The 95705-nt window shown below is 69.5% G+C and carries 94 protein-coding genes, 2 tRNA genes and 1 pseudogene; 43 read left to right on the top strand and 54 right to left on the bottom strand.

The genetic code is table 11. From position 1 onward, the window contains the following. Positions 1–452: 452 nt before the first annotated feature. The 3 genes from VGN45_RS11195 to VGN45_RS11185 all read right to left on the bottom strand — a co-directional run bounded on the left by VGN45_RS11195 (position 453) and on the right by VGN45_RS11185 (position 4314). On the bottom strand, positions 453–2033 hold the full coding sequence (locus VGN45_RS11195; protein ID WP_327462430.1) for an NAD(P)/FAD-dependent oxidoreductase: 1581 nt from the start codon (positions 2031–2033) through the stop codon (positions 453–455). Positions 2034–2210: 177 nt separating this feature from the next. Further along, on the bottom strand, positions 2211–3377 hold the full coding sequence (gene hutI / locus VGN45_RS11190) for an imidazolonepropionase (protein WP_414643431.1): 1167 nt from the start codon (positions 3375–3377) through the stop codon (positions 2211–2213). Positions 3378–3417: 40 nt separating this feature from the next. Then, entirely contained in the window at positions 3418–4314 is an 897-nt protein-coding gene (locus tag VGN45_RS11185; protein WP_327462426.1) for an agmatinase family protein, read from the bottom strand. A 25-nt stretch (positions 4315–4339) separates the two neighbouring features. Between VGN45_RS11185 and hutU the strand changes: the two genes are divergently transcribed. From hutU to hutH, 3 genes are all read left to right on the top strand, one after another. Continuing rightward, positions 4340–6010, top strand: a complete 1671-nt coding sequence (gene hutU, locus VGN45_RS11180) for a urocanate hydratase (protein ID WP_327462424.1) — start codon at positions 4340–4342, stop codon at positions 6008–6010. Positions 6011–6087: 77 nt separating this feature from the next. Then, on the top strand, positions 6088–6501 hold the full coding sequence (locus VGN45_RS11175; RefSeq protein WP_327462422.1) for an endonuclease domain-containing protein: 414 nt from the start codon (positions 6088–6090) through the stop codon (positions 6499–6501). Then, on the top strand, positions 6501–8021 hold the full coding sequence (gene hutH, locus VGN45_RS11170) for a histidine ammonia-lyase (protein ID WP_327462420.1): 1521 nt from the start codon (positions 6501–6503) through the stop codon (positions 8019–8021). Before VGN45_RS11175 ends, hutH begins: the two co-directional genes overlap by 1 nt. A gap of 10 nt (positions 8022–8031) precedes the next feature. Here the strand turns inward: hutH and VGN45_RS11165 are convergent, their stop codons facing one another. Next, the gene (locus VGN45_RS11165) at positions 8032–8817 is read right to left on the bottom strand and encodes a hypothetical protein (RefSeq protein ID WP_327462418.1); all 786 of its coding nucleotides are present in this window, start codon (positions 8815–8817) and stop codon (positions 8032–8034) included. 86 nt (positions 8818–8903) lie between these two features. Continuing rightward, positions 8904–10727 carry a PPC domain-containing protein gene (locus VGN45_RS11160; protein ID WP_327462416.1) on the bottom strand — a complete coding sequence of 608 codons (1824 nt, stop codon included), beginning with the start codon at positions 10725–10727 and terminating at the stop codon, positions 8904–8906. A gap of 97 nt (positions 10728–10824) precedes the next feature. Here VGN45_RS11160 and folD point away from each other — a divergent pair, with 97 nt between their 5' ends. The 5 genes from folD (at position 10825) to VGN45_RS11135 (ending at position 14743) form a co-directional block, all read left to right on the top strand. Then, complete coding sequence (folD, locus tag VGN45_RS11155) at positions 10825–11748, top strand: bifunctional methylenetetrahydrofolate dehydrogenase/methenyltetrahydrofolate cyclohydrolase FolD (protein ID WP_327462413.1); 924 nt, start codon at positions 10825–10827, stop codon at positions 11746–11748. Positions 11749–11821: 73 nt separating this feature from the next. Further along, positions 11822–12463, top strand: a complete 642-nt coding sequence (locus VGN45_RS11150) for a LemA family protein (RefSeq protein ID WP_414643429.1) — start codon at positions 11822–11824, stop codon at positions 12461–12463. After that, positions 12460–13275, top strand: coding sequence for a TPM domain-containing protein (locus VGN45_RS11145; protein ID WP_327462410.1), 816 nt, complete (start codon positions 12460–12462; stop codon positions 13273–13275). The genes VGN45_RS11150 and VGN45_RS11145 overlap by 4 nt, the downstream gene beginning before the upstream one ends. Then, a complete protein-coding gene (locus tag VGN45_RS11140; protein WP_327462407.1) occupies positions 13275–13961 on the top strand; it encodes a TPM domain-containing protein in 687 nt (228 codons plus the stop codon). Before VGN45_RS11145 ends, VGN45_RS11140 begins: the two co-directional genes overlap by 1 nt. A gap of 44 nt (positions 13962–14005) precedes the next feature. Next, positions 14006–14743: an endonuclease/exonuclease/phosphatase family protein gene (locus tag VGN45_RS11135; RefSeq protein ID WP_327462405.1), complete on the top strand. Its 738-nt coding sequence runs from the start codon at positions 14006–14008 to the stop codon at positions 14741–14743. Here VGN45_RS11135 and VGN45_RS11130 read toward each other — a convergent pair. Continuing rightward, positions 14740–15510, bottom strand: coding sequence for a tRNA1(Val) (adenine(37)-N6)-methyltransferase (locus tag VGN45_RS11130; protein ID WP_414643430.1), 771 nt, complete (start codon positions 15508–15510; stop codon positions 14740–14742). The two genes, VGN45_RS11135 and VGN45_RS11130, sit on opposite strands and share 4 nt — an antisense overlap. Positions 15511–15580: 70 nt before the next feature. On the opposite strand from VGN45_RS11130, the gene VGN45_RS11125 reads away from it, so the two are divergent. Beyond that, positions 15581–16597 (top strand): polyprenyl synthetase family protein, encoded by a 1017-nt coding sequence (locus VGN45_RS11125; RefSeq protein WP_327462403.1) that lies wholly within the window; start codon positions 15581–15583, stop codon positions 16595–16597. A gap of 3 nt (positions 16598–16600) precedes the next feature. Here VGN45_RS11125 and VGN45_RS11120 read toward each other — a convergent pair whose 3' ends face one another. The 3 genes from VGN45_RS11120 to VGN45_RS11110 all read right to left on the bottom strand — a co-directional run bounded on the left by VGN45_RS11120 (position 16601) and on the right by VGN45_RS11110 (position 18712). Further along, a complete protein-coding gene (locus tag VGN45_RS11120; RefSeq protein ID WP_327462401.1) occupies positions 16601–17017 on the bottom strand; it encodes a type II toxin-antitoxin system VapC family toxin in 417 nt (138 codons plus the stop codon). Then, positions 17007–17438 carry a hypothetical protein gene (locus VGN45_RS11115; RefSeq protein ID WP_327462399.1) on the bottom strand — a complete coding sequence of 144 codons (432 nt, stop codon included), beginning with the start codon at positions 17436–17438 and terminating at the stop codon, positions 17007–17009. The genes VGN45_RS11120 and VGN45_RS11115 overlap by 11 nt, the downstream gene beginning before the upstream one ends. 68 nt (positions 17439–17506) lie before the next feature. After that, positions 17507–18712: a pyridoxal phosphate-dependent aminotransferase gene (locus VGN45_RS11110; protein ID WP_327462397.1), complete on the bottom strand. Its 1206-nt coding sequence runs from the start codon at positions 18710–18712 to the stop codon at positions 17507–17509. Between the two features lie 73 nt (positions 18713–18785). On the opposite strand from VGN45_RS11110, the gene VGN45_RS11105 reads away from it, so the two are divergent. From VGN45_RS11105 to VGN45_RS11070, 8 genes are all read left to right on the top strand, one after another. After that, positions 18786–19499: a TVP38/TMEM64 family protein gene (locus tag VGN45_RS11105; RefSeq protein ID WP_327462395.1), complete on the top strand. Its 714-nt coding sequence runs from the start codon at positions 18786–18788 to the stop codon at positions 19497–19499. Between the two features lie 65 nt (positions 19500–19564). After that, entirely contained in the window at positions 19565–20185 is a 621-nt protein-coding gene (locus VGN45_RS11100; RefSeq protein ID WP_327462393.1) for a glutathione S-transferase family protein, read from the top strand. 197 nt (positions 20186–20382) lie between these two features. Further along, complete coding sequence (locus VGN45_RS11095; protein WP_327462391.1) at positions 20383–21417, top strand: rod shape-determining protein; 1035 nt, start codon at positions 20383–20385, stop codon at positions 21415–21417. 126 nt (positions 21418–21543) lie between these two features. Next, a complete protein-coding gene (mreC, locus tag VGN45_RS11090) occupies positions 21544–22509 on the top strand; it encodes a rod shape-determining protein MreC (protein ID WP_327462389.1) in 966 nt (321 codons plus the stop codon). Next, positions 22506–23027 (top strand): hypothetical protein, encoded by a 522-nt coding sequence (locus tag VGN45_RS11085; protein WP_327462387.1) that lies wholly within the window; start codon positions 22506–22508, stop codon positions 23025–23027. The genes mreC and VGN45_RS11085 overlap by 4 nt, the downstream gene beginning before the upstream one ends. 4 nt (positions 23028–23031) lie before the next feature. Continuing rightward, positions 23032–25026, top strand: a complete 1995-nt coding sequence (mrdA, locus tag VGN45_RS11080; protein WP_327462385.1) for a penicillin-binding protein 2 — start codon at positions 23032–23034, stop codon at positions 25024–25026. Further along, positions 25023–26180: a rod shape-determining protein RodA gene (gene rodA, locus VGN45_RS11075; protein WP_327462383.1), complete on the top strand. Its 1158-nt coding sequence runs from the start codon at positions 25023–25025 to the stop codon at positions 26178–26180. Before mrdA ends, rodA begins: the two co-directional genes overlap by 4 nt. Before the next feature lie 2 nt (positions 26181–26182). Continuing rightward, complete coding sequence (locus tag VGN45_RS11070) at positions 26183–26656, top strand: hypothetical protein (RefSeq protein ID WP_327462381.1); 474 nt, start codon at positions 26183–26185, stop codon at positions 26654–26656. On the opposite strand, the gene pip is transcribed toward VGN45_RS11070, so the two are convergent. Further along, positions 26653–27633, bottom strand: coding sequence for a prolyl aminopeptidase (gene pip / locus VGN45_RS11065; RefSeq protein ID WP_327462379.1), 981 nt, complete (start codon positions 27631–27633; stop codon positions 26653–26655). The two genes, VGN45_RS11070 and pip, sit on opposite strands and share 4 nt — an antisense overlap. A 150-nt stretch (positions 27634–27783) precedes the next feature. Between pip and VGN45_RS11060 the strand changes: the two genes are divergently transcribed. Further along, entirely contained in the window at positions 27784–28965 is a 1182-nt protein-coding gene (locus VGN45_RS11060; protein ID WP_327462377.1) for an MFS transporter, read from the top strand. Here VGN45_RS11060 and VGN45_RS11055 read toward each other — a convergent pair. The 3 genes from VGN45_RS11055 to VGN45_RS11045 form a co-directional block, all read right to left on the bottom strand. Further along, entirely contained in the window at positions 28962–29549 is a 588-nt protein-coding gene (locus VGN45_RS11055) for a hypothetical protein (protein WP_327462375.1), read from the bottom strand. The two genes, VGN45_RS11060 and VGN45_RS11055, sit on opposite strands and share 4 nt — an antisense overlap. A 112-nt stretch (positions 29550–29661) precedes the next feature. Continuing rightward, positions 29662–32169, bottom strand: coding sequence for a tipN (locus VGN45_RS11050; protein ID WP_327462373.1), 2508 nt, complete (start codon positions 32167–32169; stop codon positions 29662–29664). 89 nt (positions 32170–32258) lie between these two features. Continuing rightward, a complete protein-coding gene (locus tag VGN45_RS11045) occupies positions 32259–32444 on the bottom strand; it encodes a hypothetical protein (RefSeq protein ID WP_327462371.1) in 186 nt (61 codons plus the stop codon). A gap of 161 nt (positions 32445–32605) precedes the next feature. Between VGN45_RS11045 and VGN45_RS11040 the strand changes: the two genes are divergently transcribed. Together VGN45_RS11040 and VGN45_RS11035 are read left to right on the top strand one after the other, a co-directional pair. Further along, positions 32606–34090 carry a phospholipase D-like domain-containing protein gene (locus tag VGN45_RS11040; protein ID WP_327462369.1) on the top strand — a complete coding sequence of 495 codons (1485 nt, stop codon included), beginning with the start codon at positions 32606–32608 and terminating at the stop codon, positions 34088–34090. A gap of 23 nt (positions 34091–34113) precedes the next feature. After that, positions 34114–34725, top strand: coding sequence for a TIGR02466 family protein (locus VGN45_RS11035; RefSeq protein ID WP_327462367.1), 612 nt, complete (start codon positions 34114–34116; stop codon positions 34723–34725). A 37-nt stretch (positions 34726–34762) separates the two neighbouring features. Here VGN45_RS11035 and VGN45_RS11030 read toward each other — a convergent pair whose 3' ends face one another. Further along, on the bottom strand, positions 34763–36241 hold the full coding sequence (locus VGN45_RS11030) for a leucyl aminopeptidase (protein ID WP_327462365.1): 1479 nt from the start codon (positions 36239–36241) through the stop codon (positions 34763–34765). 122 nt (positions 36242–36363) lie between these two features. Here VGN45_RS11030 and VGN45_RS11025 point away from each other — a divergent pair, with 122 nt between their 5' ends. The 8 genes from VGN45_RS11025 to VGN45_RS10990 all read left to right on the top strand — a co-directional run bounded on the left by VGN45_RS11025 (position 36364) and on the right by VGN45_RS10990 (position 46387). Beyond that, positions 36364–37497 (top strand): LptF/LptG family permease, encoded by a 1134-nt coding sequence (locus tag VGN45_RS11025; protein WP_327462363.1) that lies wholly within the window; start codon positions 36364–36366, stop codon positions 37495–37497. Then, positions 37494–38609 (top strand): LPS export ABC transporter permease LptG, encoded by a 1116-nt coding sequence (lptG, locus tag VGN45_RS11020; RefSeq protein WP_327462361.1) that lies wholly within the window; start codon positions 37494–37496, stop codon positions 38607–38609. Before VGN45_RS11025 ends, lptG begins: the two co-directional genes overlap by 4 nt. Before the next feature lie 72 nt (positions 38610–38681). Continuing rightward, on the top strand, positions 38682–41075 hold the full coding sequence (locus tag VGN45_RS11015) for an LPS-assembly protein LptD (RefSeq protein WP_327462359.1): 2394 nt from the start codon (positions 38682–38684) through the stop codon (positions 41073–41075). A 128-nt stretch (positions 41076–41203) separates the two neighbouring features. After that, positions 41204–42526 carry a peptidylprolyl isomerase gene (locus VGN45_RS11010; protein WP_327462357.1) on the top strand — a complete coding sequence of 441 codons (1323 nt, stop codon included), beginning with the start codon at positions 41204–41206 and terminating at the stop codon, positions 42524–42526. After that, positions 42523–43521: a 4-hydroxythreonine-4-phosphate dehydrogenase PdxA gene (gene pdxA, locus VGN45_RS11005; protein WP_327462355.1), complete on the top strand. Its 999-nt coding sequence runs from the start codon at positions 42523–42525 to the stop codon at positions 43519–43521. The genes VGN45_RS11010 and pdxA overlap by 4 nt, the downstream gene beginning before the upstream one ends. Then, on the top strand, positions 43518–44390 hold the full coding sequence (gene rsmA / locus VGN45_RS11000; protein WP_327462353.1) for a 16S rRNA (adenine(1518)-N(6)/adenine(1519)-N(6))-dimethyltransferase RsmA: 873 nt from the start codon (positions 43518–43520) through the stop codon (positions 44388–44390). Before pdxA ends, rsmA begins: the two co-directional genes overlap by 4 nt. A gap of 234 nt (positions 44391–44624) precedes the next feature. Next, complete coding sequence (locus tag VGN45_RS10995; protein WP_327462351.1) at positions 44625–45110, top strand: hypothetical protein; 486 nt, start codon at positions 44625–44627, stop codon at positions 45108–45110. Beyond that, positions 45107–46387 carry a DNA-packaging protein gene (locus VGN45_RS10990; protein ID WP_327462349.1) on the top strand — a complete coding sequence of 427 codons (1281 nt, stop codon included), beginning with the start codon at positions 45107–45109 and terminating at the stop codon, positions 46385–46387. Before VGN45_RS10995 ends, VGN45_RS10990 begins: the two co-directional genes overlap by 4 nt. A 468-nt stretch (positions 46388–46855) precedes the next feature. Here VGN45_RS10990 and gmk read toward each other — a convergent pair whose 3' ends face one another. The 11 genes from gmk to VGN45_RS10935 all read right to left on the bottom strand — a co-directional run bounded on the left by gmk (position 46856) and on the right by VGN45_RS10935 (position 55764). Next, a complete protein-coding gene (gmk, locus tag VGN45_RS10985; RefSeq protein WP_327462347.1) occupies positions 46856–47497 on the bottom strand; it encodes a guanylate kinase in 642 nt (213 codons plus the stop codon). Next, positions 47487–48377 carry a YicC/YloC family endoribonuclease gene (locus VGN45_RS10980; protein ID WP_327462345.1) on the bottom strand — a complete coding sequence of 297 codons (891 nt, stop codon included), beginning with the start codon at positions 48375–48377 and terminating at the stop codon, positions 47487–47489. Before VGN45_RS10980 ends, gmk begins: the two co-directional genes overlap by 11 nt. Continuing rightward, entirely contained in the window at positions 48374–49510 is a 1137-nt protein-coding gene (mltG, locus tag VGN45_RS10975; RefSeq protein ID WP_327462343.1) for an endolytic transglycosylase MltG, read from the bottom strand. The genes VGN45_RS10980 and mltG overlap by 4 nt, the downstream gene beginning before the upstream one ends. A gap of 1 nt (position 49511) precedes the next feature. Beyond that, entirely contained in the window at positions 49512–50792 is a 1281-nt protein-coding gene (fabF, locus tag VGN45_RS10970; RefSeq protein WP_327462341.1) for a beta-ketoacyl-ACP synthase II, read from the bottom strand. Positions 50793–50899: 107 nt separating this feature from the next. Then, a complete protein-coding gene (locus VGN45_RS10965; protein WP_125257405.1) occupies positions 50900–51139 on the bottom strand; it encodes an acyl carrier protein in 240 nt (79 codons plus the stop codon). Positions 51140–51341: 202 nt separating this feature from the next. After that, positions 51342–52082: a 3-oxoacyl-[acyl-carrier-protein] reductase gene (gene fabG, locus VGN45_RS10960; protein WP_327462338.1), complete on the bottom strand. Its 741-nt coding sequence runs from the start codon at positions 52080–52082 to the stop codon at positions 51342–51344. A gap of 64 nt (positions 52083–52146) precedes the next feature. Then, the gene (locus VGN45_RS10955) at positions 52147–52479 is read right to left on the bottom strand and encodes a hypothetical protein (RefSeq protein WP_327462336.1); all 333 of its coding nucleotides are present in this window, start codon (positions 52477–52479) and stop codon (positions 52147–52149) included. 48 nt (positions 52480–52527) lie between these two features. Next, positions 52528–53469 (bottom strand): ACP S-malonyltransferase, encoded by a 942-nt coding sequence (gene fabD, locus VGN45_RS10950; RefSeq protein ID WP_327462334.1) that lies wholly within the window; start codon positions 53467–53469, stop codon positions 52528–52530. 76 nt (positions 53470–53545) lie between these two features. After that, complete coding sequence (locus VGN45_RS10945) at positions 53546–54799, bottom strand: Nramp family divalent metal transporter (RefSeq protein WP_327462332.1); 1254 nt, start codon at positions 54797–54799, stop codon at positions 53546–53548. Further along, a complete protein-coding gene (locus VGN45_RS10940) occupies positions 54796–55350 on the bottom strand; it encodes a DUF2059 domain-containing protein (RefSeq protein ID WP_327462330.1) in 555 nt (184 codons plus the stop codon). Before VGN45_RS10940 ends, VGN45_RS10945 begins: the two co-directional genes overlap by 4 nt. A 57-nt stretch (positions 55351–55407) precedes the next feature. Continuing rightward, positions 55408–55764: a phage holin family protein gene (locus tag VGN45_RS10935; protein WP_327462328.1), complete on the bottom strand. Its 357-nt coding sequence runs from the start codon at positions 55762–55764 to the stop codon at positions 55408–55410. Between the two features lie 103 nt (positions 55765–55867). Between VGN45_RS10935 and VGN45_RS10930 the strand changes: the two genes are divergently transcribed. From VGN45_RS10930 to VGN45_RS10920, 3 genes are all read left to right on the top strand, one after another. Next, the gene (locus VGN45_RS10930) at positions 55868–56305 is read left to right on the top strand and encodes an HIT family protein (RefSeq protein ID WP_327462326.1); all 438 of its coding nucleotides are present in this window, start codon (positions 55868–55870) and stop codon (positions 56303–56305) included. A gap of 41 nt (positions 56306–56346) precedes the next feature. After that, positions 56347–56422 (top strand) — tRNA-Thr (locus VGN45_RS10925). A gap of 16 nt (positions 56423–56438) precedes the next feature. Further along, positions 56439–57068, top strand: coding sequence for a helix-turn-helix domain-containing protein (locus tag VGN45_RS10920; RefSeq protein WP_327462324.1), 630 nt, complete (start codon positions 56439–56441; stop codon positions 57066–57068). On the opposite strand, the gene VGN45_RS10915 is transcribed toward VGN45_RS10920, so the two are convergent. The 5 genes from VGN45_RS10915 to VGN45_RS10895 all read right to left on the bottom strand — a co-directional run bounded on the left by VGN45_RS10915 (position 57065) and on the right by VGN45_RS10895 (position 63847). Then, positions 57065–57835 (bottom strand): prepilin peptidase, encoded by a 771-nt coding sequence (locus tag VGN45_RS10915; RefSeq protein ID WP_327462322.1) that lies wholly within the window; start codon positions 57833–57835, stop codon positions 57065–57067. The genes VGN45_RS10920 and VGN45_RS10915 overlap by 4 nt on opposite strands. Before the next feature lie 42 nt (positions 57836–57877). Next, on the bottom strand, positions 57878–61057 hold the full coding sequence (locus tag VGN45_RS10910; RefSeq protein WP_327462432.1) for an efflux RND transporter permease subunit: 3180 nt from the start codon (positions 61055–61057) through the stop codon (positions 57878–57880). 2 nt (positions 61058–61059) lie between these two features. Further along, positions 61060–62199, bottom strand: coding sequence for an efflux RND transporter periplasmic adaptor subunit (locus tag VGN45_RS10905; RefSeq protein WP_327462320.1), 1140 nt, complete (start codon positions 62197–62199; stop codon positions 61060–61062). Between the two features lie 128 nt (positions 62200–62327). After that, positions 62328–63086: a hypothetical protein gene (locus VGN45_RS10900; RefSeq protein WP_327462318.1), complete on the bottom strand. Its 759-nt coding sequence runs from the start codon at positions 63084–63086 to the stop codon at positions 62328–62330. Continuing rightward, positions 63083–63847, bottom strand: a complete 765-nt coding sequence (locus tag VGN45_RS10895; protein ID WP_327462316.1) for a class II aldolase/adducin family protein — start codon at positions 63845–63847, stop codon at positions 63083–63085. The genes VGN45_RS10900 and VGN45_RS10895 overlap by 4 nt, the downstream gene beginning before the upstream one ends. A gap of 145 nt (positions 63848–63992) precedes the next feature. Here VGN45_RS10895 and VGN45_RS10890 point away from each other — a divergent pair, with 145 nt between their 5' ends. The 3 genes from VGN45_RS10890 (at position 63993) to VGN45_RS10880 (ending at position 66468) form a co-directional block, all read left to right on the top strand. Further along, positions 63993–65117, top strand: coding sequence for a DUF2336 domain-containing protein (locus tag VGN45_RS10890; RefSeq protein WP_327462314.1), 1125 nt, complete (start codon positions 63993–63995; stop codon positions 65115–65117). 31 nt (positions 65118–65148) lie between these two features. Continuing rightward, positions 65149–65925, top strand: coding sequence for an NAD kinase (locus tag VGN45_RS10885; RefSeq protein ID WP_327462312.1), 777 nt, complete (start codon positions 65149–65151; stop codon positions 65923–65925). A gap of 66 nt (positions 65926–65991) precedes the next feature. Next, a complete protein-coding gene (locus VGN45_RS10880; protein WP_327462310.1) occupies positions 65992–66468 on the top strand; it encodes an Hpt domain-containing protein in 477 nt (158 codons plus the stop codon). Between the two features lie 81 nt (positions 66469–66549). On the opposite strand, the gene VGN45_RS10875 is transcribed toward VGN45_RS10880, so the two are convergent. Further along, entirely contained in the window at positions 66550–67683 is a 1134-nt protein-coding gene (locus VGN45_RS10875) for a DUF2336 domain-containing protein (RefSeq protein WP_327462308.1), read from the bottom strand. 47 nt (positions 67684–67730) lie between these two features. Continuing rightward, positions 67731–68528, bottom strand: a complete 798-nt coding sequence (locus VGN45_RS10870; RefSeq protein ID WP_327462306.1) for a transglycosylase SLT domain-containing protein — start codon at positions 68526–68528, stop codon at positions 67731–67733. A gap of 239 nt (positions 68529–68767) precedes the next feature. Between VGN45_RS10870 and VGN45_RS10865 the strand changes: the two genes are divergently transcribed. Next, a complete protein-coding gene (locus tag VGN45_RS10865; RefSeq protein WP_327462304.1) occupies positions 68768–69508 on the top strand; it encodes a TonB family protein in 741 nt (246 codons plus the stop codon). On the opposite strand, the gene VGN45_RS10860 is transcribed toward VGN45_RS10865, so the two are convergent. Further along, a complete protein-coding gene (locus tag VGN45_RS10860; RefSeq protein ID WP_327462302.1) occupies positions 69489–70565 on the bottom strand; it encodes an FAD-binding oxidoreductase in 1077 nt (358 codons plus the stop codon). The genes VGN45_RS10865 and VGN45_RS10860 overlap by 20 nt on opposite strands. Positions 70566–70614: 49 nt before the next feature. Further along, entirely contained in the window at positions 70615–72459 is a 1845-nt protein-coding gene (locus tag VGN45_RS10855) for a phosphoenolpyruvate carboxykinase (GTP) (RefSeq protein ID WP_327462301.1), read from the bottom strand. A 208-nt stretch (positions 72460–72667) separates the two neighbouring features. On the opposite strand from VGN45_RS10855, the gene VGN45_RS10850 reads away from it, so the two are divergent. Together VGN45_RS10850 and VGN45_RS10845 are read left to right on the top strand one after the other, a co-directional pair. Then, positions 72668–73303, top strand: coding sequence for a DUF938 domain-containing protein (locus VGN45_RS10850; protein WP_327462299.1), 636 nt, complete (start codon positions 72668–72670; stop codon positions 73301–73303). Next, positions 73300–74067: a pseudouridine synthase gene (locus VGN45_RS10845; RefSeq protein ID WP_327462297.1), complete on the top strand. Its 768-nt coding sequence runs from the start codon at positions 73300–73302 to the stop codon at positions 74065–74067. Before VGN45_RS10850 ends, VGN45_RS10845 begins: the two co-directional genes overlap by 4 nt. Here the strand turns inward: VGN45_RS10845 and VGN45_RS10840 are convergent. Continuing rightward, positions 74064–74642: a DUF4287 domain-containing protein gene (locus VGN45_RS10840; protein ID WP_327462294.1), complete on the bottom strand. Its 579-nt coding sequence runs from the start codon at positions 74640–74642 to the stop codon at positions 74064–74066. The two genes, VGN45_RS10845 and VGN45_RS10840, sit on opposite strands and share 4 nt — an antisense overlap. 108 nt (positions 74643–74750) lie before the next feature. Between VGN45_RS10840 and VGN45_RS10835 the strand changes: the two genes are divergently transcribed. Then, positions 74751–75056, top strand: a complete 306-nt coding sequence (locus VGN45_RS10835) for a CsbD family protein (RefSeq protein WP_327462292.1) — start codon at positions 74751–74753, stop codon at positions 75054–75056. A 175-nt stretch (positions 75057–75231) separates the two neighbouring features. On the opposite strand, the gene clpA is transcribed toward VGN45_RS10835, so the two are convergent. From clpA to VGN45_RS10820, 3 genes are all read right to left on the bottom strand, one after another. Beyond that, entirely contained in the window at positions 75232–77550 is a 2319-nt protein-coding gene (gene clpA, locus VGN45_RS10830) for an ATP-dependent Clp protease ATP-binding subunit ClpA (RefSeq protein ID WP_327462290.1), read from the bottom strand. Between the two features lie 13 nt (positions 77551–77563). Then, positions 77564–77893: an ATP-dependent Clp protease adapter ClpS gene (gene clpS / locus VGN45_RS10825; RefSeq protein WP_327462287.1), complete on the bottom strand. Its 330-nt coding sequence runs from the start codon at positions 77891–77893 to the stop codon at positions 77564–77566. Positions 77894–78037: 144 nt separating this feature from the next. Next, positions 78038–78541: a TIGR01841 family phasin gene (locus VGN45_RS10820; RefSeq protein WP_327462285.1), complete on the bottom strand. Its 504-nt coding sequence runs from the start codon at positions 78539–78541 to the stop codon at positions 78038–78040. Positions 78542–78803: 262 nt separating this feature from the next. Here VGN45_RS10820 and VGN45_RS10815 point away from each other — a divergent pair, with 262 nt between their 5' ends. Continuing rightward, entirely contained in the window at positions 78804–80138 is a 1335-nt protein-coding gene (locus tag VGN45_RS10815; protein WP_327462283.1) for a serine hydrolase, read from the top strand. An 82-nt stretch (positions 80139–80220) separates the two neighbouring features. After that, entirely contained in the window at positions 80221–82182 is a 1962-nt protein-coding gene (locus tag VGN45_RS10810) for a peptidase M61 (protein ID WP_327462281.1), read from the top strand. A 6-nt stretch (positions 82183–82188) separates the two neighbouring features. On the opposite strand, the gene VGN45_RS10805 is transcribed toward VGN45_RS10810, so the two are convergent. Then, positions 82189–82959: a type 1 glutamine amidotransferase domain-containing protein gene (locus VGN45_RS10805; RefSeq protein WP_327462279.1), complete on the bottom strand. Its 771-nt coding sequence runs from the start codon at positions 82957–82959 to the stop codon at positions 82189–82191. 100 nt (positions 82960–83059) lie between these two features. On the opposite strand from VGN45_RS10805, the gene VGN45_RS10800 reads away from it, so the two are divergent. Beyond that, entirely contained in the window at positions 83060–83983 is a 924-nt protein-coding gene (locus tag VGN45_RS10800) for a LysR family transcriptional regulator (protein ID WP_327462277.1), read from the top strand. Here VGN45_RS10800 and VGN45_RS10795 read toward each other — a convergent pair. The 12 genes from VGN45_RS10795 to VGN45_RS10740 all read right to left on the bottom strand — a co-directional run bounded on the left by VGN45_RS10795 (position 83938) and on the right by VGN45_RS10740 (position 91117). Then, entirely contained in the window at positions 83938–84315 is a 378-nt protein-coding gene (locus VGN45_RS10795) for a hypothetical protein (RefSeq protein WP_327462275.1), read from the bottom strand. The genes VGN45_RS10800 and VGN45_RS10795 overlap by 46 nt on opposite strands. Positions 84316–84397: 82 nt before the next feature. Further along, positions 84398–85075: a type 1 glutamine amidotransferase domain-containing protein gene (locus VGN45_RS10790; RefSeq protein ID WP_327462273.1), complete on the bottom strand. Its 678-nt coding sequence runs from the start codon at positions 85073–85075 to the stop codon at positions 84398–84400. A 142-nt stretch (positions 85076–85217) separates the two neighbouring features. Continuing rightward, on the bottom strand, positions 85218–85607 hold the full coding sequence (rplL, locus tag VGN45_RS10785) for a 50S ribosomal protein L7/L12 (protein WP_327462271.1): 390 nt from the start codon (positions 85605–85607) through the stop codon (positions 85218–85220). A 57-nt stretch (positions 85608–85664) separates the two neighbouring features. Next, complete coding sequence (gene rplJ, locus VGN45_RS10780) at positions 85665–86180, bottom strand: 50S ribosomal protein L10 (protein ID WP_327462269.1); 516 nt, start codon at positions 86178–86180, stop codon at positions 85665–85667. A gap of 305 nt (positions 86181–86485) precedes the next feature. Then, positions 86486–86986 (bottom strand): DUF2059 domain-containing protein, encoded by a 501-nt coding sequence (locus VGN45_RS10775; protein WP_327462267.1) that lies wholly within the window; start codon positions 86984–86986, stop codon positions 86486–86488. 129 nt (positions 86987–87115) lie between these two features. Then, positions 87116–87805 carry a 50S ribosomal protein L1 gene (gene rplA, locus VGN45_RS10770; protein ID WP_327462266.1) on the bottom strand — a complete coding sequence of 230 codons (690 nt, stop codon included), beginning with the start codon at positions 87803–87805 and terminating at the stop codon, positions 87116–87118. 3 nt (positions 87806–87808) lie between these two features. Continuing rightward, complete coding sequence (rplK, locus tag VGN45_RS10765; protein ID WP_327462264.1) at positions 87809–88240, bottom strand: 50S ribosomal protein L11; 432 nt, start codon at positions 88238–88240, stop codon at positions 87809–87811. Positions 88241–88414: 174 nt separating this feature from the next. Next, positions 88415–88990, bottom strand: coding sequence for a transcription termination/antitermination protein NusG (nusG, locus tag VGN45_RS10760; RefSeq protein ID WP_327462262.1), 576 nt, complete (start codon positions 88988–88990; stop codon positions 88415–88417). Positions 88991–89003: 13 nt separating this feature from the next. Beyond that, positions 89004–89297 carry a preprotein translocase subunit SecE gene (secE, locus tag VGN45_RS10755; protein WP_327462260.1) on the bottom strand — a complete coding sequence of 98 codons (294 nt, stop codon included), beginning with the start codon at positions 89295–89297 and terminating at the stop codon, positions 89004–89006. 80 nt (positions 89298–89377) lie between these two features. After that, positions 89378–89453: transfer RNA gene (locus VGN45_RS10750), tRNA-Trp, on the bottom strand. Positions 89454–89563: 110 nt separating this feature from the next. Next, on the bottom strand, positions 89564–90895 hold the full coding sequence (locus tag VGN45_RS10745) for a hemolysin family protein (protein WP_327462258.1): 1332 nt from the start codon (positions 90893–90895) through the stop codon (positions 89564–89566). Between the two features lie 87 nt (positions 90896–90982). Further along, the gene (locus VGN45_RS10740; RefSeq protein WP_327462256.1) at positions 90983–91117 is read right to left on the bottom strand and encodes a hypothetical protein; all 135 of its coding nucleotides are present in this window, start codon (positions 91115–91117) and stop codon (positions 90983–90985) included. A 147-nt stretch (positions 91118–91264) separates the two neighbouring features. Between VGN45_RS10740 and VGN45_RS10735 the strand changes: the two genes are divergently transcribed. Next, a complete protein-coding gene (locus tag VGN45_RS10735; protein WP_327462254.1) occupies positions 91265–92305 on the top strand; it encodes a L,D-transpeptidase in 1041 nt (346 codons plus the stop codon). Positions 92306–92357: 52 nt separating this feature from the next. Further along, positions 92358–92831: a hypothetical protein gene (locus VGN45_RS10730; RefSeq protein ID WP_327462252.1), complete on the top strand. Its 474-nt coding sequence runs from the start codon at positions 92358–92360 to the stop codon at positions 92829–92831. 19 nt (positions 92832–92850) lie between these two features. Here VGN45_RS10730 and VGN45_RS10725 read toward each other — a convergent pair whose 3' ends face one another. The 3 genes and pseudogenes from VGN45_RS10725 to tuf all read right to left on the bottom strand — a co-directional run. Further along, the gene (locus VGN45_RS10725; RefSeq protein ID WP_327462250.1) at positions 92851–93198 is read right to left on the bottom strand and encodes a YMGG-like glycine zipper-containing protein; all 348 of its coding nucleotides are present in this window, start codon (positions 93196–93198) and stop codon (positions 92851–92853) included. 67 nt (positions 93199–93265) lie between these two features. Beyond that, a complete protein-coding gene (locus VGN45_RS10720; RefSeq protein ID WP_327462247.1) occupies positions 93266–95218 on the bottom strand; it encodes a DUF3857 domain-containing protein in 1953 nt (650 codons plus the stop codon). Between the two features lie 246 nt (positions 95219–95464). Further along, a pseudogene (tuf, locus tag VGN45_RS10715) lies at positions 95465–95705 on the bottom strand (elongation factor Tu); the annotation flags it as partial.

The raw sequence follows: 95705 nt of genomic DNA, 5'->3' as shown, positions 1-95705 counted from the left end.
GAGGGCCGCGAGGTCCGAGGTCGAACGATGGAGCCGGCACCGGGCTCTGCGGGCGCATGCGCCCGTCGAGCCCCCCGCTCGAACCGCTCCCGCCGCGACAAGCTCGCAAGGCCTTGCGCCCTCCCCCGCGACGGAACCCCCAAATGCTGCCGCAGCCCCCAACCGACGTCGGAAAGTCGCGGATGGAAAAACGCACCGCGTTGAAAGGGCAAAGAAAGACGGGAGAAGTCGTCACGACTTCCCGACCCAAGGCGCCGCACCCTCTCCCGGCGGGAGAGGGCTTGAGCGTCCAAGAGCGAAGCGATTGGAAACGCGAAAGGGTGAGGGGTCACGGCCAGACAGTAGCCCCTCTCCCTTTCGGCTGGCGCATCGCTGACGCTCTGCGAGCCTCAAGCCCTCTCCCGCAGGGAGAGGGAGCGCGGGGGCGGGATCGGAGGTCCGCGCTCCGGGGGTCAGCGGAGATCCTTCAGGACCACCTTCGCCGCGTTGTGGCCGGGCGCGCCCGTGACTCCGCCGCCGGGGTGGGCGCCGGAGCCGCAGAGGTAGAGGCCGGGCACAGGCATGCGATGGTCGGCGTGGCCCAGAACCGGGCGGGCGCTGAACAGCTGGTCCAGCGTCAGGCGGCCATGGAAGATGTCGCCGCCGACCAGGCCGAACCGGCGTTCCAGATCACGGGGGCCCAGCGCCAGCCGACCCAAGACCGAGGCCTTGAACCCGGGCGCCCAGCGATCGACGGTCTCGATCATCAGGTCGGCGACGGTCTCGCGGTCGTCGTCCGACAGGTCCGGCGAGACATGTTGGCAAAACAGGCTGGCGACGTGCCGCCCAGGCGGCGCCAGGGTGTCGTCCAGGGTGGACGGGATCAACATCTCGATGATGGGGTCGCGCGACCAGCCGTCCAGCCGGGCCGAGGCGTGGGCGCGCTCCATGTAGTCCAGGCTGGGCGCGATGATGATGCCGGCGGTCAGATGGGCGCCGGGCTCCGGCATGGCGACGAAGCGCGGCAGTTCGCCGAGCGCCACGTTCATGCGGAAGGTGCCGGAGCCCGACGCGTAGCGCGTCATCCGCTCGCGGAAATCATGCGGCACGGCGGCCGGATCGACCAGCCGGTCGAACAGCAGGCGCGGGTGGAGATTGGACACGACGGCGCGGGCGCGCACGACGTCGCCGGCTTCCGTCACCGCGCCGACCGCCCTGCCCTGCTTCGTCAGCACTTCCGCCACCGGAGCGTCGAGGCGCACGTCCACGCCGCGTTCGGCGCAGGCGGCGGCCATGGCCTGGGTGATGGCGCCCATGCCGCCGATCGCGTGGCCCCAGGCCCCGCGCTTGCCGTTCACCTCGCCGAACACGTGGTGCAGAAGGACATAGGCGCTGCCCGGCGTGTAGGGACCGGCGTAGTTGCCGACCACGCCGTCGAAACCAAACAGGGCCTTGATCGGGTCGCTGTCGAACCAGCCGTCCAGCCAGTCGCCCGCGGATTTGGTGAACAGGTCCAGCAGATCGCGACGGCCCTGAACGTCCAGCGCGGCCGCCTGACGGCCCAGCGCGCCGGCGCTGAGCAGATCCGGCAGGGCGTGGAGCCATCCACCGGAGCTCATGTTGGGCGGCGGGCGCAGGATCCAGTCGCGCAGGACGTCGGCCACGACCTCGAGCCGACGCTCGTATTCGGGCAGGCGGTCGGCGTCCCTTTGCGAAAAGCGGGCGACTTCGGCCTGAGTGATCCCCTCCCCGGCCAGCAGCCGGTCGCCTCCGGGCAGGGGCAGGAAGTTGGCCACCTTGCGCAGCACGACCCGCAGCCCGTGGCGCGCCAGGTCCATGTCGGCGATCACCGTGGGGTTAAGCAGGCTGACGGTGTAGCTGGCCGTGGAGTTGCGGAAACCCGGATGAAACTCTTCCGTCACCGCCGCGCCGCCCACGACGTGGCGGCGTTCCAGCACGGTCACCTTCAGCCCGGCACGGGCCAGATAGAAGGCGCAGACGAGGCCGTTGTGGCCCCCGCCCAGAACGACGACGTCGGTTTCGGTTTGAGCCACGGGCGCTTCCTTTCGGAAGCGGCTCTAGCACGCCCGGATCAGGCCGCCAGCAGACCGTGGATCATCAGGGCCAGCTGAACCGCCGTGCAGGCGATCAGAGCCGCGATCATGAGGGTTTCGCTCAGGGGCAGGCGACGGTGCATGGGGACTGTATGGCCCGATTCCCTGAAGCGGGGCTTAAGTTCGGCCGCCGAGCCAGCGACGATGAAGCAACGGACGACCCAGCCAGTAGCAGAGCTCGGCGGGGCGCTCGACGTTCCAGACGGCGAGGTCGGCGGTCTTGCCGGGCTCAAGGGCGCCGATCTCGTGCGACAGGCCGAGGGCCGCCGCAGCGTGTCGGGTGGCCCCCGTCAGGGCCTCTTCCGGCGTCAGGCGGAACTGGACGCAGGCGAGGTTCAAGGCCGACGTCACGCTGACGACGGGAGAGGTGCCCGGGTTGCAGTCGGTGGCCACCGCCATGCGGACGCCGTGGCGCCGGAACAGGTCGATGGGCGGCGGCACGGTCTCTCTCAGCATGAGGTAGGCGCCCGGCAGCAGGACCGCGACCGTGCCGGCGGCCGCCATGGCGACGACGCCCGCTTCGTCGACATGCTCGACGTGGTCGGCGGACAGGGCGCCATGGGCGGCGGCCAAGGCGCCGCCTCCCCCGTTGGAAAGCTGGTCCGCGTGCAGTTTGACCGGCAGGCCCAGCGAGCGGGCCTTGGCGAACAAGCGGTCGACCTCCACCGCCGTGAAGGCGATGGGCTCGCAGTAGGCGTCGACGGCGTCGACGAGGCCCTCCGCATGGGCGGCGGGCAGAATCTGGTCGATCATCAGGTCGAGATAGGCGGCGCGGTCGGCCCGATGTTCCGGCGGGAGGGCGTGCAGGCCGAGGAAGCTGGTCGAGACGCGCACCCCGCCTTCACGACCCACGCGGCGGGCGGCGCGGAGCATCTTCAGCTCGTTGGCGGCGTCCAGGCCATAGCCCGACTTGATCTCGACCGTGGTGACGCCGGTGGCGGTCAGACCGCGAAGGCGGTCGAGCGCGGAGGCGACCAGCGCGTCCTCGCTCGCGGCGCGCGTGGCGGTCATGGTCGAGACGATGCCGCCGCCCTCGCGCGCGATCTGCTCATAAGGCACGCCGGTCAGGCGGCGTTCGAACTCGTGCGAGCGGTTCCCGCCGAAGACCAGATGGGTGTGACAGTCGATCAGCCCCGGCGTGACCCAGCGGCCGTCGAGGCGCTCGACGGCGACGGCGTCGTGGGCGGGCAGATCCGCGCGCGCGCCGACCCAGGCGATGCGGCCGTCGCGGACGAGCATCGCCCCGTCGTCGACGGGGCCGTAGGGCGCGGCGTCTTCGACCATCGTCGCCAAGCGGCAGTCGGTGACAAGAAGGTCGAAGCGGTCAGGCACGCGACTGGAACCCCGCCAGAAGCTCGCAGAACCAGCGCCCGGCGGTGAGCGCGCCCAGATCGCCGACCTCCAGCGAGGGGTCGTACTCCGTCAGATCGATCGCGCGGACCTTCGGGTGGGAGCCGACGACGCGCGTGGCTTCCAAGACGTCCTGCAGCGAAACGCCGCCGGGGCGGGCGCCGGGGCTGGCGGGCCACTGGGACCGGTCGATCACGTCGATGTCGACGTCGACGTAGATGGCGTCGCAGAACGCCGCCAGGCGATCCAGCTCCCGCGCCACGATCGCCGCCGTGCCCTCGCGACGGCAGTCGGCGGCCGTGAAGACCGAGATGCCGGCGGCCCGCGCCTTCTCATGCGCGCGGCGGGTGTTGGCGAAGGGGGCGAGGCCGATCTGGGAGATGCGGCGGCCGTCCAGCCCGTCGTCCAGAAGGGCCCGGATCGGATTTCCGTTGGTCAGGCCCTGATCCACGTCGCGCAGGTCGAAATGGGCGTCGAGGGTCAGGAGGCCGACGCGCTCGAGCCCGAGGGCGTGGACGCCCGGGCGGGTGACCGCGTTGTTGCCGCCGATCAGGACCGTCAGGGCGCGGTTCGCTTGCGCGGCGACGGCCTCGCGGATGGGCGTGAGGGCGTCGGCGGGCGAGACGGCCTTCAGCGGGACGTCGCCGGCGTCGTGGACGCGTGTGGACAGGTCCAGTCCGGTCTCGACGTCGTAGGTCGAGAAACGCGGCAGGACGGCGCGGAAGGTCTTGGGCGCGAGGTCGCAACGGCCTGGGGTGAGGGACCGCTCGTTGAGCGGCGCGCCGACGAGGGCGACGCGCGCGTCGGGGTGATCGCCGAGCAGGTCGGCGATTGAGCGCCACCCCAAAGCTTCCGAGGCTTCCATGGTCATGGTTCCGCAGCGTAGAGACGCCGCCATGACTCAACAACCGACCCCGAACGCCCGGATCGTGCGCGCCCCGCGCGGACCGGAGAAGACCTGCCGCACCTGGGCCGCCGAGGGCGCGCTGCGGATGCTGATGAACAACCTGGATCCCGAGGTGGCCGAGCGGCCGCAGGACCTGGTCGTCTATGGCGGGATCGGCAAGGCGGCGCGCGACTGGGCCAGTTTCGACCGGATCGTGGAGAGCCTGCGCGAGCTGGGGGAGGACGAGACGCTGCTGGTGCAGTCGGGCAAGCCGGTGGGGGTGTTCCGAACGCACGCCGACGCGCCGCGGGTGCTGATCGCCAACAGCAACCTGGTGCCGAAATGGGCGACCTGGGAACACTTCCACGAACTGGATCGCAAGGGGCTGGCCATGTACGGCCAGATGACCGCCGGGTCGTGGATTTACATCGGCACCCAGGGGATCGTTCAAGGCACCTATGAGACCTTCATGGAGGCCGGCCGCCAGCACTACGGCGGCGACTGGTCCGGCAAGTGGATCCTGACCGCCGGGCTGGGCGGCATGGGCGGGGCCCAGCCGCTGGCGGCGACCATGGCGGGCGCGTCGTGCATCGCGGTGGAGTGCCAGCGCAGCCGCATCGAGTTCCGCATCCGCACGCGATACCTCGACGTCATGGCCGAGAGCGTGGATGAGGCGCTGGCGCTGTTGAACACGTCATTGGCCGACAAGAATCCCATTTCGATCGGGCTGTTGGGCAATGCGGCGGAGGTTCTGCCTGAACTGGTCAAGCGCGGAGTGCGGCCCGATCTGGTGACCGACCAGACCAGCGCGCACGACCTGGTCAACGGCTATCTGCCCGTCGGCTGGAGCGTGGCGGAGTGGGAGGCGAAGCGCGAGAGCGATCCGCAGGCGGTCGAGGCGGCGGCCCGGAGATCATGCGCGGTGCATGTGCAGGCCCTGCTGGACTTCCAGGCGGCGGGCATTCCCGTCACCGATTACGGCAACAACATCCGCCAGGTCGCCTTGGACGAGGGCGTGGCGAACGCCTTCGACTTCCCGGGCTTCGTTCCGGCCTATATCCGCCCGCTGTTCTGCCGGGGGATCGGGCCATTCCGCTGGGCCAGCCTGACGGGCGATCCGGAGGACATCCGCAAGACCGACGCGGCGATGAAGCGGCTGTTCCCGGACGACGCCGGCCTGCACCGCTGGCTGGACATGGCGGGCGAGCGGATCGCCTTCCAGGGCCTGCCGGCGCGCATCTGCTGGATCGGCCTGGGCGACCGTCACCGGGCGGGGCTCATGTTCAACGAGATGGTGGCATCGGGCGAGCTGTCGGGACCGATCGTGATCGGGCGGGACCATCTGGATTCGGGCTCCGTCGCCAGTCCGAACCGGGAGACCGAGGCCATGATGGACGGCTCGGACGCCGTGTCGGACTGGCCGCTGCTGAATGCGCTCTTGAACACGGCGTCGGGGGCCAGCTGGGTGTCGCTGCACCACGGCGGCGGGGTGGGGATGGGCTATTCCCAGCACTCCGGCGTCGTGATCGTGGCCGACGGCACGCCGGAAGCGGCGCGGCGGCTGGAGCGCGTGCTGTGGAACGACCCGGCGACGGGGGTGATGCGCCACGCCGACGCGGGCTATGAGATCGCGAAGGATGCCGCGCGGGCGAACGGGCTGAAGCTGCCGGGGCTTGGATGACCCTTGTCTTGCTTCCTTCTCCCCTTGGGGGAGAAGGTGGCTCGCGAAGCGAGACGGTTGAGGGGGACTGTCGAACCATGCACCAGACCGAGGATCGAACGAGCAGGGCCAGGCGCCTGCGGGCTGACGCAACCAGAGTCGAAGAGGTGTTCTGGTCGATGGTTCGGGGCCGTCGGTTCGAGAACCTGAAGTTCCGGCGGCAGGCGCCGGTCGCGGGATTCATAGTCGATTTCTTCTGCGCCGAACTGAAGCTGGTGATTGAGCTGGACGGTGGGGTGCATGACCTGCGGGAGGCCGAGGATGCGGCGCGGGATGAGCGGATCAAATCCGCCGAATTTGGAGTACTTCGGTTCAGAAACTCCTCATTCGAGCGCAACCCCGCAGTAGTTTTTGACGCGATCCGGCGGCATAGAGCGGCGATGTCGAAACCTACCCCTCATCCGTCTCGCTTCGCGAGCCACCTTCTCCCCCAGGGGGAGAAGGAAGAGTGATGCGGCTATTGATCGGGGGCTCCCCCCTCACCCTGCCCCAGCTCCGCGCCGCGCTCGAAGGCCCCGTGACCGTGGCGCTGACCGACGCGGCGTGGGCCGACGTCGAGGCGGGGGCGGCGACGGTGGCGGATATCCTGGCGAAGGGCCGGACTGTGTATGGGATCAACACCGGCTTCGGCCTGCTGGCCAACACCAGCATCGCGGCGGAAGACCTTGAGACGCTGCAGAAAAACCTGGTGTTGAGCCACGCCTGCGGGGTCGGGGCGCCTTTGTCTGCGGGGGTGACGCGACTGCTGATGGTGCTGAAGATCGCCAGCCTGTCGAAGGGGGCGTCGGGGGTGCGGCGCGACACGTTGCAGGCGCTGATCGACTTGGTGAACGGCGAGGTGCTGCCGGTGATTCCGTCCAAGGGATCGGTGGGGGCGTCGGGCGACCTGGCGCCGCTGGCGCATATGAGCTGCGTGCTGATCGGCGTCGGCGACGCGCTGGTCGGCGAGCGGGTCGTGCCGGCGGTCGAGGCGCTGGCGAGCGTCGGGCGCGAACCGGTGGTGCTGGGCCCCAAGGAGGGGCTGGCGCTGCTGAACGGGACGCAATGTTCGACGGCGCTGGCGCTGGCGGGGCTGTTCGCGGCGGAGGACGCCTTCGCGGCCGGACTGGTGGCGGGGGCCCTGTCGGTCGACGCGCTGAAGGGGTCGGACGCGCCGTTCGACCCCCGCATCCACTTCCTGCGCGGCCAACCGGGGCAGATCGAGACGGCCCGGGTGCTGCGCGAGCTGCTGGCCGGCTCGGCGATCCGCGACAGCCATCGCGAAGGCGACGACAAGGTGCAGGATCCCTATTCCCTGCGGTGCCAGCCGCAGGTGATGGGCGCGGGGCTGGACGTGCTGCGCGCGGCGGCCGCGACCCTGGTGCGCGAGGCCAATGCGGTGACGGACAATCCTTTGGTCTTCTTCGCCGAAGGGGACGTCATCTCGGGCGGCAATTTCCACGCCGAGCCGGTGGCCTTCGCGGCGGATCAGATCGCGCTGGTGCTGTGCGAGATCGGCAACATCTCGGAGCGGCGGACGTCGATCCTGGTCGATCCGAAGATGAGCGGCCTGCCGGCGTTCCTGGTGCGCGAGAGCGGGCTGAACTCCGGCTTCATGATCGCCCAGGTGACGGCCGCGGCCCTGGTGGCCGAGAACCGGATGATGAGCCATCCGGCCAGCGTGGACACCGTGCCGACCAGCGCCAATCAGGAAGACCACGTCAGCATGGCCACGCACGGCGCGCGCCGCCTGCTGGACATGGCCGAGAACACGGCGACGGTGGTCGGGATCGAACTGCTGGCGGCGGCGCAGGGGATCGACTTCCAACGCCCGCTGAAGTCGTCGGAACCGCTTGAGCGGGCCTGGGCGATCGTGCGCGAAGCCGCGCCCGAGTACGCGTCGGACCACTATTTCGCGCCGGACATCGCCCGGGCAACCACCACCGTCCGCGAGGGACGGTGGCGGCCGTTCGTCGGCGACCTGCTGGGCTGAGCTCGGCCGGTCAGCCCATCATGCCGAGGCATTCCTGACGCGCGCCGGAGAAGTCGCCGGAGCTTTCGGGGTCCATCAGCAGCATGGCGCCGAACTCGGCGATCTGGGTTTCCACGGCGTCCGTGCCGTAGCCCAAGGCCGAACCCGTGCGGTTGGCGGCGTCGGTGAAACGGCCGCCCTCCATGATGCGGGCCTCCAGCTGCTCCTCCGTCATGTTCTCCATCGTGAGGATGAGGTCGAGCGTGTCCACGGCGGCGCAGATCACGTTGAGCAGATGCTCCTCGCCGCCTTCCCGGCCCTCCAGCTCTTCCACCCAGGCCATGTCGAAGTCTTCGTCTGACGACATGTCGGAGTCGTCGGGGCCGAAGCCGTCGTTCTCCATGTTGGCCGGATCGCCGCCGGCGACCAGCGTGAGCGTGTAGGCGCCGGTCTCGCCGCCCTCCAGGGTGTTGGCCTTGATGAACCAGGGTCCGCCGTCGGTGACGAACTCAGCATGAGCGTCCAGGCCGTCGCCCCAATCGTCGTTGGCGACGGTGCTCTCGCCCGAACAGTTGCGACCCTTGCCGATCGCCAGGAAGGCGTCGAAGTCGTCGGAGCGATAGTCCACCGTGTAGGCGCCGGCGGGCGCCGTGAACACCCAGCAGTCATAGTGGCTGTCGTCCACCTCGACCTTGGGGTCGGTCGTGGAGATGGTTCCGGACACCGTCTGGCCGACCGAGATCGACTGGGCCGAGGCGGCGCCGGCGATGAGAACGGCCGTCAGCGAGACGGCGGCGAAGAGAGCGAAGCGACGCATGGCTTGAGATTCCCCCGGCCGGAAGCGGCCATGAGAGAACGCTACATCTTCCGCATGACGGCGTCATCTGACGCGGGCTGACGGCGTCAGGGCTTGGGCGCCGGGTCCACCGTGAGCACGTAGGTTCCGGCCTCCTGCGGGCTGAAGCTGCCGGCGCGGACGACGTAGGTCCCGTCGGAGGGCGGCTCCCAGTCCAGGCGGGCGTGGGTGTCGGACAGGGAGTCGTCGTCGCTGCCCAGCACCTCGAAGCCGCCGTCGTCCTTCTGACGCCCCACGACCACGAAGGCGTCGAAGGCGTTGGAGGCCATGACGATGCGCAGGGGCTCGTCGGCCTTGGCCTCGATCTCATAGGCGTCGAACCAGCTGCCGTCGGCCGCGGCCTCGTCGGCCTCCGTCAAGGTTCCGCGGACTCGGGCCCCGACCATGAGGCTGCCGGGCGCGGGCTTGGGGCCCCGATCGATCAGTTCGAGCGCGTAGAGGCCGTCGGTGTCGGGCGCGAGCGGGGAGACGCGCAGAACATAGTCGCCGTCCGCGGGCAGGGTGAAGTTCAGGCGCGAATCCGTGCCTTCGCCGAGGCCGTCGTCGTCCGACGCCAGATCGGAGAACTCGCCCTCGGCCGCGCCGACGCGCAGGAAGGCGTCGAAGTCGCCCGAGCGCAGGACGGCCTGGACGCGCTGGCCCTCGACCCCGGAAAAGACGAAGGAGTCGTAGCCGCGCCCCTCGTCGTCGGTCGGGTCGGCGTCGTCGATCACCCCTTCTACGCGGACGCCGAAGGCGAGCGATTCGGCGGCCCGCTCCGGCGCGGCCTCGGACAGGTCCAGCGCATAGACCCCCTGCCCGCCCGGCGCGAAGGCGCGGGCACGGATCTGGTGCACGCCGTCGGCTTCGAGAGTGAAGGTGATGCGGGAATTGGTGCCCTCGCCCTGGCCGTCGTCGTCTTCTGCCAGGACGCCGCCCGCCGGGTCGAGCAGTTCGAGGTAGGTGTCGAAGGCGTCGGACGACATGTCGATGCGGACCCGCTGGCCCGCCGCGCCGGAGAAGCGCCACAGATCGGCGGAGCGGCCCGCCTCGTCCAGGCCGTCGGCGGCGGACAGCTCGCCCTGATGGGACTGGCCGATCACGGCGTCGGCGGCCGGCGCCTGGGGCGGGGCGGCGGCAAGGGTCAGGACGTAGTCGCCCTGACCCTGGTTCAGCGACTGGGCGCGGACGACGTATTCGGCGTCGCGCGGGGCCTCGAAGACGAGACGCGAGTTGAGGCCCGTGCCGTCGTCGTCGTTGACGGCCAGCTCGACGAAGGCCTCGCCCTGTCCCTCGCCCACGCGCAGGACGGGGTCGAAGGCGTCGGACGTGAGGGTGGCCAGCATGCGGTCGCCTTGGCGCAGGCGCAGGCGCCAGGCGTCGTAAGGCGTGCCGTCTTCCGCCTCCGGATCGCGGTCGCCCAGTTGGCCCCCGACGCTCTGGCCCAGGCGGATCGCGGACGGACGCGGAGCGCGGGGCGCGGGCGGACGCTCGGTCAGGGTCAGGGCATAGGGGCCGAGAGCGTCTGAACCGAAACCGCGGACCCGGACGACCCAGTCGCCCGCCGGAGCGGTGAAACGCAGGCGGGCGTCGGTCTCGCCCAACGAATCGTCGTCCGACCATTGGGGGCCCGCCTCCGTGCCGGAGTCGGCGGCCCAGACCTCGAGATAGGCGTCGAAATCGGTGGAGGTCAGGCTCAGATCGACGCGTTGTCCCTCGCGCGTGGAAAAGCGCCATTCGTCGTGGCGGTGGCCGCCTTCGCCGTCGACCGCGTCGCCTTCGGACAGGTCTCCCCGCACGGTCTGGCCGAAGCGCAGGCTTTCCTGGGCCAGGACGGGCGTGGCGAGCACGGCCAGGGCGGCGGCGGAGCAGACGGTCAGGCGGCGGTTCATGCGAAGTCTCCCCGAGGGCGCCATCATAGACGCGGTCGCGGTCGCCCTGTAAATCGCGCGGCGCTTCCCACACGAACTTGTTCGAAGGCCAGGCCCCATGTCCGACCTCTCCGCCCCCGCGCGCCTGATCGACGGCAAGACCTTCGCGGCCGGGCTGGTGGAGCGGACGGCGGCCGCCGCGGAGCGGCTGCGGCAAGCCACCGGCGTGCGGCCGGGGCTGGCGGCGGTGATCGTCGGCGACGACCCGGCCAGCCGCATCTATGTGAAGTCCAAGGGCGAGCGGGCCGAGGCGGCGGGCTTTCACTCCGAGACCGTGCGGCTGGCGACGGAGACGACGCAGGCCGAGCTGCTGGCGGTGGTCGATCGGCTGAACCGGGACGAGATGGTCCACGGCATTCTGGTGCAGTTGCCCCTGCCGCCGCAGATATCGAGCGACGCCGTGCTGGCGGCGATCGATCCTGACAAGGACGTGGACGGGTTCCACGTGATCAACGCCGGGCGGCTGGCGACGGGCGGGCGCGGGCTCGTGCCGTGCACGCCTCTGGGGTGCCTGATGCTGCTGAAGGCGGAGTTGGGCGACCTGTCGGGGCTGGAGGCCGTGGTCGTGGGCCGGTCCAACATCGTCGGCAAGCCGATGGCGCAGCTGCTGCTGGGCGAGAGCTGCACGGTGACGGTGGCGCATTCGCGCACGCGCGACCTGCCGGCGGTGTGCCGCCGAGCGGACGTCCTGGTGGCCGCCGTCGGCCGGCCGGAGATGATCCGCGGCGACTGGATCAAGCCCGGCGCGACGGTGGTCGACGTGGGCATCAACCGCGTGCCGTCCAGGGATCCGGCCAAGGCCGCCGAGGGAAGGACCCGCGTGGTCGGCGACGTCGCCTTCGACGAGGCGGCGGCGGTCGCGGGCGCGATCACCCCGGTGCCGGGCGGGGTGGGCCCGATGACGATCGCCGTGCTTCTGGCCAACACCTATGCCGCGGCCTGCGCGAAGGCGGGCGTCGAGGCGGAACCGCTGGACGCTTGAAGCGCCGTCATGAACGGCTGATATGTAGGGAGAAGCGGCGATCCGGCCGCGCTCGGGAAGGGCTGTCTCGATGATGCGTGTGAACCCCCGTCTGGCCGCGGTCGCCGCGGTCGTGGTCGTGGCGCCGGCGATGTCCGGCTGCGGCGTCAACGCCATTCCGACCAATGAGGAACGCGCCAAGGCGGCATGGGCCGACGTGCAGGCGGCCTATCAGCGGCGTGCGGACCTGATCCCCAACCTGGTGGCGACGGTCGAGGCGGCGGCGGCGTCCGAGCGCGCGACCCTGACCCAGGTGATCGAGGCGCGGTCGCGGGCCACCTCGGTCCAGCTGACGCCGGAGATGCTGAACGATCCGGCGGCCATGCAGCGGTTCCAGGCCGCCCAGGGTGAGCTGACCCAGGCGTTGAGCCGGCTGATGCTGGTGGTGGAGCAGTATCCGCAGATCCAGTCGAACCAGAACTTCATCGCCCTGCAGAGCCAGCTGGAGGGGACCGAGAACCGCATCAACGTGGCGCGGCGCGACTACAACGAGGCGGTGCGGGTGCACAACACGGCGCTGCGGACCTTCCCGACGGTGCTGTGGGCCAACACGATCCACTCCGGTTCCGGTCCGATGCAGCCGTTCCAGGCCAATGAGGCGGCCCAGAGCGCGCCGACGGTGACGTTCAACGCGCCCGCCGGGGCGGCGCCGGGTTCGGCCCCGCCGGCCAAGTGATCCGGGGCCTGAGATCAGCCACGGCGGCGCTGGTCGTCGCCGTCTTCTGGCTGGGCGCGGCGGCGACGCCCGCCTTGGCGCAGGAGCTGCGGTTTCCGGCGCTGACCGGGCGCGTGGTCGATCAGGCCGATCTTCTGTCCGCCGAGAAGGAAGCCGAGCTGACGCAGCGGCTGGAGGCGCTTGAGCGGGACACCACCGACCAGCTGGTGGTGGTGACGATCGACAGCCTGCAGGACCGGGACATCGCCGACTATGGCTATCAGCTCGGGCGGGCCTGGGGCATCGGACAGTCGGAAGAGGACAACGGCGTCCTGCTGATCGTCGCGCCCAACGAGCGCAAGGTCCGGATCGAGGTCGGCTATGGGCTGGAGCCCATCCTGACCGACGCCCTGTCGGCCCTGATCATCCACGAGCGGATCCTGCCCGCCTTTCGAGAGAACGGGTTCGAGCGCGGCATCACCGACGGCGTCGCGGCGATCGACGAGCAACTGAGGCTGGACCCGGAGGAAGCGCAGGCGCGCGCCGCCGCCGCCGAGGCGCCGGACGCGGAGGTGCCCGTCGCGATCATCCTGTTCATCCTGTTCGTCGTCTTCATGGTCTTCGTCAGCTTCGTCAGCGCCCTGTCGCGTGCCGGTCGGCGCTTCAAGGGCAAGGGGGGCGACGATCTGACTCCGATCCTGATATGGGCCGCGGCCGAGGCGCTGAAGGGCACGATGGGAGGCCGCGGAGGCGGCGGAGGCTGGAGCGGCGGCGGCGGATTCGGCGGCGGCGGCGGCGGCTTCGGCGGCGGCGGCGCCTCGGGGGGCTGGTGATGAAGATGTCTCCTCAGGACCACGCGCGCGTGGCCGAAGCCATCGTTGAGGCCGAAAAAGCCACCAGCGGCGAAATCTTCTGCGTCTTCGCCCGGCGGGTGTCCGGCTATTGGGACGTGATGCTGGGGTGGGCGGCGGCGGCGGCGCTGATCCTGCCGCTGCTGGCCATTCCGCTGGGCCTTGACCCCATGGCCGTGCGCAGCGTGTCGCACGGCTGGAGCGTCGGCCATGCGGCTGCGGCCGGGTCCGAGGCGGGCATGGCGATCGCAGTGCATGCGGTGCTGCAGTTGGCGACCTTTCTGGCCGTGCTGCTGGTGGGCCTGATCCCTCCGGCCCGGCGGCTGCTGACCCCGCCGTCGATCCGGCGCGACCGGGTGCGGCGGGCGGCGCTGAACCAGTTCCTGGCGCACGGGCTGCACGTGACGGAGGCACGCACGGGCGTGCTGATCTTCGCCGCCGACGCCGACCATCGGGTCGAGGTGATCGCCGACAAGGGCATCCACGAAAAGGTGGACGAGGCCGTCTGGGCCGAGGCGGCGGCGGCGCTGGTCGCGGGCATGAAGCGCAAGGCGCCGGGAGACGGCTTCGTGCGGGCGGTCGAGCTGTGCGGCGGCGTGCTGGCGCAGCATTTCCCGCCGCGGGCAGACAATCCGAACGAGGTCGCGGACAAGCTAGTGGAGATCTGAGCGCCGCTTGAGGGCCACGATCGGCCGCTAGCCCGCCCATAGTCATGCCCCGCCTCGTCACCTACAACGTCCATCGCTGCGTCGGCGTCGATCGCCGACTGGACGTCGACCGCATCGTCGCCGTGATCGCCGAGCTGGAGCCGGACGTCGTCTGCCTGCAGGAATTGGACGTCGGGCGGGCGCGCACGGGTTGGGTCGACCAGGCGGCCTCGATCGCGGAGAAGCTGTCGATGGCCGTCCGGTTCCACGCGGCGATGCGGGTCGAGGCCGAGCTTTATGGCGACGCGATCCTGACGCCCCATCCCGAGACGCTGGTGAAGGTCGGCGCCCTGCCCACCCTGCCGAACGTGCCGGGGTTGGAGCCTCGCGGCGCCCTGTGGGCCCGTATCGAGATGGGCGGCGCCGCGGTGAACGTGATCAACACCCACCTGGGCCTGGTGCCGCGCGAGCAGCGGTTGCAGGCCGAGGCGCTGATGGGCGCGGAGTGGATCGGGAGCGCGGCGTGCGAGGGGCCGACCATCCTGTGCGGCGACTTCAACGCCACCTCGGTGACCCGGCCCTATCGCCTGCTGTGCGGATCGCGGTTGGGAGACGCCCAGCGGCGGCTGGGGCTGAAGCCGACCGTGAAGACGTTCCCGTCGGCCTATCCGGCGATCCGGATCGACCACGCCTTCGTCAGCCCGGAGATTCGGGTGACGGGAGCGAAAGCGCCGTTCTCGCCCCTGGCGCGGATGGCGTCGGACCACCTGCCGCTGGCGATCGATTTCGAGGTGGGGGCCTAGCCGACGTCGAGCGCCGCCTCGCCGCGCAGGATCGCGTCGGCATGGGCCGTGTGCTTGGCGCCCTCTTCATGCAGGACGAGCGGCGGCAGGAGCACGAGGGGCGCCTTGCCGAGGCGCACGGCCTTGATCAGCACCCGCTTCGCCGGTCGATCCGTGTACGGATGGACGGGCAGAACTCGGAAGGAGCCCGCCTTTCGCCCCAACAGCGCCAGCAGGTCGGCCAGGCGGTCCGCGCGGTGGATCATGAGGATCGACCCGCCGTCGCGCACGCCCGTGAGCAGGAAGTCGGTCCAGGCGGCGAGGCCGTCGTCGGCCATCCAGGCCGCCCGCTTGCCCGGGCCCGGGGCGCGCAGGGCCGCTGGATTGTCGAAGAAGGGCGGGTTCGACACGGCCCAGTCGGCGCGGGGACGGTCCAGAGCCGCGAAACCGTCGGCGACGTCGGCGGTCAGGACCTCGCCGTCCAAGGCGTTCAGCCTGATGTTCGCGGCGGCGAGCGCGGCCATGTCCGGATCTCGCTCCACGCCCAGCATGCGGACGCCGGGGCGGCGCACGCCCGTCTGGCACAGGACGGCCCCCGCGCCGCAGCCCGCCTCCAGCACCGTTTCGCCCGACCGGGCGGAGACGGCGGCGGCCAGAAGCGCCGCGTCCATACCGGCGCGGTAGCCGTCCACAGGCTGAAGCAGCCGCACGCGGCCGCCCATCAGGGGGGTTTCTTCGACCTCTGCTGCGACCGTCACGCGCTTGACCCGTTCATGGGGCGTCACCATTGTGCGGCGCGTCGTCATCAGGCAAGGCGACGTCGCAACCGATCTCCCCTTCGCCGCGAAAGATCCCGTCTTGGAAGCCGTTTCCGCGCCCCTCAGCCGCCCCGCCGGACAGGTCGACGACCTGGTGCGGCTGGCCGGGCCGGACATGGCGGCGGTCGACGCGCTGATCCTGGACCGGATGCAATCCGACGTGCCGGTGATCCCGCTGCTGGCCGAGCACCTGGTCGGGGCCGGCGGCAAGCGGCTGCGTCCCCTGCTGACGGTCGCGGCCGCGCGCGCCGCGGGGGTCGAGGGTCCGCTGGACGCGCCGCTGAAGCTGGCGGCGGCGGTGGAGTTCATCCACACCGCCACCCTGCTGCACGACGACGTGGTCGATGCGTCCCAGCTGCGACGCGGCAAGGTGGCGGCGCACCTGATCTGGGGCGCGCCGTCCAGCGTTCTGGTCGGCGACTTCCTGTTCGCGCGAGCCTTCGAACTGATGGTCGAGACCGGCGACATGCGGGCGCTGGGCATCCTGGCGCGGGCGTCGGCCGTGATCAGCGAGGGCGAGGTGCTGCAGCTGACGCGCGCCCACGACCTGAACCTGGACCGCGAAACCTATCTGAAGATCATCGGCGCCAAGACCGCCGAACTGTTCGCCGCCGCCGCCGAATCGGGTGCGGTGGGCGCCGGGGCGGACCGCGCGGCCTCGGACGCGCTGAGGGCCTATGGGATGAACCTGGGCCTGGCCTTCCAGCTGGCCGACGACGCCCTGGATTACGGCGGCAAGGCCGAGACCCTGGGCAAGAACGCCGGCGACGACTTCCGCGAGGGCAAGGCCACCCTGCCCCTGATCCTGGCCTTCGCTCGGACCCGAGGGCGCGAGGACGCCTTCTGGGACCGCACGATCACCAAGGGCCACCGCACCGAGGACGACTTCCGCCGCGCGCGCGAACTGGTTATCGGCACCGGCGCCCTGGGCGCGACGCTGGACGAAGCCGGCGCCTGCGCCGATCGCGCAAAGACGGCGCTGACGGCCCTGCCCCGCTCGGCCTGGCGCTCGGCGTTGGCGGAGTTGGCCGACTTCGCGGTCAGCCGGGCGGCGTGACGATCAGCACGGGATGGCCGACATCTGACCCGTGGCGGCGAAGTCCAGCAACGGGCGATCACGGGTCATCAGGCGAAGGTTGAGGGCCCGCGCCGTCGCGGCGACGATCCGGTCGGCCGGATCACGCAGATCGGGGGCGTTGAGCTCGGTGGCGGCGACGAGGATCGCCGGAGAAAGCTCGGCGCGGGTGACGTCTGAATCGATCAGGGTCTCGAACCAGATCAGGGTTGGCATGGTGAGGACCACACGGCGCTTGGCGATCAGATTGCCGACTTCCCAGGCGGTGATCGGCGAAACCAAAACGGAGACGTCGGCGGAGCGCGCCGCCTTGAGTTCGTCCACGGCCTTCGTCTTCAAGCCGCCGCCAGTCAGCCAGAGCGCCGCGCAGGTGTCCAGGAGGATCGGCCGGTCACTGACCAACGTCGTCCCCTTCGTCCCAGGTTGGGTCCGTCAGATCGACGCCCGGCATTATCGTCACCGTGCCCGCGAACCGCATCTGAATGCGGTCTAGGAACGCCTGGCCGAGATCCGCCGGCACGGGGGCGCCATGACGAAACGACGCGGAAGTTTCAGCCATGCCCGAGGTCGCACCCGAATGAAGCCACCCCTCGTCCACCGCCAGGGCTTTGGCCAGTATTTTCACTTTTTTAGGGCGTGGGAACACTTCGCCCGCGAGCCATTTGCGCACGCCTTCGACCGTGACCTGATCACCGGACTCGACCACCTTTTCACGCAGCCAGCCGAGACGGCCGTGATGCAAGGGCGGAACCCCGGCCTTGTCACAAGCCTGGGTGAGGCGCCCTGCGAAGGCGCGGGCGAGCGGGTTCGGTTGGGGATTCATGTCCGGTCCCTGCGGCATCGTGCAGAGACCAACCTAACCAAAGTGAGAGATGCAAGCAAGAAGTGATTTCACTTCAGGCTTGCGCAGAAGCGCTGGATGCGGCGGCAGCCCTCCTCCAGCACGTCCTCGGACGTCGCATAGCTGATGCGGAAATAGGGGCTGAGGCCGAAGGCCGAGCCCTGGACCACCGCCACCCCCTCGGCGTCCAGCAGGGCCGAGACGAAAGCGTCGTCGGAATCGATCACCGTTCCGTCCGGCGCGGTCTTGCCCAGCAGCCCCTCCACGGACGGATAGACGTAGAAGGCGCCCTCTGGGTTCGGGCACCGGACGCCGGTCGCCTGATTGAGCATGGACACCACCAGGTCTCGGCGGCGCTCGAACGCCTGCGCCCGCTCGGCGATGAAGTCCTGTGGGCCGTTGAGGGCCTCGACCGCCGCCCACTGGCTGATAGACGAGGGGTTGGACGTCGTCTGGCCCGCCACCTTGCGCATCAGGTCGATCAGCGGCTTGGGTCCGCCCGCATAGCCGATGCGCCAGCCGGTCATGGCGTAGGCCTTGGACACGCCGTTCACCGTCAGGGTGCGGTGGATCAGGTCCGGCGCGATCTGGGCGAAGGTCAGGTACTCGAAGTCGCCGTAGATCAGGTGCTCGTACATGTCGTCGGTCATGACCCAGACGTGCGGGTGACGGCGGACGACGTCGGCCAGGGCTTCCAGCTCGGCCCCGGTGAAGGCGGCGCCGGTCGGGTTGGACGGACTGTTGAGGATCAGCCACTTCGTGCGCGGCGTGATCGCGGCCTCCAGCGCCTCGGGGCGCAGCTTGAAACCGTCGGCCTCGTGGCCGACCACGGTCACGGGCTCCCCGCCGGCCAGCAGGACCATGTCGGGATAGCTGACCCAGTAGGGCGCGGGCACGATGACCTCGTCGCCCGGCGACAGCGTGGCGACCAGGGCGTTGTAGAGCACCGCCTTGCCGCCGGGGGCGACGTGGATCTGGGTCGTCTCGTAGGAAAGCCCGTTCTCGCGGGCGAACTTGGCGACGATGGCGGCCTTCAGCTCGGGCAGGCCGTCGACGTCGGTGTATTTGGTCTCGCCGCGCATGATGGCGGCGATGGCGGCCTGCTTCACGTTCTCAGGCGTGTCGAAGTCCGGCTCGCCGGCGCCCAGGCCGATCACGTCGCGCCCTGCCCGCTTCAGCTCGCGCGCCCGCGCCGTCACGGCCAGCGTGGCCGACGGCTTCACGCGTGCGAGGGCTGAGGACTGAAGCTGGCTCATGTCGGGCGGTCTCATGCGTGCGGGGGAGGCCCGGGCTGTTTACGGGCGGGGGGGCGTGAGGGCAAATGGGGGCATGATCCGGCGCGTCCTCGACTTCGTCCTGAACATGGAGGCGGCGCGGTGGCGCGCCGTGCTGGCGACGGCCTTGCTGCTGCTGGCGGTGGTCGGGCTGTTCCTGCTGGGCAAGCAGGCGCTGGGGCTGCATGCGGAAGAGAAGCTGCGGCACTGGCTGGAGGGATATGCGGGCAGCCCGTGGGCGTTCGCGGCGACGGTGGCGCTGTTCGTGGGCGCGGCCTTCGTGGGGGCGCCGCAGTTCATCCTGATCGCGGCGTGCGTGGTGGCGTTCGGGCCGTCGCTGGGGTTCTGGTACAGCTGGGCGGCGACGGTCGTGTCGGCCGGGGTGACCTATTGGCTGGGGCGCGGGCCGACGGCGCGGACGCTGGAGCGGTACGGCGGTGCGACGGTCGAGCGGCTGAAGCGGTTCGTGGGGCGGAACGCTTTCTATGCCAGCTTCATGATCCGCAACGTGCCGTCGGCGCCCTTCATCGTGGTCAACATGGCGTTCGGGGCGACGCGGGCGTCGTTCGCCGCCTTTCTGCTGGGGTGCGCGCTGGGCGTGCTGCCCAAGACGGCGCTGGTGGCCTTCTTCGGCGGGGCGGTGGCGGCGGCGGTCAGCGGGGACGGCGTCTGGACCAGCCTGATCCTGGCGGCGGTCGCGGCGGTATGGTTGGGCCTGATGCTGGCGGTGCGCGAGTGGGTGAAGCGGCGCGAGGCGCGTCGCGACTGAGCGTTTTGTGATCGGGGACAGTCGCGCCATATGGGCGGCATCCCTCTTCCAAGGAGCCCGCCGCCATGTCCGTGACCCTGTTCATCTCGCCCGGCGCCTGCGCCATGGCCTCGCACGTCGCCCTGCTGGAGGCGGGCATCGATCACGAAACCCAGGTGGTCGACCTGAGGACCGGCCAGCAGCGCACGCCCGAGTATCTGGCGGTGAACCCGGCCGGTTCGACGCCGGCCCTGAAGACGGACCAGGGCGTGATCACCCAGAACGCCGCCATCCTGGCCTGGGCCGCCCAGACCCGGCCGGACAAGTCCCTGGCGCCGGTGGACGACGCGTTCGCCTTCGCCCGGTTCAACGCCTTCAACGGCTGGCTCGCCTCTTCCCTGCACCCGGCGCTGGGCAAGGTGCTGTTCAGCCGGCCGCCGCTGGAGGGAGAGGCGAAGACGCAGGCGATCGAGTTCGCCCTGTCGAAGCTGGACCTGGCCGAATCGCATCTGGTCGAGGGGCCTTGGGCATTCGGCGAAACGTGGACGCTTACGGACGGGTATCTGATGGTCTTCGAGCGCTGGGCGCGTCAGGCGAAGCTTCTGGATACGGCGCGTTTTCCAAAACTGAACGCCCATCTGGACAAGGTGCAATCACGCGACGCCGTGAAGCGGATGCTGGCGGACGAAGGCTTGGAAGCCGTCTGATCCCGGTCCTTCAAGCGTGGAGGGGACGGGGGTTGTAATCCCCCGTCCATACGGGCAAACGGGCCGTCGGTCGGCTGGACGAAATCGATCAGGACGGATCGCGCGTGGGGATGCGTGCGGAACGGGGCGTCGTCGCAGCGGACCGAGAAACGCTGACCGCCCCTCAAAGGCCCCAATCCGAACGGTATCCCACGCCCATGCACCTTTTCGGCATGATTTCGAACGACATCGCCATCGACCTCGGCACGGCGAACACCCTGATCTACATGAAGGGCAAGGGCATCGTCCTGAACGAGCCCTCGGTCGTGGCGCTGAGAAACGTCGGTGGACGGAAGATCGTCCACGCCGTGGGCATCGAGGCCAAGCAGATGCTGGGCCGGACGCCGGGCCACATGGAGGCGATCCGCCCCATGCGCGACGGCGTCATCGCCGACTTCGAAGTCGCCGAGGAGATGATCAAGCACTTCATCCGCAAGGTTCACAACCGCAAGGGCTTCGTGAACCCGAAGGTGATCGTGTGCGTGCCGTCGGGCGCCACCGCCGTGGAGCGTCGCGCGATCAACGACAGCTGCCTGAACGCCTCGGCGCGTCGCGTCGGCCTGATCGACGAGCCGATGGCCGCCGCGATCGGCGCCGGCCTGCCGATCCACGAGCCGACCGGATCGATGGTGGTCGACATCGGCGGCGGCACCACCGAGGTGGCCGTGCTGTCGCTGTCGGGCATCGTTTATTCACGCAGCGTCCGCGTCGGCGGCGACAAGATGGACGAGGCGATCATCAGCTATATGCGCCGCAACCATAACCTTCTGATCGGCGAGACCACGGCCGAGCGGATCAAGAAGGACATCGGCACCGCCCGCATCCCGTCCGACGGCGAGGGCCTGTCGATCGAGGTCAAGGGCCGCGACCTGATGCAGGGCGTGCCGCGCGAAGTGCGCATGTCGGAACGCCAGGCGGCCGAGGCTCTGGCCGAACCCGTCAGCCAGATCATCGACGCGGTGAAGGTCGCTCTGGAAGCCACGCCGCCGGAACTGGCCGCCGACATCGCCGACAAGGGCATCATGCTGACCGGCGGCGGCGCCCTGCTGCGCGGCCTGGATGCCGAAATCCGCGACCATACCGGCCTGCCGGTGTCGGTGGCCGACGATCCGCTGAGCTGCGTGGCCATCGGCTGCGGCCGGGTGCTGGAGCATCCGCGCTGGATGAAGGGTGTGCTGGAATCCTCGCTGTAGGACCGCTCGCGGATTATTCATGCCGAGCCCCGTTCCGGCCCGTTCCCAAGGGGCACGGATTTTGCGATAGCCCTCGGAAATCGGCTTGACCGGCCGATTCCCGACACTCCCTGCGGAAGGCGCGCCGTGGCGTATCGCGACGGACCGTTCGAAAATCTGAAGGTGCCGGCGCTGCTCGGCGCCGCGGCGGTCGCCGTGGTGGCCGTCGTCGCCGCCGTCTTGCTGCTGATCGCCGACCGCCGTGCCGAGGCCAGCCCGCTGGCTCCGGTGCGGGCGGGCGCCGAGGCGACGCTGGGGCCGGTCAACGGCGTCTTCGCCTATCCGGTCAGATGGGTCGGCGCGGTCAGCGACTGGATCGGGGGCTATTTCTTCGCCGTGTCGGAGAACCGGCGGCTGAAGCGGGAGATCGCGGAGCTTCAGGCCGTGCGCGACGCCAACATCGCCCTGGCCAACGTCAACCGCCGCTACGAGATCCTGCTGGGCGTGCGGACCCAGCCGCCGGTGCCGATGGTCACGGCGCGCTCCATCTCCGACGCGCGCGGCCCGTTCGCCAACGCGCGCCTGGTCGACGTCGGGACGGGCCAGGGCGTCAAGATCGGCAACCCCGTGATCAACGAACATGGCCTGGTGGGACGCGTCAGCGGGACGGCGCCGAACGTCAGCCGGGTGGTCCTGCTGACCGACGTGTCCAGTCAGGTGCCGGTGCTGATCGACCGGTCCGACGCCCGCGCCATCCTGAGCGGCGACGGCAGCGGCAACCCGCGGCTGGAATATGTGCGAGGCGAGGACGCGCTGAAGGTCGGCGACCGGGTGCTGAGCTCCGGCGACGGGGGCGGCATGCCACGCGGCCTGCCGGTCGGCGTCGTGGCGCGGGGCGTGGACGGATCCTGGCGGGTCAAGCTGTTCAGCGACCGCGGCGCCATCGATTTCGTCCGGGTTTTGAGATTCGAGGATTTCGGTCAGCTGGTCACGCCGGAAGCGTTGAACGCCCCACCGCTGGCCGCGCTGGACTCCACGCCGGCGGCTCGTCCACCGGAGCCCGTGGCCCAGCCGACGCCGCCGGAGCCCGCCACTCCGGGAGCGACGGAGTGAGACGCGCGTCGGTCGCCGTGCGTTCGGGCGGGACCATGGACTGGATCGGCTGGCCCGCGCTGATGGCGGCGGGGGGCACATTGCTGCTGGCCACGCCGGTCGAAGTGTTCGGGCTCCAGTTGCCGGAGCCGATCCTGCCGCTGCTGCTGGCCTTCGCCTGGCCGCTGATCCGGCCGTCGATCGTCGCACCGACGGTGCTGTTCGGGCTGGGGCTGGTGCTGGACGTGCTGCTGTATCAGCCGCTCGGCCTGTGGCCGCTGTGCCTGCTGGCGCCCTATGGCGTCGTGCTGGCGGCGCGGTCGTTTCTGGCGGGACAGGAGACGCGGGTGCTGTTCTTCTGGTTCTGCCTGACCAGCGGTTTCGCCTTCTTGCTGGCCTATCTGATCGTCATGCTGACCGGCGGTCGGGCCCCGAGCCTGCTGGCGCTTCTGGGCCAGGTGATCCCGACCCTGTTGCTGTTTCCCCTGTCGAACGCGCTGATTCAGCGGTTCGACGACGTCGATGCGCGGTTCAGATAGTCGGATGAGCTCGGAACCCTCCATCTTCTTCAGCGACCCGAACGAGCGGCAGGGCTCGTTCCTGAGGCGCACCCTGGTTATGGGCGGCCTGACCACGCTGGGCATCGTCGGACTGAGCCTGCGGCTGGGCCAGCTGCAGGTGGTCCAGGCCCAGGAGTTCGCCACCCTGGCGGCCGAGAACCAGTTCAACTATCGCCTCGTCCCGCCGCCGCGCGGCCTGATCAAGGATCGAAACGGCGTGGTGATCGCCGGCAACCGGCCCAGCTTCCGCGTGCTGGTGGTTCGCGACGAGACCAAGGATCTGGACCAGACGCTGGACCTGCTGGGCCGGCTGCTGCCCGACACGGTCGAACGGCGGCGCGGGATCATCCGCGACGTCAACGCCGCGCCGCGCTTCACGCCCGTGCCGGTCAAGAGCGACCTGACGTGGGAGGAGTTCGCGCGGGTCAACCTGTACGCCAACGAGCTGCCCGGCGTGATGGCCGACATGCACGAGGCGCGCTTCTATCCCCACGGCGGGGCCTTCGCCCACGTGGTCGGTTACGTCGCCAAGGCGAACGCGCGGGACGTGGAGGCCTATCGCGAGAAAGACGAGGAGGTTCCTCCCCTGCTGTTCAACCCCAGCTTCCGCATCGGACGGCAGGGGGTCGAGCGGTCACTGGAGGAGACGCTGCGGGGCGAGCCGGGCGGAAATCGGGTGGAGGTCGACGCGCGCGGGCGCGTGGTCGGCGAGGACTCGGCCAACTCCCGCCCCGCCGTGCCGGGCAAGGAGGTGGTGCTGACGCTGGACGCCGACGTCCAGAGCAAGGCGCTGGAGGTGTTCGGCGAGGAGTCGGGCGGCGCCGTGGTGATGGACGTGCGCAACGGCGACGTCCTGTGCATGGTGTCGGCGCCGTCGTTCGATCCAAACCTGTTCGTCTCGGGCGTGCCCAGCCCGATCTATCGCGCCTGGGCCGACTATGAGCGGCGGCCGCTGACCGACAAGTCGATCAACGGCGTGTTCGCGCCCGGATCGACCTTCAAGCCGGTCACGGGTCTGGCCGCCCTGGTCAGAGGGGCGAATCCGGATCGCCGCATCACCTGCACAGGCGGCTTCTACCTGGGTCGTCGCTTCGCCTGTCACGCCACGCACGGCTCGCAGGACATGCGGGACGCCATCAAGAACTCCTGCAACGTCTACTTCATGCAGCTGGCGGTCGAGATGGGGCCCGACGCCATCGCCGACGTCGCGCGCACCATGGGGTTCGGCCAGACCTTCGACCTGGGCATCGGCAACCAGAACGCGGGGCTGGTGCCCGACACCGAATGGCGCCGGCGCAATCCGGTGCGCGGAGACGGCAAGTGGTATCCGGGCGAAACGCCCAGCTATGCGATCGGTCAGGGCGCGCTGACGGTCAACGCCCTGCAGCTGGCCGTCTACACCGCGCGGCTGGCCAACGGGCGCAAGGCGGTGCAGCCGCGCCTGATCAAGTCGATCGCCGGCGTGGAGCAGCCGCCGCCCGGCCAGGTGCGCGACCTGCCCTATGATCCCGCGCTGCTGGCCATCCTGCGCGAGGGAATGAACCGGGTGACCGACGTCGGCGGCACAGGCTTCCGCAACAGCCAGCTGGGTCTGGGCGCCGTTCGGATGGCGGGCAAGACCGGGACGGCGCAGGTGCGCAACTACGGCACCGGATCCCGCAAGTCGAACGTCTGGTCCCAGAAGGACCACAACCTGTTCATCGCCTATGCCCCGATCGACAATCCGCGCTACGCCGTGTCGGTCATCGTGCAGCACGGCGGCATGGGCGGCGGCACCGCCGGCGCCCCACGCGCGCGGGAGATCATGAAGGTGGCCCTGCTGAAGGACCCGGAGATCCGCGCCAGGATCGAACAGGAAGGCTTCGCCGAGACCGAGGATCCGGGCTCGCACGAGGCCAACGCCCTGGGCGCCGCCCAGCCGACGACGACGGCCCCTGCCGAAGCGCCCGCCGCCCCCGCGACGGAGGCGCCGGAATGACCGCCTCGGCCCTGACCCGCCCCGGCGAGCGCGACCGCCTTTCGGTCAAGATCGGTGAGATCGACTGGACCTTCGTCATCCTGACCTGCGTCGTCGCCGGCGCCAGCGTGGCGATGCTGTACTCCATCGCCGGCGGCCACTGGCAGCCGTGGGCCGCCGACCAGCTGACCCGCTTCGTCTTCATGCTGGTCGTCATGCTGGGGCTGGCGCTCGTGCACCCAAAATGGTGGTTCCGCGCGGCCTATCCGATGTACGGCGTGCTGCTGATCCTGGTGCTGATGATCGAGCTGACGCCGCTGGGATACGTGGCCGGGGGCGCGCGCAACTGGCTGAACCTGGGCTTCATCCGCATCCAGCCGGCCGAGTTCGTGAAGATCGGCCTCGTTCTGGCGCTGGCCCGCTGGTACCACAACCACACGGCGCAGGAGGCGCGGTTCAGCTGGAAGCTGATTTTCCCTGCGGCCATGATCGGCATTCCTTTCCTGCTTGTCGCAAAACAGCCGGACCTGGGCTCGGCGATGATCATCGGCCTGACCGGGGCGGTGGTCATGTTCCTGGCCGGGCTGAGCTGGAAGGTGGTGGCGACCGGCGCGGCCGCGGCGATCGCGGTGATCCCGCCCTTCGTCATGTTCGGCATGAAGGAGTACCAGCGAAATCGCGTGCTGACCTTCCTGGACCCGGCGTCGGACCCGTCGGGCACGGGCTACAACATCATTCAGTCCAAGATCGCCCTGGGCTCGGGCGGCTTTCTGGGGCGCGGCTATGGCCTCGGCAGCCAGAGCCAGCTGGAGTTCCTGCCGGAGCGGCAGACCGACTTCATCTTCTCCACCGTGGCGGAAGAATTCGGCTTCATCGGCTCGTTCTCGCTGCTGGTCTGCTATGCGGCGATCATCCTGATCGGATTCCGAATCGCGTCGCTGTCGCACAGCCATTTCGGGCGGATCGCGGCCAGCGGCATGATGGCCTTCTTCGCTCTGTTCGTGCTGATCAATGGGGCGATGGTGATGGGCTTGGCGCCGGTCGTCGGCGTGCCGATGCCGCTGCTGTCCTATGGCGGCTCGTCGATGATGACGATCATGATCGGCTTCGGCCTGGTGCTGTCGACGCGGGTGCACCGCTATTCGGAACTGCCCAAGGGCCACGGGCTTTTCTGAGCATGAGCCAGGCCAAGACCGTCGTCGCCCCGCCCGAGATGTTCGCCGACTGCGGCGAGGCCCCCTGCCCCGAACCCGTCCTGCCCGGCGCCCCGCCCGAGCGCATCCGCGCCATGACCGACGGCGTCCGGATGCGGGACAACCCGGCCGAATGGGCCTTCGTGCGCCTGTCCAAGCTGATCGACGACTTCGAAAAGGGACTGAACCCGGACGAGGAGGTCGGCGCGACCGTGGTCGGCCTGCCGGGCGACGCGACTCTGAAGTTCGACGAAGTCGGCTTCTGGGGCCCGGACCTGCTGCTGTTCAGCGGCAAGAACGCGGACGGCAAGGCCGTGCGGGTGATCCAGCACTATGAAGCGCTGAACGTGACGCTGAGCGCGACCAAGAAGCCCGAGGAGCGGGAGGCGCGGCGTATCGGCTTCCAGCTGTCGGAACTGGTCGAGAAGACCAATCCTGGGCCTAAGACGAAAGCCTAGACCGGAAGGTCAGCCGCCCAGTCAGTGGCACGGACCAGACTGTCGACGATGCCCGGCTCGGTCGAGGCATGACCGGCGTCGGGAATGACGTCCAGCTTCGCCTCCGGCCAGGCGCGGTGCAGGGCCCAGGCGCCGGAGATCGGCGTGACGACGTCGAAGCGGCCCTGGGCGATCCAGGCCGGGACATGGCGGATGCGGCCGACGTTCTTGAGCAGCCAGCCTTCTTCCGGGAAGAAGCCGCCGTTCATGAAGTACCAGCACTCGATGCGGGCGAAGGCGACGGCGAACTCGGGGTCGGCGAACTTGTCGGGCCGGGCGGCCGGACCCTCGACGCTGACGGTCTCGCCCTCCCAGCTGGACCAGGCGACGGCGCAGCGCTCGCGCTCCGCCTTGTCCGGCCCCGTCAGGCGCTTGTAGTAGGCGCCCATCAGATCGTGCCGCTCGTCCTCGGGGATCGGCTCCACGAACCGCTCCCAGGCGTCCGGGAAGATGTTCGACGCGCCCTCCTGATAGAACCAGCGCAGCTCCGGCTTGGTCAGCAGGAAGATGCCGCGCAGCAGCAGCGACTGCACCCGCTCCGGATGGGTGATGGCGTAGGCCATGGCCAGGGTCGAGCCCCAGCTGCCGCCGAAGACGGCCCACCGCTCGATCCCCAGCAGCTCGCGCAGGCGCTCGATGTCCTCGATCAGGGTCCAGGTGGTGTTGTCCTCGAGCGAGGCGTTGGGCTTGGACTTGCCGCAGCCGCGCTGGTCGAACAGGACGATCCGCCATTTCTTCGGATCGAAAAAGCGGCGCATGCCGGGGTTCACCGCGCCGCCGGGGCCGCCGTGCAGCACGACCACGGGACGGCCCTGGGGGTTGCCGCACTCCTCATACCAGACCTCGTGCGGACCGTCGGTCGACATCCAGCCGGAAGCGAAGGGCTCGATCTCGGGAAACAGATCGCGACGGGGAGATGAGGGTGTCGGGAAGGCCATGGAAATCCTGATTTTTCGAACCAATGGCCGATCGACCGTTACCAGAATGTGACCGCATTGCGGCGCGGCGGCCAAGCTTGGCCTTTACGGGAAAGGCGCCGATCGGCCAAGGCGCGAGACGCCGGGTCACCCGCACGCTAGACCGCCGTCATGGCCGAGTCTGCCGTCGTTCCGCACCGAGCAGCCGCCCTGCGGCTTTCGATCGGCTATGTGTTGCTGTTCGGCGTCACCGGGGTCAGCCTGCCCTATGCCGGGCTATGGATGACGGACCGCGGCCTGACGGGTGCGGAGATCGGCGTCATCTTGGCCGCGCCGATGCTGGCGCGGCTGATCACCGGGCCGGTGCTGGCGGTGTGGGCCGATGGGTTCGCGCGACGGCGGTCGCCGATGGCGCTCTTGGCCGCGGCGGCTGCGGCCGGATATGGCGGAGCCCTGATCTTCGATGGGTTCGTCGCCTGGATGGTCTGCTGGTTCTTGGGCGCCACGGCGGCGGCGGCCCTGCTCCCGCTCAGCGACGTGCTGACGCTGCGGATCGGGCGGCGCGAGGGCTTCGCCTTCGCCGTCCCGCGCGGTTTCGGTTCGGCGGCCTTCGTCGCCGCCAACGTGATCATGGGCGCGATCCTGCTGCAGGCGTCTAGCCAGGCCGTCGGCATTTGGATCACGGCCGGCGCGGCGGCCCTGGCTTCGTTCGCCGCCGTCGGCCTGCCGCAGGAGCGGGTCACCGATGGACCGCGGACACGGGCGCGCGACCGCTTCCGGGGCTTGGGCGCCCTAGTCGGGTCGGGGCCGTTCCTGGCCGCCGTGGCCGCGACGGCGGCGCTGCACGCGTCGCACGCTTTCTACTACGCCTTCTCTGCCGTGCTCTGGACGGGCCAAGGGTTGGGCGCGGGCGTGACGGGGGCGCTGTGGGGCTTCGCCGTCGTGATGGAGATCGCCTTCATGTGGCTGATCGAGCCGTTGCGGCGACGGCGCGGGATCGGACCGTGGGCGCTGATCGTCGTCGCGGCGATCGCGGGCGTCGTCCGCTGGGCGGCGATGACGCTGGAGCCGGGTCTGGGCTGGCTGATCGCGCTGCAGGCGCTGCACGCGCTCAGCTTCGCGGCGGCCTATCTGGCCGGGCTGGAGCTGGTCGACCGCTTCAGCCCGCCTGAGGCGCACACGGCGGCGCAGACCCTGTCGTCGGCCCTGTCGTCGGGCGTGGTGATCGGTCTGGCGACGCTGATCTCAGGCCCGCTGTACGACGCCCACGGCGCGGGCGGTTATTGGGCCATGGTCGGACTGGCGGCGGCGGGCGGACTGATCGCAGTCGGGATGGCCCGACGTTCGCCCTAGTGCCCGGCGACGGCCCGAGGAGCGGGCGACAGATGGCGCGCGATCGCCGTCATCGCCGCTTCAATCCCCACTCCGACGCGCGCGGGATCGTCGGCTGGAACACGCAACAGAGCCACGGCCGGGGCGTCGAAGCCGTCCGGCAGATCGCACAGGGCGCGGAACAGCAAGTGGCTGGCGGCGTCGCCGTCGGATTCGGACGAAACGGCGGCGTCCTGTCCCGCGTCGGTCAGCGCCCTCATCAGCTCCTGGGCCGAGGCGGTGGCGCGCACCACGCCGGGGCCCGTCGGCAGGAAGCGCCCCTTGCCGCCCAAGGTGCGGTTCTCAGCGCGGGTCTGGATGCGGAACCCCCCTTCACGGGCGCGGCCGAGGATCAGGAGGGCCCGGCAGGACCGGTCGCGCACCTGACGCTCCAGATCGCGGGCCAGGGCCTCGGCGTCGGCGCCTTCGACCTTGCGCGCCCGGGCCGAGGCAAGCCCGAGCGTCAGGGCCGAGGCCCCGCTCAGCGCGGCGTCCACGGCGGGGTCGCAAACGCAGACGACGATCTCCGGTCGGGCGTCGGATCCGGCGGGCGAAGGCTCTGGCACGGGTCGGAGACCATGACGGTTGTATGACGGCGAGCGGACCCTCATCCGCCGCCACCCCCCGCGTCAAGCCGGAAACGTCGACTCGTCGACAAAGGTGATCAGGAATCACCCATCAGGCGAGATCGCCGACCGCCGCATCCAGGAGCATGAAGGTACGGCCCGCGTCGGACGCCAGACGGTTCAGCACGACGGCGGGGTCGCCGGTGCGGGCGTGATCCTGCAGCAGGCGGCCCGTCTCGCGAACATAGGCCTCCGCGTCGATGCGTAGGGTCGGGTCGCTCATCACTCGGCGCGAGACGCTGCGCACGGCGGCGGGGGCGACGCGGCGCACCACGGCCCGGGCGGCGGAGGCGTCGCCGCGGGTCAGGGCCTGGGCCGCCTCCTCGATGCGCGGGCGCGGCAGAAGCGCGTTCGGATCGACGCCCATTCGGCGCACCGAATCGATCATCCGAACGGACAGCGTCTCGGCCTCCGCCGCGGGCATCACCGGGGTGTCGAGATCCAGCGGCGCGTCATCGGCCAGATCGTCCCAGTCCATGGGGCCCGTCGGCGCCGGCGCGGGCTTGCCGGCGTTCAGCTGAAGCCGGCGCAAACCGAAGGTGCGCCCGGCGGGCGGCGCCGATTCAGGGGGCGTGGGAGCGGGCGTGACGGGCGGTGGCGCTTCGGGCCGCAGAACGGCCTCGGCCTCGCGGCGACGGCCGGAGGCGTCGCCTGAGACGACGCCCATCAGGCGCACGGCCTCGGTCAGCATCTCGTAGTTGCGGCGGACGCGTTCTTGGAAGGCCGCTTCCAGCGCCTCGGTGTCCTCCGCCGCCTTGCGGGAAGCTTCGGACAGGGCCTTCAGCCCGTCCTCGACGACGGCACGGACCGATTCGGCGCGGACGCGGGCGGCTTCCGGCAGTTCGGCCGCCTTGCCGTCCAGGTCGTTCAGGCCCCCCGCGACTTGATCGAGCATGACGCTCAGGCGATCGGCCAAGGCTTCCAGACGCTGCTGGGCCCGCTGACCCGCCTCGTCGACCAGCCCCGCGCTTTCGGCGACCAGACGGCGGGCGCCCTCGATGCGGGCGTCGGCCGCTTCGTCGGCCTGCTGGGCCGCGGCGAACAAAGCTTCTCCAAGACGATCGGCACGATGTTGCGCCTCTTCCGCGGACTGCTGGGCGGTGGTGCGCGCGGCTTCTGCCGTGGCCTGCAGGGCCTCCAGCGCGCGCCGGGTCTCTTCGATCTGGACGTCGCGGGCCTCTGCGGCCAAGGCTTCGAACCGGTCCAGCGCCACCTTGGTGGCGGCGTCGAACCCGTCGGCCTCGCGCTGGGACATGTCGATCAGGGCGCGGAACTGGTCGGTCGCGGCCTCGATCAGGTCGCGAACCGTCTCCACCGCGCCGGCGGAGGTCTCGGCCAAGTCGCCGCCGGCCGTGCGGGCGGCCGACAACTGTTCGACCAGCTGGGCGCGCTGGCTCTCGACCTGGGCGGAGAAGTCCTCCTGATCGGTGCGCAGGGCATAGGCGGCGGTGACCAGGGCCGCGCGCTGCTGGCCCAAGCCCTCCTCCACCGACTGAATCTGTTCGGCGACGCCGGAGCCGGCGTTCTCCAGCCGCAGGGTCTGACGGGCCAGGTCGTCGGCGGCGGCGCGGGCGGCGTCCTGGGCCTCGCCGGCGGCGGCCGCCAGGTCGGCCGCGCGCGCGGCCAGCGCCGCCTCGGCCTCGCGCAGCTGGGCCTGGGCCAGGTCGGAGGCGTCCATGACCATGCGGGACTGGCGCTCGACCGCCTCGACGACGACCAGGGCCTGACCGTCCAGCTTCTGGTTCAGTTGCTCCATGGCCTGCCGCTCCTGCGACAGGGCCTCGGACAGGCGGCGGGCGGTGGCGGCGGCGGTCTCGGCGGCCTGGTTCAGGCGCTGGGTCTCTTCGGAGAGCGCTTCGCGCAGCAAGGTCATGTCGAGCCGTGCGCGCTCGGCCGCCAGTGCCGCGTGATCGACGTCCTGCCGCAACAGGGTCAGTGCACCACCGGCTTCCCTGGCGGCCAGCGCCGTGGGCGCCAGAAGCGCGTCGGACATATCCCGAGCCCGCCGCGTTTCGGCCGCCAGTCTGGCGGAGTCGGCCATGGTACGCGCGAGGAGGAGCGCGAGCCCCGCCGGAGCCACGGCGATCAGTGCATAGGCGGCCAGACGCAGAGGCTCCAGGTCCACAGACCCGAATCCCGTCTCATAGGCAACCAGTGCGGCCACGCCCGCAGCCCACAAGGCGGAGGCGACCGCGGCGATCCAGTAGGGCGCGGGACTGGGCTGGGCCGGCGTCGCCGTCAGAGCCACGGCAGTCTGCGGGGCCGTCTCCGGCTGAGACGCTTGCTCCAGCGGGGCCGGCGGTGAGCCGGTGGGAACCGCCATCTCCGTCACGACGCGATCGCGTGCGGCCGCCTCCGCTTCGTGCCGGGCCGCCTCCTCAGCCAGACGTCGACGGCGGCGTTCGGACATGGGGCGTTCGGGCGAGGCCGGCATAGGTTCCATGACGACCCTGACCTCGTGTTCGCCCGCGGTCGCATCGACGTCCGGCCCAAGGCTCGCCTCCGCCGTCTCCGCTTCAGGAGCGGTCAGGTTCAGCGGCGGCCGTTGGCGGTTCTTCATCGGGTGCGGACTTCGGGTCAGGGACGCGGACGGGCGACCCTAAACATTCGCCCGCTCGCCGCAAAGGCGAACGGAGGCGAAACCGCGATTCAGCAGTCTCGGGCAGGCGCCGAGATCAGGACGGTGCGCGAAGCCTTGGGCGGACAGTCGTCCTTGACGCGACGAACCTCGGGCTCGTCGGCGCGGCGGTCGCGCATTTCCATGCCGAACTGCGACAGGGCGGCCATCGCCAGCGCAGCCACGATTCCGGCGATGAATTCGATCAGCGCATGCATTTCGCCGACCTTCCCTCCTGTCTGCGAGCGCAGTTATGCGCCGTTTCGCGTCGCCCGACAACGGCCGCGCGCATGAACGAAGCGTCACGATTGACGATCACCGGTCCATCGTGTGACGCAGGACACGGCACGAAATCCCTCGCGAGCCGTTAGGCGCTGCCATGACCCCTGCCCCCGTGCCCGGCGACGACGCCCCCCTGCTCTCCTGTCGTGGCCTGTGCTGGCGGACGGAACGCGCGGCGCGGGCGGCGACGCTGATCGACGGCCAGGCCTGGTTCGACGCGCTGGCCTCCTCCCTGGCCAAGGCGCGGCGATCGGTGGTGATACTGGGCTGGCAGTTCGATCCGCGCACGCGGCTGGACCCCGACAGCCGCCACGGAGACCGACATGCGGAGATCGGCCACCAGCTGCGGATGATGGTCAAGTCTCGGCCGGACCTCGACGTGCGCCTGCTGATCTGGAACTCGCCGATACTGATCGCGGCGTCGCAGGGCTTCTTCCCGCATAGGGCTCAGCGCTGGTTCCGCAAGCGTTTCGTGGAGTTCCGGCTGGACAGTCCGGGACCGATCGGCGCCTGCCATCATCAGAAGATGGTCGTGATCGACGACGCCGTGGCCTTCTGCGGCAGCGGAGACCTGGGGCCGGATCGCTGGGACACGCTGGACCACCGGGACGCCGATCCCCGCCGTGTCCAGCCGAACGGCACTCTGGCACCCGCGCGGCACGAGACGATGTGCGTGGTGGACGGACCGGCCGCGCGCGCGCTGGGCGATCTGGCGCGCGAACGCTGGTTCCGCGCGACGTGGGAGCGGACCCTGCCCGACCCCGAGGGCGTCTCCGATCCCTGGCCTGACGGCGTGGAGCCGGAGTTCATCGACGTGCCGATCGGCATCTCGCGGACCGAGCCAGCCTATGGCGGGCGCGGCGCGGCGCGCGAGGTCGAGGCCCTGCACCTGGCGGCGATCCGGTCGGCCCGACGGCGCATCTATTTCGAGAACCAGTATTTCACCTCCCCCGCCATCGCGGCGGCGCTGGCCGAGCGGCTGAAAGAGCCGGACGGACCGGAGATCGTGGTGGTGTCCACGGGCTCCAGTCCCAGCTGGTTCGACGGCATCACCATGGACACGGCGCGCTCGGAGGTTCTGTACCGGCTGGAGCAGGCCGACGCGCACGACCGGTTCTACGCCTTCAGCCCCAACACGCGCCGGGGCGAGCGGATCATCGTGCACGCCAAGGTGACGGTGATCGACGACACGCTGCTGCGCGTCGGCTCGGCCAATCTGAACAACCGGTCGATGGGGTTCGACACCGAGTGCGATCTGACGCTGGAGCCGGACACGGCCGAGGGGCGGGCGGCGGTCGAGGCGTTCCGGCGCCGGTCCATCGGCCACTTCCTGGGAGTCGATGACGCGGCCTTCGCCGCGGCCGAGGCGCTGTTCGGTTCGACGGGCAAGGCCATCGAGAAGCTGAACGAGGGGCGCATGTCGCCTCTGGGCGCCGAGCCGCCGAACGCCATGGAGCGGCTGATCGCCGAGTGGCAGCTGGGCGACCCCGTCTCCACCGCCGACGCCTGGCGGCCGTGGAAGCGGCGCAACGTCTCGCAGCGGCCCTATGAGGAACGGCGGCGCACCCTGTCGCGCCGATGACGGGGGCGGGCTATGGGGACCGGATGACCCTGCGCCCCCTGTTCGTGACCCAGATCTATGAGGCCAGCCTGGCGACCGCGCCGGGCTTCGCCGACTTCAATGCGGAGCTGGCGGCGGCATGCCGCATGCTGGCGGTGGAGGACGGCGCGGGGCGGGCCTGGTGCCGGGCGCATGGCTATCGCGGCTACACCTCGTACGGCTCGCTGACGGACCTGCCGCAGCGCCTGCCGGAATTCGCAGAGCTGAAGCGACGTCTGGACAGACACGCGCAACTGTATGCCCAGGCTCTGAATTTCGATCTGGCGCGCAGGCCGCGGCTGGACAATCTGTGGGTCAACGTCCTGAAGCCCGGCGGTGGGCACAGCGGCCACATCCACCCGCACGCCTTCCTGAGCGGCACAGTCTACGTCGAGGTTCCCGACGGAGCCTCGGCGCTGAAGCTGGAGGATCCCCGCCTGCCGATGATGATGGCGCGGCCCGGCGTGCGGCCCGACGCGCCGGAGGCGGAGCGGCCGTTCGTCTACCTGGCCCCCCGCCCCGGCACGGTCCTGATGTGGGAAAGCTGGCTGCGCCACGAGGTGCCGCCCAATGCGGCAAAGGCCGAGCGCATCTCGATCAGCTTCAACTACGCGTGAGCCCGGACGCCGCGACGCGGCGCCCGGAACGGCAAACTCAGCCCTCGTAGGCGTCGCGGACCATGCGGTCGAGGGTGCGGACGCCCCAGCCGACGGCGCCGTCCGGCACGGTGGGGTTCTTCGAGTCCTTCACCCAGGCCGTCGGGGCGATGTCGATGTGGGCCCACGGCACGCCGTTGGTGAAGCGCTGCAGGAACAGGGCGGCGGTGATCGAGCCGCCGGCGCGGCCGTTGCCCATGTTCTTCACGTCGGCGATCGGGCTGTCGATGTGGCGCTCGTAGATGGTCGGGATCGGCATGCGCCAGACGTTCTCGCCGACCTTGGGCGCGGCGTTGCCGATGTTCTCGGCAAGTTCGTCGGAGTTGGTGAAGACGCCGGCGTATTCCAGGCCCAGCGAGACGATCATGGCCCCCGTCAGCGTGGCCAGATCGACCATGAACTTCGGTTTGAACCGCTCCTGCGTGTACCAAAGGCAGTCGGCCAGCACGAGGCGGCCCTCGGCGTCGGTGTTCAGGATTTCGACGGTCTGGCCCGACAGGGTCTCGACCACGTCTCCGGGGCGGATGGCGTTTCCATCGGGCATGTTCTCGACCAGGCCGATGACGCCGACGGCGTTCACCCTGGCCTTGCGGCCGGCCAGGGCGTGCATGAGGCCGACCACGGCGGCGGATCCGCCCATGTCCCACTTCATCTCCTCCATGCCCTCGGCGGGCTTGATGGAGATGCCGCCGGTGTCGAAGCAGACGCCCTTGCCGACGAAGGCGATGGGCTGATCGCCCTTCTTGCCGCCGTTCCACGTCATGATGGCGACCTGGCTGTCGCGCACGCTGCCCTGCCCCACGGCCAGGAGCGTGCGGAAGCCGAGCTTTTCCAGCTCCTTTTCGCCCAGAACCTCGACCTCGAGGCCCAGCTTCTCCAGCCCCTTCACGCGGCGGGCATACTCTTCCGGATAGAGGATGTTGGCGGGTTCGGAGACCAGATCGCGACTGAACTCGATCGCCTCGGCGACGGGGGCGAAGTCGGCGTCGTAGGCGGCCCTCGCCGCCTTGGGGTCCGCGGCGACGACACGGATCGTGGCGATCGACGGCGTCTTCTCCGGCTTCAGCGTCGTGCGGTATTTCAGGAAGCGATAGGCGGCCAGGCGCGCGGCGAAGGCGGTGCGCGCGGCCTGTTCGGCCGACAGGTGGGAGACGTCGATGGCCAGCACGTCGGCGCCCGACATCTTGACCGCGTGGTAGGCGGCGCCGGCGGCGGCCTCCAGCGCCAGGTCGTCGACCTGACCGGCCTCGCCCGCGCCGGTGATCACGACCGTGGCGGCGTCGCAGCCCGAGACGCCGGCGACGACCTGGGTCGAGGTCTTCGCGCCGGTGAACCGGCCGGCGTTCATCGCGCGCGACAGCGCCCCGCCGGTCGCCGCATCCAGTTGCACCCCCGCACCGGCCAGATTGCGGCCCTCATGGGCCAGGACGGCAAGAACCGGGGCGGCGCCCGCGGACGCGGCGAACTCGATCTTCATCGGCGACTCCTGCCGGAAACACGCCCGGCGTCTTAAGCGATCCGCGGACTGTCGCGGGCAACGAGGGCCATGTATTAGGGCGTTCCCCGCGCCCCCCGCAACGGGGCGACCTCCTTTCCCGCATGACGCTGATTCAAGGCTATCTTTTCCGGCAGATCGCCCGTCCCGTCGTCGGGGCGTGCGCCGCCTTGGCCGGAATCGGCATCCTCAGCCAGACGCTGGAACAGCTGGAATTCGTCGTCGAGCGCGGGGCCAGTCTTTGGGTGATGGTCAAGCTGACGACGCTGGCCGTGCCGCAGCTGCTGTCGGTCATCCTGCCCATCGGCCTGTTCGTGGGCGCCCTGATCGCTCTGACCCGGCTGCAGCGGGAGCAAGAGCTGATCGCGGCCTTCGCGGGAGGCATGACGCGGTGGGCCGCCATCCGTCCGGCCGCGCTGCTGGCGGTGATCGTCGCGGCGCTGACCCTGTCGATCAACGTGGCGGTTCAGCCCTGGGCCCAGCGCGCGGCCCGGGACGAGGCCTTCGCCGTGCGCTCCGACCTGGCGGCCCTGCTGGTCGAGGAAGGCCGGTTCGTGAAGGGGCCCAACGGTCTGACGGTCTATGTGCAGGAGATCGAGCAGAACGGCCTGCTGACGAATCTTTTCGTCCACATCGACGACGGCAAATCGGTGTCGACCTGGAACGCGACCGAGGCGCGGTTCAGCCGCATCGCCGGGGAGCCTTACCTCCTGCTGGGACAGGGCTCGTGGCAGCGATATTCGTCGGACGGCGTGCTGAACCATCTGCAGTTCGACAACCACGCCTTCCCCTTGGCGGCCTTCATGGACGAGGCGGATCAGGCGGTGCGGTACAAACCGTCGGACCTGTATCTGCCGCAGCTTTTCGCCCCATCTCCGCAGATGATGGCGACGGCCGGCACGCGCGGTGAGTTGACGGCCGAGGGACACGCACGCCTGTCGGCGCCGCTTTACGCGCTGACGGCCATGGCCATGGCGCTGACAGCCATTCTGGGCGGGGCGTTCAGCCGGACGGGATACGGCCTGCGCGTGGCCAAGGCGGCAGGCGCTTTCCTGACCGTGCGGATCGTCGGTTACGGCCTGGTCGCGGCCGGCGCGTGGAACCCGTGGGTGAACGTCCTGCAGTACATCGTGCCGATCGCGGCGGCGGCGGCGGCGCTGCGGCTGCTGTTCCGGGCGCTGAGGCCGCGACGGCGGAAGGTCGGCCGTCGGACGGCGGTTCTGGAAGCCAGCGCATGACCGCCCCCTCCCGCCTGCGCATCGGCCGCATCGAGCGCTATGTGCTGAAGCAGCAGGCGAAGTCCCTGCTGGTGGCGCTGGGCGTGATCGCGGCCCTGATCATGCTGATCGACTTCGTCGAGATCTCTCGCGGCGTGGGGTCGGACGTCGACCTGTCGGGCGCGCGCATTTTCGGCCTGATGCTGCTGAAGTCGCCGGCAGTGATCCTGCAGCTGACGCCCTTCATCTTCCTGTTCGGGACGCTGGGGGCCTATGTCGCGCTGAACCGGCGCAGCGAGCTGATCGCCATGCGGGCGGCGGGCGTGTCGGCGTGGCGGTTCGTGATGCCGGCGGCGCTGATGGCGTTGATCTGCGGGGTGGTGATCGTCGCGGCGCTGAGCCCGCTGGCGTCCTTCGCCGACGGGGTGTTCCAGCGCGAGCGGGCGCGGCTGTCGGGCCAGGCGGCCACAGGGGCCGCGGCTGAGGCGGTCTGGCTGCGCGAGGGCGACGACCAACGCCAGATCATAATCCGCGCCGACCGTCAGGACCGCGCGGGCGGTCGCCTGCTGGGGGTCAGCTTCTTCATCTACACCAATGCGCCCGACGGCGGACGGCGGTTCGCCGAGCGGATCGACGCGACTTCGGCCAGTCTGAGCGCCGGCAGTTGGCGGCTGGTGGATGCGGTGGGCGCGCGCATCGGTGAGCGCGGGGTGCGGTACGCCACGCTCGACCTGCGCTCCAGCTTGGCGGACGACGAGGCGTTCGACCGCTTCGCCCGGCCCCAGTCGACGCCCATTTGGTCCCTGCCCGCCCAGATCGCGCGGGTGGAGGCGGCCGGCTTTTCGACGACCGCCTATCGGCTGAGACTGCATCAGCTGGTGGCGACGCCGCTGGTGCTGGCGGCGATGTCGATCCTGGCGGCGGCGTTTTCGCTGCGTCTGATGCGGCTGGGCGATCTGGCGCGGATGAGCGCGGCGGCCGTGGTGCTGGGCTTCGCCTTCTTCTTCATAAACCAGACCTCGGCGGCGTTCGGCTCGGCGGAGGTGATCGCACCTTGGCTGGCGGCGTGGCTGCCGCCGCTTCTGGCCCTGCTCGCCGCGCTGACCCTGCTGGTCTACACAGAGGACGGCTAGCCTTCGGACGCGACGTCGCTTAGAGGCGACGACGGGGCGGCGCTGTCAGGAACATGGATCACACGAGCCAAGATGCGCGCCGGCGACCAATCCTCCAGAACCTTCCGGTCGCTGCTGCTGATGGGCGTGGGCGCCTGCCTGATGTCTGCGGGCGTGGCGCGGGCGCAGGAAGCGGCTCCGCCGCAGCCTGACGACGGGCTGGACGATCGTGCGCTTTATCTGGACGCGGCCGAGGTGGCGCGGGTCGGCGATCGGCTGGAGGCGTCGCGCGACGCCGGCGACCGGCTGTACGCCCGCTTTCAGAACCACGCCCTGCGCACCAGGCGGCTGACCTACGATCTCGCCAGCGGGATCGCGACGGCGCGCGGCGAGGTGGAGCTGACCGCGCCCGACGGCACGACCGTATTCGCCGACTATCTGGAGCTGACCGAGGGGGCCCAGACCGGCCTGGCCGTCAACTTCGCCACGCGGCTCCAGGACGGATCCAGCCTGATGGCCGCCACGGCCGTGCGGCGGTCCGAGACGATCAACGAGCTGAACTACGCCATCTTCACCCCCTGCCCCATCTGCGACGAGGAAGGCCGGCCGAAGGAGCCGACGATCTCGATCCAGGCCCAGCGCGTGGTGCAGGACGAGGGACTGCGCGCGGTGCTGTACCGGAACGCGGTCTTCAAGGTGAAGGGCGTGCCGGTGCTGTTCCTGCCGGTGTTCGCGCATCCCGACCCGACGGTGGAGCGGGCGTCCGGCTTTCTGGTGCCGGAGATCGGCTTCGACCGCGAGCGCGGGCTGAGCTGGGAGCAGCCCTATCTGATCGTCGTGTCGCCCTCCGAGGACTGGCTGATCAGCCCGCAGTTCAACACTGAGGTGGAGCCGCTGCTGAACCTGCAATGGCGGCGGCGTTTCGCGGACGGCACGGTGATGGCGCGCGGCGGCTACACCTATGCGCGGAACTTCGGCGACTTCGACCTGGACGACGACGGCGTGGACGACCCGCCGCAGTCGGCGGAGCGCAAGCACCGGAGCTATCTGCTGGCGTCCGGCGCCTTCGACCCGGCCGGGCCGTGGCGGTGGGGCTTCACCGCCGAGCGGACCTCCGACAAGACCCTGTTCGACCGCTATGACGTGCGCGATCCGTACGCAGACAACGGCCTGTACCACGGCGACGAGCGCCGGCTGATCAGCCAAGTCTATGCCGAGCGGCAGACGGGGCGGTCCTATCTGTCGTTCGCCGCCTTCGACATCCAGAGCCTGCGAGTCACGCGGTTCGAGGAGACTGCGCCCGGTCTGAACGAGTTCGAACGTGACGGCGCCCTGCCGGTCGCGGCGCCGATCGTCGAGGGGCGCTGGGAACCGGGCCGGCTGGTGTTCGGCGGACGGCTGAGGTTCACGGGATCTGCGGCGGCGCTCTATCGCGACGAGTTCGTGGGGGCGCCGGTGCTCCGGCCTGAGGCCCTGCCGGTGGGCCCTGCGCCCTCGGAAGGCGTGGACAGCCGCCGGGCGACCGGGCGGGTCGAGTGGCGACGGAGCCTGATCACGCCGGCCGGCGTTCGGTGGGAGCCGTTCCTCGACGGGCGGGTGGACGTCTATTCCATCGCCCAGCTTCCGGCCCCAGGACTTGAGGGAGAAGAAACGGTCGCCCGCGGGCGCGCCACGGCCGGGATAGACGTGAGCTGGCCCCTGATCCGGCCGCTGGCGGGCGGCGCCGATCTGGTTCTGGAACCGATGGCCCAGATCTCCGCCTCGACCGACGCCGATCTGGATTCCCGCATACCGAATGAGGACAGCCAGGGCCTCGACCTGGACGAGTCCAGCCTTTTCCGAGTCGACCGCTTTCCGGGCGAGGATCTTTACGAGGGCGGGATCAGGGTGACTGGCGGCGCGCGGGCCACGCTGCGGTGGGACGACGACCGGCGAGCTTCGCTGTTCGTCGGGCGGAGCTGGCGTTCCGAAGCCGAGCCGGGACTGCTGACCGCCTCGGCCGACGATCCGACGGTTCTGTACGACGCGACCGGCCTGGCCGATCGGACCTCGGACTGGGTGGTGCAGGGCACTTTCGAGCCGCATGACGGCGTTCGAGCCTGGGGACGAGCCACGATCGACGACTCCGGCGACGTCCGGCGGGCGGAGGCGGCGGTCGAGGGGCGTTGGGGCCGCCGCAACGCGGGCTCGGTGATCTACGTCATGGACGACAGCAACCCCCTCGCCGGACCTCTGAACCGCAACTACGCCTTCGTGGAGGGCTCGGCGCAGCAGTTCGTCGTCGGGAACTGGGGCATCTCGGGCGCCGGAGTCTATGACTTGGACCGCGACCTGTTCGTGCGGTCGGAGGTCGGCCTGCTGTTCGACGACGATTGCGTGCGGTTCGAGATCGGCTGGCGGCGGGACAACACGCGCGTGCGGCCCAGCGGCGCGTCCGAGGGCGCTTACGTGCGCCTAACGCTCGCCACTTTCGGCGGTACACGTTAAGACGGGCGCGACCGGCGCTCATGAGGGGCGCGACCGGCCGATTCTTCGCGGATCGGCGCGAGCGGCGAGGCCGCGATGAGGGTTCAGGACGAACGATGCGAGTGATGCGTTTTGCAACGGCCGCGGCCATGTCCGCGCTGATGGCCGGGAACGCCCTGGCCCAGGCGGCCCCCGTCCGCCAGGATCCTCCCCCAGGGGCGACGGCGGCCGGCACGTTGCGGCCTACGCCGGTCCGTCGCGAACCGCGCATGCTGGACCGCGCCGACTTCCAGATCGCCGACGGCGTCGTGGCGGTGGTCAATGACCAGATCATCACCGGCTACGACCTGCGCCAGAGGATGCTGCTGATCATCGCCATGTCCGAGGTCCAGCCGACCGCGGAGGATCTGGCGCAGATTCAACGCCAGGCCCTGGACGGCCTGATCGACGACCGTCTGAAAGCGCAGGAGATAGCTCGCTACGAGGACCTGAAAGTCACTGAGGAAGAGATCGATCAAGAGATCGGGGCCATGGCCGCCGAGCTGCGGACCTCTGCCGATGCCTATCTGAACCTCCTCGCCCAGGTCGGCATCCAGCCGCGCACCGTCCGCGAGCAGGTTCGCGTCTCGATCGGCTGGCGCCGGCTCGTCGGCGGTCGCTTCTCCAGCCGAGCCCGCGTCTCCAAGGCCCAAATCGACCAAGCCATGCGTCAGGTAGAGGAGGCGGCCACCAAACGCCAATATCTGATCGGTGAAATCTATCTGGAAGCGGCCCAGACCCAAGGCGGAATGCAGGGAGCTGTGAACGGCGCGCAGCAGCTTATCCGCCAGATGATCCAAGGCGCGCCCTTCCAGGCGGTGGCCCAGCAGTTTTCGGACGCGCCGTCCGCGGTCCGCGGCGGCGACGCGGGATGGGTGGTGGAAGGTTCTGTCGCCCCTGCCCTGCAACAGGCGATGGACAACCTTGAAGTCGGCCAGTTGTCGAACCCGATTGTCGTAGAAGGCGGCGTCTATGTAATTTACATGCGTGACAAGCGGCAGGGGTCGGCGACGCAGTTGGTGACGCTGCGGCAGATCATGATCGAATTGCCCGAGACGGCGTCGGCCGAGGCCGTGCAGGCCGCGGCGGATCGCTTGACGGCGTTGCAGCCGCAGCTGACGTGCGACGACATGCTGGCGAGGGCGGCGTCGGAGACCGGGCTGCTGGGCACGGACCTGGGCGAGAGCGACGTGCAGAGCATCATTCCCCAGTTCCAGCAGATCGCCACAGAAGCGCCCGACGGGGCCATCGCCGGGCCGGTGAGGTCGCCGCTGGGGCTGCACCTGGTCGGCGTCTGCGGCCGCCGGGTGGGGTCGGCGGCCCTGCCCAGCCGCGACGAGGTCGAGAGCCGCCTGCAACGGTCGCAGCTGTCGATGCTGGAGCGGCGTTATATTCGGGATCTGCGCGCGGACGCCCTGATCGAGACCAAATGATCCCGCCGCTGGCCCTCTCACTGGGAGAGCCGGCGGGCATCGGCCCTGAGATCGTCGCCCGCGCCTGGACCGCGGCGCGGGACGGCGGCCCGTCGTTCGTCGTCGTCGGCGACGCGGCCGTGCTGGAGGCGGCCGGCGCCCCGGTCACGGTCGTTTACGAACCTGCGGAAGCGAAGTCCGTCTTCGCCCACGCCGTGCCGGTGATCCATCTTCCGACCGCGACGGCCGTGACGCCCGGCCGACCCGACCCCGCCAACGCCGCCTGCGTCGCCGACTGGATCGCCCGCGCGGTCGATCTGGCCATGGACGGCCGCGCCGCCGGTGTGGTGACCGCCCCCATCGCCAAGGCCCCCCTGTATGCGGCTGGTTTTCCCTTTCCGGGCCACACCGAGTTCATCGCCGACCTGACCGGCGACCTGCCGTACGACGGCACGCGGGGGCCGGTGATGATGCTGACGGCGCGGAACCTCCGGGTCGCGCTGGTGACCATCCACTCGCCCCTCAGCGACGTGCCGGAACTGGTGACCCGCGAGCGGGTGATCCGCACCGCGCGGGTGACCCACGAGGCGCTGCGGCGGGATTTCGGAATCGCCCGGCCACGACTGGCGCTGGCCGGCCTCAACCCCCATGCGGGCGAGGGCGGGGCGATCGGACTTGAGGAAATCGAGGTTCTGCGCCCCGCCGCCGCGGCCCTTCGTGCGGAGGGAATCGAGATCACCGACCCCCTGCCCGCCGACACGATGTTCCATGAGGAGGCGCGCACAGGCTACGACGCCGCAGTCTGCCTGTATCACGACCAGGCGCTGATCCCGGTCAAGACGATCGACTTCTGGAGCGGAGTGAACGTGACCCTGGGCCTGCCGATCATACGGACGTCCCCGGACCACGGCACGGGGTTCGAAATCGCCGGCAGGGGCGTGGCGCGGGCCGACAGCCTGATCGCGGCGATCACGCTGGCGGCGGAGATGGCGACGCGGCGGCGGGGACTGGCGTGACCGCCCTGCCCACTCTGCGCGAACAGCTGGACGCCCATGGGCTGGCGGCGAAGAAGAGCTTCGGCCAGCATTTTCTGCTGGACCTGAACGTGACGCGAAAGATCGTGCGGCTGGCCGGGCCGTTCGAGGGTCGGGCTGTGATCGAGGTCGGTCCCGGTCCCGGTGGACTGACGCGGGCGCTGCTGGAAAGCGACGCGGGACGGGTGGTGCTGGTCGAGAAGGATCCGCGCTTCGTGCCCCTGCTGGCCGAGTTGGACGACGGGTCAGGACGGCTGACGATCGTCGAAGGGGACGCCCTGAACGTGCGCGAGGACCGGCTGGTCGAGGGGCCGGCGCACCTGGTTTCCAACCTGCCCTACAACGTCGGCACGGCGCTGTTGATCAAATGGCTGACCGGGCCGTGGCTGCCGCACGCCCTGACGCTGATGTTCCAGAAGGAGGTCGCCGAGCGCATCGTGGCCGCGCCCGGCGACGACGCCTACGGCCGGCTGGCGGTGATCAGCCAGGCGGTGTGCGAGGCGCGGCTGGTGATGCACCTGCCCGCCGCCGCCTTCACGCCTCCGCCCAAGGTGGCCAGCGCCGTCGTGCACCTGATCCCGCGCGCCGACCGGCCGGAGCGGACGCTGCTGAAGGCGCTGGAACGGGTGACCGCCGCCGCCTTCGGGCAACGACGCAAGATGCTGAGATCCAGCCTGAAACAACTTGGCGGAGCGGACCTTTGCGAGTCGGCGGGGATCAGCCCCGAGGACCGGGCCGAGGTGATCGACCTGGACGGTTTCCTGAGGCTGGCACGGGCGTCGATCGGGGCCGAGGCGCCGACGAAGCCGGCCGAAGTCGGCGCGGCTTTGACGCGGCGTAAACGAAGCTGAAACGCGTCCGGCCAAGGTCACGAAAATCCCGCCGGGGACGACCACATCGGGCGGGACAAAAGCGGGACATTCGACGCCACACCGCCGGAACATCCGCCACAAGCGCCACAAATGCGTCGGCTCACCCCAAGAAGTCGTGACGGCTTGATCCCGAACGTCGCGGGATTTCAGTGACCTGAGAAAAAGCTCGCGCATGATGCCGTGCAGGGTTCGCGGCACGGCGAGACTGTTCGCATGACGAAAACCCTGATCCGACGCCTTCCGCCCGCATCGACCCGCGCGCCTTACAAGATCCGCGGCCCACGCACCTGGGCCTTGATTCAGGACGCCTATCTGAGAGGCGTCTCGGCGCCGGCTCTGGCCGCCAGGTACGACGTGACGGAGCACGCCATCCGACGGCGAATGGGACGCGAGGGCTGGACGCGGAAACACGCGGTTGCGCTTGAAGACGCCGCGATGGCCGAAGCGGCGGCAGAGGCGGCGGCGACCCAGCAAGATCCGATGGCGCCCGAGGCCGCCGCAAGATGGGCGCTGACGGAAGCCACGCGGCTCATGCGGGGCGGGCAGACGGCGGCTGCCGTCGATCTGATCCGGACGGCCGAAACGCTGTTGGACGCAGCGCGGCGGCTGGCCGACGGCGGAGACGTCGTCGACGACGAGCAGATCCTGTCGGATCTGAGAGCTCGCATCGTCCGACTGGGCGAGACCTCGGAACGATGACCAAGGCCGGAGCCGCACGCGAGACCTTGAGGCGGAACCCCGAGTTGCTGGGGCAGCTGAGGCGTCGAGATCGGGCCTTGCTGGCGACGGACTGGGAGGTGTGGGCGCATGCGGGGCAGACGCCGCCCGAGGGCGACTGGAACACCTGGGTCGTGCTGGGCGGACGCGGTGGGGGCAAGACCCGTGCGGGAGCGCAATGGCTGGAGACGCAGGTGCGAAGCAGGGGGCGGACCGCGCTGGTCGGACAGAGCCTGCACGACGTGCGCGAAGTGATGGTGGAAGGACCGTCCGGCCTGCTGGCTCTGCCTCGCCGGGGAAAGCCGCCCCGGTGGGAGGCGAGCCGGCGTCGACTGGTCTGGCCCAACGGCGCGACGGCGCAAGCGTTCTCCGCGGAGGATGCCGACGCGCTGAGGGGACCGCAGTTCGGCGCAGCCTGGGCCGACGAATGGTGCGCCTGGAGACGACCGGCGGAGACGCTGGCGCTGTTGCGGATGGGCCTGAGGATCGGTGAAAGGCCGCGACTGGCGGTGACGACGACGCCCCGTCCCACGGCGGCGTTGAGGCGTTTGCTGGCGGAGCCCGGCACAGCGCGAACGGATCTGCCCACGCGGGCCAACGCCGCGAATCTGTCGCTCGGGTTCCTGCATGATCTGGAGGCCGTGTATGGCGGGACGCGCCTGGCCGCCCAGGAACTCGAGGGCCGACTTTTGGACGGCGACGGAGCCCTGTTTTCCTGGGAGATGATGCGTACGGCACAGGCGGCAGGCGCCCCACCCGCCCGTTTTGAGCGTGTGGTGGTCGCCGTCGATCCGCCGGCGACGTCGGGCGGCGCGGCGTGCGGAATCGTCGCGGCAGGGCGGTGCGAGGGGGTCTGCTGGATCCTGGGCGATCGGACGGTGGCCGGTCTGTCTCCGCTGGGCTGGGCCGGAGCGGTGAAGCGGGCGGCGGAGACGTTCGGCGCCGGCTGCGTGGTGGCCGAGGTCAACCAGGGCGGCGAGATGGTGGAGACGGTGCTGCGAACGGCCGGGGTGACGGCTCCCGTGCGGCGGGTTCACGCCCGACACGGCAAACGGACGCGGGCAGAGCCGGTCGCCGCCCTGTATGAACAGGGGCGAGTGAGGCATGCCGCGCCCCTGCCCGAACTTGAAGACGCGCTGATGGCGCTGGGAGCCGAAGACGGATCGGTCGGGCTGGATCGAGCCGACGCCCTGGTGTGGGCCGTTTCGGACCTGATGCTGGGGTCGGTCAGGGAGGGGCCGAGGATGCGCGCTCTGTGACGGCGCGGATCCGGCGATGCCCCGTCTGAAGGGATGTCAGGCCGATCCGGCCGGGAGCGGGGTACGAGCGGCGGCGAGGTCGGGCAGCGGCCCGATGAAGGCGTCGCTTCTGCATATCTTGCCCTGCGCCAGATCCACGGCCGCAGCGTCGAATCTCGATTCTGCCGAAGACCGGGCCGACGGCGTTGGGGATCGCCAGGTCGCGCGCCATGGAAGACCAGATCACCCTGGCCCCGTGCGCAATCGGATCGCTCGCGCGATCGCGGACGGCGAGGTGATGCAGATCGACGCCCTGGTCCCAAGAAGGCGGGACACACCCGAAACAGGACCGGCGTCGGGGCTCTAGAGCGCATTCGGCTGAGCTGGACGCAGTCCAGCCCAGCGCGGAATGCGCTCCAGGATCATGCTGGAGCCTGATTCACGGCATCGGCGGAATCGCGAAGCGATTCCACCTCAGCCGATCAGGCTCTAGACCCCCTCGTCCAGCAAGGCCTTCTGATAGTCGGCGACCCAAAGATTGCGGCGCAGGCGGCTGCGTTCGGCGTGGTAGATGTGCGCCAGCTCTGCGTAGCTCCGGTCGAAGTCGTCGTTGACGAAGACGTAGTCGAACTGGTCGCAGCGCTCGATCTCGCCCTTGGCGTTCTGGATGCGGCGCTCGATCACGTCGTCGGCGTCCTGGCTGCGCGTGACGAGACGACGGCGCAGTTCGGCCAGGCTGGGCGGCAGGATGAAGACGCGCACGGCGTCCTCCGGGCATTTGCGGGCCACCTCGGCTGCGCCCTGCCAGTCGATGTCGAACAGCACGTCGCGACCCTCCGACAGCGCCTGATCCACCGGCGCGCGCAGGGAGCCGTAGCGGTTGCCGTGCACGTCAGCCCATTCCAGGAATGCGTCCTCGTCGATCAGACGCTGGAATTCGGCATGGTCGACGAAGTGATAGTCGCGGTCGGCGACCTCTCCCGGCCGAATCGGACGCGTGGTCACGGAGACGGACAGCTCCAGCGCCCCGTGGTCGGCCATCAGGCGGCGGCACAGCGACGTCTTGCCGGCCCCGGACGGGCTGGCGACGATCAGCAGGACGCCCCGGCGCGGGGTGCGGTCATTCGACATTCTGAACCTGTTCTCTCAGCTGTTCGACGGCGGCCTTCAGGTCCAGGCCGACGGAGGTGAGCGGGACGGTGGCGGACTTGGAACACAGGGTGTTCGCCTCGCGCATGAACTCCTGCATCAGGAAGTCCAGCTTGCGGCCGGCGGGCGGCGCGGTCAGCAAGGCGCGGGCGGAGGCGACGTGGGCGGTCAGGCGATCCAGCTCCTCGCGCACGTCGGCCTTGGCGGCCAGGGCGGCGGCTTCGAGGAAGACGCGCTCCTCGAGGCCCGGCGCGTCGGGGGCGATCTCGGCCATGCGGCGGGCGAAGCGGTCTCGCACGGCGTCGACCTGAGCCGCGGCCTCGCGCTCGGCGGCGGTGACCAAGGCTTCGATGCGGTCGATCAGGCCGGTCAGCACCGGCAGCAGTTGCGCGCCCTCGTGCCGCCGCGAGACCTGGAGCGCGTCGAGCGCCCGCTCGACCGTGGCCGCGACCGCCGCCTGCACGGCGGCGAGGGCGTCCGGATCGGCCGCGGTCTCGTCGGCGGAGACGACGCCACGAAGGGCCAGCAGGCCGTCGGCGGTCGGCGGGGCGGCGCCGGCTTCGACCAGCTGGCGAGCGAGGGTCAGGTAGCGGGACAGAACCTCGGAATCGACGCCGACCGCCGCCGAACCCGCCTCCGGCCTGGCCTGCACGGTCAGCGACGCCTGACCGCGCGCGAACCGCGACTGGGCTGCGGCCTTGGTCAGGCGTTCCAGATCGTCGAAGCCCGAGGGCGCGCGCAGGCGGACCTCCAGATTGCGGCCGTTGACCGAACGGGCCTCGACCGACCAGGTCCAGCCGTGGCCGGCGCCGTCGGCCCGGCCGAAGCCGGTCATGCCGGAAATCTGGCCGTCCGCGCTCATCGCGGCGCCTGGCCTGGCGGCAGGATGGTCACCTCAGCGCCGGCGTCGGGCGAGATTTCGCCGGTCGGCGCGGGCGCGGCGTCGCCGGTCGGCGCCTGGGGCACGGATTCAGGCGGCAGGCCGGCGCGGCGACGCTCGATGGCGCGCCAGCGGGCGACGTTTTCCAGATGCTGCTCGTAGGTCGGCGCGAACACATGGCCGCCCGTGCCGTCGGCGACGAAGAACAGGTCCTGGGTCACCCGCGGGTTCAGCACGGCCTTGATCGCCTCTCCGCCCGGATTGGCGATGGGCGTCGGAGGCAGGCCGTCGATCTGATAGGTGTTCCAGCGGGTCGGGGCGTCGATCTCCGACCGGCGCAGGCCGCGGCCCAGCGGTCGACCCTGGGTGATGCCGTAGACGATGGTCGGATCGCTCTCCAGCCGCATGCCGATGCGCAGCCGGTTGGAGAAGACGGCGGCGACGCGCGGGCGCTCTGCGGCGACGCCCGTCTCCTTCTCGACGATGGAGGCCAGGACGACGGCCTCCTCAGGCGTCGAGACGACGCTGTTGGGCCCGCGCTGGGCCCAGAGTTCGGCAAGGTTGCGGTCGTGAGCCAGCCGCATGCGGCGGACGACGGAGGCCCGCGTCTCGCCACGGCTGATCTCATAGGTGTCGGGCCACAGACTGCCCTCGGGCGGCGTCTCGACCTCTCCCGTCAGAAGCGGATTGCGCATCAGGACGTCGACGGCCTGGGCCGAGGACCAGCCTTCCGGCAGGGTCACGTAGTGGCGGACGACCCGGCCGGAGACCAGCAGGCTGAGCACGGACCGCAGGGACGCCCGGCTGGGCACCTCGTACTCGCCGGCGCGCAGCTTGCGGTCCGCGCCGGTCAGGGTGGCGGCGGCCTTGAACATGTCGGTGGAGCGGATCACGCCGGCCTGCTTCAGCTGCTGGGCGATGGCCGAGACGCCCGCGCCGCTGGGCAGGGTCACGATGGTGGCGTCGCCGGTGCGGGCGCCGGGTCCGGGGGCGTAGAAGACGCTCCAGACGACCGCCAACAGGCCGATCAGGAAGACGCTGAACGTCGCCGTGGCCGCCAGCAGGGCGATGGCGAAGGGTTTGCGGTCGCCGCCGCCGAACCGGGGAAGCCGCACCTCAGTCGACCTTGCGGAAGACGACGGTGGCGTTGGTGCCGCCGAAACCGAAGCTGTTGGACATGGCGACGTCGATCTTCCTCGGCTCGCCCTTGTCCCTGACCATGTGCAGGGCGGTGTCTTGCTCCGGATTCTCCAGATTGATCGTCGGCGGGGCGATCTGGTCGCGGATGGCCAGGACGCAGAAGACGCACTCCACCGCCCCGGCGGCGCCGAGCAGGTGGCCGATCATCGACTTGGTGGAGGACAGGGCGACGTTCGGCGCGTGGTCGCCCATCAGGCGCTCGACGGCCTTGGCCTCGATCCAGTCGGCCATTGTGGAGGTGCCGTGGGCGTTCACGTAGTCGACGTCGGACGGCTGCATCCCGGCGCGCTTGAGCGCCGCCTGCATGGCGCGCAAGCCCCCCTCCCCGTCCTCGCTGGGCGCGGTGATGTGATAGGCGTCGCCCGACATGCCGTAACCGACGACCTCGGCATAGATCTTCGCGCCCCGAGCCTTCGCGTGCTCGTATTCCTCCAGCACCATGATCCCGGCGCCCTCGCCCATGACGAAGCCGGCGTGGTCCTTGTCGTAGGGGCGGCTGGCGCGTTCCGGCTGGTCCTGGAAGTCCGTGCACAGGGCGCGGCAGGCCAGGAAGCCGGCGATGCCGATGGGGACGATGGAGCTCTCGGCCCCGCCCGCCACCATCACGTCGGCGTCGCCCAGGGCGATCATGCGGGCCGCGTCGCCGATGGCGTGGGCGCCGGTGGCGCAGGCGGTGACGACGGAGTGGTTCGGTCCCTTCAGCCCGTGACGGATCGACACCTGGCCCGACGCCAGATTGATCAGCGACATCGGGATGAAGAAGGGGCTGACGCGGCGCGGTCCCTTCTCCTGCATCTCCAGGGCCGTCGCGGCGATGGGGCCCAGGCCGCCGATGCCGGAGCCGATCATGACGCCGGTGGCGCACTTGTCGTCTTCGCTCTCGGGCTTCCAGCCGGCGTCGGCCAGCGCCTCGTCGGCGGCGGCGATGGCGTAGACGATGAAGTCGTCGACCCGCTTGCGGTCCTTGGCCGACATGACCGTCTCGGGGTCGAAGACGCCCGGCTGGTCCGGAGCGCCGTGCCCCCGGCCGTCGACCTGGGGCACCTCTCCGGCGATGGAGCAGGCGAAGCCTTCGGTGTCGAAGGCCGTGATCTTGCGGATGCCCGAGCGGCCTTCGACGACGCCCTTCCAGGCGTGTTCCACGCCCGTGCCGAGCGGGGTGACCAGACCCAGGCCGGTGACGACGACGCGGCGCATGAGGAACCTCCTGTCGAAAACGCGACGGCCTAAACGCCGATGGCCGCCGGACCCGCCCGACAGGGACGCGCCGCGGCGGCCATCAAGCCGTCAAGGACGGACGGAAATCAGCCCGCCAGCTTCTCGTCGATGAACTTGACCGCGTCTCCGACCGTCTGGATGTGCTCGGCGGCGTCGTCGGGGATTTCGATGTCGAAGGCTTCTTCGAAAGCCATGACCAGCTCGACGTTGTCGAGCGAGTCGGCGCCCAGGTCGTCGATGAAGGAGGCCTTTTCGGTGACCTTGTCGGGGTCGGCGTCCAGGTGGTCGATCACGATCTTGCGGACGCGTTCCAGGGTGTCGGACATGGGTGTCTCTGTTCTCTAAGCCGCGAGCGGCGGGGTCTTCGATCAGGCCTGCCGTCTCACGACGGCGACGACGGCGCAAGTCCGGACAGGGACTCGACCGCCGACGGTCACTGGCGGTTTAGCACAGCCTGCGACGGGGGAAACACCCTGTCGCACGTCGTGATCGCCGTCGGATCATCGCCATGCCGCCGCGCCATGATCTTCAGATCATGGCCATGCCGCCATTGACGTGCAGGGTTTGCCCCGTGACGTAGGCGGCCTCGTCGGACGCGAGATAGACGGCGGCGGCGGCGATCTCGTCGCCCGTGCCCAGCCGGCCGGTCGGGATGTTCCTCAGAATGGTCTCACGCTGCTGGTCGTTCAGCACGTCGGTCATGGGCGAGGCGATGAAGCCCGGCGCGATGCAGTTCACCGTGATGCCGCGCGAACCGACCTCCTGCGCAAGCGACTTGGAGAAGCCGATCATGCCGGCCTTTGAGGCCGCATAGTTGGTCTGGCCGGGGTTGCCGGTCACGCCGACCACCGAGGTGACGCCGATTATGCGGCCGGCCCGGCGCTTCATCATGCCCTTCATGGCGGCGCGGGCGAGTCGGAAATAGCTTTCGAGGTTGACCTTCAGGACGTCGGTGAAGTCTTCGTCCTTCATGCGCATCAGAAGACCGTCCTTGGTGATGCCGGCGTTGGCGACCAGGACGTCCAGCGGCGCGCCCGCCGCCTCTTCCGCCCGGGCGACCAGGCCATCGACCGATTCGGCGTCCGAGAGGTTGGCGGAGGCGACGAAGGCGCGCTCGCCGAGGTCTTTCGCCAAATCCGCCAGAACGGTTTCACGCGTGCCGGACAGAACCACGGCCGCCCCTTGAGCGTGCAGGGCGCGAGCGATCGCGCCGCCGATGCCGCCGGTGGCGCCCGTGACGAGGGCGGTCTTGCCGGAAAGGTCGAACATGGAAGTCTCCGCGAAATGTCGCCCGGTGCTTACCGCCCGAAGGCGGTCCGGGGCAAACCGGAGATCACTCCTTCTTCGCGCGCGGATCTCCCGGACCATACCGCGTCAGGTCCAGATTGCACTTGCCGCAGCGCTGCCGCGGCCGCAGCAGCCTGCGCGAGCCGTCGTCGTTACGGCCGAAGAGGTGGTGGTTGCAGCGGGGACAGCGCGGGACGGCGAAGGCGACCGAGCCGGCGAGGACCAGACCCATCCCCCCCGCCGCCAGATGGCCGATCAGATCGCCGTCGTGAAGATGCGCGCCGGCCCAGACGGCGGCGGCGATCAGGGCCAGATAAACGGGCCAACGCAGCCAGCCCCAGGTGACGGCGGCGGAATGGGCGGTGACGCGGACGCTCAATTTACGAACTCACTCCTGACACTGAACAGATACGCGACTGCGGCGGCTTCAGACGCCGGCGAAAGCCTCCAGGTCGGTCGGCGCGTTGAGCGACAGGCTCTCGGCGTCCGGCGCGATGCGCTTGGCCATGCCGGCCAGAACCTTGCCCGAGCCGACCTCGACGAAACGGGTCACGCCGCCTTCGCCCGACATCCACTCCATCGACTCGCGCCAGCGGACGCGGCCGGTCACCTGCTCGACCAACAGGCGGCGGATGGTTTCCGGATCGGTTTCGGGGCGGGCGGTGACGTTGGCGACCACCGGCACGACCGGCGCCTTCAGTGCGGCGTCGGCCAGGGCGGCGGCCATCTCTTCGGCGGCGGGCGCCATCAGCGGGCAGTGGAACGGCGCCGAAACGTTCAACGGAATGGCGCGCGCGCCCAGTTCCTTGGCCTTTTCGATCGCGCGGTCGACGGCGGCCTTCTCTCCCGAGATCACCACGTTGCCGGCGTTGTTGTCGTTGGCGACCACGCAGACGCCCATCCCGGAGCCCGCGGCTGCGGCCGCCTCTGCCAGGGCCAGGTCGGTCTTGGGCCCGATCAGCGACGCCATGGCGCCGCGGCCCACAGGAACGGCGCGCTGCATGGCCTGACCGCGCAGCTTGAGCAGGCGAGCGGCGTCGGCCAGCGACAAGGTTCCGGCGGCGCACAGCGCGGAGTATTCGCCGAGCGAATGGCCGGCGACGAAGGCGGCGGAGGCGACGTCGACGTCGAACTCGGCCTTGAGCGCCCGCATCACCGCGACCGAAACGGCCATCAGCGCAGGCTGGGCGTTCTCGGTCAGGGTCAGTTGATCCTCGGGGCCCTCGCGCATCAGCAGCGACAGGTGCTGGCCCAGGGCGTCGTCGACCTCGGCGAAGACCTCGCGCGCCACCAGGAAGGCGTCGGCGAGCGCCGCGCCCATGCCCACCGCCTGGCTGCCCTGGCCGGGGAAAAGGAAGGCCGTGGTCATGACTGCACTTGTAACCGGTTCATGTCGGCCGCTCCCTAGGCGGATCGTCGCGGCGGAGCAATACCCACAGAAATCGTCAATTCAGACCACCGATTTCCCTGGCCGCGAGCACGGCGAAAAGGATCGCGGAGACGACCAGCAAGCCGTTGGAAATCCAGCCGGATCGCCATTCCGCAGGAGTGCGGGTCGAGTTCAGCAGCCAGAGCAGCGTCCCGGCGAGGAACGGCATGAACAAGCTGCCGAGCACGCCGTAGGCCACGATGAGGGCGAAGGGACGGTCGATGAACAGCAGAGCCATCGGCGGGAAAGTCAGCCAGAGCGCATAGGCGCGGAACGGCAGACTCCGGGCTCCCTTCAGCGTGGCGTCGTCGGAATGCCCGGCGAGGTGAGCCACGAAATCCGCGAACATCAGGCTGACGCCCTGCCAGACGCCGATCAGGCTGGAAAAGGCGGTGGCCCAGAAGCCGACCAGAAATGCGACGGCGACCGGGCGGCCGAAACGATCTTCCAGCACGCCGCCCAGATCCAGCAGACCGCGGTCGCCGCTCTGCAGGGCGGTGCCTGAGGCATGAAGCAGTTCGGCGCCCACGACCAGCATGGCCACGACGAACAGGCCGGTCATCGCATAGGCGACGCGATTGTCGATCCGCATGACGCGGACGAACTCCGGCCCTCGCCAACCCTTGACCGCCAGCCAGTAGCCGTAGGCCGCCATGGTGATGGTCCCGCCGACGCCGCCGATCAGGCCGAGGACGTAGAACCCCGAACCGCCGGGCAAGGTGGGCCATAGGCCCGTGAGGAGACGGGGCACGTCCGGCGAGACGACCACCGCCAGACCCACCACCGTCACGAACATGATCCCGACCAGGGTCGCCATGATCTTCTCGAACAGGCCGTAGCCTCCGATCGTCACCAGGCCGAGCCCCGTCAGGCCCATCAGCATGCCCCAGGTCTTCAGATCCAGCGCCGGAAACAGCGCCGTCAGAGGCAGGGCCGAAGCCGTCATGGCAGCCGCGCCATAGACGAAGCCCCAGATCACGGCGTAGGCGCCGAAATAGCCGCCGGCCCAGTTCAAACGGCCGAGGCGCGGCCCCGGCAAGGCGGACCATCCCTCGAACATCGTCATGCCCGACGTCAGGGTGTAGCGGCCCACGCCCTCGGCCAGAGCGATCTTCAGGACCGTTCCGATCACGGCCGCCCAAAGCAGGGCCTCGCCGTATCGGGCGCCCGCCACCAGCGTCGCCACCAGATCGCCCGCGCCGACGCCGGTCGCCGCCACGACGATGCCGGGGCCGATGAAGCGACCGGCCGAGGGCGGCGTCGCCGTCACAGCATCTCGGCCAGAAGATCGTCCGGGTCACACTTCAGCCGGCTGCACATGGCGTTGGCCATGCGCCGCAGCACCTCGGGCATCAAACGCTCGTTGACGATGGCCAGATCGACCCCGAGGCGCAGACTTTTCTCATTGATCCGTCGGCCCAGCGGCGTGTCGTAGAAGGCGAGCATGTGATCCAGCTCTTCGACCGTGAAGGTCGTGGCATAGATCTCGACGGTCTCTTCCATGAAGGTTTCGAGATACCAGGGCAGGATATCGGCCATGACGTCCTTCATGAAGGCGTTGAACTCGGCACGCTCGGCCGCCGGCATGTCCGCGGCATAGACTTCCATCAACTCCGGCATGCTCGCGAGAAGGGTCTGAACGCCCTTCTGGATGTCGAGAGACTCGACCAGTCGGCGCGCCCGCGCCTCGCGCGCGGCATAGTCGGCCGGCCGCGCCCTGTCCTGAAAGCCGGTCGGCGCCCCCATATCCAAAGTGACCGCAGGTCCCGCCCCCAGCATCAGTGCGACCCCGCACGCCCACGGCGCGATCTTGTTCAGCATCTACAGGCTCCCTCCGGCAGATGAGCACAATGGCCCGTGCCAGGAAGGGATGACAAGTCAGTCCCGTTTGACTCCGTCAGGGCTCAGAAGAGCAGCGATCCAGCTGACGGCGCCCGTCACGATCGCCGCGCCGACGCCGGCCCACAGGCCGATCACCTCGAAACCGCCCAGGAACATGGCGGTCAGGCCGATCATCGCCGCGTTCACGACCAGCAGAAAAAGACCCAGGGTGACCACGGTGATCGGGAAGGTGACCACCACCAGGATCGGCCGCACGACCGCGTTGACCAGGCCCAGGATGATCGCCGCGGCGATCAGGCTTCCAGTCGAGGTGAAGTCGACTCCAGGCACGATCTGGGCCGACAGCCACAAGCCGAGCATGGTCACCAGGGCCTGGACGAGGAAGCGGATCATGCGGGGCTCTCCGAAACGGTCACGCTTGGCATAGCGCATGGAGGGGGCTTCGGCTCCCCTCACCCATCAGCTTTTGCTAGGCAGGCGGACGGAGGAGACGCTCATGAGCCTGACCGGCGCCTATGATCCCGACAACGTCTTCGCCAGGATTCTGCGCGGCGACCTGCCCTGCGTGAAAGTATGGGAGGACGACCGCGTCCTGGCGTTCATGGACGTGTTCCCTCAGTCAGAGGGGCACGTCCTGATCATCTCGAAGGCGTCGAAGGCGCGCAACCTGCTCGAGGTCGAGCCCGAGGTCATGGCGGAGCTGGCCGAGGGCGTGCGGCGCATGGCCCGCGCCGTGACGCAGGCCCTGACCCCCGACGGCGTTTCGGTCATGCAGTTCAACGGCGAGGCGGGGGGGCAGACCGTCTTCCACCTGCATTTCCATGTCATCCCGCGTTGGGCGGATCGGCCGATGAAAGGCCACGGGCACGCGCCGATGGCCGAGACCCACGCTCTCAAGGCATTGGCGGCGCGCATCGCCGCGGCCATGGACTGACGCGGCTTGGCTGGGCATAAGCCCGGTCAGCCTCTTTTCGGGCCGGTTTAGCTCAGTTGGTAGAGCGCCAGTTTTGTAAACTGGATGTCGCGGGTTCGATCCCTGCAACCGGCACCACCCTTCCCTGGACGCCATGTCCGAGCCGCTGACCAACAAGCTGGGACACCGGATCCGCACGCGAGGCGCCCGCACGCGCGAGGCCCTGCTGGAGGCGGTGCGCGAGCTGCTGCAAGAGCGCGGGCCGGGGGCGGTCCGCCTGACCGACGTGGCCCAGCGGGCGGGCGTCTCGGCGCCCAGCGTCTACACCTACTTCAAGACCGTTGACGAGGCGGCGCTGGCGCTGTGCGAGGCGGCCGCGCCGGACACCGAGGCGCTGGCCGGCCTGCTGGAGGGCGACTGGTCCGGCGACGAGGCGTTCCGCGCCTGTCGTGCCTTCGTCGAGGCCATGGCCGGCGTCTGGCGTCGGCACGGGGCCGCGCTGAGCGTCGAGCGGTTGATGGCCGACCGGGGCGACCCCGCCTTCGCCGAAAGCCGCATCCGCCGCTTGCGCCGGCTGCATCTGGCGCTTGAGCGGCGAATCGCCCGCGCGCGCGCGGCGGGCTTTCATCCCGAGGGGCTGGATCCCCGGCTGGCCAGCTATGAGGTCGTCAGCCTGGTGGAGTCGGTCGGAGCGGGATTCGGCCTGCTGCGCCGGGCCGACGACGACGCCGCCATTCTGGACACCACGGCGCACATGGTCGTGCGGCTGACGACCGGCCGCTAGACGCCCACCGGCCCGTACAGCCAGACCAGCCAAGTCCCGATCGCCAGAAAGACGCCGAACGGCAGGCGGTCGTCGCCGCGCACGCCCCTTCGCAGGATCAGCCGGGCGGCGACCACGCTGAGGCCCGCCAGCGCGGCCCACAGGAGCACAGAGGGCAGGGCCGCCGCGCCGACCCAGGCTCCGGCGCCCGCGAACAGTATGGGATCGCCGTCGCCCAGCCCGGTGCGGCCCCGCACCCGCGCGTAGAGGAAGCCGACGCCCCACAGGAGGGCGAACCCCAGAGCCGCGCCCAGCAGGCGGAAGGCGGCGACGTCCCAACCCTGCAGAGCGCCTTGCAAAAGGCCCGTCAGGATCAGGGGGACCAGCAGCGCGTCGAACATCTGGAACCGCTCGGCGTCGATCGCCGCGATCAGCAGCAGCTGCCAGGCGAGGGCGGCGCCGGCGACGGCTGTGAGGAGATCCGGAGCCGAGAGGCCCGCCCAGACGCCGAGCCCGGCCGCCAGAAGCTCGATCACCGGATGTCGCGGAGAGATGGCGGCGCCGCAGTCGGCGCACCTTCCACGCAGTGCCAACCACGAGAAGACGGGGATCAGGTGCTGCGGTCGGATGGGCGTCGCGCAGGACCGGCAGCGAGAGCGGCCCGCCACCACGCCCTCCCCCTCGGGCAGGCGCACGGAGACGAGCGCCAGAAAGCTGCCGACGATCAGTCCCAATCCGCCGAGCGCGGCGGCCAGGATCACCGGATCAGGGGCGGAGACCGCATCCATGGTCCGGGCCTATCAGCCCCGCCGACGTCGCGTCCAGTGCACCTATTCCGCCGCTTGAGGGACGGCGTCGTTGGCGGTGGCCTCCTTGGCCTCCCACTCCTCGATCTTGCGGGCCGTGTATTCCGGTGAGCGGGTGAAGCGGGCCAGCAGGCCATAGATCACCGGCACCACGAACAAGGTCAGGATCGTCGCGAAGATGGCTCCAGCGAAGATGACCACGCCGATCGTCTGGCGGCTGCCCGCGCCCGCGCCCTGCCACAGCACCAGCGGCAGGGCGCCGAAGGCGGTGGCTATGGAGGTCATGATGATGGGGCGAAGACGCAGCGCAGAGGCCTCGATGATCGCCTCGCGCACCGAGCGACCCTGGTCACGCAGTTGGTTGGCGAACTCAACGATCAGGATGCCGTTCTTGGCCGCCACGCCGATCAGGATGATCAGGCCGATCTGGGAATAGATGTTCAGGCTGGACCCCGCCATGACCAGGCCGAACAGGCCCCCGGCGGCGGCCAGCGGCACGGTGAGCATGATCACGGCAGGCGTGATCCAGCTTTCGAACTGGGCGGCCAGCACAAGGAAGACCAGCAACAGGGCCAGGCCGAAGGCGGCGGCCACGGCGCCGCCCGCCTCGTTCTGATCCCGCGCCGCGCCGCCCCACTGGACCGCGCCCACACCGGTCGGCTGTTTGGCGGCCTCAGCCTCCAGAAAGGCCATGGCGTCGGCCAAGGTCGTACCCGGATTCAGGTCGGCGGACAGGGTGATGGCGCGCTGGCGGTCAAGGCGGCGGCGATCGGGCGTGTCGCCCGACGTCTGGGTCCGCACCACCGCCGACAGCGGCACCAGCGAGCCCGACCCGGTCTCGACGTAGAGCGACTCCAGATCCGTCACCGTGCGGCGCTCGTCCCGCTCGGTCTGCAGGATGACGTCGTACTCCTGACCGCCCTTGATGTAGGTGGTCGAGCGGCGAGAGCCGAGGATGGTCTCCAGCGTGCGGCCGATCTGTTGGGCGGAAACGCCGAGCGCCGCCGCCTTTTCCGGATCGACGTCGACCAGCAGTCGTGGAGCGTTCGGCTCATAGTTCAGTCGGGGACGAGAGAAGCCCGGGTTCTCCTGCGCCGCGGCCAGGATGGGCTGCAGCCAAGCGTAGACGTCGCCGTAGTCCGCGCCGGTGACGATCATTTCGATGGAGTTGGAGTTGCCCTGCCCCCGTTGGAATCCACCGGGCACCGAGGCATTGACCTGGGCGCCGGTCTGGGACCGCAGCTTGCCGTTAAGTTCCTGCGATATCTCGTCGGCGGAGCGGTCGCGCTCCGACCAATCCTTGAGAATCAGCGAGGCGTTGCCCGAATTGAAGCTGCCGCCGCCGAAGCCGGGGGCGGAGACGAGATAGGACTCCACCTCCCCGTTGCGGGCGTATTCCGCCAGCAGCGGTTCGAGACCCAGCACGATCCGGCGCGTGTAGTCGAAGCCGGCGCCCTCGGGGCCTTGCACACGGACCTGCACGCGGCCGCGGTCCTCGTCGGGCACCAGTTCGCTGGGCAGGGCCTTGAACATCAGAAAGGCGCCCAGGCCGACGGCGACGACCAGCGCCCCCACTCCGACCACGGCGACACGACGGCCCAGCATCATGTTCAGCGACCGCTCGTACGACCGGCGCAGGGCGTCCATCGCCCCATCCACGCGCCGCACCAGCCAACCCGAAGAGGTGGCCGGACGCAGGATCTTCGACGCCAGCATGGGCGACAGGCTTAGCGCCAGAAAGGCCGAGAACGCGACCGCCGCGGCGATGGCCACCGCCAGCTCGACGAACAGACGGCCGACGTAGCCCGGCAGGAACATCAGGGGGGCGAAGACCGACAGGAGGACGACCGTCGTCGCGACGACGGCGAAGAACACCTGGCGCGTACCCCGCTCGGCGGCCACCAGCGGCGGCTCCCCGTGATCCAGGCGGCGCTGGATGTTCTCCGTCACGACGATGGCGTCGTCGACCACCAGGCCGATCGCCAGAACCAGCGCCAGAAGGGTCAGCAGGTTCAGCGAAAAGCCCAAGGGCGCCAAGACGATGAAGGTCGCCAGAAGACAGATCGGCGCGACGATCGACGGGATCAGGGCGGCGCGAAAGCTGCCTAGGAAGATGAAGTTGACCAGGGCGACCAGGGCCATGGAGATGCCGATGGTGATCCAGACCTCCTCAATGGCGTGCTTGGTGAAGACGGAGTTGTCGGATCCGACGACCAGTTCGGCGCCCTCCGGCAGGGTCGGCCGAACCTCCTCGATCATGGCCTCGACGCCCTTGGAGATTTCCAGGTCGTTCGACTGGGCCTGACGTGTCACTGCAAGACCGATCTGGTCCAGGCCGTTGCCGCGGAACAGGCGGCGGTCGTCGACCGGCCCCTCTTCGATGCGGGCGACGTCGCCCAGGCGCGTGACGTAGGTCGCCGGACCCTGCACGGCGTTCGTGGACCCGGGTTGCGACGCCGACCCGGCATTGCCGATCGGCATCTGGGCGAAGTCTTCCGGCGTCGCATAGTTGCGGGCGACGCGGACGGTGTAATCCTTCTCGCCGGACTCCAGTGCGCCGGCGGGCAGCTCTACGTTCTGGCTGGTGAGCGCCGATTCGACGTCGGTGACCGTCAGCCCCCGCGCACTGAGCGCCGCGGGGTCCAGCCAGATGCGCATGGCATAGCGCTGCTCCCCGTAGATCTGCACCTGGGCCACGCCCGGCACGGTGGCCAGTCGATCCAGCAGATAGCGGTCGGCGTAGTCCGTCAGCTCCAGCCTGTTCATCGTCGACGACCGCAGAAACAGGATCATCACCGGCTGACTGTCGCTGTCGGCCTTGGACACTTCCGGCGGATTGGCCTGGTCCGGCAGGCGGCCCAGCACGCGCGAGACGCGGTCGCGCACGTCGTTGGCTGCGTCGTCGATGTTGCGGTCGAGGCTGAACTCCATCGACACGTTGGAGCGGCCGTCGCGGCTGGTGGAGGTGATGCGTTCGATGCCGGGGATGCCGGCGACCTGCTGCTCGATCGGCTCGGTGATCCGGCTTTCGATCACCTCGGCCGAGGCGCCGGCGTAGCTGGTGGAGACGGAGACGATGGGCGGATCGACGTCCGGCAGTTCCCGCACGGGCAGGAAGAAGAAGGCCGCGGCGCCGACGACGCACAGCACGATCGCCGCCACGGCGGCGAAGACGGGGCGACGGACCGAGACGTCGGAGAGCATCATCAGCGGGCGGCCTTGGCTGCGGGCGCGGCGGCGCCGGAGCGGCCGCGCCCCTGTCCCGCGGGCGTGACCGGGGCGCCCGGCTGGATGCGGTTCAGGCCCGAGCCGACCAGACGATCGCCCGCATCAAGGCCGGACAGAATTTCGACGAAGCCGCCTTCGACGGCGCCCGCCTCGACCTGGACCCGCTGGGCGGTCGAACCGCGCTCGCCGCCGACGATGCGGAAGACGTAGGCGGCGTCACCTTCGTACTGAACCGCCGCCTCGGGCACCGCCAGGCTGGTGCGCAGACCGCGGGAGACCGACACGTTCATGGCCATCCCGGGCCGGATGCGGCCGCCGGGGTTCGGGATTTCGGCCCGGGCGATCACCGCGCGAGTGCTCTCGTCCACCCGCGTGTCCAGAAGAGCGACGCGGCCGCCGAAAGTCTGGGCGCCGTAAGCGTCGGTGCTGGCGGTGATCGGCGTGCCGGGTTGCAGCGAACCGAGAAACCGCTCCGGAATCGGGAAGTCGACCCGCACCGTCGACACGTCGTCCAGCGTCGTGATGACGGTGTTGGGGCCCACCAAGGTTCCGGGCGTGACGGTGGTCAGGCCCAGCACGCCGCCGAACGGCGCGCGGATGACGCGATCGCCCAATCGGGCCTGCGCCGCCTGCAGCGACGCGCGGGCGACGTCCAGATCGGCCAGGGCCTGCTCCGCCAGAACGCGCGGTGCGATCCCGCGATCGGCCAACGTCCTGGTCCGTTCGTAGTCGCGTTCGGCCTGAGCCACGCGGGCGCGCGCTTCGATTATGGCGGCGTCTTCCTCGCGCGCCTGAAGTTCGACCAAGGCCTGGCCGGCGCGCACATATTGTCCGTCGCGGAACATGACGCGTGTGATCAGTTCACTGGCCGGCGCGGTGATGTTCACGGACCGCAGACCGCGCGCGACGCCCAGCACCCGAATCTGGTCGGAAAACTCCCGCTGACCGACGACGGCCACGGCCACGGCTTGGCCCCGGCCGCCGCCCGGTCCGCCCCGCCCGCCGGGACCACCCTGCCCGCCCTCCTCTTCGGCGAAGGCGATCCGCATCACGGCGGCGACGGCCATCAGGCCCACCAGCACGGCGGCGGCGACAAGAAAGAAATGGCGTTTGATCACGCGGCGGGCCTCTGGGAGAGCTGGAGTCGTGCCGAACGGCGCGGCCGATTTACGCAGGGTCCGCGTCGCTGGCTACCTAACGTGCCAATCGACGCGATCCGTCGCGCCATTTCGTCACAGGATTTGTATCAGAATCTCCGCCAGATCGCGAACACCGGGCCGGAGGCCGCCGGGGTCTCTCGCCCCGCCAAGGCCGAGCGCCACCCCAGTTGCAGGCTCCAGTCGCCGAGGTCGCGCACCAGAGAGGTCTCGACGTTGAGCCAGCGCGCCCCGTCATCGTCGGTGACGCCGCCGAAGACCTGGGCCAGCACGGTCCAGTCCGCGCTGGTGCGGACGCCCACGGTCGCGTCGGCCCGCACTTCATCGGGCAGGCCATCGCGCATGCGCCGCGCGGCCTGCAGATCGACGAACACGGGGCGTCCCTCGACGGCGAAGTTGCGGCCTAGGGCGCCCCGGACTTCCCAGTCGCTGTCGCCCTGCCCCGGCGGAGCATAGCCCGCGTTGCGGCCCTCTCCCCCGTCGGCATAGGAGACTTGCAGCGACGCCGCGCCGCGGTCGTCGCGCCACGCCTGCCACCGCACGCCGATCTCGAGCGGTCCGCGGCCGTCATAGTCGACGAACGCGTCCTCGCCCCTCTGCCATTCGCCCTTGAACAGCACGGCCAAGCGGCCGGCGACGCCATACTCGACGAACAGGCCGGCGACGTCGTCCCGACGCGCGGCCAGCAGGGCGACGCGATCGCCGTCAGGGTCGAAGCCGTCGTCGGCGCGCATCGATTCGAACTTCAGGATCGCCTGCCCCGTCCCGGGCCGGGCGACCCAGGCCTGGGCTAAGGCCACGCCGGGCGCCGCCGCGAGCAGAAACGCCCCGACGACGGCCGATCTCAAGCGTCGTAGCCCGGCGATTTGCGGTCCAGCAGGCGCAGAGCCCCCGGCCAGGCGAGGCCGGACACGAAACCGATGCCCTTGCCCTGCTCCCGCGTCTCGGCCTGGGCGGCGTCGGGCGCGAGCAGCACGTGGTCTCGCCCGCCGGACAGGGCCGCCACCTGCTGGGCGCAGGCGCGTTCGAGAAAGAACATCCCGACCCAGGCGGCGGCGGCGGTCTGACCCACCGCCAAGGTTCCGTGGTTGCGCAGCAGCATCAGCGACTTGTCGCCGAGGTCCGCGACCAGGCGCTCACGCTCATCGTGGTTCAGAGCCAGCCCCTCATAGCCGTGATAAGCGACCTGTTCCTGCAGCAGGCAGGCGTTCTGGCTGAGCGGCAGCAGGCCGTGCTGCTGCGACGCCACGCCGACCCCGGCGACGGTGTGCAGGTGAATGACGAAGTGAGCGTCTTCGCGCGCCGCATGCACCGCGGAGTGGATTGTGAAGCCCGCCGGATTGATGAAGCTGGTCGTCTCCTGAACCACGTTTCCGTCCAGATCGACCTTCACCAGAGAACTTGCGGTGATCTCTTCGAAGTAGAAGCCGTAAGGATTGATCAGGAAGTGTTTTTCCGGTCCAGGTACCCGGGCGGAGATGTGGGTGAAGATCATGTCGTCCCAGCCGTGCAGGGCGACGAGGCGATAAAGGGCGGCCAGATCGACGCGCGCCTGCCACTCCTCCGCCGAGACACGTGATTTCAACGACTGGGCATGACCGTCGGCCATGTCGACCTCCTCGGATTGAGCACTGACCGTCGCCCCGCGCGTCCGAGCCGTCAAGCGGCGGCAGCGACTGGTTAACCCGGCTTTCACCATGAATCCGGCAAGTGGATTCACATCGGCCAAGCTTTGGCCAGCTGCGGAGTTCGCCGTGACCGCCGTCGCCCGGATCGCCCCCTCCCCACCGCCCGTCGCGGAACTGATGGCGCTGGCCCACAGCCGCGCTCCGGACGACCGAGAGCGTCTGTTGCTGGGCGTGCTTTCGCTGTGCGAGGCGGCGCCTGTGGGCGCCGGGCTGACGCCGGTTCTGGAGGACATCTTCCTGACTCTGGCGCGGCAGGCCGAGCGCGACATGCGCCAGATCCTGTCCAATCGCCTGGCAGACGTCGATTGGGCGCCGCGCGCTCTGGTCAACATGCTGGCCCTGGACGAGATCGAGATCGCGCGGCCGGTCATCGCCGCAAGTCCCCTGCTGAAGGACGAGGCCCTGATCCGCCTGCTGCTGGAGGCCAGCCTCGACCATCAGGTGGAGGTGGCGCGCCGTCCTCGCCTGAGCGGACGGGTGACGGACGTCATCATCGACCGCGGCGAGCCCGCGACCTTGACGGCCCTGGCCGGCAACTCCACGGCGGACGTGAGCGTCGAGGGCATGCGGCGGCTGGTCGAGCATTCGAGACGCGTGGCCGCCCTGCGCCTGCCGCTGACCCGGCATCCCCGGATGACCGAGGCGTTGGCCACCCAGATGTATCTGTGGGTCGGCGCCGCCCTGCGCCAGGCCATCGGCGACCGCTTCGAGATCGACGAGGCGCGACTGGCGCGCGCCGTGGAAGAGGCGGTGCACGAGGTGATCCCGGGGAATCCGCGCGTTCCCGGCGAAGCGACGCCCGTCTCGGCGGAGCGCGACGAGATGGAACGGCGCCTGGTCGACAAGCTGCACGCTTCGGGCCAGCTGCGGGCCGGGTTCCTGGTGCGCGCCGCGCGGGAGAAGCGCCTCGCGCTGTTCCGACACAGCCTGGCCACGCTCGGAGGGTTCACGGTCGACGAGGTCGACGCGGCGATGGCTCACGAGACGGCCGAGCCGCTGTACTACGCCTGCGCCGCCGTGGGCATCGACCGCGCGGTCTTCCCCGCCCTGCTTCACGAACTGCGCCAGATGAACGGCGGGCGCCCCGGCCAGTCGGGCGGCGACGTCTGGAACCGCGGCGTGCTTTCTCCGGCGTCTGCCTTGAGGGCTTTCCGCGCGCTGATCACGGGCCCGCGCATCCAAGCGGTTTGACAAGCGGCGCCGCCTGCGGCTTGCCTGAGGGGTGACCCTTGGCTCGCTTCCAACACTCGCCTTCGTCGCCGGCGACCGACCCGAGGCCCTGGCGGCGCTGGCGCGGTTGACGGCCCGCTATGGTCAAGTCCCGGAAGCGAAAGCCGACGTGATCGTGGCCCTGGGCGGCGACGGGTCGATGCTGGAGACCCTGCACCGCAATCTGGAGCGTCGAACCCCCGTCTATGGGATGAACAGGGGCTCGGTCGGCTTTCTCCTGAACGACTATGACGAGAACGATCTGCCGCGGCGCGTGGCGGAATCCGTCCCTACGGTCATCCATCCGCTGCAGATGGACGCATGGACGGAGGACGGCCGGGTCCATTCCGGCTTGGCCATCAACGAGGTCTCGCTGCTGCGCCAGACGCGGCAGAGCGCCAAGCTGCGCATCCACGTCGACGACCGCGTGCGGATGGAGGAACTGGCCTGCGACGGTTGCCTCGTGGCGACGCCGGCGGGCTCGACGGCCTACAATCTGTCCGCCCACGGGCCTATCGTGCCGCTGGATGCGAGAGTGCTGGCGCTGACGCCTATCAGCGCTTTCCGTCCCCGCCGCTGGCGCGGCGCCCTTCTGCCTCACCAGTCACGGGTCACGTTTGAAATCCTGGAGGCCGACAAGCGGCCGGTCAGTTCCACGGCCGACGGCTTCGAGGTGCGGCGCGTGACGCGGGTCGAAGTTCGGGAGCGGCGCGACGTCGCCCTGACCATGTTGTTCGACGCGGGACGGTCTTTCGACGAGCGGGTTCTGGCCGAACAGTTCGCCGCCTGACGCGCCGCATACGTGTTCTTAACGCCGACGCGGCACGCTTATGGGAAGCGTTTCAGGAGCGTCCCCGTGAGCAACCCGGCCCAAGTCATCAATCCGCCGAACACCTTGCGTCTGAAGGTGGGCGGCGGCTTCGGGGCGATCGACGCGAGGGCGATCGCGAAGGCTGAAGAAGCCCTCGCGGCAATGGCCGGCCAGTTCAGCCAGTGGCTTCAGGACGAGTTGGACAAGCTGGAGGCGGCGCGTGCCGCCATCAAGGCGCAGGGGCTGACGGCGGAGACGGCGGAGCAACTCTATTTCCGCGCCCATGACCTGAAGGGCCTGGGCGGCACCTATCAGTATCCGCTGGTGACCCGGATCGCCGGATCGTTGTGCAAATTGCTGGATGACGCGAACAAGCGGCTGAGCGCGCCGATGATCTTGGTCGACGCTCACATCGACGCGATCAAGGCGGTGGTCCGCGACCGCATCCAGACCGACGAGCATCCGGTCGGCAAAGCTCTGGTCGAGGCTCTCGAAGTCCGCACGGCCGAACACCTGGCCTGAGGCTTCTGGAGGGCGGATCTTCAGGCCCGCTCTTGCGATCATCAAGTGGATGCGGACCTGGAGGTCCGCGCTCATTTCGCGTCAGGCCGCCTGCGCCCGCATCGGCTCCGGCGCCTTGTCGAGTCGCTCCATCAGCCAGGCCAAATCCTCGCGGGGCGCGCCGGGACGCTGGGTGAGAAACCGCTCCAGCATGCGCTGGCGGAAATCTTCACCCGTGGTGTCGTGCCCTTCGGCCTGCATCCCCTTGAAAGTGTCGACGCCGGCGCGGAAAGCCGCGAACAGCCTGGGCGGCAGTCCGGCGCGGTCATAAATGGCCTTCAGGCCCAATGGACCGGCGTCATGGACCATAAGCGCGGCGCGGGAATGCGGCGTCCCAGCCAGCTCGGCGAGGCCGTGTTCAAGAAAGGCGAGCTGCCCCCTCGCCAGCCCCCTCAGCAGAACCGACGCGGTCAACGCCTTACGGGCGTTCAGACGCGCGCAGAAGACGCCCAGATCGGGCTCTCCTTCCGCCTGATCGATCAGATCGACCGTCGCGCGCTCGCGCGCATGCGCGGCGAGCCTGATGGCGGTCTCCGGTGCGACGGCATGACGTGAGATCAAATGTTCGCGCACGGCGTCCGACGCGAGTTCGACCAGGCGTTCGGTCACGGACAGCGGGAGCGCTTGACGATAGGCGACGGCGGCGACCATTTCGGGCCCGTCGCCGAAGCGATCGACGAGGCGGTTCAACGCCCTTTCCGACACGTCGGCGTTGTCGTTGGCCGCGAGAGTGTGCGCGGCCTCAGGACAGGCCACCTCGGCCACAGCGTCGGACACGTCGCGGGACACGAAGGGACGCGCGGCGACGGCGACCTGCCGCACGGCCGAGCCTGCCCTGACGATCTCGATCAGATCCTCGTCGGTGAAGGCGGGCGAGAAGCCGATGATCGGCAGTGCGACGCTGTCGACGTCGGCGGCGAGACGGCGCGCGACGTCGTGCGGAATCAGGTCGGACGCCTTCAGAGTCACGGCCATTGCGCGCCGCACCAGTTCCGCGGCGTCTTGGGCCATCAGGCGCAGTATCTTGTGGGCGGCGGCGCGATCTTCATCCGACAACTCGGCCTGATCCATGCTGCGGCACAGCTTGTGGGCGGCTGCGGCGCGCTCGTCCTCATCGGTGGACTTCACCAAGCGGCGGACGTCGGCTTCGGTGAGGCGGGAGCGAAGGGCGGTCATGTGCAGAAGGTGCGCCGACAGGCTTAACGTCCGGTTTACCTCGATCGTCAGGCGGCGCGGCCCGGGTCGCCGAACGCTGCGCGGAAGGCGCCGGCCCCGTCGTCATCCCCCTGCCCCAGCAGCAAGGCCAGAAGCGCTCGGTTCTGCTCGAGCCGCCCTTGAGCTAGAGCGTCCAGATCGACTCGCCCGTCGCGGATGTAGCCGCCGGACGGCGCCGTGCTCGCGCCTGAAGCCGGAGCGCCGCCCCCCGCATGGCGGCCAAGATTGGCGTACAGCTCTTCCACGGTCGCCGCGCGCCCGTCGCGATAAAAGATCGAGCGGTTGGCCCCCGCCGCCTGAGGAAACAGGGCCGCCGCGCTGGACCCCGGCCGCCGGTCCAGCGCCTGCATCAGGGACGCGGCGCCCGCAGGCCCCAGGAAGTGGGCGGCGTACAGATCGGTCGCCGTCGGCTCACGGCCCGTGCGGCCGCGCAGATAGGCGGCGTTCGACGCCGTCAGCTCGGCCGCCATGGCCGAGGCCGCGACGGGGTCGAACCGCAGGTCCAGCACAACGTTCCGGGCCGAGCCGCTGACGTGCCACCGCCCGTCGTTCCCGCGGAAGATCAGGTCGGCGTACTGGCCATAGCCATGCTTGCGGCCGTGCTCCTTCAGCGTGCCCAGCCAGGTCTGTTCGATGAACTGGAACAGGCCGGACGCCGAGGACGTCGGGGCCTTCGCCGAGGGATTCATCCCGCTTTCGCGCCGCGCCGTCCGCATCAGAAAGTCGAAGTCGACCCCCGTCGAATCCGAAGCGCGGCGGATAGCCGCCTCCACGCCTCCGGATGCTCGAATCGCGGACAGGGTCACGAGTTGACGGTCGAAGAACGCGGTTAACGAGACCTTAATCGCTCGGTCGCGCCTTTGGACGAAATTCATACTTGGGCGCCGGCCGTCGAACCCGGCCCGTTGCGCGGTCGCCACAAGCGTCTGACGTCACATGACGAATCCGGTCGGCGCGATGCTTCCCGCCGCAAACTTGCCGCAAGGTGAGCGCGCACTGATTTCTGGGGAAAGGCCGGGGGCGCTTCTGACAGGGAGTGACGGCCATGATGATGATGCGGACGGCGGGAGGCCCATCGGCCCCCGTGTGGACCCGAGAGGCGCGCAAGACGCGTCTGCCGGCCTGGATGTGGGCGGGGGCGGCGCTTTCGGTGGCTGCGCACGTCGGCGCCGGGGTCTGGCTGCTGAACCAGCGGTGGACGCCACCCGAGCCGACGATTCTTGAGGAAGGTCCGATCATCGATCTGTTGCCGCCGCCCCGACCGAAGCCGCCGGAGCCGAAACCGATCGAGCGCACACAGGCCAAGCCCGCCCAGACGACGCCGCTCAACGTGACGCCGATCCCACAGACGCCCACTGAGACCATCCCCTACACGCCCAGCGACGCGACTGACGCGCCGTCGGGTCCGATCGATCTGACGCCGGAGCCGACGGCGACGACCGACGGCACGGCCACGACGACGGTCGCCGAGCCGGCCCCTCTGGGCTTGGTCACGAATCCGGACTGGGTCAGAAGGCCCACCGGTCAGGCCCTGATGGAGGCCTATCCGGATCGGGCGCTGAACGCCGGCATCACCGGTTCGGCGCGATTGACCTGCACGGTGCGGGTGGACGGAACCCTGACCGGCTGCGTCGTGGCCGACGAGACGCCGGCCAGCCAGGGCTTCGGGCGGGCGGCGCTAAGGCTGTCGCGCGACTTCCGCATGTCGCCGCGAACCGTCGACGGGCGCGCGGTCGAGGGGGCCCGGGTGAACGTAACCCTGCGGTTCACCCTGCCGGAGCGCTAGGGTCTGATCCGCCTGAGTTGACGCGCTTCGCGCGTCGACGATGCGGTGAATCAAGGTCCAGCCCCGGCCGATCCGGCGCGAGGGCGGCCGCCCAGGGTTCGGACGGTCGCCCTTCCAGCGCGTCGGCGACGACCCTGGCCACCAGAGGCGCAAGCAGCCACCCGTTGCGACGGGGCGCCAGCGCCACCGCCACGCCCTCCAGCCTCCCGGCGGCGGGCAGGCGGTCCGGCAGGGCGCCGCGAACGCCCACACGGGGACGGATCGAGCCTTCGGCCAAGTCCGCCTCTTCGCACACGGCACGCACCTGACGAGCGGCAGCTTCCGGATCGGGCTCCAGATCGCGCACGCCCGGTTCCATGCTGGCCCCGACGACCATGCCTCCTGCAGACGGCACGGCATAGCCGGCGGCCGTGCGGACGGTGAGGGCGGGGCCCGCCCCGTCCACCTCGGCCAGCTGTCCTCGAATGGGCTGAATCCGGGCGATCAAAGCCGCCACCTTGGGAGGGAGGCCCTTCAGCGCCGGCCCTGCGCCCGTGGCGACCACCAGACGATCGGCCGAGAGCTTCCGCCCATCATCCAGCACGACCGACCAGCCGCGCTCGGCCCGCTGCGCCTCCATCGCGCGCCCAGTCACGACCCCCACGCGCGACGCGAGGTGCGAGAGCGCTTCGGCCGGCTCGATCCGGGCGTCATGGGGAGTGGCGACGCGGTCTTCGGTGATCTCTGATTCCCAAGCCAAAGCGTGCAGACGACGGGCCACCTCCTCGCCCCCCTGCCCCCGCCATTCCGCGCCGTCTTCGATCAGCCGCAGACCGTGGCGACGCGCGAAGTCCGGCCACAGCCTGCGCGCGGCCGTCAGCACGGCGACGACGTCGAGGGACAGGTCGTCCAGCGCCGATTCCATCGCGGGCGCGATCATGCCGGCGGCCACCGTCGAGGCGTTCTCTTCGCCAGGGTCGATGACGGACACGACGTGACCTCGCGCGGCGAGTTCAGCCGCCGACGCCAGGCCCAGCACGCCCGCGCCGATCACGATCACGTCGAGGGAGGAAGTCACGGACGGTCAGATCGACCGCCCGTGCCCGTTTTGCAAGCGAGAGGCGGCTCTATTCCGCCGCGACGGCGGCGGCGCGCTCGTCGGTCAGGCGCGCGGTCAGGGCCGCGTGCTGAGCCCACAACGCCTTCGGCAGGCGGTCGCCGAACTGCGCGAAGAACTCCGGGATCAGCGACGCCTCCTCGGCCCAGACGTCGGCGTCGACGTCCAGCAGGGTCGAGAGCTGCTCGTCGGTCAGGGACAAACCGGTCAGGTCCAGCGCGGCGGCGGTCGGCACGCGCCCGACCGGCGTCTCCACCGCCTCGGCCTGACCTTGCAGACGCTCGACGATCCACTTCAGGACGCGGGCGTTGTCGCCGAAGCCCGGCCAGATGAACTTGCCGTCGCGGTCCTTGCGGAACCAGTTGACGAAGTACAGGCGCGGCAGCTTCGCCGCCTCACGGCCTTCGCCCATCCGCAGCCAGTGGGCGAAGTAATCGCCCATGTTGTAGCCGCAGAAGGGCAGCATGGCGAACGGGTCGCGGCGCAGTTCGCCGACCTTGTTCTCGGCCGCGGCGGTGCCCTCCGAGGCCACCGTGGAGCCCATGAAGACGCCGTGTTCCCAGTCGAACGCTTCCGTCACCAACGGCACGGCCGAGGCGCGGCGCCCGCCGAACAGGATGGCGTCGATCGGCACGCCCTTCGGATCTTCCCACTCCGGCGCGATGGTCGGGCACTGGTGCGCCGGCGCGGCGAAGCGGGCGTTGGGATGGGCCGCGGGCTTGCCCGACGAGGGGTCGTGGCGTTCGCCGGTCCAGTTCGTCAGGTTCGCGGGCGCTTCCTTCGTCAGGCCTTCCCACCAGACGTCGCCGTCGGCGGTCAGGGCCACGTTGGTGAAGACGGTGTCCTTCGCCAGCGTTTCCAGTGCGTTCTGGTTGGTGTTTCGGCTGGTGCCCGGCGCCACGCCGAAGAAGCCGGCCTCCGGGTTCACGGCGTACAGGCGGCCGTCGTCGCCGAAGCGCATCCAGGCGATGTCGTCGCCGACCGTCTCGGCCTTCCAGCCCGGTAGGGTGGGCTGGAGCATGGCCAGGTTGGTCTTGCCGCAGGCCGAGGGGAAGGCGGCGGCGACGTACTTGGGCGAACCCTGCGGCGGCGTCAGCTTCAGGATCAGCATGTGCTCGGCCAGCCAGCCCTCGTCGCGGGCCATGACCGAGGCGATGCGCAGGGCGTAGCATTTCTTGCCCAAGAGCGCGTTGCCGCCGTAGCCCGAGCCGTAGGACCAGATCTCGCGCGTCTCGGGATAGTGGACGATCCACTTCTCCTCGTTGCACGGCCACGGCACGTCGGCCTCGCCCTCGGCCAGCGGCGCGCCCAGGGTGTGGACGCAGGGCACGAACTCGCCGTCGGCGCCCAGCACGTCCAGCGCCGCCTTGCCCATGCGGGTCATGATGCCCATCGACACGGCGACGTAGCCGCTGTCGGTGATCTCGACGCCCAGGGCGCTGATCTTCGAGCCCAGCGGACCCATCGAGAACGGCACGACATACATCGTCCGGCCGGCCATGCAGCCGTCGAACAGGCCATTCATGCGGGCGCGCATCTCGACCGGGTCGGCCCAGTTGTTGGTCGGGCCGGCGTCGATCTCATTCGCCGAGCAGATGAAGGTGCGGCTTTCGACGCGCGCCACGTCCTTGGGGTCCGAAACGGCGTAGAAGCTGCCGGGGCGCTTGACCGGATCCAGGGCGCGCAGCGTGCCCTTGCCGATCAGGTCGGCGACGACGGCCTTCTTCTCGGCCTCGGAGCCGTCGCACCAGTGGACGCGGGCGGGCTTGGTCAGGGCCGCGATCTGCTCGACCCAGGCGATCAGGCCGGCGTGCGCGGTCGGGGCCGGGCGGAGGCCGGGAACAGTCGACGTCATGCTTACTCTCTCCTGAACGGCCCGGGCGGTCTTGGAGCCCCCTCGAGCGTCTTCCTCTTTGCGCGGTCACGCATTGTTTCAGCGGGAAAGACACCCAAGCCGACGCCGCGTCAACCGCAGCACGTTTCAACCCTGCGCGAGGCGGGTCGCGGATCGGACGTGCATTTCGCCCGTCGCCGCGCGTCGTCGGGCGCGCTATCTCACCCCCGTGCAGACCCTCGACCCCGCCCCGCCGAGTCCCGACGGCGCCCGCGTCTCACCGGCCGCGAGCCGGAACGTGGAGCCGATCCTTCGCGTCTTGCGCGCCCACCTGCCCGCTTCGGGGCCGGTGCTGGAAATCGCCTCGGGCACCGGCCAGCACGCCGCCGCCTTCGCCGCCGCCCTGCCCGACATCGACTGGACGCCCAGCGATCCTTCGGCCGAAGCCCGTGCCAGCGTCGAGGCCTGGCGCGGGGACGGCCCGCCGAATCTCGGGCCCAGCCTGCCGATCGACGTGCTGGACGAGGCGACCTGGCCGGACATGACGGTCAAGGCGGTCTTCTGCGCCAACATGATCCACATCGCCCCTAGGGCAGCGACCGAGTCCCTGATGCGGCTGGCCGCCCGCGTCCTGACCCGCCCCGGCGGGCTGCTTGTCCTCTATGGACCGTTCCTGGAAGCCGACGTGGAAACGGCGCCCAGCAATCTGGCCTTCGACGACAGCCTGAAGGCGCGCGATCCGGACTGGGGTCTGCGCGACCGCGACGCGGTCGTGGCCGCCGCATCGGCGCACGGACTCGCCTTCACCCTGCGCAAGCCCATGCCCGCGAACAATCTGATGCTGCTGTTCAGGGCCTGGCCGTGAGCGTCTCGCGCATCCACGACGGCCCCGATCCCGTCCGCCTGAACAAGTTCATGGGCCAGTCCGGCCTCTGCTCGCGGCGCGAGGCGGACGCTCTGATCGCCGAAGGCCTGGTGTCGATCGACGGCGAGACCGTCACCGACGCCGGACGCAAGATCCAACCCGGCCAGACGCTGACGCTGAGCGGCAAGGCGCAGGCGGTTCTCTCGGAAGGCCTGACGATCGTCATGAACAAGCCGGTCGGCTACGTCTCGGGCCAGCCGGAGCCGGGCAAGACGCCTGCGGTTCGCCTGCTCACGGCGGCCAACCGCGTCGGCGAGGACGAGGCGCCGGCCCGCGACGCCTCCCTGCCCCCCATAGGGCGACTGGACGAGGATTCACGCGGCCTTCTGCTGCTGTCTTCGGACGGCGTGGTGGCCAAGGCGGTGATCGGTCCCGAGTCGGAACTGGACAAGGAATATCTGGTGCGGGTCGAGGGCCGGGTCACCGAGACCGCCCTGACCCGGCTGCGCCACGGGCTGGAGCTGGACGGCCGCAAGCTGAAGCCCGCCCGAGTCACCCAGATCGAGCCCCAGCGGCTGCGCTTCGTCCTGAAGGAAGGCCGCAAGCGCCAGATCCGGCGCATGTGCGACCTGGTCGGGCTGGAGGTCACGGACCTGTTGCGCGTGCGCATCGGCCCGCTGCACCTGGACGATCTGCCGGAGGGCCGTTGGCGCGCGCTGACGCCGGACGAGCGCGCCGCGCTGATCGCGGGATCGAAGGCCTAGCCGTTCTCGGCGGCGTCGGCGAACAGACGCGCGATCTCCGCATCGACGTCGCCGGCTCCGGACAGCTCGACCACGGAGACCAGCCGCTCGGACCAGCTCTCGCGCCGCACCGGCGGCGACAGGCGTGGCGAAGCCTCCGGATCGAGCTTCAGTCCAAGCAGCGCCTTCCCGCCCTTCAGCGGTCGCATCGCCGCGAACTGCACGGCGCGGGAAAAGGCCGTGTAGCCCTTGCGCTGGGTCGGCACCACGTCGGCGATGCCCGCCGTGGCCTGCTCGACGGCCTCCAGAATGGACCGCGACCCTGCGTCCCTCCACAGGACGTCGCGCAGGGCCTCAGGCTCGTCCCAGCTGGGCTCACCCTCCGGCGCGCAGGCGGCCAGGATGGTCGAGCCATAGTTCACGCCGACGCCATGCTCGGCTTTCAACCAAGCCAGGCGGGCGCGATGTCCCGTCTGCGGACAGGTCTTCATCACCTCGCGCCACTGGTCCAGCGATCGGCCGGTGCTGGCCGCCAGGCTGGCCTGGACGGAGGCGAACCACTTTCTCTGGCGTTCGGTCAGGACGGGTGAAGTCATGACCCCAGTCTATTTCCTGGCGATCGCGACGGCGAGAGGGAACCTTGACTGGCGCGCGTGCGCTTCACGGTCTCCTCCCCCATTCCCCTCGCATCAGGAGATTTCCTCATGACCGATCAACGCATCCAGGGCGCGGCCGAGCAGTTCGGCGGCAAGGCCAAGACCGGCCTCGGCAAACTGACCGGCGACGCCAAGCTGCAGTTCGACGGCCGCTTCGACGAAGTTAAGGGCAAGGCGCGCGACGCCTATGGCCGGGTCGTCGACGGCCTGGACGGTCTGGTCGCCAAAGCCCCGGTCGAATACCGCGAATATGGCCGCAAGGGCATCGACTTCGCCCGCCGTAAGCCCCTGCTGACCACCGGCATCGTCGCCGGCTTGGCGATCGTGCTGGGCGGCCTGGGCCGCCGCCGCTAAGCGGACACATCTCCGCCGCCGGAAGGCGGTGTGGAGGACAGGCGACGCCAGTCGCCAGAAGGGGGCGTCTCCGTCGGAGCCGCCCCCTTCTCGTACCAGACGCCCCCTTCCTGGCCACTGCGCGGTCGGTCCTCCCCACCCGCCTTCGCGGGCGGAGGAGAGGTGACGTCATGGATCAGTCAGCCCCTTCGTCGGCTTTCTCCGCCGCCCTGGCCGCCGCGCCGGTCAGGGGCGTGACGTCGAAGGCGATCTTGCCGTCCTTCAGCTCGACCTTCACATGGCCGCCCTTGGTCAGGCGTCCGAACAGGATGTCGTCGGCCAGGGGCTTCTTGATGTTTTCCTGGATGACGCGGGCCAGGGGGCGCGCACCGTACAGTTCGTCGAAGCCGTTCTTGGCCAGCCAGTCGTTGGCCTCGTCCGTCAGTTCGATGGTGATGTTGCGATCCGCCAACTGGGCTTCCAGCTGCAGGATGAACTTGGTCACCACCGACTTGATAGTCTCGGAATCCAGCGCCTTGAAGGCCACGATGGCGTCCAGGCGGTTGCGGAACTCCGGCGCGAACAGGCGCTGGATGGCCTTGTCGTCCTCGCCCTCCACCTTGCCGCGGCCGAAGCCGATGGCGGCGCGGGCGTTGTCGGCGGCACCCGCGTTCGTGGTCATGATCAGGACGACGTTTCGGAAATCTACCTTCTTGCCGACCGCGTCGGTCAGCTGGCCGTTATCCATCACCTGCAGCAGGATGTTGTAGACGTCCGGGTGCGCCTTCTCGATCTCGTCCAGCAGGACCACGGCGTGCGGATGCTGGTCCACCGCGTCGGTCAGCAGGCCGCCCTGGTCATGCCCGACGTAGCCCGGAGGCGCGCCGATCAGGCGGCTGACGGTGTGCCGCTCCATGTACTCCGACATGTCGAAGCGCAGCATCTCGATGCCCAGCGTCGCCGCCAGCTGCTTGGCCACCTCGGTCTTGCCGACGCCCGTGGGGCCGGAGAACAGGAAGCAGCCGATCGGCTTGGTCGCGTCGCGCAGGCCGGCACGGGCTAGCTTCATCGCCGCGGACACCTGTTCGATCGCCGCGGACTGGCCGAAGACGACGCGATTCAGGTCGGCCTGCAGTTCCTTCAGGCTCTCGACGTCGGACTTGGAGACCGACTTCGGCGGGATGCGCGCCATCTTGGCGATGACGGCCTCGACCTCCTTCTGGCCGATGACCTTCTTCCGCTTGGATTCGGGCAGAAGCATCTGACTAGCGCCCGCCTCGTCGATCACGTCGATGGCTTTGTCGGGCAACTTGCGGTCGGTCATGTAGCGGGCCGACAGCTCGACCGCCGTGCGGATTGCGGCGTCGGTGTAGCGCAGCTTGTGGTGCCCTTCGTAGCTGGTCTTCAGCCCCTTCAGGATCTTCACCGTGTCCTCGACCGTCGGCTCGTTGACGTCGATCTTCTGGAAGCGGCGGACCAGGGCGCGGTCCTTTTCGAAGTGCTGGCGGTACTCCTTGTAGGTCGTGGAGCCCATGCAGCGCAGCGTGCCCGACGCCAGGGCCGGCTTCAGCAGATTGGACGCGTCCATGGCCCCGCCGGAGGTCGCGCCCGCGCCGATCACGGTGTGGATCTCGTCGATGAACAGGATGGCGTCGTCGTGCGTCTCCAGCTCCTTGACGACCTGTTTCAGCCGCTCCTCGAAGTCGCCGCGATAGCGGGTTCCGGCCAGCAGGGCGCCCATGTCGAGGCTGTAGATGGTCGCGCCCTTCAGCACGTCCGGCACCTCGCCCTTGACGATCTTGCGCGCCAGGCCTTCGGCGATGGCCGTCTTGCCGACGCCCGGGTCGCCGACCAGCAGCGGGTTGTTCTTGGTGCGGCGGCACAGGATCTGGATCGAGCGCTCGACCTCGCCATGACGACCGATCAGGGGATCGATCTTGCCCTTGGACGCCTTGGCGTTCAGATCCACGCAATAGGCCTCCAGCGCCTCTCCGCCCGTCTTGGCGGCGGCGGCGTCCTCAGCGTCCTCCGGCGACTGGCCGGCGGCGCGTGCCGGGCGCGTCTCCCCCGAGCCCGCCTTCTTGGCGATGCCGTGGGCGATGAAGTTGACCGCGTCGTACCGCGTCATGTCCTGCTCCTGCAGGAAATAGGCGGCGTGGCTTTCGCGCTCGCTGAAGATGGCGACCAGGACGTTGGCGCCGGTCACCTCCTCGCGGCCCGAGGACTGGACGTGGATCACCGCGCGCTGGATCACGCGCTGGAAGCCGGCGGTCGGCTTCGCGTCGTCGCCGTCTGCCGTGGCCAGGGCGGCCAGGTCGTTGTCGACGTACAGCGTCAACGCCGCCTTCAGCGCCTGAAGATCGACGTTGCAGGCCGTCATCACGTTCGTGGCGTCCGGGTCGTCGATCAGCGCCAGCAGCAGGTGCTCCAGCGTGGCGTACTCGTGCCGGCGGGCGTTCGCATAGTGAACCGCGCGGTGCAGGGTCTCTTCGAGAGGACGGGAAAACGAGGGCATGGGGAGGTTCCTCTCAATCCTTTTCCATCGTGCATTGCAGGGGGTGCTGGTGACGTCGCGCCGTCTCGATCACCTGGGCGACCTTGGTTTCGGCCACCTCATAGGTGAAGACGCCGCACACGCCGACGCCATGCTGGTGCACATGCAGCATGATGCGGGTGGCCGCCTCACGGTCCTTCTGGAAGAACCGCTCCAGCACGTAGACGACGAATTCCATGGGCGTGTAGTCGTCGTTCAGGATCAGCACCCGGTACAGCGAGGGCTTCTGAAGCTTCGGCTTCGTCTCGGTGACGGTGGCGACCCCCTGGCCGCCTCCCGTCTCTCCTGAACGTCTGGTGGGCATTCGTCGTCCGGTGGGGAGTCGATGGACTAGATGGGGAATGATGGCCTGATTTGAAGACGCGGCAAGTCACAGGTTTTTGCGCGCAAACGAAAAGGCCCCGGCGTCTCCGCCGGGGCCTTCGTGTCTTTCAGGTGCTATCCGCGATCAGCGGGCGGCCTGGAACTTCTCGACCGAGGCGGTGACGCGCTCGTTGATCGGCTTGAAGCTGTCCTTCACCGAGGCGGTGAAGACGTCGGTCATCTTGGTGACTTCCGACAGATAGGCTTCGGTGGCCGACTTGGCCCAGGTCGTCTGCAGCTCGATCAACTCCTGCACCGAGCGGGCCTGCGACATCGACTGAGCGGCGGCGACGTTGCCTTCCCAGGTCTTCTTCGAATAGGCCAGGGCATGCTGCGACAGGGTTTCGACGCCCTTCTGGGCGGCCGTGGCCGACTCGACCAGGGCTTCCAGGTTCTTCTTGCCGTGGGCGTTCAGCTCGGTCATCGAAGCGACGGACTTGTCGACGCCTTCGCGGAAGGCCTGGGCGCCGGCGGCCTGGAACTTCTCGGCCTGGGCTTGAGCCTGCTGGGTCGAGGCCTTCACCTGGGCGGTGGCGGTCTCGACGTTCTTCTTGGCGGCGGCGGTGATGGTTTCGGCGGCGTCGGCCATGTGGGTCTCTCCTGAACTTCGTTGCGGCGTTGGGTCGCCGATCAAGGTCTTCGGCGGGGCGGACCCGCTCGCGAGGCTCATATGGTGCAAGTGCGAACGCGGGTCAAGGGATTTTTGTGCACCGCAACATCGCGCGTATGGCGAAGCCGTTCAAATCTCCGTTGACGTGCCGTTAAGGACCACGAAACTGAAGCGCGTCATGTTAGCCCTCGCGTGGCCGGGGGGCGTCCGGGCGACCGGAAGCAGCGGAAGTGAGTGAGCGATGGCCTTGATCCTGCGTCGAACGCTGGCGGTCTTTTCCATCCTGTTGACCCTGTCGCTGACCGCGGCGCCCGCGGCGACGCCGGTCGTGGCTCAGGAGAATCTGCGATACGCCGCCATCGTGATCGACGCCGAGTCGGGCGAGGTCATGTTCGCGCGCCACGCCGACGCGCGCCGCTATCCCGCCTCCATCACCAAGGTGATGACCCTCTATCTGGTCTTCGAGGCGCTGGAGCAGGGCAAGATCAAGCTGGACGACGTGATCCGAGTCTCGCCCCATGCCGCTGGCCAGCCGCCGTCGAAACTGGGGTTGGCCGCCGGCCAGACGATCACGGTCGAGGACGCCATCCTGGCCACCGCCATCCGGTCGGCCAACGACATGGCCGTGGCGCTGGCCGAGCACGTCGCGGGGTCGCACACCCGCTTCGCCGCCATGATGACGCTGAAGGCCGAGGAGCTGGGCATGACCCAGACCCGGTACGCCAACGCCAACGGCCTGCCCGACAGCCGCCAGCTGACCAGCGCGCGCGACCTGGCCCTCCTGTGCCGGGCCCTGCTGCGGGACTTCCCCCAACATTACCGCTTCTTCGGGGTGAACAGCTGGTTCTACGGCGGGCGCGAGTACCGCAACACCAACGGCCTGCTGAATTCCGGGCAGGGTTATGACGGGATCAAGACCGGCTTCACCAACGCCTCGGGCTACAATCTGGCCGCCTCGGCGGTCCGCGACGGGCGGCGGATCATCACCGTCGTGCTGGGCGGTCGATCGACCGCCTCGCGCAATGAGCACGTGGCGGAACTGATGACGACCGGCTTCGAAGTCGCGTCGCGGCGTCGCGGCGGCGAGCGGATCGAGGTGGCCCAGACCTTCTTCGAGCAGCGCGGATTCGGCATAGGGCCGGAACCTGCCGAGGGCGGCGTGCTCTACGCCTCGCTCCCCGGCGACTCCACGGCCGGCAGCCGGGCCGAGCCTGAGGACTCCGATGTCCGCCTGGTCTCCGCGCCGGCGCCCCGGTCGGACCGCACGGCGGAGCTGAACCGCCAGCCCACCCCGCCGCCCGCCGCCCAGCGACGCCCGCCCGCCCGCCCCGCCGCGCCTGAGGGCCGCTGGTCGGTCCAGGTCGGCGCCTTCCGCGACGAGACGGTGGCACGCGACTGGCTGGACGAGGTCAACCGCCGCTTCCGCAGCCAGTTCTCCGGCGCCGAGCGTCGGGTCATGAGCGCCTCGGGCTGGTGGCGCTCGCGCTTCACCGGCATGACCGAGGAGGCCGCCCGCGCCGCGTGCGAGGCCCTGTCGGCGCGCAACGTCACCTGCCAAGTCGTGCGCCCGGACTGATCTTCCGGCCAAGCTTGACGCTCCGGACGGGCATGGCGAAGGTCGCCGCCCTTGCCCCTTCCGCTGTCGAGAGAGTGACCCGATGACGCGCGCCCGCCCCACCCTGCTCGTGGCCGCCTGCGTCGCGGCGCTGATGACGGCCGGCGCCGCCGGCTCGGCCTCCGCCCAGGCCCAGGCCGGCCTGCAGAGCCTGCCTCGCGACATCCCGGCCATCCCGACCCCGACCGCCGAGCGCTTCCCGGGCGTGATCCGGCACGAGGTCGACGCCACCGATCTGGACCGCAAGGTCGTCCGCGTGCGCCAGACCATTCCCGTGCCCGCCGCCGGCCCGATGACGCTGCTCTATCCCAAGTTCCTGCCCGGCAACCACGCGCCGACCGGACCGATCCAGCTGATCGCCGGCCTGACGGTGACCGGGAACGGCCAGAGGATCGAGTGGCTGCGCGACACCATCGACCCCTATGCCTTCCATCTCGACGTGCCGGCGGGCATCCGCGAAATCGAGGTGTCGTTCCAGTGGCTGACCCAGCCGGAGAACAGCACCTGGCGCGTCGTGATGACGCCCGACGTGTCGAACCTGCAATTCGAGAAGGCCATTCTCTATCCCGCGGGCTATCGCCACTCGGGCATCATGGTGCAGACCTCGGTGCAGTTGCCGGAAGGCTGGAACTACGGCGTCGCCCTGGACACTCGCTCGTTCGAGGACGGTCTGGCCGTTTTCGAGCCGATCGATCTGGAAATGCTGGCCGACAGCCCGATGTTCGCCGGCCGCAACCATCGCGTCGTCGATCTGGATCCGGGCGGCCGCTCGCCGGTGCGTCTGCACATTCTGGGCGACACGCCGGCGTCGATCGCGATCACCGACGAGCAACTGGCGGGCTTCCGCAACATGGTGGTCCAGGCCGACCGCCTGTTCGGCACGCGGCCCTTCGACCGATATGAGTTCCTGCTGGCCAACTCCAACCAGCTGGGCGGGATCGGGCTGGAGCATCACCGCTCCAGCGAGAACGCGGTGCCGGCCAACTTCTTCCAGGAATGGACCATCTATCACGGGGCCCGCACCCTGCTGCCGCACGAGTACGTCCATACCTGGAACGGCAAGTTCCGCCGCCCCGCCGACCAGATCACGCCGAACCTGAACACCCCGGTGCAGAACACCCTGCTGTGGGTCTATGAGGGCCTGACCGAATACTGGGGCGAGGTCCTGGCCACGCGCGCCGGCCTGACCACGCCGGAAGAGGCGATCGTCAACATCGCCGGCCAGGCCGCCTTCTACGAAAACCAGCCCGGGCGCGAGTGGCGCGCGCTCCAGGACACCACCAACCACAACCTTCTGGGATACCGCACCGTCACGCCTTGGTCGTCGTGGATGCGCGGCACGGGCGACTATTACCGCGAGGCTCTGCTCGTCTGGCTGGACGTGGACTCCAAGATCCGCGAGCTGACCGGCGACCGGCGCTCGCTGGACGACTTCGCCCGCGGCTTCCACGGCATCCAGGACGGGGTGTGGGAGGCGACGCCCTACACCTACAACGGCGTGATCGAGGCGCTGACCGCGGTGGCGCCCTACGATTGGGACGGCTTCCTGCGCGCGCGGCTCGACGCCGTCGGGCCCGAGGCCAAGGCGCCGCTGGAGGGTCTGCAGCGTTCGGGCTGGCGGCTGATCTACGTCGATCAGCCGACGGAGGTGGAGCAGTACGTCAACGGCTCGGGCGGCGGCGACTTCCAGTACTCGCTGGGCTTCAACCTGTCGGGCACGCGCATCACCAACGTCCTCTGGGGCGGCCCGGCGTATGAGGCCGGCATCGGCACGGGCTGGTCTCTGGCCAGCGTCGACGGACAGCCCGGCAACGCCGCGAACCTGGCCGCCGCGATCACCGCCTCAAAGGGGAACGACCGGCCCATCAGCGTGGTCATCCGCAACGGATCACGCGAGCGGACGATCCAGTTCGACTACCACGACGGCCTGCGCTACCCGCGCCTTGAACGCATCCCCGGCACGCGCGATCGCCTCAGCGAGATCTTGGCGCCGAGAACCGACTAGGCGGCGTCAGCCGCCCAGCGCGTCGATGACCAGGGCTGCGGTCTCTCCGCCGGAAAAGTTCTGCTGGCCGGTGATCAGATTGCCGTCCCGCACGGCGAAGCCGCGCCACAGGCCGCCCTGGACATAGTTGGCGCCCTGGGCCTTCAGCCGGTCCTCGATGCGCCAGGCCATCAGGTGCGTGCCGCGGGGCAGCAGGCCATAGTCCCAGACGGCACGGTCGGCGAAATCCTCCTCGACGTTGGCGAAGCCGGTCACCGTGCGCCCCTCGACCAGCGGCCGACCCCCGGGCGTGCGGCAGAAGGCCAGGACTGCCGTGCCGTGACACAGGGCACAGGCGACCTTGCCCGCCTCGTGAAAGGCTTGAAACACGGCATGCAGGCCGGTGGCAGCCTCGAAGCTGACCATGGGCGACTGGCCGCCCGCCACAACGATGGCGTCGAACCGATCCAGCGTGATCTCCGCGACGGGCCGCGTGGTCTCGACCAAGGCGACCAAGGCTGGAGTGGCGATGAAGCCCATAGAGATCAAATCGCCGGCGGAATAGCCGCCGGGATCGCGCGGGTCGCTCATGGCGTCGGCCTCGCACCGGCCGCCGTCCGGCGAGAACAGCTCCACCTCATAGCCGCGCTCGGCGAAGGCATGCCACGGGTGGGTCAGCTCGCTCCACCAGAAGCCCACGGGCCAGCCCGTGACGGGCGACGTCGAGGGATTGGCGATCACCAGGGCGATGCGCCTTCGGCGCGCGGGATCGACGGGATTGACGTCCTTCAGGCTCATGTCGTCGCTCCTTGCGGGGAGACGGATTTCAGATCATCCCTGTCATGCACGCCAGTGCAATCATCGGGACTCTGACATGCATGAAACTGCAGTCCGACGCTTGGATCCCAGCCTTCTGCTGCTGTTCCAGGAGGTTTATCGCGGCGGCAAGCTGGCCGGAGCGGCGAAGCGGCTGAACCTGTCGCCTTCGGCCGCCAGTCACGGGCTGACGCGGTTGCGACTGGCGCTGGGCGACGATCTGTTCGAGCGGCTTCCGCATGGAATGCGGCCGACGCAGCGCGCCCATGCCCTTGCGCCACGGATCACCGCCGTCCTCGAGGCCCTTGGTGACCTCTGCGTGCCCCAACCCGCTTTCGATCCGGCCAACAGTGATCGCCGGTTCCGCCTGTCGGCCCTGGACTCGACAGCCTCCCTGCTGCTGCCCGACCTGATCGGTCACATCCGCCGTCTCGCCCCCGACGTCGTGCTGACCACCCAGGCCCTGCCGAGAGACGCCATGGCGGCGGCGGTGCTGGACGGGCGGATCGACCTGGGTCTTGGTCACCTGTGGAAGGCGACGCCGGGACTGCGCATCACGCCTCTGGGCGAGGAGACCTATGCCGTCGTGCGCCGGACGGCGTTCGACGCGGCGCCCACGCTGGAGGATTATCTGGCCGAGCGGCACCTGCTGGTGTCGCAGGACGGCGAGCCCTCGGGGATCGTCGACTTCACGTTGCGACGCCTGGGCGCGCGACGGACCGTGGCCGCGACGGCCCCGAACTTCTTCGTGGCCCTGGCCGTGGCCGCCCGGACCGACCTTATGCTGACGCTTCCGCGACGCTTCGCCGAGAAGTGGGCGGACGCGTTCGGCCTGGCCGTCGCCGCTCCGCCGATCGCGGTGCGAAGCTTTTCACCGTCACTCATTTCGGCCGACCGGATCGACCGCGATCCCGGGGCGATGTGGCTGCATGAGGCCCTTCTGGAGTGCGCCGCCGGCCTTTACCAGCACTCCCGCGGCTTCGGCGTGGATTCCAGTTCGGCATAGCGCGTGGAGCATGTCGTCTCGACCACGTCCGGGTCCAGCGCTTCCAGTTCCGCCCGGAGGGCGACGAGGTCGGCCAGCAGTTTGTCGTCGTCCGGCAGCCCCTCGGGCGTCTTGTGCAGGCAGCGGCTCATGTCGAACATGACCACCGCCATCGACTTGCACTGCAGCGGCATGCCGTCGAGCACCTGGATCGCCTTGGCCGAGGTCATGGGCGGCTCGGGCAGCGGCGCCCGCTTGGGCGGCACGACCGTGGCGGGGTCGGGAATCTCCACCCCCTGATCGCAGGCGGCGAGGGACGCCAGCACGGCGGCCGCCAGAAGCGTACGGATCATGAGCCGGCCCCTCCTCCGGCCCAGCCTAACCCGGCGACGTCGGGGCGCAACCCGGGCTGCGCCCGCACGGCAGCCGACGCGCTCAGGTCAGCAGCTTGACCAGCTCTTCCGCCACGCTTTCCGACGACGCCGGGTTCTGGCCCGTCACCAGCTTGCCGTCGGCCACGACATGCGAGACCCAGTCCGGCCCACGGGTGTAGTCGCCGCCGTTGGTCTTCAGCATGTCTTCCACCAGGAAGGGCACGACGTCGGTCAGGCCCACGGCCTCTTCCTCGCTGTTGGTGAAGCCCGCGACGCGGCGACCCTTGACCAGCAACTCGCCGTCGGGGCCTCGTACGCTCTTCAGCACGCCCGGCGCATGGCAAACGGCTCCGATCGGCTTGTCGGCGCGGGCGAAGGCTTCGATCAGGGCGATCGAGGTCGCGTCTTCGGCAAGGTCCCAGAGCGGGCCGTGGCCGCCGGGATAGAAGACGGCGTCGAAGTCCGACGCGTCGACGTCCGCCAGCGGTGTGGTCGAGGCCAGGGCTTGCTGAGCCGCCTCGTCCTGCTTGAACCGCTCGGTCGCCGCTGTCTGGGCGTCCGGCTCGTCGCTCTTGGGGTCCAGCGGCGGCTGGCCGCCCCTGGGCGAGGCCAGCACGATCTGCGCGCCGGCGTCCTTCAGCGCGTAGTAGGGCGCCGCGAACTCCTCCAGCCAGAAGCCGGTCTTCTTGCCGGTGTCGCCCAGCAGGTCATGCGAGGTGAGCACCATCAGGATCTTCATGGGGAGGGCCTTTCGTTCGGGAGCCCACAGGTGGGGCGCGACGGGTCGACCCGCCAGCGGGGCCGAACGAAAGAAGGGCCCGATGGTTTCCCATCGGGCCCGTCGTTCCGCTTTCCGCGCGAGGCGGAAAGACCGGCAGACCTTACTTGATCTGGACCTTGGCGCCGGCCTCGGTCAGCTTCTTGGCGACTTCGTCGGCCTGCTGCTTCGAGACGTTCTCGACGACGTTCTGCGGAGCGCCTTCGACCAGGTCCTTGGCTTCCTTCAGGCCCAGGTCCGAACGGACGCCGCGGACTTCCTTGATCACGTTGATCTTCTTGTCGCCGCCGTCGATCAGGACGACGGTGAACTCGGTCTGCTCTTCAGCAGCTTCGGCCGGAGCGCCGCCGCCGGCGCCGCCGGTCGGCATGGCCATGGCCACCGGAGCGGCGGCGCTGACGCCCCACTTTTCTTCCAGCAGCTTGGACAGTTCGGCGGCTTCCAGCACGGTCAGCTTGGACAGGTCTTCGACGATTTTGGCGAGATCGGCCATGTTTTCAGTTCCTTCGGAGGATGTTGGTTTGAGGAGATGCGGAGATGGAGAAGCGGCTTACGCCGCGTCCTTGGTGGCGTAGGCGTTGAACACCCGGGCCAGCTGGCCGGCCGGGGCCTGGACGACGCCGGCGATCTTGGTCGCGGGGGCGTTCAGCAGACCCAGCAGCGAGGCGCGGATCTGGTCCAGCGACGGCAGCTTGGAGAGGGTTTCGACACCCTTGGCGTCCAGCACCTTGTCGCCCATGAATCCGCCCTGGACGACGAACTTGTCGTTGGCCTTGGCGAATTCGGCGGTCACCTTGGCGGCCGTCACCGCGTCGGGGGCGAAGGCGATGCCCACCGGACCCTTGAACAGGGGGTGGTAGTCGCTGCCCTCTTCGGCTTCGAGCGCCTTCAGCGCCAGGCGGTTCTTGACCACCTTGAACGCGCCGCCGGCGGTACGCAGCCGGCCGCGCAGGTCTTCCATTTCCGCAACGGTCAGACCCAGGTTGTGGGTCACGACCACGGCGCCGGCGTCGGCGAAGACGCCCTTCAGCGTCTCGATCGACTCGGCCTTTTGTGCGCGGTCCATTGCGGTCTCCAGTCTTGGTTTCACCGCCGGGGTCATTCCCGACGGCAAGATGGCCAAAGCGCCGCGCGTCGCCGCGAGACGTTCAGGCCGGTAGCGATGTCCGAAGGAAGCGCACGCCCGCTTCGCACGAAGCGAAGGGGATCGTCTGCGACCCATCTCCCCACGGCGCCGGGGGGGCTCCCCGACATTTATGGCGTGGGTGGCCCCCACGCCCCGAAGTTCTCGGACAGGACCGTCACGGGCGGACCCGTCACGGCAAGGCGCGCTCCATACACAGGCGCACGCGGAAACTCAAGGGCGGGGCTTCATTTGCCGGAGGACGAGATGATCGGGGGCGCATCGCACGCGAAGGCGGCGCAGTATTTCGCCTCGATCTCGGCGCTCATGGTCTCCGCCGCCTCATAAAAATGCTCGTCCATGTCGACCTGAAGCGCCACCTGCTTGCGCGCCAGGGATCGGCCCAGGGGCGAGCTGTAGAAGGCGATCCCGGCGTTGAGTTCCTCATCCGTCATGCTGGCGGCATAGCGGGGCGCCAGAAGGTCGATCAGCCGGTTCATGAAAGCGTCGAAGAACACCGGGACGTTGGCGCGGTACCAGGCGCGCTGCTCCGGCGTCATGCCGTCGTCCGCCGCAAGCTGCTCCTCGATCACGCCCTCGATCATCGGGCGAAGGTCATCGCCCATAGACAGACGGATGTAGCGCTCGGCCAGTGCGGTGCGATCGGCCAGGTCGCGGTCCTGAGCCGAAACCGGCTGGGCGGACAGCAAGGCCACGACGACGGCGAACAGGATCAGAACAATTCGCATGGCCGGCCCCTCCACCTCGCATCTTGTCGCGCGCATCGGCCAAGGACAAGTTCATGCGGGACGCGCCACACGCGAAAACGGCGGGGATGGCTCCCCGCCGTTTCCCTTGACGTCGCTGGTCGACCGCGATCAGGCGCCCAGCGAGGCCGGGTCCACCTTCACGCCCGGGCCCATCGTGGACGACAGGCTGATGCGTTTCACATAGGTGCCCTTGGCGCCCGACGGCTTGGCCTTGACCAGGGCGTCGACGATCGCCTTGACGTTGGCTTCCAGGGCGTCCTGGGCGAACGAGGCCTTGCCGATGCCGGCGTGGACGATGCCCGCCTTCTCGACGCGGAACTCGACGGCGCCGCCCTTGGCGTCCTTGACCGCCTGGCCGACGTTCGGGGTCACGGTGCCGACCTTGGGGTTCGGCATCAGGCCGCGCGGGCCCAGCACCTTGCCCAGACGCCCGACCAGACCCATCAGGTCCGGCGTGGCGATGACGCGGTCGAAGTCCATGAAGCCGCCGTTGATCTTCTCAAACAGGTCGTCGGCGCCGACGACGTCGGCCCCGGCCGCGCGGGCCTCGTCGGCCTTGGCGTCCTTGGCGAAGACGGCGACGCGGACGTCGCGGCCCGTGCCCGACGGCAGGTTGACCACGCCGCGGACCTGCTGGTCGGCGTGACGCGGGTCGACGCCCAGGTTGACGGCGATCTCGATCGACTCGTCGAACTTGGCCTTGGCGTTGTCCTTCACCGCCTTGATGGCGTCGGCGTACGGCAGGAGGGCGTCGCGGTCGCCGGTCCAGGCCTGGATGCGCTTGGCTTGCTTGGCCATGACTTACTTCTCCACCACGTTCAGGCCCATGGCGCGCGCCGAGCCTTCGATGATCTTGGCGGCCTGCTCCAGGTCGTTGGCGTTCAGGTCCTTCATCTTCTTCTCGGCGATCTCGCGCAGCTGGGCGCGGGTGATCTTGCCGACGGTTTCGCGGCCGGTCAGCTTGGCGCCCGACTTCAGGCCGGTGGCCTGCTTCAGATACCAGGTCGCCGGCGGCGTCTTGGTGATGAAGGTGAACGACTTGTCCTGATAGACGGTGATGACGGTCGGAAGCGGGGTGCCCTTGGCTTCCTTCTCGGTGCGCGCGTTGAACTCCTTGCAGAAGCCCATGATGTTCACGCCGCGCTGACCCAAGGCCGGGCCGATGGGCGGCGAGGGCGTCGCGGAGCCCGCGGGCACCTGCAGCTTGATGTAGCCGAGAATCTTCTTGGCCATCGGTCTCTCCTATGAAGCGGCGAACTCAATCGCCACGGATGAGCCGTGGTGCGGCATGGCGGCCTCCCACGGATTTGCCCTCATCGCTGAGGGAGGCGGGCCAGTATCAGAGGCGCCGCCCAAAAGCAAACGGCGGCCCGCAGGCCGCCGTTCAGAGCCCTGTACGCTCGGGGCTCAGCCCGAGACCTTCTCCACCTGGCCGTATTCCAGATCGACCGGGGTGGGACGCCCGAAGATCGACACGGCGACGCGCAGGCGGGCGGCGTCCTCGTCCACGCTCTCCACCTGGCCGTCGAAGCTGGCGAAGGGGCCGTCGACCACCTTGACCGTCTCGCCGATGTCGAAGCGGATGGTGGGCTTGGGACGCTCCACGCCCTCCTCCACCGCGCCGATGATGTTCTGAACCTCACGCTCGGAGACCGGCAGGGGCTTGGTGCCGCCCGCCGCGCCCAGGAAGCCGGTGACCTTCGGCGTGTTCTTGACCAGGTGATAGGCGTCGTCGGTCATCTCCATCTTCACCAGCACGTAGCCGGGGAAGAATTTCCGCTCGGAGTTCACCTTGCGGCCGCGACGGACCTCCACGACGTCCTCAGTCGGGACCAGGATTTCGGAGAAGTTTTCGGCCAGCCCCTGGCGGGCCGCCTGCTCGCGCAGCTGCTCGGCGACCTTCTTCTCGAAGTTCGAATAGGCGTGGACGATGTACCACTTGTGCCGCGGATTGGCGGCGGCTTCGGGCGCTGCGTCGGTCATGGCGCTCTTTTTCTTATGAGCCGATGGAGATGATGCGTTCGATGCTCCAGCCCAGGGCCAGATCGACGAGCCAGAAGAAGACGGCGGCGATCAGCACCATGATGAAGACCATCACCGAGGTGATCCAGGTCTCCTTGCGGCTGGGCCACACGATCTTGCGCCCTTCGGCGCGGACCTGGCTGAGGAACTGCATGGGCGAGGTGCGGACCTTGGGCTCGGTCGGCTCCACCGTCACCGTGCCGCCGGACGCGGAAGCGCCCTGGGCCTTGGCGCCGGTGCGGCGGCCGGGGAACTTGGACTTGGCCATCTGTGCTCAGGGTCTCTTTCGAACGCTTGATCCTGTCCCCGCAGATGGGGAGGCCCAGGCTGCGGGAACAGGGGGAGAAATGGCAGGAGTTGGGGGACTCGAACCCACGACCCCCGGTTTTGGAGACCGGTGCTCTACCAGCTGAGCTAAACTCCTAGACAAATCACGCCGCCTCCGGACACGCCGGAGAGGTGGTCTTCGCCAGACGCGGGGCTATGCCCCACCCCGCCCGTGATTTCAAGGGCGAAGGCCGCGTCGCGGCGGCCTCACTCCTGATGCTCCGCCACCGCCCGCGCCTCGTCCTCCGCCTTCACCACCTGGCGGAACAGCAGCTTGTCGATGCGGCGGTCGTCCATGTCGATGACCTCGACCTCGAACCGCCCCAACTGCAGCATCTCGCCCTCGCCGGGCACGCGCGACAGTTCGTGCAGCACCAGACCGGCCACGGTGTGGAAGCCCTCGGCCTCGCCGAAATCCTCGCCCAGCTCGTCCGACAGCTCCTCAAGATCGGTCTGGCCGTCGACCAGCCATGTGCCGTCCTCGCGCTTGCGGATCATGGCCTCGGCCTCATCGTGACCCTCGTCGAAGTCGCCGGCGATCATCTCCAGCAGGTCCGTCGCCGTCACCACGCCCTCGAAGGCGCCGAACTCGTCCACCAGAAAGGCCATGTGGACCTTGGACGACTTCATGATCTCCAGCGCCTTCAGGACGCTGGTCGACTGGGGGATGAAGGCCGGGGTCTGAACCAGGGTCTCGACGTTGAACTCGCCGTTGTCCAGAAGGCTGTCCAGAAGATCCTTCTTGTGGACGACGCCCAGGGGGTTGTCGACGTCGTTCTCCCGCGCCACCACGATCCGCGAATAGGGACAGGTGCGGATTTCCTCGCGCAGCTGCTCCTCGGTGTCGTCCAGGGCGATCCAGAACACTTCGTGCCGCGGCGTCATGGCCACGCGGATGGGGCGGTCGCCCAGGGTCAGGATCTCCTCGATCATCTCCTGCTCCTCCGGCTCGATCAGGCCGGCGGAGGTGCCCTCGGCGATCATCGTCTCCACCTCCTCCTGCGTCACGTCGGACCCGTCGCGGTCCTTGACGCCCATGATCTTGAGGATGCCGGAGGTGGAAGCGGTCAGCAGCACAACGAAGGGATGCAGCACGATGGCCAAGGTGGAGATCGGCGCCGCCATCTTGGCCGCGATGGATTCCGGAAAGATCAGCGCCAGCCGCTTGGGCACCAGTTCACCGACGATCAGCGACACATAGGTGATGAAGACCACGACGACAGCGGTGGAGGCGATCTCCGACCACGCCGCGGCGCTCGGGAACGCCGCCTCGATCATGCGGTTCAGCTCGCCCGCGATCGCCGCCTGGCCATAGGCGCCGGCCAGAATGCCGATCAGCGTGATCCCGACCTGCACGGCCGACAGGAAGTGCGTGGGTTCCTCCGCCAGCTTCAGCGCCGCGCGGGCCCCCCGGTCGCCCTTCTCGGCCCGGCTCTGCAGCTTCGACTTGCGCGAGGAGACGACCGCCAGCTCGGTCATGGCGAACAGGCCGTTGAGCACCACGAGGAGCAGAACGACGACGATGGCGACGGCTAACATCTAGGGGGAGAGACCCGGCGCGGCGCGACGGTCGGCGTCCGCAATTCGCATCTATATGACGACGGCGCGTCGCACGCCATGGATTCGTCAGTCGCGGTCGGAACCGCCCACGTCGCCGGATCCATACCAGCCGCCCTGCCCGTTCGCGGACGGCGCCATGGCGCACGCGCTGGCCCCGATCAGGGTGCCGATGAACAGACCGAGGCGAAGCGCCTTCATCATGGTTGCCGAAATCCTAACGAACCGGAAGCGAACGCTAGGCGCGCCGGCGGGGTTCCTGGCAAGCGCGCACGCCGGGCGGGGGGCCGGTTAACCGCGTCCTTCGCGCGGCCGGGGAACGTGACGGCGGATCGGCGGGTTAGGGGCGGCATGTTCCGTTTCGCCTGCGCCGCCTCCGCCCTCGCCCTGACCCTCGCCGCTTGCGGCGCTCCCGAATCCGAACCGGCCGAGCCCACCCCCGCCCCGGCGCCGGCCCCAAGCCCTGCGCCCGCGACCCTGGACGTCGCCGCCATCGAAGCCGCCGCGCCGCCCGCGACGTGGGCTCCGGCGACCGCGTCCGCCGAGGCCCCCGCGCGACCGGACCCCGGGCTGATCCGCCTTCAGATCCTGCTTGATCGCTCCGCCTTCTCGCCGGGCGTCGTCGACGGCCTGCCGGGCGACAACACACGTCGCGCCGTCGCCGCTTGGCGCGAGGCCGCCGGCCTGCCCGGCGACGCGCCCGACGCCGCCATGCTCGAGGCGCTGGTGCAGGCCCACGGCGGGCCGGTGCTGCGGCGCGTCGTCCTGACCCAGGCCGACGTCGCCGGCCCGTTCGACCCGCCCGCCGGCGAGGATCTGTCGGAAACCGCGCGCAACGGCGTCGGCTTCACCAGCGCGCTGGAGCGCATCGCCGAGCGCTTCCACGTCACGGAGGCTCTGCTTCGGGCCCTGAACCCCGGCGTCGACTTCCGCCGCGCGGGCGTGGAGATCGTCGTTCCCGCCGTCTCCGACGCCGCCCTGCCGGCCGTCGCGCGCATCGTCGTGGACAAGTCGGAGACGTCGCTGCGCGCCTTCGACGCCGACGGGAGACTGATCGCCTTCTATCCCGCCACCATCGGATCGGCCCGGCGGCCGGCCCCGTCCGGGACCCTCCGCGTCCTCGGCGTCGCGCCCGAGCCGGACTACACCTACGATCCCGCCAAACTCAGCTACGACCGGGGCGACCGGAAGGTCGTCGTGCCGCCGGGGCCGAACAATCCGGTCGGAACCGTCTGGATCGACCTGTCCGCCGACAGCTACGGCATCCACGGCACCCCCGACCCGTCCAAGGTGGCCAAGACGGCGTCGAACGGCTGCGTCCGCCTGACCAATTGGGACGCCGAACAGCTGGCGACCGCGGTGAAGCCCGGCGTGACGGCGGAATTCCGTTAAGGCGGTCTTGCCTGTAGCCGTGCCGCCCCGTCTTCTACGCCGAGAGGACGACATGACGGATTACAGCAGACAGCTCGCCTACATCGCCAAGACCGAAGACGCCAAGGAACTGCGTCAGTTGGTTGATCGCGCGCGAGCGCTCGGCGCGAAGCCGGTCGAAGAAGCCGCCTTCCGAAAAATGGTCACGCTTGGCATCGACCACGAGGCTGGGTCGGTCGAGCACGACTTTTGGGTCACCGTGAACGCTTTCGAAGCCGACCTGAAGCAGGAGCGCGGCAAGACGGTCCGCCTCGGCCGTACCAGGCAGAAGGTCGCGCGTGACGGCGTGGTCAAGACGCTGGCGGACTGGGCCATCAAGCCGCCGACGGACGGCTTTCACATGCTGCTGGAACGCGACCTTCCGGAGTTGCTCGGCGAGGCGATCGTGATGCGACACGCCGACCGGTTCGAACCCGATGTGGTCGAGGCGGCACGCGCTCGACTGATCGACGCGGGAGTCGACATGGAACGGGTCATGCGGGGCTGACGCCGCGCATTCTGCCGCCTCAATACCCGTATCCGTAGTCGCCCCGACGCGGCACGCGCTCATAGCCGTAGCGGCCGTCGCGGTTGTAGCCGCCGAAGCCGTAGCCGCAGGGATCGTCCCGCTCCGACAGCTGGTTGCCGATCAGGCCGCCGGCGATGGCCCCGATGGCCGCGCCCTCCTCCCGGTTGCCCTCGCCCGCGATCGCCGCCCCGGCGAGGGCGCCCAGCGCCGCCCCCGACGCCGTGGCGTACTGCCGGTTCTCCCAGTAATCCCGCTCGCACTGCGAGGCGTAGTCGTCGCCGGTGGAGGCGCACGCCGCCAGCAGCAGGGGTGAACACAGGGCCAGTCCGGTCAATAGGCTGCGCATCGTCGATCCTCCAGAGCTTCGTCTGGACGTCAACGTGACGTCACGCGCGCATGTTCCCTTGGGCCGGTCACCCCGTCGTGAGCCAACGCAACAGGGCGAGGCCGCCGACGATGGCGAACCAGACGAACCAGTTGAGGTTCGCCGTGCCGTTCCGGCTGGACTTGACCATCTTCCCGTTCCGGAAGTGGACGGCGAAGCTGACGCCGTTCAGGCCCATCGCCCGGGTCTCGAAGTCGCGATAGTCCTCGGTTCGGGTCGCCGGCAGCACGCTTTCCGGGGCCTCGACCGAAAGCACGTGGCGCCCTTGCGTCCGCGTCGGCCAGGCCAAGCTGGACTGGACGCGAAGGCCGGCGGGCCCCTCGACGGTCTTGCGCCATGCGACGCTCTTCATCGGGACGGGAAAGTTCAGAACCCGCACGGTTTCCACCCGGCGCGGCGTTCCCAGCGCCAGAGGTTCACGGCGACGGTCCGGACCGATCGGCGGGAGCGTCGGTCCGACGACGTCGTCCCGCGATTGAAAGAACAGGCCTGGCGCCCCTTCCTGGCGGGCGTAGGGGCGCTCCACCTCATACCGTTCCGTCAGCGTCAGCACGTTGGCGCGCGGATCATCTCGCCGCTCGAACGGACTGAGTTCCCGCAGCGGCGAGCGCAGCTCGCCTTCCAGACCTTCCCGCAGCTTCCGGCGGACGCCCTCCTCGCCCTCGTTGGCGATCCAGCGGCGCATGCCGTCCGCGCGCCAGCCGCGATAGGTGGTCGTCAGAACCAGATCCGCCGGAAGGGTCTCCCGACGCGCAAAGGTCCAGACCTCCTCGGTCTCGCACACGGTTTCCATCCGCGGGCGCGGCATGGCCTCCAACCCGGCGCCTCGCACGAGCGGCAGCGCATGATGGAAGTCGGCCTGGGTCAAATGCGCCAGATCGCCCGCCTGGGGCGACGACGTCGGGTCCAGCCAGAAAGCCCGATCGCCGATCCGGACCCGCACGATGCAATGGTCGAACGCGGTCACATTGGGCGGCGCATGGAGAAGGTCGTCCCCAATGACCGTGTTGACCAAGGCGCAGTCGGCCTGCAGGCCCAGCGCGCGCAAGACCGCCGTCAGCGTCAACGAGGCGTCCTTGCAGTCCCCGTAGCGCGCGCGCCAGATGGTCTCCACAGGGCGGGGGCGATATCCGCCGTCCCCCACGCTGACCGAATGATAGCGCAGCGAATCCTGCACCAGCCGAAGCCCCTGAACCGCTCGAACCGCCGGGTCGGCGTGCGACGCCGAAATCCGGGCCACCGCTTCGGCCAGGTCGGCGGGCATTTCCGCCGCGGGTTGGTAAAGGTCGTGAAAGACGTCGGCCACCTGGCCCCACGTCAGCCTGTCCGCCACCTGGATGCTGGCGTAGCCGACGTAGGAGGGCGGCGACCTCGGTTCCGGCACATATGGCGGCAGGTCCACGGCGCGCCAGTCCAGCACGCGCACGTCTCCATCGCGCGTTTCCACCGGATCCTTCGCGCCGCCGAACTTGCGGATGGTCAGCGGACGATCCGGCGCCACCCGCAGCGTGCAGCGCGTCTCCACCACCGGGTCCGACCACTGAAGCACGAACCACCACGAAAAAAGGCCGCGCAGAACCGGATTGGCGCCCACGATGGAATAGGCCGTCTCGACCACGTCCCCTTCACGGACGTCCGGTATCGCCATGTGGGCGGTCATCCGGCCGTCGTAGACGGCCCGCTCCAGGTTGAGCTCGCGCTGGATCAACTGGAAGGCCTCGGGCGCGCAGGCGTCCCGAATGTTGCCATCTCGATGGACACGAACCGCATGCACGACCAGGCGCTCATGGTGGGGATCGAAGACCACGTCGATCCGCGCCGCGGTTTGCAGTCCGTCGCTTCCGGTCACCTGAACGACCGACCGATGCGTGTGCACCGGCTGTGGCCCCGTCTGATCCGACTGAGCATAACTCAGCCAGTGACACACGCCGCGGGCACTGAGCGCTCGTGGATCGCGGCCGCCCTGCACGAAAGGCGACATGTCGAACGTCGTTGGCGGGGGGCCGAACTCCACCCCTCCGCGCCGCGGCTCTTCCGTCCCATTCACCACGCGACGCACTCCCCCGTTCGATCCTTCATAAGCCGGACCCGTCGGAGTTGAGAAGTGCGCGCGCGCCCAAAGCGAAACCCCCGCCGGATCGCTCCGACGGGGGTTCCTCATGCTTGGCCTATGCTCGCCTCGCGGAGGCTTGCGTCCCCGCTTTCGCGGGGATGACGGCCATGGCTCTTACGCGATGATCTTCGACACGACGCCGGCGCCGACGGTGCGGCCGCCTTCGCGGATGGCGAAGCGGAGCTTCTCTTCCATGGCGATCGGGGTGATCAGTTCGACGGTCAGCTCGGCGTTGTCGCCGGGCATGATCATCTCCACGCCTTCCTTCAGGTGCACGATGCCGGTCACGTCGGTCGTGCGGAAGTAGAACTGCGGGCGGTAGTTGGTGAAGAACGGGGTGTGACGCCCGCCCTCC

This window comes from Brevundimonas sp., assembly GCF_035999125.1.
Lineage (GTDB): Bacteria > Pseudomonadota > Alphaproteobacteria > Caulobacterales > Caulobacteraceae > Brevundimonas.
This window is presented reverse-complemented; position numbering and strand designations above follow the sequence as displayed.

Bases quoted from the DNA above. Each gene is read 5' to 3' on its own strand.
- VGN45_RS10840 (WP_327462294.1), bottom strand. From the start codon at position 74,642: ATGACTTCACCCGTCCTGACCGAACGCCAGAGAAAGTGGTTCGCCTCC.
- fabG (WP_327462338.1), bottom strand. From the start codon at position 52,082: ATGTTCGACCTTTCCGGCAAGACCGCCCTCGTCACGGGCGCCACCGGC.
- VGN45_RS11010 (WP_327462357.1), top strand. From the start codon at position 41,204: ATGTCCGCGCTGATGGCCGGGAACGCCCTGGCCCAGGCGGCCCCCGTC.
- lptG (WP_327462361.1), top strand. From the start codon at position 37,494: ATGACCGCCCCCTCCCGCCTGCGCATCGGCCGCATCGAGCGCTATGTG.
- hutH (WP_327462420.1), top strand. From the start codon at position 6,501: ATGCGGCTATTGATCGGGGGCTCCCCCCTCACCCTGCCCCAGCTCCGC.
- VGN45_RS11095 (WP_327462391.1), top strand. From the start codon at position 20,383: ATGCACCTTTTCGGCATGATTTCGAACGACATCGCCATCGACCTCGGC.
- VGN45_RS10745 (WP_327462258.1), bottom strand. From the start codon at position 90,895: ATGTTAGCCGTCGCCATCGTCGTCGTTCTGCTCCTCGTGGTGCTCAAC.
- clpA (WP_327462290.1), bottom strand. From the start codon at position 77,550: ATGCCCTCGTTTTCCCGTCCTCTCGAAGAGACCCTGCACCGCGCGGTT.
- VGN45_RS11165 (WP_327462418.1), bottom strand. From the start codon at position 8,817: ATGCGTCGCTTCGCTCTCTTCGCCGCCGTCTCGCTGACGGCCGTTCTC.
- VGN45_RS10915 (WP_327462322.1), bottom strand. From the start codon at position 57,835: ATGGATGCGGTCTCCGCCCCTGATCCGGTGATCCTGGCCGCCGCGCTC.
- VGN45_RS10910 (WP_327462432.1), bottom strand. From the start codon at position 61,057: ATGCTCTCCGACGTCTCGGTCCGTCGCCCCGTCTTCGCCGCCGTGGCG.
- VGN45_RS11045 (WP_327462371.1), bottom strand. From the start codon at position 32,444: ATGCATGCGCTGATCGAATTCATCGCCGGAATCGTGGCTGCGCTGGCG.
- folD (WP_327462413.1), top strand. From the start codon at position 10,825: ATGTCCGACCTCTCCGCCCCCGCGCGCCTGATCGACGGCAAGACCTTC.
- VGN45_RS10730 (WP_327462252.1), top strand. From the start codon at position 92,358: ATGACGGATTACAGCAGACAGCTCGCCTACATCGCCAAGACCGAAGAC.
- VGN45_RS11140 (WP_327462407.1), top strand. From the start codon at position 13,275: ATGAAGATGTCTCCTCAGGACCACGCGCGCGTGGCCGAAGCCATCGTT.
- fabD (WP_327462334.1), bottom strand. From the start codon at position 53,469: ATGACCACGGCCTTCCTTTTCCCCGGCCAGGGCAGCCAGGCGGTGGGC.
- secE (WP_327462260.1), bottom strand. From the start codon at position 89,297: ATGGCCAAGTCCAAGTTCCCCGGCCGCCGCACCGGCGCCAAGGCCCAG.
- VGN45_RS10720 (WP_327462247.1), bottom strand. From the start codon at position 95,218: ATGTCGCCTTTCGTGCAGGGCGGCCGCGATCCACGAGCGCTCAGTGCC.
- VGN45_RS10940 (WP_327462330.1), bottom strand. From the start codon at position 55,350: ATGCTGAACAAGATCGCGCCGTGGGCGTGCGGGGTCGCACTGATGCTG.
- VGN45_RS10775 (WP_327462267.1), bottom strand. From the start codon at position 86,986: ATGCGAATTGTTCTGATCCTGTTCGCCGTCGTCGTGGCCTTGCTGTCC.
- VGN45_RS10855 (WP_327462301.1), bottom strand. From the start codon at position 72,459: ATGACGTCGACTGTTCCCGGCCTCCGCCCGGCCCCGACCGCGCACGCC.
- VGN45_RS10810 (WP_327462281.1), top strand. From the start codon at position 80,221: ATGACGCGCGCCCGCCCCACCCTGCTCGTGGCCGCCTGCGTCGCGGCG.
- VGN45_RS10920 (WP_327462324.1), top strand. From the start codon at position 56,439: ATGTCCGAGCCGCTGACCAACAAGCTGGGACACCGGATCCGCACGCGA.
- gmk (WP_327462347.1), bottom strand. From the start codon at position 47,497: ATGTCGAATGACCGCACCCCGCGCCGGGGCGTCCTGCTGATCGTCGCC.
- pip (WP_327462379.1), bottom strand. From the start codon at position 27,633: ATGGCCTTCCCGACACCCTCATCTCCCCGTCGCGATCTGTTTCCCGAG.
- VGN45_RS10980 (WP_327462345.1), bottom strand. From the start codon at position 48,377: ATGAGCGCGGACGGCCAGATTTCCGGCATGACCGGCTTCGGCCGGGCC.
- VGN45_RS10935 (WP_327462328.1), bottom strand. From the start codon at position 55,764: ATGATCCGCTTCCTCGTCCAGGCCCTGGTGACCATGCTCGGCTTGTGG.
- clpS (WP_327462287.1), bottom strand. From the start codon at position 77,893: ATGCCCACCAGACGTTCAGGAGAGACGGGAGGCGGCCAGGGGGTCGCC.
- VGN45_RS10835 (WP_327462292.1), top strand. From the start codon at position 74,751: ATGACCGATCAACGCATCCAGGGCGCGGCCGAGCAGTTCGGCGGCAAG.
- VGN45_RS11110 (WP_327462397.1), bottom strand. From the start codon at position 18,712: ATGAGCCAGCTTCAGTCCTCAGCCCTCGCACGCGTGAAGCCGTCGGCC.
- pdxA (WP_327462355.1), top strand. From the start codon at position 42,523: ATGATCCCGCCGCTGGCCCTCTCACTGGGAGAGCCGGCGGGCATCGGC.
- rplA (WP_327462266.1), bottom strand. From the start codon at position 87,805: ATGGCCAAGCAAGCCAAGCGCATCCAGGCCTGGACCGGCGACCGCGAC.
- VGN45_RS11015 (WP_327462359.1), top strand. From the start codon at position 38,682: ATGCGCGCCGGCGACCAATCCTCCAGAACCTTCCGGTCGCTGCTGCTG.
- VGN45_RS11185 (WP_327462426.1), bottom strand. From the start codon at position 4,314: ATGACCATGGAAGCCTCGGAAGCTTTGGGGTGGCGCTCAATCGCCGAC.
- nusG (WP_327462262.1), bottom strand. From the start codon at position 88,990: ATGACCGACGCAGCGCCCGAAGCCGCCGCCAATCCGCGGCACAAGTGG.
- hutI (WP_414643431.1), bottom strand. From the start codon at position 3,377: ATGGTCGAAGACGCCGCGCCCTACGGCCCCGTCGACGACGGGGCGATG.
- VGN45_RS11060 (WP_327462377.1), top strand. From the start codon at position 27,784: ATGGCCGAGTCTGCCGTCGTTCCGCACCGAGCAGCCGCCCTGCGGCTT.
- VGN45_RS11135 (WP_327462405.1), top strand. From the start codon at position 14,006: ATGCCCCGCCTCGTCACCTACAACGTCCATCGCTGCGTCGGCGTCGAT.
- VGN45_RS11150 (WP_414643429.1), top strand. From the start codon at position 11,822: ATGCGTGTGAACCCCCGTCTGGCCGCGGTCGCCGCGGTCGTGGTCGTG.
- rplJ (WP_327462269.1), bottom strand. From the start codon at position 86,180: ATGGACCGCGCACAAAAGGCCGAGTCGATCGAGACGCTGAAGGGCGTC.
- VGN45_RS11130 (WP_414643430.1), bottom strand. From the start codon at position 15,510: ATGGTGACGCCCCATGAACGGGTCAAGCGCGTGACGGTCGCAGCAGAG.
- VGN45_RS11070 (WP_327462381.1), top strand. From the start codon at position 26,183: ATGAGCCAGGCCAAGACCGTCGTCGCCCCGCCCGAGATGTTCGCCGAC.
- VGN45_RS11040 (WP_327462369.1), top strand. From the start codon at position 32,606: ATGACCCCTGCCCCCGTGCCCGGCGACGACGCCCCCCTGCTCTCCTGT.
- VGN45_RS10990 (WP_327462349.1), top strand. From the start codon at position 45,107: ATGACCAAGGCCGGAGCCGCACGCGAGACCTTGAGGCGGAACCCCGAG.
- VGN45_RS10795 (WP_327462275.1), bottom strand. From the start codon at position 84,315: ATGATCCGTACGCTTCTGGCGGCCGCCGTGCTGGCGTCCCTCGCCGCC.
- VGN45_RS10790 (WP_327462273.1), bottom strand. From the start codon at position 85,075: ATGAAGATCCTGATGGTGCTCACCTCGCATGACCTGCTGGGCGACACC.
- VGN45_RS10895 (WP_327462316.1), bottom strand. From the start codon at position 63,847: ATGGCCGACGGTCATGCCCAGTCGTTGAAATCACGTGTCTCGGCGGAG.
- VGN45_RS11175 (WP_327462422.1), top strand. From the start codon at position 6,088: ATGCACCAGACCGAGGATCGAACGAGCAGGGCCAGGCGCCTGCGGGCT.
- VGN45_RS10865 (WP_327462304.1), top strand. From the start codon at position 68,768: ATGATGATGATGCGGACGGCGGGAGGCCCATCGGCCCCCGTGTGGACC.
- rodA (WP_327462383.1), top strand. From the start codon at position 25,023: ATGACCGCCTCGGCCCTGACCCGCCCCGGCGAGCGCGACCGCCTTTCG.
- fabF (WP_327462341.1), bottom strand. From the start codon at position 50,792: ATGCGCCGCGTCGTCGTCACCGGCCTGGGTCTGGTCACCCCGCTCGGC.
- VGN45_RS11030 (WP_327462365.1), bottom strand. From the start codon at position 36,241: ATGAAGATCGAGTTCGCCGCGTCCGCGGGCGCCGCCCCGGTTCTTGCC.
- VGN45_RS10965 (WP_125257405.1), bottom strand. From the start codon at position 51,139: ATGTCCGACACCCTGGAACGCGTCCGCAAGATCGTGATCGACCACCTG.
- VGN45_RS11100 (WP_327462393.1), top strand. From the start codon at position 19,565: ATGTCCGTGACCCTGTTCATCTCGCCCGGCGCCTGCGCCATGGCCTCG.
- rplK (WP_327462264.1), bottom strand. From the start codon at position 88,240: ATGGCCAAGAAGATTCTCGGCTACATCAAGCTGCAGGTGCCCGCGGGC.
- VGN45_RS11105 (WP_327462395.1), top strand. From the start codon at position 18,786: ATGATCCGGCGCGTCCTCGACTTCGTCCTGAACATGGAGGCGGCGCGG.
- VGN45_RS10995 (WP_327462351.1), top strand. From the start codon at position 44,625: ATGACGAAAACCCTGATCCGACGCCTTCCGCCCGCATCGACCCGCGCG.
- mrdA (WP_327462385.1), top strand. From the start codon at position 23,032: ATGAGCTCGGAACCCTCCATCTTCTTCAGCGACCCGAACGAGCGGCAG.
- VGN45_RS10820 (WP_327462285.1), bottom strand. From the start codon at position 78,541: ATGGCCGACGCCGCCGAAACCATCACCGCCGCCGCCAAGAAGAACGTC.
- VGN45_RS10930 (WP_327462326.1), top strand. From the start codon at position 55,868: ATGAGCCTGACCGGCGCCTATGATCCCGACAACGTCTTCGCCAGGATT.
- VGN45_RS10740 (WP_327462256.1), bottom strand. From the start codon at position 91,117: ATGATGAAGGCGCTTCGCCTCGGTCTGTTCATCGGCACCCTGATCGGG.
- VGN45_RS10805 (WP_327462279.1), bottom strand. From the start codon at position 82,959: ATGAGCCTGAAGGACGTCAATCCCGTCGATCCCGCGCGCCGAAGGCGC.
- VGN45_RS11160 (WP_327462416.1), bottom strand. From the start codon at position 10,727: ATGAACCGCCGCCTGACCGTCTGCTCCGCCGCCGCCCTGGCCGTGCTC.
- VGN45_RS11115 (WP_327462399.1), bottom strand. From the start codon at position 17,438: ATGAATCCCCAACCGAACCCGCTCGCCCGCGCCTTCGCAGGGCGCCTC.
- VGN45_RS10725 (WP_327462250.1), bottom strand. From the start codon at position 93,198: ATGCGCAGCCTATTGACCGGACTGGCCCTGTGTTCACCCCTGCTGCTG.
- VGN45_RS11050 (WP_327462373.1), bottom strand. From the start codon at position 32,169: ATGAAGAACCGCCAACGGCCGCCGCTGAACCTGACCGCTCCTGAAGCG.
- rplL (WP_327462271.1), bottom strand. From the start codon at position 85,607: ATGGCCGATCTCGCCAAAATCGTCGAAGACCTGTCCAAGCTGACCGTG.
- VGN45_RS10735 (WP_327462254.1), top strand. From the start codon at position 91,265: ATGTTCCGTTTCGCCTGCGCCGCCTCCGCCCTCGCCCTGACCCTCGCC.
- hutU (WP_327462424.1), top strand. From the start codon at position 4,340: ATGACTCAACAACCGACCCCGAACGCCCGGATCGTGCGCGCCCCGCGC.
- VGN45_RS10875 (WP_327462308.1), bottom strand. From the start codon at position 67,683: ATGACCGCCCTTCGCTCCCGCCTCACCGAAGCCGACGTCCGCCGCTTG.
- VGN45_RS10815 (WP_327462283.1), top strand. From the start codon at position 78,804: ATGGCCTTGATCCTGCGTCGAACGCTGGCGGTCTTTTCCATCCTGTTG.
- VGN45_RS11035 (WP_327462367.1), top strand. From the start codon at position 34,114: ATGACCCTGCGCCCCCTGTTCGTGACCCAGATCTATGAGGCCAGCCTG.
- VGN45_RS11025 (WP_327462363.1), top strand. From the start codon at position 36,364: ATGACGCTGATTCAAGGCTATCTTTTCCGGCAGATCGCCCGTCCCGTC.